The following is a 115,343-nucleotide window of genomic DNA, read 5'->3' as shown; positions in this document are numbered from 1 at the left end:
TCGTCGAGCGGGCCCGGGACGCCGGCGCGATGGCGTATCTGGTGAAGCCGTTCAGCAAGAGCGACGTGGTGCCGGCGATCGAGATGGCGGTGTCGCGATTCGCGGAGCTGAAGGCGCTGGAGAGCGAGGTCGCGGATCTCGCGCAGCGGCTGGAGACGCGCAAGCTGGTGGACCGGGCGAAGAGCATTCTGCAGACGGACTACGGTCTGTCGGAGCCTGCCGCGTTCCGGTGGATCCAGAAGACGTCGATGGACCGGCGGATGTCGATGCAGCAGCTCGCCGAGGCGTTGATCGCGGATGCGGCCGAGAAGAGGGCCGCGGAGAAGCAGGCCGCCGAGGAGAAGAAGGCGGGCGAGTAGGCGGCGTACGTGTACGGGGGAGGCCCGCACCGGTTCGACCGGGTGCGGGCCTCGTCCGTTCGTGGCTCAGGTGTCGTCGCGGGGGTCCGTGCGCGGAGCCGGTGGGGTCAGTCCTCGCCGAGGTAGGCCTTGCGGACGGACTCGTCGTGCAGGAGGTCCGCGCCGGTGCCGGAGAGGACGATCCGGCCGACCTCCATGACGTGGCCCTGGTCGGCGAGGGAGAGCGCCGCCTGGGCGTTCTGTTCGACGAGCAGGATGGTGGTGCCCTGGGCCTTGAGTTCGGCGATGGTCTCCATGATCTTCTGCATCATGATCGGGGAAAGGCCCATGGAGGGTTCGTCGAGCATCAGGAGCTTGGGCCGGCACATGAGGGCCCTGCCCATGGCGAGCATCTGCTGTTCGCCGCCCGAGAGGGTTCCGGCGGCCTGTTTGCGGCGTTCCCCGAGGATGGGGAAGAGGTCGTAGGCGCGCTGGATGTCCTGTTCGATGCCTGCCTTGTCGTTGCGGAGGTAGGCGCCGAGCTGGAGGTTCTCGGTGATCGACAGCCGGGGGAAGATGTGGCGTCCCTCGGGGGAGTGGGCGAGGCCCAGGGAGACGATCTTGTGGGCGGGGATGTTGCCGATGGGCTGTCCGTCGAAGACGATGCTGCCGCCGGCCGGTTTGAGCAGCCCGGAGAGGGTGCGCAGGGTGGTGGTCTTGCCGGCGCCGTTGGTGCCGATGAGGGTGACGATCTGGCCGGCTTCGACGGTGAAGGAGATGCCCTTGACAGCTTCGATCTTGCCGTAGGCGACGCGGAGGTCCTGGACCTCCAGCAGTGTGGTCATCGGGCGTCCTCCTCGGTGCCGTCGGCGCCGGTGGTGCTGGTCGTGCTGGTGGTGCCGGTGGTGTCCGCCGTGGCGGTGGTGTCGGTCGTGCCGGTGTCGGTCGTCCTGTGGGCCTCGGCCTCGGCGGCTTCGACCTCGGCGACTTCTTCGGCGCCGGGGGCGCCTTCGAAGGGGGTGCCGAGGTAGGCGGCGACGACGCGTTCGTCGCTCTGGACGATGTCGGCGGTGCCCTCGACGAGTTTCTGGCCCTGGACGAGGACGGCGACGCGGTCGCAGAGGTTGAAGATGAACCGCATGTCGTGCTCGATGACGAGGACGGCGATGCCCTGGTCGCGGATGGCGAAGATGAGTTCTTCGGTGACGCGGGTTTCCTGCGGGTTCATGCCGGCGGTGGGCTCGTCGAGGAGCAGGAGGCCGGGCTCGCTGGCCAGTGCGCGGGCGATCTCCAGTTTGCGCTGGTCTCCGTAGGGGAGGTTGCGCGCGAGGTGGTCGGCCTTGTCCGCCAGGCCGATGAATTTCAGGAGTTCCATGGCGCGTTCGCGGCTGGCGTTTTCGGCCTTGGTGAAGCCGGGGAGGCGCAGGAGGGCGGACCAGAGTCCTTCCTTGGTCCGGGTGTGGCGTCCGACGAGGACGTTTTCCAGGACGGTCATGTTGGCGAAGAGCCGGATGTTCTGGAAGGTGCGGGCGATGCCGGCCTGGGTGACGAGGTGGGGTTTCGGCGGCAGGACGGTGCCCTTGTAGCTGACCTTGCCCTCGGTGGGGACGTAGAGGCCGGTGAGGCAGTTGAAGAAGGTGGTCTTGCCTGCGCCGTTGGGGCCGATGAGGCCGACGATCTCGCCGGTGTTGACGGTGAGGTCGACTTCGCGTACGGCGGTGAGGCCGCCGAAGCGCATGGTGACCCCGTTGGCGTCGAGGACGGTGGTGGCGTTGTTCGTGGTGGGGGTTTTCGTGGTGGTCATGGTGGTCACGCCCCCGCCTTGGCGATGCCGGCGCCGGTGGTGTCGGACTGTCGCGGTTCCGGTACGTCGGGCTGGTCGGTCTCGTGGAATTCGAGCTGCTTCCTGCGGTCGGCGACGAGGCCCTCGGGGCGCAGGCGCATCAGGAGGATGAGTGCGACGCCGAAGAGGAGGAGCTGGTAGTCCTGCATGAATTGCAGCTTGGCCGGGATGAGGTAGAGGAGTGCGGCGCCGACGAGGGGTCCGCTGAGGGTTCCCATGCCGCCGAGGATGACGGCGGCGAGGAGGAAGGCGGAGTTGGGGGGTACGGAGCCGGCGAACTGGTACTGCTCGGGTGTCACGGTGTAGTTGACGTGTGCCTGGACGGTTCCGGCGAGTCCGGCGAGGGTCGCGCCGAGGGCGAAGGCGAGCAGTTTGAGGCGGAAGGAGTTGATGCCCATGGCGGTGGCGGCGGTCTCGTCCTCGCGGATGGCGACCCAGGCGCGGCCGATGCGGGATTCTCCGGAGCGGCGGAAGACGAGGACGACGACGGCGGTGAAGAGGAGCATGAGCAGGTAGTAGTTGGCGGACCTGCCGAGGCTGAAGCCGAGGATGTCGTGCTTGGTTCCGAAGTCGAATCCGAAGAAGTTGAGGTCGGGGATGCTGGGGATGCCCTGGGAGCCGTTGGTGAGGTCGGGTCCGCTGTTGCCGTTGAGGTTGTTCACGGTGAGGCGGAAGATCTCACCGAAGCCCAGGGTGACGATGGCGAGGTAGTCGCCGCGCAGCCGTAGCGTCGGTGCGCCGATGAGGACGCCGAAGACGAGTGAGGCGGCGGCGCCGGTGAGTACGGCGGCCCAGAAGGGGAATTCGACGCCGATGGCCGACATGGTGGAGCCGGAGACCAGGGCGGCGGCGTAGGCGCCGACGCCGAGGAAGGCGACGTATCCGAGGTCGAGGAGGCCGGCGAGGCCGACGACGACGTTGAGGCCGAGTGCCACGGTGCCGAAGATGAGGATGTTGGCGCCGATGAGCGCGTATTCCTCTTTCTGCTGGGTGAAGGGGAAGCAGACGGCGGCGGCGAGGGCGGCGGTGAGGGTGATGTTGCGGTGCTTCGCGGTCAGTGCGGTGAGGCGGGAGACGAGTCCGGCGCGGTGGAGTGCGGTGAAGGCGAAGCCGGTGGTGATGAGGAAGCCGATGAAGAGTTCGGTGTATTCGGTGTCGATGCCGTAGCTGAAGACGTAGAGGCCGATGCCGAACGCGATGACGATGATGAGGATTTCGGCCCAGTCGGGGAGGGCTTTGGCCCGGGGTGCGGACGGGGCGCGGAGGCTGTGGCGGAAGCGTTCCCAGGCGGTGGTGCTGGTGCCGGTGGGTGTCTGGTCGGCGGGGAGTCCGAGGGCGGCGAGGGCGGCGATGAGTGCGCCGATGCCGCTGATCCAGGCGCCGGGTTCCAGGTTGACGAGGCCGCCGAGGGCGTAGGAGATGGCGCCGAGGGCGTAGCCGGTGGTGCCGAGGGTGCCGAGGGCGAGGAGGCGGACGGGGCTGTTGGTGCCGCCGGGGGTGAGCCAGCCGAGGCCGCGGATGCCGTATCCGGAGAGTGTGAGGAGGAGGGTGAGCGCGGCGCTGATGAGGGTGAGGACTTGGAGGCCGCCGGGGTAGCCGGTGACGGTGAGGTCGCCGGGGAATTCTTTGGTCCAGGTCCAGGCGAGGAAGGTTCCGGCGAGTGCGAGTGCGGCGCCTGTGAGGGTGGCGATGCGGGCTGCTGCCGGGGGGATGGGGAGGAGGGGTGCGGTGTGGGGTGTGGTGGTGTGGTTGGTGGTCATCCGTATCACGCCCGATCCGCGACGCGTTCGCCGAGCAGGCCCTGGGGGCGGAGCAGCAGGACGATGATGAGGAGGACGAAGGCCCATACGTCCTTCCAGGCGCCGCCGCCGAAGAGTTCCATGCCGGGGACGTTGCTCATGTAGCCGGTGGCGAGGGATTCGGCGATGCCGAGGACGACGCCGCCGAGCATGGCGCCGTAGATGTTGCCGATGCCGCCGAGTACGGCTGCGGTGAAGGCTTTGAGGCCCATGATGAAGCCCATTTTGAAGCCGATCTGGCCGTTCTTGAGTCCGTAGGCGACGGCGGCGACGGCGGCGAACGCGGCACCGATGGCGAAGGCCATGACGATGATGCGGTCGGTGTTGATGCCCATGAGCTTGGCGGTGTCGGGGTCCTGGCTGGTGGCTTGCATGCCGCGGCCGGAGCGGGTCTTGGAGACGAAGAGGCCGAGGGCGATCATGCAGATGGGGGCGGTGATGAGGACGAAGAGGTCACCGCGTTGGATGTGGGCGCCGAGGATGTCGAAGGCTTCGCCCTTGAACTGGGGGAAGGAGCGGTCCTTCTTGGCGTCGGGGTACCACTTCCAGATGGCTTGCTGGAGTGCGAGGGAGAGTCCGATCGCGGTGATGAGCGGGGCGAGTCGGGGGGCGCCTCGCAGGGGTCGGTAGGCGAAGCGTTCGGCGGCTGTGCCGACGGCGACGGAGCATATGACGCCGCCGATGATCATGAGTGGGATGATCGCGAGGAGGGAGACGCCGGCCGGCATCCAGAGGTACACGGTGAGAGCTCCGAAGCCTCCGATCATGAAGATCTCGCCGTGGGCGAAGTTGATGAGCTGGATGATTCCGTAGACCATCGTGTAGCCGATCGCGATGAGTCCGTACATCGCGCCGAGGATGAGTCCATTGGCCAGCTGTTGCGGCAGTTCGTTCACCGCAGGGCCTCCGTGGAGTGGTTCGGATATGGCACCGCGCGGGGCGCTGGTGGCGCTCCCGCGCGGTCTGGGTCACTTCGGGTTGCCCGGGAGGGCGGCGGTGGTCAGGGCTTGTAGACCTCGCTGATCCTGGAGACCCACTTGCCGCCGTCGACCTGGTAGGCGGTCATCATGGTGTTGGTGGTGTCGCCGTACTCGTCGAAGGAGACGGGGCCGGTGACGCCGTCGAACTTGACCTTGGCCATGGCTTCGAGGACCTTGGCGCGGAGGTCGTCGGGGGCCTTGCCGTTGTTGTCGGCGACGGCGATCTTGACGGCCTCGATGATGGACCAGGTGGCGTCGTAGGTGCCGCCGCCGTAGGCCTCGTAGGCGTCCTTGTATCCGGCGGTCTTGTAGTCGGCGATGAACTTCTTGGCGGAGTCGAGTTCTTCGACGGGCTTGCCGACGGAGGTGGCGATGTCGCCCTGGGCCTTCTTGTTGAGCTTGATGAAGTCGGCGCTGTACATGCCGTCGCCGCCCATGAGGGGGATCTGGACGCTGTCCTTGAGCTGCTGGCTCAGGGGGGCGCCCGCGGGGTATTCGCCGCCGTAGTAGACGGCCTTGGCGCCGGACTTCTTGACCTTGGTGACGACGGCGTTGAAGTCACGGTCGTCGGGGTTGACGTGGTCGGTGCCGACGATCTTGCCGCCGAGGGAGGTGAAGGTGTTCTTGAAGGAGGCGGCGAGGCCGGCGCCGTAGGGCTTCTGGTCGTCGAGGAGGTAGACCTGGTTGATCTTCGCGTTGTTGTAGAGGTACTTCGCGGCGAAGGCGCCCTGGATCTGGTCCGTGGTGGCGGTGCGGAAGTAGGTCTTGTAGGGGCGCTTCTTGTCGCCGGTCTTCCAGTTCTCGCCCTGGGTGAGTTCGGTGCCGGTGTTGGCGGGGGAGACCTGGGTGAGGCCGGCGTCGTTGAGGGGCTTCTGCATCGACTGGGAGACGCCGGAGTTGAGCGGGCCGACGACGCCGACGACGGTGTCGTCGTCGATGAACTTCTGGGCGTTCTGCTGGCCGACGGAGGGCTGGGCCTGGTCGTCGAGGGGCTTGACCTCGAACTTGATGCCGGGGACGGTCTTTTCCTTGTTGGCCGTCTTGGCGGCGAGGTCGGCGGAGTTCTTGATGCCGAGGCCGAGGGCGGAGAGGTCGCCGGTGATGGGCGCGTCGACGCCGATGACGACGGTCTTGGTGTCGCCGTCGCCGCCGCCGTTGTTGCTGTCGTCGCGCGACCCGCAGGCGGTGAGTGTCAGTGCTCCTGTGGTGAGCACTGCGGTGAGTATGAGTGAAGAACGGTGTCGCACGAAAGGTCCTTTCCCTGGCGCGGCCTCCTCTGCTTGAGGTGCCGTGTCGTTCGCCGGGCCGTACGGGTGGTACAGGGCCGTGCTGGTTGACGCGCCCGGCGGCGCGGTGACTGGCCGTGACTCTAGGCGCAGGTGTGGTGGTGGGGGGTGGGTCCGCCGCAGGATGTGACTTTCTTGTTATGCCCTTGAGCAAGGCTTGAGGTGGCTGTGCGGACATGTACGTCTTTTTACCGGTCGGCGAAAGTGGCCGCAGGGTGAGAACTCGCAGCTCTGCTAAGGGGCTTGAGCAGATCTTGGTGCTGTCGCGCGGTGTGGGCGAGGGGGTGCGGGTGCCGGGTGAGGCGCAGGTGTCGCGGTGTTCGCGGGGCCGGGTACGGGCGTGTTGGCCGTGGCCTGCACGTATCGCCCGACGGTTACTTGGAGTGACATTCGGCGTGGCGTGGTTGACGCGGTGTCGCGTGTGCGGACGGCGCGGTCGGGTGTGGCCGGGGTGTCGATCGGGGCGTTCAATGCGCTGTGGGGTCAGTGGTGTTGGCCATGGTGGATGCTCAACTTGGCTTTATGGTATGGGCAGTTGTGCGGGAAATGGGAATGCCCGGCCGGATCTCGGTCCGGCCGGGCGGTGGTGCGGGCGCCTGGTGTGCGGTGGTGGTGCGTGGTGTGCGGTGGGTCGCGTGTTGGGTTGTGTTTCGGTCAGGGGTGCGGGTGGCCTCGGGGCTCGGAGGGGTCGGGGTTTCGGTCAGGCTGCGTCGGGGCGCGGTGCGTCGCGGAGCAGGCAGGTGAGGCGGGCGGTGCAGACCCGCTTGTCGTGCTCGTCGGTGATGACGATCTCGTAGGTGGCGGTGGAGCGGCCGCGGTGGACGGGGGTGGCGACGCCCGTGACGAGTCCGCTGCGCACGCCTCGGTGGTGGGTGCAGTTGAGGTCCACGCCGACGGCGATCTTCGTGGCGCCGCCATGGAGCATGGAGCCGACCGAGCCGAGGGTCTCGGCGAGGACGGCGGAGGCGCCGCCGTGGAGCAGTCCGTACGGCTGGGTGTTGCCCTCGACGGGCATGGTGCCGACGACGTGGTCGGCGGATGCCTCGACGATCGTGACGCCCATGCGTTCGCCGAGGTGGCCGGCGGAGAAGAGGGCGGGGAGGTCGACGCCGAGTTCGGCGTATTCGTCGATGATCTCCTGGGGGAACGTGGGGGTGGTGTGCTCGCCCATGCTGTCCGGCTCCGATCGTCTGCGATGCCTGGTGGCTTCCGTCTGTCTGCGTCGTTCATATCAGACGACTGAGCGGGCGCTTAGGTCGTGTTTCGTACGGGACGGCCGGTGCGGGCGCCGGGCCGTCCCGGCACGTGCGCCGGGCCCGCTGCCGTCGGGCCGGGCGCCGCCCGTCGGGGGGTCCGGCCCGTGGGGAGGGGCGGCCCCGGCGCTGTCGGCACGGGAGCGCCGCGAACGGGCCGGGCCTCGTTCCCGGTCGTCCTCGGCCGTCTTCTGCTGTCCCCGGAAGCGGCCGGTCATGCCCGGAGGCGCCCGGTCGTCCTCGGGCGCCACCTGGTCATCCCCGACCGTCGCCGGTCATCCCCGGACGTTCTCGAAGCGCACGACGACGGACTTGCTGGCGGGGGTGTTGCTGGTGTCGGCCGTGGAGTCGAGGGGGACCAGCACATTGGTCTCCGGGTAGTAGGCGGCGGCGCAGCCTCGGGCGGTCGGGTAGTGCACGACGCGGAAGCCGGGGGCGCGTCGTTCCACGCCGTCCTTCCATTCGCTGACGAGGTCGGTGTATGCGCCGTCGGCCAGGCCGAGGTCGCGGGCGTCGTCGGGGTTGACGAGGACGACGCGGCGGCCGCCCTTGATGCCGCGGTAGCGGTCGTCGAGGCCGTAGATCGTGGTGTTGTACTGGTCGTGCGAGCGCAGGGTCTGCAGCAGCAGCCGGCCGTCCGGGAGTTCGGGGTGTTCGACGGGGGCGGCGGTGAAGTTGGCGCGGCCGGTCGCGGTGGGGAAGCGGCGTTCGTCGCGGGGGGCGTGGGGGAGGGTGAAGCCGCCGGGGTGGGCGATGCGGGCGTTGAAGTCCTCGAAGCCGGGGACGACGCGGGAGATACGGTCGCGGATGGTCGCGTAGTCCTTCTCGAACTCCTCCCAGGGGGTGGCCGATCCGGGGCCGAGGGCGGCGCGGGCGAGGCGGGCGATGATGGCGGGTTCGGAGAGCAGGTGCGGGCTCGCGGGGGTGAGGTTGCCGCGGGAGGCGTGGACCATGCTCATGGAGTCCTCGACCGTGACGAACTGCCTGCCGCTCGCCTGGACGTCCTTGTCGGTGCGGCCCAGGGTGGGCAGGATCAGGGCCCGGGTGCCGGTCACCGCGTGGGAGCGGTTGAGCTTGGTGGAGACGTGGACGGTGAGGCGGGCCCGTCGCATCGCGGCCTCGGTGACCTCGGTGTCGGGGGTGGCGGCGACGAAGTTCCCGCCCATGGCGAAGAAGACCTTGGCGTCGCCGTCGCGCAGGGCCCGGATGGAGCGGACGACGTCGTAGCCGTGGTGGCGCGGCGAGGTGATCGAGAATTCCTTGTCGAGGGCGTCGAGGAACGCGGCCGGGGGCCTTTCGAAGATGCCCATGGTGCGGTCGCCCTGGACGTTGGAGTGTCCGCGCACGGGGCAGACTCCTGCGCCGGGGCGGCCGATGTTGCCGCGCAGGAGGAGGAAGTTGACGATCTCGCGGATGGTCGGCACGGAGTGCTTGTGCTGGGTGAGGCCCATGGCCCAGCACACGATGGTGCGTTTCGAGGCGAGGACCATGGCGAGGGCTTCTTCGATGGCGGCGCGGTCGAGGCCGGTGGCGGCGAGGGTCCGGTCCCAGTCGGCCTCGCGGGCGGCCGCGGCGAATTCCTCGTAGCCGTGGGTGTGTTCCCGGACGAAGGCTTCGTCGACGGCGCCGTCGGTCTGGAGGACGAGCTTGTTGAGGAGGCGGAAGAGGGCCTGGTCGCCGCCGATGCGGATCTGCAGGAAGAGGTCGGTGAGCGGGGTTCCCCTGAGCATGCCGTGCGGGGTCTGCGGGTTCTTGAACCGTTCCAGTCCGGCCTCGGGCAGTGGGTTCACCGAGATGATCCTGGCCCCGGCGGACTTGGCCTTCTCCAGGGCGGAGAGCATCCGGGGGTGGTTGGTGCCGGGGTTCTGTCCGGCGATGATGATCAGGTCGGCGCGGTGGAGGTCCTCCAGGGAGACGCTGCCCTTGCCGATGCCGATGGTCTCCGTGAGTGCCGAGCCGGAGGACTCGTGGCACATGTTGGAGCAGTCGGGGAGGTTGTTGGTGCCGAATTCGCGGGCGAACAGCTGGAGGAGGAACGCGGCCTCGTTGCTGGTGCGGCCCGAGGTGTAGAAGACGGCCTCGTCGGGGGAGGCGAGGGCGCGCAGTTCCTCGGCGAGGATGCCGAAGGCGCGTTCCCAGGTCACCGGCTCGTAGTGGTCGGCGCCCTCGGGGAGGTACATCGGGTGGGTGATCCGTCCCTGCTGGCCGAGCCAGTATCCGCTGCGGGCGGCGAGGACGGGCAGGGGGTGCGCGGCGAAGAACTCGGGGGTGACGCGGCGCAGCGTCGCTTCCTCGGCGACGGCCTTGGCGCCGTTCTCGCAGAATTCCGCGGTGTGCCGGTGCTCGCCCTCGGGCCAGGCGCAGCCGGGGCAGTCGAAGCCGTTCTTCTGGTTGACCTTGAGGAGGGTCTGCGCGGTGCGCCGGACGCCCATCTGCTGCTGGGCGACGGCGAGGCTGTGGGCGACGGCGGGCAGGCCGGCGGCGGTGTGCCGGGCGGGTCCGACCCGGGGCGCGTCCTGGACCGGGTCACCGGTGGGGGGCTTCGTGGCCATGGTGCGCTTCCTTTCGGGCCGGGTGCGGACCGTGTCGTTCCGTGTGCGTCGCGTGTGTGCCGCGCGGGGGGTGTGCTCCCCGGCTTCTCCCTTTTGCTCGTCCGTCGATCCTGTCACGCGGGCCGGGCGGGCGGCACGGTCGTGCGTCGTCGATTGCGGCGAGCGATGTCCGGTCGGGCATTGTCGGTGGTCCGTGGCAGGATCGGGGGCGTGGCTGAGACGGCATCGAAGAAGACGGCAGACAACCGACCGCGCCTGCTCCTGATGGACGGGCACTCCCTGGCGTACCGGGCGTTCTTTGCGCTGCCCGCGGAGAATTTCACGACGGGGTCGGGGCAGACGACGAACGCGGTGTACGGCTTCGCGTCGATGCTGGCGAACACGCTGCGTGATGAGGCGCCGACGCATTTCGCGGTGGCGTTCGACGTTTCCCGCAAGACATGGCGCGCGGAGGAGTTCCCGGAGTACAAGGCGAATCGTTCGAAGACCCCGGACGAGTTCAAGGGGCAGGTCGAGCTGATCGGTGAGCTGCTCGACGCGATGCGTGCGGACCGTTTCGCGGTCGAGGGCTTCGAGGCGGACGACGTCATCGCCACGCTGGCGACGCAGGCCGAGGCGGCCGGTTTCGAGGTGTTGATCGTCACTGGTGACCGGGACTCGTTCCAGTTGATCACGGACAACATCACGGTGCTGTATCCGACGAAGGGTGTGTCGGAGCTGACGCGGTTCACCCCGGAGAAGGTCGTGGAGAAGTACGGGCTCTCGCCGCGGCAGTATCCGGACTTCGCGGCGCTGCGCGGTGATCCGTCGGACAATCTTCCGGGTATTCCGGGCGTCGGGGAGAAGACCGCCGCGAAGTGGATCAAGCAGTTCGGTTCGTTCGCCGAGCTGGTGGAGCGCGCGGAGGAGGTCAAGGGGAAGGCCGGGCAGAATTTCCGGGACCATCTGGACGCGGTGCGGATGAACCGCCGGCTGACGGAGATGGTCCGTGACGTGGAGCTGCCGAAGACCCCGCGGGACCTGGAGCGCGCGCCGTACGACCGCACGGCGGTGACGGGTGTGCTGGACGTCCTGGAGATCCGCAACCCGAGCCTGCGCGAGCGGCTGCTGGCCGTCGATCCGGGCGCGGCCGAGACCGGGGCCCCGGTGCCCGCGGCGGGCGTCGAGCTGGACGGTGCGGTGCTGGGCGCGGGCGAGCTGGCGCCGTGGCTGGCGGAGCACGGCGGGGAGCCGTTGGGTGTCGCCACGGCGGACACCTGGGCGCTCGGCGCGGGCACGGTCACCGAGGTCGCGCTGGCGGCGGCGGGCGGCGCGGCGGCCTGGTTCGATCCCGCGGAGCTCGACGAGGGCGACGAGCGGGCGTTCGCCGCCTGGATCGCCGACGCTGCGCGGCCCAAGGTGATGCACAACGCGAAGAGCGCCATGCGGGTCTTCCCGGAGCACGGCTGGCGGGTCGAGGGCGTCACGATGGACACGGCGCTGGCCGCCTACCTGGTCAAGCCGGGGCGCCGTTCGTTCGCGCTCGACGCGCTGGCGGTGGAGTACCTGGGCCGGGAGCTGGCGCCCGCGGCGGCGCCCGGCGGGCAGCTGGCCTTCGGCGCGGACGACCGGGCGGAGGCCGACGCCCTGATGGCGCAGGCCCGCGCGGTCCTGGATCTGGGCGAGGCGTTCACCGCCCGGCTGGCGGAGGTCGGCGCGGCGGAGCTGCTGCATGACATGGAGCTGCCGACGTCCGCGCTGTTGGCCCGCCTGGAGCGGCACGGCATCGCGGCGGACCGGGCTCATCTGGAGGGTATGGAGCAGCAGTTCGCCGGTGCGGTGCAGCAGGCGGTGAAGGAGGCGCACGCGGCGGTCGGCCGGGAGTTCAACCTCGGCTCGCCCAAGCAGCTCCAGGAAGTCCTCTTCGGTGAGCTGGGGCTGCCCAGGACGAAGAAGACGAAGACCGGGTACACGACGGATGCCGATGCCCTGGCCTGGCTGGCCGGGCAGACGGAGCACGAGCTGCCGGTGATCATGCTGCGCCACCGTGAGCAGGCGAAGCTGCGGGTCACGGTCGAGGGTCTGATCAAGACGATCGCGGCGGACGGCCGTATCCACACGACGTTCAACCAGACGGTGGCGGCGACGGGACGGCTCTCCTCCACCGACCCCAACCTGCAGAACATCCCGGTGCGTACGGACGAGGGCAGGGCCATCCGCCGGGGCTTCGTCGTCGGCGGGGGCTTCGAGTCGCTGATGACGGCCGACTACAGCCAGATCGAGCTGCGGGTGATGGCGCACCTCTCCGAGGACGCGGGCCTGATCGAGGCGTTCACCTCCGGTGAGGACCTGCACACGACGGTCGCCTCGCAGGTGTTCGGCGTCGACAAGTCGGCCGTCGACCCGGAGATGCGCCGCAAGATCAAGGCCATGAGCTACGGGCTGGCGTACGGGCTGTCCGCGTTCGGTCTCTCCCAGCAGTTGAACATCGAGGCGGGTGAGGCGCGTGGTCTGATGGACACCTACTTCGAGCGGTTCGGCGGGGTGCGCGACTATCTGCACCGCGTGGTGGAGGAGGCCAGGGCCACCGGATACACCGAGACGGTCTTCGGCCGCCGCCGCTATCTCCCGGACCTCAACAGCGACAACCGCCAGCGGCGCGAGATGGCCGAGCGCATGGCGCTCAACGCGCCGATCCAGGGCACGGCGGCGGACATCGTCAAGGTCGCCATGCTCAAGGTGGACCGGGCGCTGACCGAGGCGGAGCTGAAGTCGCGGATGCTGCTCCAGGTCCACGACGAGATCGTCCTGGAGATCGCGGCGGGGGAGCGTGCGCGGGTGGAGGAGATCGTGCGCCACGAGATGTCCACGGCCGTGCAGTTGCGCGCCCCGCTGGACGTGTCGGTGGGTGTGGGTACGGACTGGGAGTCGGCGGCCCACTGACCCGGGCGCGGTCACCGCGCCGACCCGTGGGCGTGGCCCGCGAGGCGGACGGCGTCGGACGGGATGCCCGGGGCGCTCGGGTGCCGGGGGTTCCGGGCTGTCCGAGGCCGCCGGGGCGTGGTGCGGAGCCGTACCCGAGGGGGAGTTCGGGGGTCGGGTCAGTGCGGTGACGGGGCCCGTCCGGCTGCGGCGGGGGACGGGGGTGCGGGTGTGCGCGGTCGGCGCAGCCGCATCCATGTCCCGTACAGCAGCAGGCCCGCCGCCAGTCCGGCCCCGGCGCCGAAGCAGGCCGTCGGGACGATGTCGAGCGGGTCGTGGACGCCGCCGAAGTACGTGTACCAGCGCGCGCACCGGTGGACGACGCCGAGCAGGACGCAGACGCCCAGCAGGGTTCCCGCCGCCCGTCGTCCCCGGCGGCCCAGTACCGGCACGTCCGGCGGGACCGGCCGCGACCCGGTCCGCCGCAGGCCCGAGGCCGTGAACCACACGAGCACGACCAGGGCCACCGCCGAACTGCCGTACTGCACCAGCTGGAACACGGGACGTCCGCCGAGGCTGCCGTCGAGCCCCGGGACCAGTCGTACGCCCCAGCGGTCGTGATGGGTGAAGGCGTCCCAGACGACATGGGTGGTGGCCCCGACGGCCGCCGACACCGCGAACCACGCACCGTCGCGCACCCGGTGCCCCTCCCGTCCGGCCGCGGGCCGGCCCCGCAGGAACGCGTGCACCCGTCCCTGCCAGGCGTCCGGCAGCAGTGCCACCAGCGGCTCGCGGAACAACAGCCACACCGCCACCGCCGCCGCGGTGATCAGCACATCGACCGTGAGCACACCCCGTACCGAGTGGGTGACCTCCCCGAACTCCATGGCACCGGGAACCACGCTGTCCGCGAAGTACGTCAGATCAGGGGCGAACGAACCCGCGACGAGAGCCGAGGCGACGAGCGGGCCGCGGGCCGTGCCGTCGCGTCGTATGCCCGGCAGTACGGCCGCGGCGTGACTGAGTGTGAACGGCATGGCGGCAAGTATTGCGGGAGTCGTCCTCACCGGCCGGACAGCCGCCGTACAACTTGTGGACCGGAACGTGAAAAACAGGTAAGAATCGGTCAGTAGATACTGCGTCAGTCACATGAGTTGCCGTAGGGTCGCCCGAGAGTCTGTCGGGTGACCTCCGACCGGGCGGCCACGCCCTGGCGCGCACGCTTCCGGCGTTGCCGAAATGGCCTGGTAGCTCCGCTACGAGACCAACTCGGCGCCTTGGAAACGCACGCGTTGTACCGCGCCCGCTTCCCGGTCGGAGGTGATCCGACAGGCTCCGAGTCCCGGCGCCGGGGAGCGCGGGCAGCGGACGACGGGAGGGGTCACGGTATGGCAGCGCAGTTCGGTCGCCGACTTCGCAAGGGGGCGACCACCACCGCCGTGGCCGCCGTCGCCGTGGCGGCGCTCTCGGCCTCGGGTGCTCCCGGCACACCACTGGCCGGTGCGAGCGGCGACGCGCGGTCCACGGGGGCGGCGCCGCAGCCCGACGAGGGCGCGGCCACCGGGAATTCGCCGTACTACACGGAACTCCCGCCGCTGAACTCGCCCCACAAGCGGGGAACCACCACCGAGTCGCCTCTCACCGGAGGTTCGGAGTCCGGCATACCGGCCTCGGTCCTGGCCGCGTACAAGAAGGCCGAGCGGACCGTGGCCGACAGCGACGCCGCATGTCGGCTGCCCTGGCAACTGCTCGCCGCGATCGGCAAGGTGGAGTCCGGTCACGCCCGCGGCGGACGGGTCGACGCGGAGGGCACCACCTTCGCCCCGATCCTCGGCCCGGTGCTCGACGGCAGGGGCTTCGCCCTGATCAAGGACACCGACAACGGGGCGTACGACGGGGACGCGACGCACGACCGTGCCGTCGGCCCGATGCAGTTCATCCCGTCCACCTGGGCGACCTGGGGCCAGGACGGCAACGGCGACGGCCGCAAGGACCCCAACAACGTCTACGACGCCGCGCTCGCCGCCGCGCGTTATCTCTGCGCGGGCTCGCGAAACCTGTCCGTCGCCGCCGATCTCGACCGGGCGGTCCTGAGCTACAACCACTCGGACGTCTATCTCCGTACGGTCCGCTCCTGGTTCGACTACTACAAGCGCGGCACCCACGAGGTCCCCGACGGCACCGGCACGGTTCCGCCCGCCCTCGGCAGCGGCACGGGCTCGGACTCCGGAGCCGGCTCGGGCTCCGGCACCACCGGCCCCTCTCCCACGCCGCCGGGGAAGACCAAGCCGAAGCCCGGTTCCGAGCCCAAGCCGAAGCCGCCCACGCCGCCCGGCGGTTCGACCCCCACCCCGAAGCCGACACCCACACCCACTCCCACGCCGCCCCGGCCCCTCGCACGGGTGGAGAACGCCGGGACCGGCCCCCTGACCGCCACCGCGGGCAGCGCGTTCACCGAGCGGATCAAGGTGCGGGCCAGGGACACCCTCGGCGGCGCGATGGCCGGCGTGTCCGTCACCTTCACCGTCACCGGCGACACGGACGCCGTCTTCGCCGGCGGCAAGCCCGAGGTCACCGTCTCCACCGGGGCCGACGGCACGGTCACCGCCCCGGTGCTGAAGGCGGGCGAGCGCACAGGGGAGTTCAGGGTGCGTGCCGTCGCCACCGGCCGCGCGCTGCCCGGCGTCGCCTACACCGCCACCGTCACCGCCCGGCAGGCCGACGAGATCACCAGGATCGGCGACAAGGCCCTGACCGCCGCGCCCGGCACGGCGTTCGCCGACACCGTCGAGGTCGAGGCCACCTACAAGAACGCGATCGCCGCGGGTGTCGCCGTGACCGCCACCCTGATCACCGACGAGGCCGAGCCCGGCGAGAACGACAAGGGCCCGTACTTCAAGGACGAGGACGACAAGGCGGTCCGTACGCTCACCGGCCTGAGGACGGGCGCGGACGGCAGGCTGGAGCTCCCCGGGCTCTACGCGGACGGCACCACGGGCACGTACAAGCTGCGCCTGACCGCCGAGGGCGGCGCCACGCTCGTCATCGACCTCGTGATCGAGGCCTCCGCGACCTGACGCCGTCCCCGCCCGGCCGGCACCCCGCACCCCCGACAGCCCCTCCGCCACTATCCGGCGGAGGGGCTGTTCCACATGTTCCCCTCTCGCGCCCGTGTTGCTACGGTGCCCCAACCCTGACGACCTGTCAGGTCCCTCGCCGTCGGATCCGTGCTCACCGGGAGGACCGGCATGCGTGCCCTCGTCGCCGCCGCCATCGGACTTGCCGCGGCCCTCGCGCTCGTCCTCACCGTCTCCGCCATCGGGGCCCCGCCCGGAGAGACCTCGCCCGAACCACTGCTGACCACCGTCCCGGGACCCGAGAAGCACTGACCTCCCGGAACCGGGAACCACCTGAAGCAGCCGCGCGACACGAAACGCACAGCGGAAGCAGCCACGAAAGCTGAGGGAGGGCACCATCATGCGCCGCCGAGCCAGCCTCGTACTCCTGGCCCTCGCCGTCTTCTTCGCCGCCATGGCGCCCCTGCTGCGCTGGTACGCCTTTCCGAGGCTGGCGAAGATACCGCCCAGCCAGTACCAGGAGATGGTGCTGGAGGCGAAGCCCGCCACCCTCCTCGACTACAACGACGGCATGAAGGTCAAGCAGGTCCCGAAGGTCACCATCGTGCAGACCCTCAAGGGCAACGTGGAGGAGTCCGAGAGGATCGAACGCGACGCCGGACGCGACGTCGTCGTCTGGGACACCCTCAGCTTCGTCGCCGGACCCGACGGAAAAATGGTCTCCGAGATCCCCGAGCGCTACATCTTCGACGCCCACAGCCAGGCACCCGTCCACGCCACCGGAGAAATGGTCGACGGCGACCCGGTCAGGCGCGAGGGCATCGAGTTCAAGTGGCCCTTCCTGACCGAGAAGCGCGACTACGAGTACTTCGACGCCCAGTCCCGCACCAGCTCGCCCATCCACTACAAGGGCACCCGCACCTTCCGCGGCATGGACGTCTACTACTTCGAGCAGACCGTCCCGTGGACGAAGGTCCCGATGCCGAAGAAGATGCCCATCAAGGGCGTCTCCCCGGAACAGATCGCGAAGACGGGCATGACCCGCTGGTACACCACCAAGCGGATGTTCTGGGTCGACCCGGTCACCGGAGCGCCCGTCAACGGCGAGGAGATCCACAAGGAGGAACTGCGCAACGCCAAGGCGATGGGCCTGCCGCAGGACACCGTCACCGTCTTCGCCGGACACGTGAAGATGCGCGAGGACTACATCGAGTCGACCGTCGCCCTGGTCACCTCGCAGCGCCTGCCGATCCTGCTGCTGACCTCGTACCTGCCGTGGGGGTTCCTGGTCCTCGGCGCCGCGCTGCTCGCCCTCGCGCTGTGGCTGGAGGCACGCTCCCGGCGCCCGGAGGGCGAGGGGCCCGGCGACCGGCGCCGCGAAGGGCCCGCCGAACGGCGCGCCGGCGCGACGACGCCCGCCCCGGACACGCCCCCTACTCCTGCCTGAGCCGGGCGTTGGTCAGCCGGGTCGCTGTCGCCGTCGCGGGGTCCTCGGGCCATGGATGCTTCGGGTAACGGCCCCGCAGCTCCGCGCGCACCGCCCGGTAGCCGTCCCGCCAGAACGACGCCAGGTCCGCGGTGACCGCCGCGGGCCGCCCGGCGGGGGAGAGGAGATGGACCAGCACCGGCACCCCGGCCACCCTCGGCGTCCGGTCCAGGCCGAACAGCTCCTGGAGCTTCACCGCGAGTACGGGCCGCTCCCCGCCGTACTCCACCCTGACCCGGGATCCGCTCGGCACCTCGATCCGCTCAGGCGCCAGCTCGTCCAGCCGGGCCGCCTCACCCGTCGCCCACGGCAGCAGCCGCCGCAGCGACTGCCCCGCGTCGATCCGCCCCAGGTCGGAGCGGCGCCGGGCCCGCGACAGCTCGGGCTCCAGCCAGTCCCCGGCACGCGCCGCCAGCGCCTCGTCCGCCACATCGGGCCAGGCCGCCCCCACCGTCCGGTGCAGGAACGCGAGCCGCTCCCGCAACTGCCCGGCCTCCCGCGTCCAGCGCAGCAACCCGAGTCCCTCGCGCCGCAGGCCCTCCACCAGCGCCTCGCGCACCATCGCGGGATCGGGCTCCGCCAACGGACGCACCGACAGCTCCACGGCGCCCAGCCGCTCCACCCGGCGGGCCACCACATCGCCGTCCGCCCAGCGCACCTCCTCGCCCGCGTACCGCAGGTGTCCGGCGGCGGCCCGCGCCGTGGACTCGTCGATCACGGCGGCGAGCCGCACCCGCGCGGACGCCGCGTGCGCGGGCCGGTCGGCGACCGCGACCGCCAGCCACGGCGCACCCCGCAGCCCCGAACCCCCGCGGGTCTCCGCACCCGTGCCCGACACCATCAGGAACGCCCCCTCGCCGCGCGCCCGCGCCACCCGCTCGGGGAACGCCAGCGCGGCCACCAGACCGACGGCGGCGTCGTCGGCCGTGTCGGCCGCGGAGCCGTCCCCGGTCTCCCCGGCCGACGCGGACAGCCGCCGGACCTCCTGCCGCCAGCGTGCCGCGTACCCGTCCCCGCCCCGCCGGGCGGTCCGCAGCGCCGCCGCCAGATCGTCCCCGTACTCCCGGGGCGGCTCCTCGCTCAGCAGCGCCACGACCTCGGCCGCCCGTCGTCCGCCGACCTCCGCGGCGCCGTCCAGCAGCGCCCGCGCCAGCCGGGGGTGCAGGCCCAGCCGGGACATCCGTACGCCCCGGTCGGTGACCCGGCCCCGGGCGTCCACGGCGCCGACCCCCGTCAGCGCCTCGCGCGCCGCGCCCATCGCACCGGCGGGCGGCGGATCGAGCAGCGCCAGCCGCGACGCGTCCGGATCGCCCCAGCAGGCCGCCTGCAACGCGAACGCCGTCAGATCGGCCACCGCGATCTCCGGGGACGGGAACCGCGCGAGCCGGCCGTCCTCCGCCTGCTCCCAGCAGCGGTACACCACCCCGGGCGCCTCACGCCCGGCCCGGCCCGCCCGCTGCCGTCCCGTCGCCTGCGAGGCGCGCACGGTCGTCAGGGCGCTCAGCCCCCGCGCGTGATCGGTACGGGGCTCCCTGGCCAGTCCCGAGTCGACCACGACCCGCACCCCGGGCACCGTCAGCGACGACTCCGCGACCGAGGTGGCCAGCACCACCCGCCGGCCGCCGGGCGACCCGGCCAGCACCGCGTCCTGCACCGCCGCCGGGGCCCGCCCGTGCACCTGGAGCACCTCGGCGTCCACCCCGGCGAGCTGCCCCGCCACCCGTCCGATCTCGCCCACACCGGGCAGGAAGCACAGCACGTCGCCGTCCTGTTCGGCGAGCGCCCGGCGCACCGTCGCGGCGACGTGCGCCTGGAACGCCGGATCGACCCTCATGCCGTGCGGCGGCCGTACCGACCCGGCGGGCGGCGCCCACACCACCTCCACCGGATGCGAGACGCCCCGCGCCTCCACCACCGGGGCATCGCCCAGCAGCCGTGCCCAGCCCGCCGCGTCGGTGGTCGCGGACGCGGCGACCAGCCGCAGGTCGGGGCGGAGGGTTTCCCGCACGTCGAGGAGAAACGCGGCGACCGTGTCCGCGTCCAGGTGCCGCTCGTGGCACTCGTCGATGATCACCGCGTCGACCCCGGTCAGCTCCTGGTCGCGCTGGAGCCGCTGGAGGAGCACCCCGGTGGTCACCACCTCCACAGCGGTGTCGCGCCCCGCCATCCGCTCGCCGCGGACCGTGAACCCGACCCGCCCGCCGACCCGGTCCCCGAGGAGCCAGGCCATCCGTCGCGCCGCCGCCCGCGCCGCGATCCGGCGCGGTTCGGCGACCACCACGCGGCGGGCCGGCCCGCCGCCGGTCAGCCCGGCCAGGACCAGCGGCACCAGGGTCGTCTTGCCGGTGCCGGGCGGTGCGCACAGCACCGCGGTGCCGTGGTCGTCGAGCGCCCGCTCGAGGGCGGGCACGGCGGTGCGTACGGGCAGCTGTTCCAGGGCGTCGGCGCGGATCACGCCCCCAGTCTGGTACGAGGCCGCGCGGCGCCCGCAACCGGTCTCTCACGGGGCCGGTCGACGGCCACGCACCGGGACCGGCCCCGGCCCCGGCTTCCGCGTGGGCGGGCCGCGGACCGGGGCCGGAACGGGCGCCCCGCGGCAGGGCGGCGGCCGCGGTCGGGTCCGGGGCTCAGTCCCGTTCGCAGACGAAGATCGCCGTGCCCGGGATCAGACGGCCGCGCAGCGGGGACCAGCCGCCCCACTCCTGCTGGTTCCAGGCGGGCCACTCCGGTTCGACGAGGTCGACCAGCCGGAACCCGCCGGCCACCACGTCCCGCACCCGGTCGCCCAGCGTCCGGTGGTGCTCGACGTACACCGCCTCGCCGTGCTCGTCCTGCTCCACGTAGGGCGTGCGGTCGAAGTAGGAGGCCGCGACCGACAGGCCCTCGGGCCCCGGCTCGTCCGGGAACGCCCAGCGGACCGGGTGCGTCACCGAGAACACCCAGCGCCCGCCGGGCCGCAGTACCCGGCGCACCTCGCGGAACACGCGCACGGGGTCGGCGACGAACGGCACCGCGCCGTACGCCGAGCACGCCAGGTCGAACGCGCCGTCGCGGAACGGCAGTACCCCGGCGTCGGCCTCCACGAGCGGCACCCCGCCGCCGATCCGCAGCGCGTGCTGCAGCTGCCGGTGCGACAGGTCCAGGGCGACCGGGCGGGCCCCCTGCGCGGCCAGCCAGCGCGAGCACTGCGCAGCACCGGCGCCGATCTCCAGGACGTCGAGGCCCTTCAGCGACTCGGCCGGACCCAGCAGACCGGCCTCGGCCTCGTCGAGCCCCTCGGGGCCCCAGACGAAGCGGTCGTCGCCGAGGAACGCGCCGTGGTCGCTCTGGTACTCGTCGGCGTTCCGGTCCCACCAGCCGCGACTGGCCCGGCCGCTCTCGGTCTCCGAGGCCGCGCGGCGGGTCGCCTCCGGCTCGGGCAGATGCATCTCTTGGCTCATCGTGTCCGTCGTTGTAGTTTGCCTTCACCCCGTCGTACGCGACACGCACGCAGGGGCCGTCCAACAGCGGGGCTCCGCACCGAAGGGGAACGCGTCCTGCGGCCGACGCGGCCTCGTGGAACACGGAATGTGCCGGAATTGGGATGATGCGTCGCGGGTGTGCGCCTTCGTGCATTGACCGTGCCCGGCTGCCCCCGTATGCTACAAGTTGCGCTGCGAGCCTGCGCGCCTCAGACCTAGCAGGTCGCGCTCGCATCTGTTGTATGTCCCCTCGGTTCACGAGGCGCCTCCCGCACGGCGGGTCCGGTGCTTCCCGGGCTGTCCGGCTTCTGCAGAGGCGATACGGGCTCCTGGCGTAGCAGTACCTACGACTCACTGTCCGTACCGGAGCCCTTTCCCACATGACGAGCAGCACCGAGACCACCGCCACCACCCCGCAGGTAGCGGTCAACGACATCGGTAACGAGGAAGCTTTCCTCGCCGCGATCGACGAGACGATCAAGTACTTCAACGACGGCGACATCGTCGACGGCGTCATCGTGAAGGTCGACCGGGACGAGGTCCTGCTCGACATCGGTTACAAGACCGAAGGCGTCATCCCCTCCCGCGAGCTCTCGATCAAGCACGACGTCGACCCCAACGAGGTCGTCAAGGTCGGCGACGAGATCGAGGCCCTGGTTCTCCAGAAGGAGGACAAGGAAGGTCGCCTCATCCTGTCCAAGAAGCGCGCTCAGTACGAGCGTGCCTGGGGCACGATCGAGAAGATCAAGGAAGAGGACGGGATCGTCACCGGTACCGTCATCGAGGTCGTCAAGGGTGGTCTCATCCTCGACATCGGCCTCCGCGGCTTCCTGCCGGCCTCCCTCGTCGAGATGCGCCGCGTCCGTGACCTCCAGCCCTACGTGGGCAAGGAGCTCGAGGCCAAGATCATCGAGCTGGACAAGAACCGCAACAACGTGGTCCTGTCCCGCCGTGCCTGGCTGGAGCAGACCCAGAGCGAGGTCCGCCAGACGTTCCTCACGACCCTGCAGAAGGGCCAGGTGCGCTCCGGCGTCGTCTCCTCGATCGTCAACTTCGGTGCGTTCGTGGACCTCGGCGGCGTCGACGGTCTCGTGCACGTCTCCGAGCTGTCCTGGAAGCACATCGACCACCCCTCCGAGGTCGTCGAGGTCGGCCAGGAGGTCACGGTCGAGGTCCTCGACGTCGACATGGACCGCGAGCGCGTCTCCCTGTCGCTCAAGGCGACGCAGGAGGACCCGTGGCAGCAGTTCGCCCGTACGCACCAGATCGGGCAGGTCGTTCCCGGTAAGGTCACCAAGCTCGTTCCGTTCGGTGCGTTCGTGCGCGTCGACGAGGGCATCGAGGGCCTGGTCCACATCTCCGAGCTGGCCGAGCGCCACGTGGAGATCCCGGAGCAGGTCGTCCAGGTCAACGACGAGATCTTCGTCAAGGTCATCGACATCGACCTGGAGCGCCGTCGCATCAGCCTCTCGCTGAAGCAGGCCAACGAGTCCTTCGGTGCCGACCCGGCGTCGGTCGAGTTCGACCCGACCCTGTACGGCATGGCCGCGTCCTACGACGACCAGGGCAACTACATCTACCCCGAGGGCTTCGACCCCGAGACCAACGACTGGCTCGAGGGCTACGAGGCTCAGCGCGAGGCGTGGGAGACGCAGTACGCCGAGGCGCAGCAGCGCTTCGAGCAGCACCAGGCCCAGGTCATCAAGTCCCGCGAGGCCGACGAGGCCGCCGCTGCCGAGGGCGCTGCCGCCCCGGCCGGTGGTGCCCCGGCCGCCTCCGGCGGCAGCGGTGGCTCGTACTCCTCGGAGTCGGCGGACAACTCCGGCGCCCTGGCGTCGGACGAGGCCCTGGCCGCTCTGCGCGAGAAGCTGGCGGGTGGCCAGAGCTGACGCTCCGCCCCCCGGCCCCTCCGGTCGGTGAATGACCGGAGCAGCTGACAGTGAGGCCCGTTCCCTTCGGGGAACGGGCCTCATACGTGTGCGCGGGGCGGTTCCGTGCGGGGCGGCTTCGCGCGCCCGCCGAGGGGTGGTCCGCGTGGGCGGTTCCCTTCCGTGCGGGTGGCCTTGTGCCGTGCGGGGCGTTTCTACGGTGTGACGGTGATGTTGGTGAGTCCCTTGCCTCCGGTCACCGTGTTGCTGCTGTGGACGGTGGTCGGACAGCTCGCGCCGTAGTTGGTGACGTTGATCGCGATCCGCTTGTCGCCCGTGGAGCCGGACAGGTCCGAGGCGTTGTCGCGGAACACGGTGCCGCAGCCCCAGCCCTTCTGCTGGGTGTGGGTTTCGTAGCCGTTGTTCGTCGTACGCGAGCCCCGGTTGCCCTGGACCAGGACGTCGTTGCCCTTTACATCCACCCAGGAGTCGTCGTAGTTGGCACCGGTCAGGCCGTTGCCGTCGAAGGTGTTGCCGATGACCCTCGCCCCGGTGGTGCCTTCCTTGATGTCGATGTTCTCGCCCCCGACTCCGGGCCCGATCGTATTGTTCAGGATCTGGACCCCGTCGCTCCGGTCGGAGAGATCCCCCGCCGTGCCGACGTACACCCCCTCGCCCATGCCGCTGCCGTCCTGGCCGGTGTCGTGGATCCGCGAGTTCTTGATGACGCCGTTCTTGCTGGACCTGCGGAAGTGGACGCCTTCCATGTCCAGATCGTGCACGGTCACGGAGTCGATCACGACGTTCGTGGCGGCGTCGGCCATGATGCCCTTCTGACCGCCGGTGACGGTGATGCCCCGGACGGTCCAGTAGGAGGCGCCGTCGAGGTGCAGCCCGTAGCCACCGCCGGCCGTGAGGGCCGCCCTGGCGGAGCCGGTGAGGGTGATCCGGGCGGAGGCGGTGGCGGGGACCGTCGCCTTGAAGTTCCCCTTGTACGTGCCGTCGGCGAGGCGGATCGTGTCGCCGGGGCCGGCGGCGGCGAGAGCGGACTTGAGCTGGGCGGCGGTGCTCACGTCGATGACCTCGGCCGTGGTGGCCGCGGCGGCGGGGGCGAGGGAGAGGGCGCCGCCGGCGAGTGCGGAGGCCAGCAGGGCGGGGAGCAGGACGCGGGTGCGCATGTGGGGTGCCTTCCCGTCGGAGGAGTCCGGGGCGTGCTCGCTTCACGTCGCTCTCGGACATGAGTGCTTCATGTCGTCCTCGTACATGAACATGGGGCGAGTCCCTGAACTTTCGCTCGGTGACGGTAGGGACGTGGTGGGGGAGTGTCAAGGTATGGACCAGGGTTCGCGGCGGTGGCCGGTGCTGTGGTGTGGTGTGAACTCGTTCGGCATACAGGTGAGTTCAGCGGCGTGAACGCCAACGCCCCGGCTGTCGCCCCCTGGTCGTGCGGCGACGTGCGGGAGCCCTGGTGGAATCGCGCGGGGCCCGGCGGGTCGGCGGTGTGTGCCTCCCCGGCGGGGAGGGCGATGGCGCCGCGGGGCGCCCGCGCTCTCGCACAGGTTCTGGCGTGAACGGTCCGTGAACCGTCGTCCGAGGGGCTGCGGTCCGGGAATGCTCATGTCCTGTCGGATGTTCTTGTCCAGGAACACGAGGAGGAGCGGTAACCGTGCCTGATCCGCAGAGTTTGTACGAATGGGAGCCGAAGGGGCTGGCCGTCGTCGACATGGCGCTCGCCCAGGAATCGGCCGGTCTGGTCATGCTCTACCACTTCGACGGGTACATCGACGCGGGTGAGACCGGCGAGCAGATCGTCGACGGCCTGCTCGAAACGCTGCCGCACCAGGTCGTCGCCCGCTTCGACCACGACCGGCTCGTCGACTACCGCGCGCGTCGGCCGCTGCTGACCTTCCGGCGCGACCGGTGGGCGGGTTACGAGGCCCCGGTGCTGGAGGTCCGCGTCGTGCAGGACGCCACCGGGGCGCCGTTCCTGCTCCTCTCAGGGCCCGAGCCGGACGTGGAGTGGGAGCGCTTCGCCGCCGCCGTCGAGCAGATCGTCGAGCGCCTCGGTGTCCGCCTCGCGGTCAACTTCCACGGCATCCCGATGGGCGTCCCGCACACCCGCCCCGTCGGCATCACCCCGCACGGGAACCGCACGGACCTGATGCCCGGCCACCGCAGCCCGTTCGACGAGGCGCAGGTCCCCGGTTCGGCCGAAGCCCTGGTGGAGTACCGGCTGATGGAGGCCGGACACGACGTCCTCGGCGTCGCGGCGCATGTGCCGCACTACGTCGCCCGCTCCGCCTACCCGGACGCGGCGCTCACCGCCCTGGAGTCGATCACGGCCGCGACCGGGCTGGTCCTGCCGTCCGTCGCCCATGCGCTGCGCACCGAGGCGCACCGCACCCAGACCGAGATCGAGCGGCAGATCGGCCAGGGGGACGAGGAGCTCGTCTCGCTCGTCGAGGGCCTTGAGCACCAGTACGACGCGGTCGCGGGTGCCGAGACCCGGGGCAATCTGGTCGCCGAGCCGGTCGAGCTGCCGTCCGCCGACGAGATCGGCCGCGAATTCGAGCGCTTCCTCGCGGAGCGTGAGGGGGATGCCTGAGCGTTCGCCCCGGGCCGCCTTCATGGGGGCACCGGTCACGGCACTGGGGCGTGTTTCGAAAGGAGCGTCGTCCGCCCGAGGAGCGGGGCCCGCGGCGTCCGGTGCGGTGCGTCGCGAGGCGGAGGGTCGTCCTCGTACGGGGCGTACATGGACGATCCCGGCAACGTGGCGAGGCGCCGTGCCAGGCGCCGGGGGCCGGGCGGGACTTTCGGAACACGCACTAGGCTGCCCGGCATGCTGAAAGTGGGCCTGACCGGTGGTATCGGCGCCGGCAAGAGTGAAGTGTCGCGGCTGCTCGCCGGCTACGGGGCGGTGCTGATCGACGCGGACCGGATCGCGCGCGAGGTCGTCGAGCCGGGGACGCCCGGTCTCGCGGCCGTCATCGACGCGTTCGGCACGGACGTGCTGACCGCCGACGGCGCCCTGGACCGTCCGAAGCTCGGCTCGATCGTGTTCTCCGACGCCGACCGGCTCGCCACGCTCAACGGGATCGTCCACCCGCTGGTCGGAACCCGTTCCGCCGAACTGGAACGGGCGGCGGGCCCCGACGCGATCGTCGTGCACGACGTCCCCCTCCTCACCGAGAACGGGCTCGCCCCGCTCTACGACATGGTGGTCGTCGTGGACGCCGGTCCGCGGACCCAGCTCGACCGGCTCGTACGGCTGCGCGGCATGACCGAGTCCGAGGCCCGCGCCCGGATGTCCGCGCAGGCCACCCGGGAGCAGCGGCGTGCCGTGGCCGACCTGGTCATCGACAACGACGGCCCGTTGGAGGAACTGGAGCCGCAGGTCCGCGCGGTGTGGGCGGAGCTGACCCGGCGGGCCGCGGCCAAGGGCTGAGACGGCCACGGCCAAGGGCCCGGGCAGCCGCGGTTGTCGGGCCGGGACGAGGACAGCGCCTTCGCGCACTGCGCGCTCGCCCGCACCTTCGAGCGGTCCGGCCGATCCGAGCGGTCCGTCCGTCACTTCCGGCCGGCCGCCGCGCTCGATCCGAAGCCGGAGTATCCGGAGGCGGCCCGCTTCCGGACCGGGAACTGACGTCCCGGGGACGGCCGGCCCTCCGGGGCGGACCGGCCTTCCGGCGCGGTCCGACGGCCCAGGAGCGGCACACAACGGCGGGTCAGTGACCGTACCGTCCGCGTCCGCCGTGGTCGGGTTCGTACGGCGGGATGTCGCGGCCCGGTTGGTAGTGCGGGCCCTGGTGGATGTGGTGGACGATCACCACGATGTCCGCGAGGACCAGCAGGAGCAGCAGACCGCAGGCGGCGGCCCAGCCCGGGTGGCCGGCCAGCGTGAAGGCGGTCAGGCCGAAGACGGCCCAGGCCAGCCCCCATAGACTCAGGCACAGCCGCAGTCGCAGAGGACTACGGGCGGTCGTCGGTTCGTTACCGGTACGCATGGTGATCGCCTCTCCTACCAGGATGGACCTGCGACGGCGTTTTGGGGACATGTCGACACCGATCCGGGTCGGCAGCGAGTCGAGGGGATCGTGTGTGAACGGCGCGTCATGGGAGCACCGCACAGGCCGCAGGGCGCGGGTGCGGGGCTGTCTGTTGGGCGGGGCGATAGGGGACGCCCTGGGGAATCCGGTGGAGTTCCTTTCGCTCGCCGGTATCCGGCGCGCGCATGGTGAGCATGGCGTGCAGGGGCTCCTCGCGGACGAGGAAGGCGTTGTCGGCCGGGTCACGGACGACACCCAGATGACGCTGTTCACGGTCGAGGGGCTGATCAGGGCCCATTCCCGGGCGGCGGCGAAGGGCATCGGCGGCGCCGAGACCGCGTTGCTGCGGAACGCCTATCTGCGCTGGCTGGACACCCAGAATCACCCCGCTCCGCCGGCTCGCGGCGGCGACGACCCGGTGCGGACCGGGCGGCTCAGGCTGGAGCCCTGGCTGTACGCGCGCAGGGCACCCGGCAACGCCTGCCTGACCGGTCTCGCCACCGGGCATGTACCGGAGCCGGTGGCCCGGCTCGGTGGGCCGGGCCCCGTGAACACCGGGTCCAAGGGGTGCGGCACCGTGATGCGGTCGGCGCCGTTCGGCCTGGTGGGGGCCGACGCGGAGGAGGGCTTCCGGCTCGCCTACTGGTGCGCGCAGATCACCCACGGCCATCCGACCGGCGGGTACGCGGCCGGCGCGCTCGCGGCGATCGTCGCCCATCTCCTGGAGGGCGACTCGATGGCGGGCGCGGTGCTGCGGGCCATGGAACTGCTGGGCCGCCATCCGGGGCACGAGGAGACCGCGGCGGCGTTGCGCGCCGCGGTGGACCTGGCCGCCGAAGGGCAGCCGACGGCCGAGAAGGTGGAGACCCTGGGCGCGGGCTGGGTCGCGGAGGAGGCCCTGGCCATCGCCGTGTACTGCGCCCTGGTGCTGCCGGGCGCCGAGCAGGTGGCGCAGGCGCTGCTGCTCTCGGTCAACCACTCCGGCGACAGCGACTCCACCGGGGCGGTCTGCGGCAATCTGCTCGGTGCCCGCCACGGCGACGTCCACCTTCCGCCGTCCTGGCTGGTGGCGACCGAGGGGCGCACGGTGATCGGTGGGCTGGCCGACGATCTGTGCCTGGAGTTCGAGCAATCGCTCGTGTGGCCCGCCGACCGCTATCCGATGTGCTGACGGAACCCGTCCGTCGTCCGCCGCACACACCGGCCGGGGAGCGGGTGTGTGCGGCGTTCGGCAACGATCCTCCGCGTGAGGGCCGGTGACGTCGGGTCGGCGGACGTGGACCGGTGTCCGCGCGGTGGCCGGTTGCGTCAGTCGGTCAGCAGCTTGGCGCGCAGCGCGGCCACCGTCGCGTCGTCGATCTTCAGCCCTTCCCGTACGTAGGTGTCGAAGTCGCCGTACAGGTGGTCCGCCTCGGCGAAGGCCGCGCGCAGCCAGCCGAGTTCGACGGCCTTCGGGTTGCCGGTGTACTGGTTGCTGGCGAGGAAGTCCGCCTCGACGGTGTCGCGCGGGACACCGAGCAGGGTGAGCAGGACGGCCGTGCCCCAGCCGGTGCGGTCCTTGCCCGCGCTGCAGTGGAAGACGGTCGCGCCGGAGCCGTTCGTGGCGACGGCGGTGAGCAGATCGCGGAACGCGTAGTCGGCGCCCACGAAGTCGACCATGAACGGGTAGCCGATGGACTGACCGAGGTCGGACGAGCCGGAGAGCAGCCCGGCCGCGATGGCCTTGGCCAGGGTCGTCAGGGCCGAGTCGTGGAAGCGGAGGCCGTGACTGAGCGACGCGACATCCGCGACCTGGTACTTCACGCCCGCGGGCAGCCGGTCGGGGTCCTCGTGCCGTTCGATCGCGTTGCGCAGGTCCACGTCGAGGGTGACGCGCTGGGAGACCAGCCGCTGCTGCTCGGCGTCGGTGAGGCCGCTGAGCTTGTTGGAGCGGTAGACCAGGCCGGAGCGCACCCAGTGGCCGTCGGTGGTGCGGTAGCCGCCGATGTCACGGAAGTTGCGTGCGGATTCGATGCCGAGCGAACGGTCGGCGACGACGAGGGGTGAGCCGCTGTCCGGCGTCAGCCGGAAGTACCAGCGTCCGGCCTCGGGGAGCGTCCCGGCGGGGACGGTCAGCGAGCCGGTGCCGGGCGCGGTGCCCACCGGGATGCCGGTGGTGGCGTCGGGTGAGGCGACGGCGGTGACGGTCACCGATCCGGCGGGGGACGACCAGGAGAGCGTGTGACCGCCGTCCGCGGCGCGCTGGGCGGACGCCGAGGTGAACGGCACGGCGGCCCGTACCGTGGCGGCGGCTCCCGCTTTCGGTGAGGCGTCCGGCGCGGCGGCGACGGCGGGCGGGACCAGGACGGTGCCGGCGAGCAGGGCGGCCAGGACGGCGGCGTGGGTGATGCGGTGCGTGCGCATGGTGCTCCTTGTCTGCATTCCCGGGGGTCTGTAGTTCTCCGGGTGGGAGGTCGGCGTTTCCTGGGAGGCTGGCGGTGTTTCCCTGGGCTGGAGCGGGGTGTCAGGAAGCGGGGGCCGCGGTGCACGGTGTGTCGCCGCAGACATTGATGACACGGCCGGTGGTCAGGAAGGTGGCCTTCTGCTGACGGGCGGCCGACGAGTTGCGGGGGTCGGAGTGCGGGTCGCGGCCGTACTGCGGCCCCATGGGCGGGGTGTTGGTGACCGGCGGGCTGGGCGTACCGCTGTCCCACACCGTCATCGCGGAGCCCCGGTAGGGGAGTTGACCACGGCCGACGGTCCGGATGCCCCAGTACGGAACGGTGTCCGGGCTGCGGCCGGCCGTGAGCGCCGGGGTGAGGAGACGGGCGCCGATGGTGCGCGCCTCCACGTCGGCCGCCGCGTTCGCGACCTGATGGTCCCCGTACGCGATGTGCAACAGGACCTGGTGGTGGTCGGTGAGATGGTTCGCGTACCCGTTGGTCTCGCCGCGGTCCCACACCATCTGGAACAACTGGAGGACGATCTGCTGCCGCAGCTTGTCCGGGTAGGAGAGGTTCAGGACCTGCTGGAACGGTGCGAAGTCGACGCTGCGGTTCAGGAGCAGGCCGTAGTTCATGCCGGTGACACCGAGGACCGCGCGGCGGATGTCGGGCGAGGCGGCGACGAGGGCACCGCCGAGGATTCCGCCCTGGCTGTTTCCGTCGTACGCGATGCCGTGCCGGATGTCGACGAGCGGGCGTCCCTCGCCGTCGCGGAAGGCGGCGTCGGCGGTCAGCCCGTCGGGGTGGATCAGGGTGCGGGCCAGGAACAGGGCGTTGAGCATGCCCTGTTCGCTGCGTTCCGGAATGGCGGGGAAGAGGTTCGGGTCCGCGAGCGCGCCGAGCACCACGGGGACGTCCTCCTCGGCCATCCCGATCCAGTCGGTCGCGCAGAACGTGAAGCCGCCTTCCGCCGCCATCGCCTTGACGTTGCCCGCGCCGACCTCGGAGCGGCGGCCGAGAAGGCCGTGCCCGTACAGGGCGGGGCGGGAGGGGATGCGGAACGCGGAGCGCGGTATTTCGCAGCGGAACTCGGCGACCTGGGTGTTCGAGGGGAGCCGCTGCGGGGTTCCGTCGCGGCCCCGGTCGAGGACGGAGCCGGGCGGTCCGCCCGGCGGGTTCAGGTACCCGGGCACACTGATCCGGCCCGTCACCTCCCGGGCGATCCTCGGGTCCTGTTCGGTCGTGAGGTCGGTGACACCGGTGACGGTGAAGGCGGGGGCGCGACGGCCGAGTCGGCGGAACGCGTCGTCGCGGATGGTGAACAGGTCGCTGGTGAGAGCGCGCGTGCTCGCGACGGTGAAGTCCCAGGCGAGGTGGAGATCCTCGGACCCCACCCCGGCGCGGCGCAATGCCCTGAGAGCGGGGCCGAGTTGGCGCTGGCGCGCGTGCAGCGGGTCAGTGGTGGGGAGCGGCCTGCCGACGACGGCGGCGAACGGCGCGGCGGCGGGGATCGTGTGCCCGGCGCCGTCCTTGAGCCGCCGCAGGGCGACGACGTAGTGATGGCCGTCGCGGAAGTTGCGGGCCGGGTGGATCAGCAGCGCGCGGCGTGCCGGGGCCGTCGCGTTCACGTCCGACTCGGCCCAGTACGGCCAGCGTTCCCCGGTCCGGGTGTCCAGCAGTACGACGGGTGCGTCCGGGGCGAGGGAGCGGCCGATGTCGGTGAGCGGGGCCGCGCCGGTCGCCGCCAGGTCGAGGCCGGGCACGTGGGCGATGAGCGCGGAGCCGGGGGAGAAGCCGTCGGACCGGTTCCAGGCCGTCGGGTCGACGGGAAGCCCGGTCGCGGCCCGCGGCAGCCCCGCTGAGGTGAAGGCCACTCGGCGGCCGGTGTCGGTGCTCGGATCGGGCCGGGTGTACCAGTCGTTGGGGAACGGAAGCAGGCACTCGGTGGGCGCCAGCGGATCGCAGCCCGGTCCGTGCGGCGGGCCGGCCTGTGCCGGGGGTGCGGCGGGCCGCGGTCGTCGTGGTGCGGTGATGGCCTGTGGCGATTGCGGTGCGATGGCGGTCTGTGCCGGTGGCGTGGTCGCGTGCGGTGAGGTGGCCCGTGCCGTCGGCGCGGTCGGCACGAGCGCGGCGGCGACGCAGAGCGCCACCGCCGCCGGCCCGCGCAGCAGTCGGTGCCGCAACGGGGTCAACTCCCCTGTATGCGGGCGCCGATGATGGCGGCGTAGTTCGCCTCGCCGTTCCGGTTGGGGTGCAGCGGGGCGGCGGCCGCGGTCGGGACGTACCCCTCGACCCACTTGTCCGACGGGGTCTGGCAGGCGTCGTGTCCCACGCTCGGCGTGGCCAGGTCGATGTACTCGGCGCCGTGCGCGGCGCTCTGCTCCGCGATCGCCGTGTTCATCCGGTCGACGCTGCCCTGCAGGAAGTCGGCGTCCACCGGGAGGACCGGCTGCAGCGGCCAGCAGCCGCCGGGCTTGATGTAGAGGCCGTACCCCGTGACGACCACCCGGGCGTGCGGCGAGCGCTGGCGGATCGCGTCCAGCACGACACCCAGCTTCGGTGCGAACTCCGCGATGCGCTGCGCCACTTGGTCCACGCCGCCCTCGGTGTACTTCTCCTTGCACGGGGTGGCGTTCGGGTCGAGAGTGGTGCACTTCTGTGCGATGCCGACGAGCCCGGCGTCGTTGCCGCCGATGGTCAGGGTCACCAGGTCGGTGTCCGGGCGCAACGCGTCGAACTGGGGCGGGGCAGATCCCATCGGGATGTCGAGGAGCGAGAGCGACTGCTTCTCGGTCATGTGTTTCGACGCGGCGCCACTGCATGTGACGTCCCGGAGCGAGGCGCCGAGCCGCGCCGCGAGTTCGTGCGGGTAGTTGTGCGTCGACCGCCCGCAGGCCACCGGGCCCGTGATGTCCGGGACGAGCGGACCGGAAGCCATCGAGTCGCCGAGCGCGACGTAGGACATGGGGCCGTCGGTGGCGGCTGCGGACGCCGGTGCCGCTCCGGTCCCCACGGCCAGGCCGGCCAGGGCGACCGCACTCAGGAATGTTCTGATGGAACGACAGAAGCCCTTTGTCTGCGGTGAGTTCACAGATTCCTCCGGCGGTGGGGGTGAGGTGGGGCATGGCGTGTGACGCCGGTCATCATGCAGACTCGGGTGCCGTCGTTTAACTGGTTGGTAGCGCAGACTTCCGCGGGAGAACTTGTGACGCGTGACAATCAGCGGCTCGTCGCGTGCGGTGAACGGCACGGCTCCGGGCGGCCGGATTCCGCCCCGCTGACCATCGCGGGCCGTCCGGTGGCCGCACGCCTGCGTGCCCGTGCCCCCGCCCTGACCGGGCGGGTCGTCGCCCGGCTCCTCTCCGACCTACCGGTCTACGCGGACCTTCCTCGCGAGGAGATCTCCGGCGACATCGCGGACATCGTCCAGCACAACCTGCGCCTCTTCGCCGACATCGTCGAGTACCGGCGTCATGCGACCGAGGCCGAACTGACCCAGCAGCGCGACTCCGCGGCGCAGCGGGCGGAGGAGGGCGTCCCGTTGGACGCGATCCTCACGGCGTACCAGGTCGGCACGGCCATGTGCTGGCAGGAGGCGGCGAAGGAGGCGCTGCCCGGCGATCTTCCCGTGGTCCTGGAGATCACGGACCGCATCATGGTGCTCCAACGGCAGTTGACGTCCGCCGTCAGCGGCGCCTATCTGGAGGCGCGGCGGATCCTCGACAGTCAGGAGCACGGCGGACGGCACGCCCTGATGACCGCTCTGCTGGCCGGCGAGCCGCTGGACCGCTTCACACACCCCACCGGGCCCCGCCCGGCCGCGCGGTACCTCGCGCTGACCCTGGCACTGGCGCCGCACCCCGACGAACTGGCCCAGTCGTCGGGAGCGGGAGCGGGAGCGGGAGCGGGGGCGGGGGCGGACTCCGGTGCTGAGCCCGAGGCCGGGGCGGGAGTGGGCTCCGGGGCTGGAGCCGAGGCGGGAGCGGAGCCGGGAGCAGGGGCGGGAGCGGAGCCGGGAGCAGGGGCGGGAGCGGAGTCGGGGGCAGGGTCCGTCATGACGTCGGGGGCGGGAACCGGGCAAGGGCCGGGTGCCGGTGTCGCGGCCCGGCGCAAGATCCGCCGGATCCGTACGGTCCTCGACCACTACGCGGGTACACCGGTGCTCACCGCCCTCGACACGTCCGGCGGCACAGTGCTGCTGCCCGCCGAGGAGCCGTCGGAATGGCATGGTCCGGGCGGGCTGTGCGAGCTGATCGACGAGGCGGCCCGCGCCGCCGGGGTCCCCGTCACGGCCGCCGCGGAGACCGCGGAACCGGAAGCCGTTCCGGCCGCCGTGGCCCGCAACTCCGAGATCGTCGACCTGGTCGCCCGAACCGGTCGCCCGCCCGGCCTGTACCGGCTCGCCGATGTCCTGCTGGAGTACCAGCTCAGCCGGCCCAGCGAGGCGCTGCCCGGGCTGGCGCGGCTGCTGGGGCCACTGGAGACCAAGCCCGAACTGCTGCACACCCTGGAGACGTTCCTCGAACTCGGCCTGGACCGGAGGACCACCGCGGCCGCCCTGCACATCCACCCCAACACCGTCGACTACCGCATCCGCCGCATCGACCGCCTGACGGGCCTCTCCCCGTCCCGTCCGGCCGACCTCCAGCACATCAGCGCGGCGCTGGTGGCCCGCCGCTCGGTGTGACGGAACATCGTGAGAAGACGGAACACCGTAAGAGGGAGGAAGGAAGGAGGCAGGCGGGAGGTGGGGGAACCGGCGGCGGCGAAGCGTACGGCGAGGGTCAGTGAACCGTACGGAAACTGTGCCACGGAGGCGCACTGGCGGCGTTGACGTCGGTGAACGTGGTCGCGAGGTAGGTCGAGCCCGGCCCGGTGCAGTCGGGTGTGGGGTACAGGATGATGTCGACGAGTGTGCCGTTGCTCACCGCCTTGGCGCCCGCGGGGTCGAGCTTGTGGCAGCCTCTCACCAGCGGGCTGTGCAGTGTGACCGTGGCATCCCGCTCGGTCGTGTACGTGACCGGTCCGACCGCGGTCCGGCCGAGACCGGAGCAGCTCGCGACGGTGAGGGCCAGGAGCGTGGTCACGGCGGCGATGCCGAGACGGCGGCGTCGGTGATCGATCACGGGCATGGGCGGATCCTCGTCTGTCTCGTCCGGTCGTTCGTCGGCGCCATCGGATGTGCCGGTACCGCCGGCACCGCCGGAACCGGCGCGTGCCGATGCTGGCCACCCTGCCCGTCCCCCGACGCCCCGGCATCCGGTGTGCGGCCGGGCGGGCGAAGGGGCCCTCTCGTAGCTGATCCGGTTGTTGGCGTGGGGGCGCGTGTCGGCAGGTGCACCGCCACATGAATGCCTTTATATCGGTGGATACTAGGCATACCGTGGTATTAAGTCTTCCGGCTTTCAGGGGGCCGTCATGGTCCAGGATCTTGTGATCGCGGTAGTGACGGCGGCCTCGGCGGGCGTGTTGTACCTGGCCGCGGCGGCCAAGATCGTCAAACAGTACGAGCGGGGCGTCGTCCTGAGGCTCGGCAGGCTGCGCGACGACGTGCGCGGGCCCGGCTTCACCATGGTGGTCCCCGGTATCGACCGGCTGCGCAAGGTCAACATGCAGATCGTGACGATGCCGGTGCCGGCGCAGGACGGCATCACCCGGGACAACGTGACGGTACGGGTGGACGCCGTCATCTACTTCAAGGTGGTCGACCCCGCGAGCGCGTTGATCCAGGTGGAGGACTACCGGTTCGCGGTGTCGCAGATGGCGCAGACCTCGCTGCGGTCGATCATCGGCAAGAGCGATCTGGACGATCTCCTGTCCAATCGCGAGAAGCTGAACCAGGGCCTGGAACTGATGATCGACAGCCCGGCGGTCGGGTGGGGCGTGCAGATCGACCGGGTGGAGATCAAGGACGTCTCGCTTCCGGAGACGATGAAGCGCTCCATGGCCCGTCAGGCCGAGGCCGACCGTGAGCGTCGCGCCCGTGTGATCAACGCGGACGCCGAGCTCCAGGCGTCGAAGAAGCTCGCCGAGGCGGCGAGCGCGATGTCCTCCCAGCCCGCCGCGTTGCAGCTGCGGCTGCTGCAGACGGTGGTGGCCGTCGCCGCCGAGAAGAACTCCACGCTGGTGCTCCCGTTCCCGGTGGAGCTGCTCCGCTTCCTGGAGCGTGCCCAACCGTCCGTACCTCAGGACGCGGCGCCCGCCTCGCAGCAGGCCCTCCGCCCCTCCCGGCCCTCCGCGTCCCCGACGCAGGCGCCACGCCCCTCGCCGACACAGCGTCCCGCACAGGCGCAGCGCTCCGCGCAGACACAGCAGGCGCACCCGAGGCCGCGCCCGCCGCAGCGTTCGCCCGCTCCGCCGCCCGCGTCCGTGTCCTCCGCGCCCGCGTCCACGCCTTCGCCGCCCCCCGGGGCCTCGCCGGCGTCCCCGTCCTCCTCGTCCTCCCCGTCCTCCTCGTCGTCCGATCCCACGCGACCCCCTCGTTCGAAGCCGTCGAAGCCGTCGAAGCCGCTCGCTCCGCACTGATCCGTTGATCCGGCCCCTTCGCCTCCCTCGCCCCCGTTCCGGGACCGGCGCGGCGAACGGGCTGCATATGGCGTCCCGCCTGCGGGAACGCCGCCGCGAAGCCGATTGTCGGACCCCCCGCCTAGACTCGCAGGAGTCATGAGGATCAAGGCGATCGAGACGACCGGAGCGGTAGGGGAGGGGACCGATGAGCACGGCACAGCACCAGCCGGACACCGACGCCTCCGCCGTCCGTCTCCTCGGGTGTGCCGCCACCTTCCTGCCCACGCCGTTGCCGAGGGACGGACACGTCGCCTTCTGGGACCCTGACGGCGGCGCGCTCCCGCTCATGGACCGCATGGATCCCGGGAGCGGGGGCTCGGCCGCCGCACGCGGCGCCGCCACCGCGGAGATCACCGTCGTCCGCAGGCACGGACAGCGGGGCGGAGCCCGTCGGAGCGTCGTGCCGGCGGTCCTGCTGCCCGTGACCGACGCGCTGCCTCTGCTCGTGCGTGCGCGGCACCACGGATTCGCCCATCCCGCCACTCGCTGCTGGGGCGCCGCCGCGCTCCAGGCGCTCAATCTGGTGGCGCGCGGCAGGCTGCTCCCCGGCCTGACGGGTGACGATTTCGACGCCTGGCGGGCCGGTCCGCGTGACGCCGAGGACATCGCCCATCTGCGGGCCATCGCCGCCGCCATGCCGCCGGAGGGGTACGCAGCCCCGGTCCCGGACCGTACGCCGCTCCGGCTCCCCGACCCGGAATGGCTGCTCGGGGCGTTCCTCGACGCCGTGGCCGACACCCTGCCCCGCACGCCGGCCGCCGCATACGCGATGGGCGCGCCCTTCGCTGCCCGAGACGCCCAGCACCTGCCCGGGGCCCGTGCCTGGGCCGTCGACGTCGCCGCCGGACTCGACGCGGGCGTACGGGTCTCGCTGCGCCTCGACCTGTCGGCGTACGAACTCTTCGACACGGCCGCCACGACCGACACAGCCGCCGCGTACGAGGCGACCGGCGCGGCCGAGGCGATCAAGGCGGCCGGGAGGGGCAGCGCGGCCGGGAGGGGCAGCGCGACCGAGGCGGTCGATCCGCATGGGAAGGCCGGCGCGACCGAAGCGATCAGCGCCGCCGGGGCGATCAGCGCCGCGCGCCATGCCGCCGCGGCGATCACCCAGGTGCACAGCCTGGCCGACCCGACCCATGTCGTCGACGCGGCCACACTGTGGCACGGCGGGGCGGGGGAGCCGTTCGGCCCGCGGGCCAGGATCGACGCCGTGCTCGCGCTGCGCCGGGCCGCTCGCGTCTGGTCGCCGTTGGAGCGGCTGCTGGATCAGCCGGTGCCCGATGTGCTGGCGCTCGACGAGGACGAGCTGTACGAGCTGCTGGGCGAGGCCGGGACGCGGCTGGCCGCGGCCGGGGTGGGCGTCCACTGGCCCAGGGAGCTCGCCCGTTCCCTGACCGCCACCGCCGTCGTGCGGCCCGCCCCGGGCTCGGCCACCGACGGCACCTCGTTCTTCGAGGCCGAGCAACTCTTCTCCTTCAACTGGCAGTTGGCCCTGGGTGACGAGCAGCTCACCGAGCAGGAGATGGACGTCCTCGCGGAGGCGCACCGACCCGTGGTGCGCCTGCGCGACCAGTGGGTCGTGGTCGACCCCGCGCTCGTCCGCAAGGCGCGCAAGCGAGAGCTCGGCCTGCTCGATCCGGTCGACGCACTCTCCGTGGCGCTCACCGGCAGCGCCGAGGTCGACGGCGAGCCGATCGAGGCGGTGCCCGTCGGCGCCCTGGCCGCACTCCGCGCCCGCATCACCGCCGGCACCACCGTCGTCGCTCCGCCCCCCGGTCTCGCCGCCACACTCCGCGACTACCAACTCCACGGCCTTGCCTGGCTGGACCGGATGACCTCGCTCGGTCTCGGCGGCTGTCTCGCCGACGACATGGGACTGGGCAAGACGATCACCCTCATCGCGCTCCACCTGCGCCGTGCCCACCCCGCGCCCACCCTGGTCGTCTGCCCCGCCTCCCTGCTGGGCAACTGGCACCGGGAGATCAACCGATTCGCCCCCGGAGTGCCCGTCCGCCGCTTCCACGGCACCGACCGCACGCTGGCCGAGCCCGACGGCGGTTTCGTCCTCACCACCTACGGCACGATGCGTTCCAGCGCGGCACAACTGGCCGATCACGGCTGGGGGATGATCGTCGCCGACGAGGCCCAGCACGTGAAGAACCCGCACTCCTCCACGGCGAAGGCGCTGCGCACCATCCCGGCCCCGGCCAGGGTGGCCCTCACCGGTACCCCCGTCGAGAACAACCTCTCCGAGCTGTGGGCCCTGCTCGACTGGACGACGCCCGGCCTGCTGGGCCCCCTCAAGGCGTTCCGGGCCCGCCATGCCCGTATCGTCGAGAACACCGGGACGGCAGCCGGGCTCGCCGACGACGAGGCGGTCGAACGGCTCTCCCGCCTGGTCCGGCCTTTCCTCCTGCGCCGGAGGAAGTCCGACCCCGGTATCGCGCCCGAGCTGCCGTCCAAGACGGAGACCGACCACCCCGTCTTCCTCACCCGGGAACAGACGACGCTCTACGAGGCCGCGGTCCGCGAGACCATGGGAGCCATCGAGGCATCGGAAGGCATCGCCCGACGCGGCCTGATCATGAAGCTGCTGACCTCGCTCAAGCAGATCTGCAACCACCCCGCGCAGTATCTGCAGGAGGAGCCGACCCGCCTCGTCGGCCGGTCGGGAAAGCTCGCGCTGCTCGACGAACTCCTCGACACGATCCTCGCCGAGGACGGCTCCGTCCTCGTCTTCACCCAGTACGTGACGATGGCCCGGCTCCTCTCCGCCCACCTCGCGGCGCGGGCCGTCCCCTCCCAGCTCCTGCACGGTGGTACGCCGGTGGCCGAGCGGGAACGGCTGGTGGACCGCTTCCAGTCGGGTGAGGTCCCGGTCTTCCTGCTCTCCCTCAAGGCGGCGGGCACCGGACTGAACCTCACCCGGGCCGCCCATGTCATCCACTACGACCGCTGGTGGAATCCCGCCGTCGAGGAGCAGGCCACGGACCGGGCGTACCGCATCGGCCAGACGCAACCCGTCCAGGTGCACCGGCTGATCGCGGAAGGCACGGTCGAGGACCGGATCGGTGAGCTGCTGAAGGCCAAGCGGGATCTGGCCGACGCCGTCCTCGGCAGCGGCGAGACCGCGTTGACCGAGCTCAGTGACCGTGATCTGGCAGACCTCGTCTCGCTCAGGAGGCCGGGATGACACCTCGCCCGGAGGCCCGTCGGCCCTCCACCGCCGATTCCCGCACCGTCGACTCCCGTGCCGAGGCCCGTCGGCTCACCGCTGCCGACCCGCGTGCCGAGGTTCGCCGTCTTGCCGCCGATGCCCGCACCGAGGCCCGTCGGCTTGCCGTCCCCGATGCCCGCCCCGGAATCCGTCGCCCCACCGGTCCCGATCCTCGCCCCGAGGGCCGCAGGCCGACCGGCCCCGATGCCCGTACCGAGAGCCGTCGGAGCGTCGTCGGCGACAGCCGTTCCGCCGTGCGCCCGCGTCCCGGTCCGGACGATCTGCGCCGTACCTTCGAGGCCGTGCCGCCCCGCACTTCCCAGGGCGACGAACCCTTCGCGGACAGCTGGTGGGGACGCGCCTGGGTGGACGCCCTGGAATCCCTGTCGATGGACGAGGCACGGCTCGCCCGCGGCCGTACGTACGCCGACAGCGGCAAGGTCGCCGCGATCACGGTCACCCCCGGTCGCGTCGTCGCCTACGTCCACGGCAGCCGCCCCCGCCCCTACCGCACCGAACTGCGCCTGCGGGTGCTCACCGACCCGGACTGGGACACCTTTCTCGACGCGGTCGCCGCCCGCCCCGGCCACCTGGCCGCACTGCTCGACAAGGAGATGCCCCACTCACTGGTCGACGCGGCGGCCGAGGCGGGCGTCGTGCTGCTGCCCGCCCCCGACGACCTCGACCCCGACTGCACCTGCCCCGACCGCGGCCGGCCCTGCAAGCACGTGTCCGCGCTCTGCTACCAGATGGCCCGGCTCCTGGACACCGACCCGTTCGTCCTCCTGCTGCTGCGTGGCCGCGGCGAACGCGAACTCCTGGAAGAACTGGGCCACCGCAACGCCGCGCACGAGGCCCGGGAACGCCCCTGCGCCCCCACGACACCGTCGGTGCCCGCCCGCGAAGCCCTTGCCGACCGCCCCCTCCCGCCGCTTCCCGCCCCGCTCCCGGTCCCGGAGCACCCGGGGCAGCCGCCCGCGTACCCGGGTCTGCCCGGTGCCCGGGACCCGCTCGCCCTCGATCACCTCGCCACGGACGCGGCGGCACGCGCGCACACGCTCCTCACCACCGGCATCGACCCGCTCGCCCGCCTCACCCCGTGGCAGGACGCGGTACGACTGGCCGCGTCCCGCCCCACCGCCGGGCTCACGGCGACCACCCGCGCCCTCTACCGTGAACTCGCGTACGCCACCGGCCGTACCCCCACCGATCTGGCGCGAGCCGTCGCCGCCTGGCGCCAGGGCGGTGCCGAAGGGCTGGCCGTCCTCGAAACGCCCTGGGACCCTCCGGCCGGCCCCTTCGACCGGGCCCGCCCCACGCTCGCCGCGGCCGACTTCCCCCGCTTCCATCCTTGGCGCAACCGCCTCACGCACCCCGACGGAACACTTCAGCTCCGCTTCGGCCATGACGGCCGTTGGTACGGCTACGAGTCCGAACCGGGAGAGGACGACTGGTGGCCCCGCGCCACTCCGGACACCGACCCCGTCGGCACGCTCATGGCACTCGGCGGAGGCTGACACCTCTCCCGCCTCCGGCTCGCGTCCCGAGGCCGCCCCGGTGCCGGCCCGTTCCGAAGCCGTGTCCCGGGTCCGGCGTTTCAGCTCGTGGCGATGACGAGGAGGACGATCAGCAGGACGGCGACGAGCGGCAGTACGATCAGCCGCGCCTTACGGAACGACTCGTCCTCCCGCTGGGACGCGGCGCGGTTCGCGCCGTGCACCGAAGCCAGGTGCTCCCAGGCCATGTCGTCGATCCTCTTCATGGTCACCGCGCCCGCGACCAGATCGAGCAGCAGCATCGGGGCGGCGGGCGGTTGCGTCCACCGGGCGGCATCGTCAGGCTCGGGCGTATGGCGACGGAGATCAGCAGAATCAACCCGAACGGTTTGCACCCCACACCCGGTTATCACCACATCACGGTGGTGGAGTCCGGCCGGACCGCGTTCCTGGCCGGCCAGTGTCCGCTCGACCGATCCGGTGCGCTGGTGGGTCCGGGGGATCTCGAAGCCCAGATCGACCAGGTGGTGGCCAACGCCCTTGTGGCACTTGCGGCCGTGGGTGCCGAGCCGTCCCAGGTCGTACGGTCGGTGGTCTACGTGGTCGGCGACGACGTCGCGGTCCTGGGGGACGCCTGGCGCAGGCTCACCACCTCGGCCATCGGGTCCGCCTTCACCACCGCGAGCACACTGCTGGGTGTCGCGTGCCTGGGCTTCCCCGGCCAGTTGGTCGAGGTCGACCTCACTGCCGCTCTGGCCGACCGGGCCGAAGGCCCCGCAGACACACTCTGACCATTGCCGACGGAGAACCGACGAGCGGCCCCGACGGCGAACCGAAGGTCAGCCCCCGGTGGGTGGGCCGACGGCGGTCCCGTGCCGGTTCTGGGCCGGTCCGGGAGACGTAAGCCCTTCGAACGAAGGTGCGGGAAATCGGTGGCAGTCGTGGACTTGACGCTGCTAGCTTCCTTGACGTGGCGAAACTCAATCAGATCATCGCAGTGGAGAAGGGCGTCAAGTCCAAGGCACACCAGGACCTGACGGCGGCGCATCACGGCCTTCAGAAGACCGGTCTGCTGGCCGGGATCTCCCGGACCTACCAGCCGAAGGACGAGGAGGGCGAGCAGTTGCCGCCCGAGTCGACCCTGGTGCAGGTCAAGGCCGAGGACGTGCTGAGGCAGACCGCGACGACCCTGACCCGCCTCTTCGATGTGACCGCCACGAAGGACTGGGCGAACTGCACCGCCCGTGCGGACGTGAAGGTCGACGGGCAGGTGCTCGTGAGCGACGTGCCGGTGTCGTATCTGCTCTTCCTGGAGAAGCAGTTGACGGACATCAACACGTTCGTCCGCAAGCTTCCGGTGCTCGACGCCGCCGAGGCGTGGATCCAGGACCCGTCGACGGACTCCTGGAAGACCGAGCCGGTGCGGACGCTCCGTACGAAGAAGGTTCCCCGCAACCACGTGAAGGCGGAGGCGACCGACAAGCACCCGGCGCAGGTCGAGGTGTACTACGAGGACGTTCCGATCGGCTACTGGACGACCGTGAAGTTCTCCGGTGCCCTCCCCGCGCGGCGCGTCAACGAACTGCTGGACCGGGTGGAGAAACTCCAGCAGGCCGTGAAGTTCGCCCGCGAGGAGGCCAACGGCGTGGATGTCACCGACCAGCGGGTGGGTGATGCGATATTCGGTTACCTCTTCGGGTGACCGACCATGGACTCCCCGGCCGTCCACTACGGCCGGGGCGCGCGAGGAGCGCAAGCTGAAACTGAGGCTTGTCGTGACGACGCGGTTCCAGTGGAGGTTCGAGTCCTCCCCCCGGCACTCGGTGCGCCCGTCGCACCAACGGGCCGGGGTGGCCCAACTGGCAGAGGCAGACCGCGATCAATCTCAGACTCTTGCTCCAGGCTCAGCATTCGCCACCCATCGCCGAATCGCTCGGGTCCGTGCCCATGGGCGTCGAAATGCCGGTTCGACTCCGGCTCGGAGAGCTTCGGTCTCCGATGGTCTAAAGGCAGGACGCGACGACATAAACCTGACACGGATCCTTAAAAGTGTCGGCGTGCCGCACGGGTGGCACTCTCAGGGCCCGGGGGCCGGCTACGCCTCCGGGCCCGCTCCCGTTCCTGATCACGTGTCCGGCGCGTTCCGCCGCAAACGCACCGGCTCCGGCGCACCGCACTCCGTCGGCGGGGTGTCGCGTGCCGCCAGCGATACACCACGCCCCGCGAAGAAGCGCTCGAAGCCGGGCAGGGAAAGGTCCGCGGCGCGCGTTCCGGCCGTCGTGCCGGACGGGTTGTGGAAGTGGACGCCGGTGCCGTCGGCCGTGCGGGATGTCAGCAGTACCAGGTGTCCGCCCCGTCCCGGAGGAGACAGTTCCGGCCTCAGGATGCCGTAGTGCACCGACGCCAGGACCGTACGGCCGCCGTCCAGCAGGCCGAGGATCTCCCGTGACGACAAATGACGGTGGACCGTGGCGTCGAGACCGTGCACCTCCCGGACGTACTCCGCGAACGGGGCGTAGATCAGCCCTCGGATCACGCCCTCCGCGTCCTGTGTGTACGCGCCGTACCGGACCGCCCCGTCGCGCAGGGCGAACAGGGACGGGGCCCCGGCGCCGAGCACCATGCGCAGGCAGGTCATACCGCACAGATGACCGGACCAGCGCGCGTACTCGTCCCGTGACACGGCACCCGACTCCGCCCAGGCGGGGTCCGTCGCCGGATCGACTCCGCCCTCGACGATCGGTCCGACGAGGTCGGGCGAGGCGAACTGGGTGAGGACGGGAACACGGCATGCGGAGCAGGTCACGAGGGGCATCCGATCACTGGCGGTATCCGGTCAGGAAACGGCCGATGCGGCTGATGGCCGCGTCGAGGTCGTCAGCGTACGGGAGTGTCAGGATCCGGAAGTGGTCGGGCCGCGGCCAGTTGAAGCCCGTGCCCTGTACGACCTGGATCTTCTCCCGCAGCAGCAGGTCCAGGACGAACTTCTCGTCGTCGACGATCGGATGCACCTTCGGGTCGATGCGCGGGAACGCGTACAGCGCGCCCTTCGGCTTCACGCACGAGACGCCGGGGATCTCGTTCAGTTTCTCCCAGGCCCGGTTCCGCTGCTCGTGCAGCCTGCCGCCGGGCGCGACCAGTTCCCGGATCGACTGCCGGCCACCGAGCGCCGCCTGAATGGCGTACTGCGCGGGCGCGTTGGGACACAGACGCATGGAAGCGAGGGTGGTGAGCCCCTCCAGATAGCTGCGGGCGTGCTGCTGCGGGCCGGAGATCACCAGCCAGCCGGAGCGGAAGCCCGCGACGCGGTACGTCTTCGACAGGCCGCTGAACGTGAGGCAGAGCAGGTCGGGGGCGAGGGACGCCACGGTGTGGTGCTCGGCATCGTCGTAGAGGATCTGGTCGTAGATCTCGTCGGCGAACACCATCAGGCCGTGCCTGCGCGCCAGATCGAGGATGCCTTCGAGGATCTCGCGCGGATAGACGGCGCCGGTCGGGTTGTTCGGATTGATGATCACGACGGCCTTGGTGCGGTCGCCGATCTTCGAGGCCATGTCCTCCAGGTCGGGATTCCAGTCCGAGGCCTCGTCGCAGGCGTAGTGCACCGCCTTGCCGCCCGCGAGGGTCACCACCGCCGTCCACAACGGGTAGTCGGGAGACGGGACGAGGACCTCGTCACCGTCCTCCAGCAGCGCCTGGACGGCCATGGAGATCAGCTCGGAGACGCCGTTGCCGAGAAAGACGTCGTCGACGCCGACATCCGTCAGTCCCATCGCCTGGTAGCGCTGCACCACCGCTCGGCGCGCGGAGAGGATGCCGCGCGAGTCGGTGTAGCCGTGCGCCTGCGGAAGCATCCGGATCACGTCCTGGACGACTTCCTCGGGCGCCTCGAAACCGAACAGCGCGGGGTTGCCGGTGTTGAGGCGGAGCACGCTGTGGCCCGCCTCCTCCAGGGCGTTGGCGTGCTCGATGACCGGGCCCCGGATCTCGTAACAGACCTCGTCGAGCTTGCTGGACTGCCGGAATTCCATGCGGTGGCCTCCCCGATCCGATTGCGATACTTGGTTTTACCAAGCTCGGGCTTGGAAAGTCCAACAACATGTCTAGACTGCGTCGCATGCCACGTCAGCGACCAGCCGCAACGCGTCCGCCCCGCCGCCGGAGTTACGACCAGTTCTGCGCCACCGCGCGCTCCCTCGATTCCGTGGGCGACCGGTGGACCCTGCTGATCGTCCGTGAACTGCTGGCGGGCCCGCGCCGCTACACGGACCTCCACGCGGACCTGCCGGGTGTCAGCACGGACGTCCTCGCCTCCCGGCTCAAGGACATGGAGCAGAACGGTCTGGCCACCCGCCGCCGGCTTCCGCCGCCCGCCGCGGCCTCGGTGTACGAACTGACGGAGCGCGGCCGCGGGTTGCTGCCCGTGCTCTCCGCGCTCGCCGAATGGGGGGCGCCCGCGCTCGACGAACGGCGGCCCACCGATGCCGTACGGGCGCACTGGTTCGCGCTGCCGTTGTTGCGCGTCCTGGACGGGACGACGCATGCGGGGGTCGTCGAAGTCCGCCTGGACGAGGGAGAGTTCCATGTGCGCGCCGGGGGAGGTGCGCTCGGCACGGGGCGCGGTGCGGGAGGCGACACCGCGGACATGGACCGCGGTGCGGGGGAGCCGTCGGCCGATGCGGTGGTGTACGGGGACGGCCCGGCCGCCCGTGCCGATGCCCGTATCGCGCTCGACGTCGCAGCGTGTCTCGCGCTCGGACGGGGCGAGTTGACCCTCGCCGAGGCGGTCAGGAACGGGCGCGCCGAGGTGACCGGCGACGGGCCGCTCGCCGCCGAACTCCGCGGGGAGTGAACGGCGGGCCGGACGTGGTGCGGCCCCGGCGCGGGCGCGTTCGAGGGCGCGCGGGCGGCGACGCGAGGGCGGCGGCCCGGGGAGTTCGGCGGACGGGGGTTCGGCGGGGCGACCGGTGGGTAGCGTGTGGGGCGTTCGAAGGACCCAGGATGTCCCCGGATGGCCGACGCGTCCGGAGCGGTCGGTACGTCCGGAGCTGTCGAAGCGCCCCGGTGCGCTGATGCGCCCGGTGTGCCGACGCGCTGATGCGCTCGAAACGTTGCGGCTTCCGGATGCCGAGGCGAGGAGTCGTACGTGAGGATCGGCGGACAGCACATCATCGGCGGATGGCGGGCAAGCGACGCACAGCGCACAACCGGCGGACAGCGCGCAACCGACGGACGGCCGGGAAGCGACGGACGGCGTGGCCATCCGGGAGCGTGGATGCGACGGGGACGCGGAGCACGCCTTGCCCGGGTCCTGGTCGCGGGTGGCTGCGTGGCCGTGCTCGGGTTCGCGTCGTCGTCGGCCGTGGCCACCCCTGGCAGTGGTGTGAGCGGCACGGTGGTCGCGAAGGGCACGTCGGCGGGGAAGCTGAAGGTGAAGACCCCCGACGGCCGTACCGATGTGACCTTCCGGACCATCACGGTCGAGCCCGGTGGTTCCACCGGCTGGCACACCCACAGCGGTCAGCTGATCGCCGTCGTCAAGTCCGGGACGCTGACGCGCACGCTGCACGACTGCTCGGTCGAGGTGACGTCCGCCGGTTCGTCGTTCATCGAGCCCTCCGGTGCTCGTCACCGCCATATCGGGCGCAACCTGGGGTCGGAGCCCGTGGTGCTGTGGGTGACCTACCTGCTGCCCGAGGGCAGCGAGCTCTCCGACGACGCCGAGGCGCCGGACTGCGGCACGAAGTAGTGGTGTGTCCGAGCGGGATCCGGCTCCGGCGCGGCGCGGCGCGTTCGCGCGCCTCCTGTACGACCGGGGCCGACGCACCGAGCGGGAGCGACGACGGCGGCGCGCGGTTCGAAGTGATGCGACGCGACGCGAGCGGACGGGACGAACTCGATGCGATCGGACTCGACGCGATCGGACTCGACGTGACCGGAAGCGACGGGACTCGACGTGACGCTCTCCGGCGTGATGCGATTCCGCGTGATGCGATTCGAAGCGATCACCTGGAAGCGGCTGGCCGAGTCGTTCGCCGCGCGTGTCGACGGCCTGGAGCCGGTCGGTGCCGGCCCCTGGTCGAGGATCGCCGTCGACGGGGCTCCGGCGGCCCGCACGGGTGAGCCGGCGCAGAAGGTCGCAGAGGCACTGCGGGTCCGGGGGCGTGCGGTGCTCGTGGTGTCGACCGAGGGATTCCTGCGGCCGGCGAGCCTCCGGTACGAGTACGGCAGGGAGGACCCCGACTCGTACTACAGCGGCTGGTTCGACACGGGCGCGCTGTGGCGCGAGGTGTTCGGTCCGCTGGAGGCGGACGGCAGCGGGCGCGTGCTGCCCGACCTGTGGGATCCCGTGACGGACCGGGCCACGCGCAGTCCGTACCGGCTCCTGCCCGAGGGAGGCGTGTTGGTGGTGCACGGTCCGTTGCTGCTGGGGCACTGGTTCCCGTTCGACCTGAGCGTCCATCTTCGGTTGTCGCCGGGCGCGCTGCGGCGGCGCACCGAGGAGAGCGAGCGGTGGACCCTGCCCGCGTTCGCGCGGTACGAGGAAGAGGTGGCGCCCGGCGATCGTGCGGACGCGGTGGTACGGGCCGACGACCCGCTGCGCCCCGCGTGGACCGGATGGCGGCGGAGCGAGTGACGAGTGGCGGGCGGGAGCCACCCGGCGACGGCCGGGCATGTCACGTTCCGGTCCGCGGGCAGTCGTCGCGGGTCCGGCCGTTCGGCCCCCGCCCGCCTTGGCCGTCGGGCAGCCTTTACGGGCCCGGGCGGCCGCCCACCCTGGTGACCGCCTCTGCCCCCGAACGACAGCCCGCCGCCACGGCCGAGGCGTCGTCCGCCCCCGACAGCAGGGCAGCGAGGAAACCGCCGGTGAACGCGTCGCCCGCGCCCGTCGAATCCACCGTCCCCTGCACCGGAACGGCCGGAAAGCGCCTCGTCACCGTGCCCGACATGGCCAGCAGTGCGCCGCCTTCGCCGAGCGTGACGACCACCCGAGGCACCCGGAGGCTCAACTCGGCCGCGGCGTCCGTCGGTTCCGTGAGCCCGGTGAGCAGGTGGGCCTCGTCCGTGTTGGGCAGCAACAGGTCCACACCCTCCACCGCGGCCAGGAAGCGGTCCACGCCCAGTTCGGCAAGAAATCCGGCCGAGGCCGGGTCGACGCTCACCGGGATCCGCCGCCGTCGTGCCTCCCGCAGCGCGAGCAGAACGGTCGCCCTGCTCGTCGTGGCGAAGAGGAGGTACCCGGAGAGGTGGAGATGGCCGATTCCGTCGAGCATCGACGGCGACCAGTCGCCGGGGGAGAGGCGCAGCACGGCGCCGCTGTCGGTGAGGAAGGTGCGCTCGGCGGTGGAGTCGACGAGGGCGACGACGGTGGCGGTCGGTGCCTCGTCGTCGACGGCCAGCAGGCAGCGCACGCCCGCCCGGCGCAGTGCGTCCCGGTGCCAGGCCGCGCTGTCGGCGCCGACCCGTGCCAGCAGCCGTACGTCGGCACAGCCCGAACGCGCCGCCCAGCAGGCGACGTTGGCGCCCGCGCCGCCCGGCAGAGTGCGGATCAGGGCGGAGGTGTCCGTACCGCGGGCCAGCTCCTTCGCATGCCGTGCCACCACGTCGGTGACCACGTCTCCGATGACAAGAAGCCCGCCGCGGGCCGTCGACCGGCCGTCGGGCGCCGACATGGCACGGGGACCCAGGGGCGCCGGCACGGCATGGGGACCCAGGGGCGCCGGCATGGCGGGGCTTCCCGCCCGTTCCGGACCGGCGCCGGACCTCGCGCGTTCCGGACCGGTCCTGTTGCTCGCGCCTTCCGACGCGCAGGTGCTTCCCGTACTTCCGGGTCCCGCCGCGTCACCTTCCGGTCCGGCCGCTTTCCTCGTGCCTCCTGGTCCGGCGACGTTCCCCGTACCTCTCGGTCCGGCTCCGTTCACCGTGTACCGTCGCGGCGCGTCGTGTTCCGGTCGTCGGAGTGCTCCGCCGTGTCGTGTGCGAAGGCCGTCCACGCGGTGGCGATCCGGGCGGCGAGCGACACGTTTCCGCGTACGGCCGCAAGATTCGCCTCCAACGAGGCCCCCTCGGTCCGTCGCATCAGCCTGTCCAGCAGGAAGGGAGTGACGGCCTGGCCCACGACGCCGCGCTCCCGGCACGCGTCGAGGGCCTCCGCCAGCACGCGGTCGTGAAGCCCGGGATCCAATTGGTCCCGTACGGGCACGGGGTTGGCGACGATCAGCGCGGAGGCGGGGCCGTCCAGCGCGTCCTGGGCCCGCATCACCTCCGCGACCTTCTCGGGCGTCCGCACCGTCCAGTCGACCGGTTCGCCCGAGCTGTGCAGGTAGAAGCCGGGGAAGTGTTCGGTGCCGTAGCCGAGGATCGCGACGCCCAGCGTTTCCAGTCGCTGCAGGGTGGCGGGGACGTCCAGGATCGACTTCACCCCCGCGCATACCACCGTGATGCCGGTCCGCGCGAGGAGCCGCAGGTCCGCCGACTCGTCCTGGGTCCGTGTCCATTCCCGGTGGACGCCACCGAGCCCGCCGGTCGCGAAGACGCGCAGTCCGGCGCGGGCGGCGAGGAACGCCGTCGCGGACACGGTCGTCGCCCCGCTCGCACCCGTTGCCAGGGCCGGGGCGAGGTCGCGGTGCCCCAGTTTGCGTATCGCCGGATCGGTGGCGACCCGTTCCAGCGCGTCCTCGTCCAGGCCGATGTGGGCCCTTCCGTCGAGCACGGCGATCGTCGCGGGGACCGCGCCCGTGGCCCGCACCAGTCCTTCGAGCTCCTCGGCGACCCGCAGGTTGCGGGGACGCGGCAGGCCGTGGGCGATGATCGTCGATTCCAGGGCGACGACGGGCTGGTGCGTAGCGAGAGCCGCCCGTACCTCGGTGGAGAGGACGGCGGCGTAGGCGTGCGCGCCGTCCGACGCAGTCAATGACATGTCCACATCCCTGTCGCGGGTGTGTCGCCCTCAAACGTACGGACGCTCCAGCCTCCCCATGTGCGTGCTCTTCGGGCGCTCTTCCGGCCCTGATGGCGAGATACTTTCGATCCTGGTGGCGAAACGTCGGGAAGGGGCCGCTATGGTGACCGGCCATGACTACACATGATCAGTCTCCGGCCTCGTTCGCGGTGCACATTCCGGACGTGGAACTCGAACCCGAACCGCTCGACCCCGCACAGATCGTTTCGGGCGAACCTGTCGTGACGGGCAAGGTCCTGTGGGAATCGCCCGATGGCAAGCAGGTGCGAGGCATCTGGCAGATCACGCCCGGCGTCGTCACCGACACGGAGGCCGACGAACTGTTCGTCGTCGTCAGCGGCCGGGCCACCGTGGCGGTCGAGGGCGGGGCGACGCTGGAGATCGGGCCGGGGGACGCCTGCGTACTGCGTGAGGGCGACCGTACGACATGGACCGTGCACGAGACGCTGCGCAAGGCGTACCACATCTGTCTCTGAAGCCTGTGAAGTTACTGAAGTTGCTGAAGGCGCTGAAGCTTCTGACGTTGCTGATGGATCGGCGATCACTCCTGGCGCTTCGGTTGAAGCCGCGCCGATGGTGACCTCGCACCGCCCATAGTCACCCCCGCACCGACCGCGAGGGCGCCCGGAGCGTGAGGTCGCAGCGCTCGTGAGGCTTCACGAGCGCCTCCGAGGTGTCGGCGATCCTTTCGGTGAGCCCTCGGTGCTCGGTGCTCGGTGCTCGGTGCTCAGTGCTCGGTGGCGGGCGGCACGGGTGTCGTGGGCGCCGACGCGCCGGGCACCGAAGTCGCTCCGGGCACCGGAGTGCCGGGCGTGCCGGGTGTCGGCGTCCCGGGCGTTTCGTGTGCGGTGGGCCGGGCGAGGGACCGGCGCAGTGCCATCGCCACGAGCGGGAGCAGCAGGCATGCCGCCACAGCGTTCAGCCAGCCGTAGCCGGCCCGGGCGACGATCAGCCCGGCGATGGCGCCGCCGACGCCCGCCGCCGTGTTCATGGTCAGGTCCGAAAGCCCTTGCACGGCGGCGCGGGCGGCCTGCGGTACGGAATCGGTGAGCAGCGCCGAACCGGAGACCAGCCCGGCCGACCAGCCCAGGCCCAGCAGGAACAGGCCCGCAGCGGTCCGGCCGTGGCTGGCGCCCGCGGTGCCGGCCAGAAGCGCGGCGCAGGAGAGCAGCCCGATCGCCAGACCGATCACGGCCAGTCGGCCGAACCGGTCGGACAGCCAGCCCATCACCGGCGAGAACGCGTACATCCCCGCGATGTGGCCGCTGATGACGAGCCCGATCAGTTGGAGTTCGGCGCCGTGGTGGCCCAGGTGGACGGGCGTCATCACCATGATCGACACCATTGCGGTGTGCGACACGGCCACCGTCACCAGAGCCAGACGCGCCCTCGCCGATCCCCGCACCGCTGTGAATCCGGCCCGCAGCGACCGGCCCGAGGGAGACATGTCGCCCTGCGGAGCCAGGGCCCGAGCGGTCAGCAGCGGGTCCGGTCGCAACAGCACCGCGACGAGCAGGGCGGCGAACAGGAAGATCGCGGCCGCGAAGAAGAACGGGCCCGCATGCTCGGATATCGCCGTGCCGCGGAAGAGCCGTCCCACCGGGGCCGCGATGTTCGGGCCGAGAACCGAGCCGATGGTCGTGGCCCAGATGACGGTGGAGATCGCCCGCCCCCGGCGGTCCGGCTCGACCAGATCCGCGGCGGCGAACCGGGCCTGCAGATTGGCCGAGGATCCGGCACCGAACGCGGCCATCCCGAACAGCAGCAGCGGAAAGTTCTCCACGACGGTCGCCACGACCACGAGCCCCGCGCCGAGAGCACCGATCAGATACGCGAGCACGAGACCGGGGCGTCGGCCGCGCGAGGTCATCAGTGCCGCCAACGGCAGCGAGAGCAGCGCGGTGCCCGCCACCGACGCCGTCGGGGCCAGACCCGACAGAGCCTCGGAACCGCTCACCTCGGAGGCCAGGACCGGTGCCAGGGCGATACCGATGGGTACGCCGAGGCCGCCGAGTATCTGGCTGGCTATCAGCACCGCCGATGTTCTGCGTCGCAGCGCGGGAAGATCGCCCGCAGAGACCCGCTCGGCGGGCCGGGCGGATCGGTCGGACCGGGTGGACGTGTCAGGAGCATCGAGGGGGTTGGTCACTGACGCAGTGTGCCAGCCCGCACACAGGTACGAAATACGGCCGTTCGGCGCGGGCGTGGAACGGTGACCTGCGCGACCGGGCTCCGTGCGGCGTACGGCAGGGCGCGCGGCCTCACGCTCCCGGAGCGAAGCACGGGAACCAGCCGTGCCGGAGTGCCGGAGCACGGGTGCGTCGGAGCACACCGTCGTGGGTCAGCCGGACATCGTTCTCCACCCAGTCGAAGCCGAGCGCGTCGGCCTTGTCGAGGGCGGCCGGGGTGTTCTCCGGAGCGTAGGCCGAAGCACCCCGGTGGGCGAAGACGACCGGAGCGACCGCGTCCGCCGGGGTGACCAGGATGGTGGAAACGGTCGAGGCAGCCGGGACGGTCGAGAGGGCCGAGGAGGCCGGGTTGAGCGGCTCGGTGACGGGGGTCCGGGCGCTCCCGGCCCGTAAACCCGTGACCGTGCTCGTTCCCGTGGGTCCGGCGGTGACCGTGGGCCCACCCGCGGTCTGCGCGTCGGCCGTGGTCCATGCGTCGGCCGTGGTCCGTGCGTCGGCCGTCGATATCGGCGGCGCGCCGACTCCCAGCAGGACGGCGGCGACGAAAGCGGTTGCGGTACGTGCGTGCACGGGTACTCCTCGCGTCGGAGTTACGGACGGGCCGAGAGTGCCAGTGGTGACCCGGCGGGCGACAGACAAAGGACGGCCAGAACCCGGTGCAGCCGCCGGGACCGGGTCACGGGCCGATCTCCATGCCGATAAAATGCAGCTCTTCTGTTTGTTTGCCGGGCCTCGCGGCTTAGGGTCACCCCCGGACCCGGGCTTCCGCGAAGGGCGTACGAGCATGCAGGGCACGATCGATGGCTTCAGCTACGGCGCGGTGACGCCCGTCGCCGCCTTTCTGATGGCCTGTCTCGGCGCGGCCCTCGGGCTGCGCTGCACGACCCGTTCGCTGCGCACCGAGCGTTCCTTCAAGGCGGGCTGGCTGGCCCTCGGCGCGACCTCCATCGGCTCCGGCATATGGACGATGCACTTCGTCGCGATGACGGGCTTCACCATCGACGGGGTGACCATCGGCTACGACAAGCCGATCACCTTCGCCAGCCTCGCGGTCGTCATCGGCATGGTCGCCGTCGGCATCTTCGTCGTCGGATACCGGCGCGCCACCCGCATGGCACTGGTGACCGGCGGCACCATCACCGGGCTCGGCATGGCCACCATGCACTACCTGGGCATGGCCGGAATGCGACTGGAGGGACGGTTCGAGTACGACACGCTCACCGTGGTGCTCTCCGTCGTCATCGCCGTGGTGGCCGCCACGACCGCGCTCTGGGCGGCCGTCTCCGTACAGGGCTTCCTGGCCGGTCTCGGTGCCAGCGTCGTCATGGCCGTCGCCGTGAGCGGCATGCACTACACGGGCATGGCCGCGCTCAGCGTCCATCTGCACCCGGCCGCCCTGACCGGCGACGCCGCCACCGACAGCTCGACCGTGCCCCTCCTGCCGTTGCTGGTCGGCCCCGGCTGCTTCCTGCTGCTCGCCGCCGTCGTCGTGATGTTCGACCCCCTGATGGTGATGGGTACACCGGACTGGAACGACACCAGGACCGGGGGCGGGGCCGACGGACCGGCCGGAGCCCCGGCACGGCGGCAGGTCCCCAGCTTCGGCACGTACGCCGACCCGGCCTCGTTCCACTCCCGCCCGCGCGACCCCGCACCGCCCGGAGACTGGTGACCCCGGCCCCCGACCGGCGCCCGCCGCGGGTTGCGGGACCGGCGTGACGGCCGAGCCGGCCCGGTTGTCGGTGGGGGGTCGTACCGTGGTGTCATGCGGCCCGTTTCGAAGATCGAACGTTCGGTGGCGCCTTTCGAGGTCGTCAGTCCCTACCAGCCCAGCGGCGACCAGCCCGCGGCCATCGCCGAGCTGGACCGGCGCATCCGCGCGGGCGAGAAGGACGTCGTCCTGCTCGGCGCGACCGGCACCGGCAAATCGGCGACCACCGCCTGGATGATCGAAAAGCTGCAGCGCCCCACCCTCGTGATGGCGCCGAACAAGACGCTCGCGGCCCAGCTGGCGAACGAGTTCCGCGAGCTCCTGCCCAACAACGCCGTCGAGTACTTCGTCTCGTACTACGACTACTACCAGCCCGAGGCGTACGTCCCCCAGTCGGACACCTACATCGAGAAGGACTCCTCGATCAACGAGGAGGTCGAGCGGCTGCGCCACTCCGCGACGAACTCGCTGCTCACCCGGCGCGATGTCGTCGTGGTCGCCTCCGTCTCCTGCATCTACGGCCTCGGTACGCCGCAGGAGTACGTGGACCGGATGGTTCCGCTCAAGGTCGGCGACGAGATCGACCGCGACGAGCTGCTGCGCCGCTTCGTCGAGATCCAGTACACCCGCAACGACCTCGCGTTCACCCGCGGCACGTTCCGGGTCCGCGGCGACACCATCGAGATCTTCCCGGTCTACGAGGAGCTCGCCGTCCGCATCGAGATGTTCGGCGACGAGATCGAGGCGCTCTCCACCCTCCACCCGCTCACCGGCGAGGTGATCAGCGAGGACCAGTCCCTCCACGTCTTCCCCGCCAGCCACTACGTCGCGGGCCCCGAGCGGATGGAGAAGGCGGTCAACGGCATCGAGCGGGAGCTGGAGCAGCGCCTCGCCGAGCTGGAGAAGCAGGGCAAGATGCTGGAGGCCCAGCGTCTGCGGATGCGCACCACGTACGACATCGAGATGCTCCGGCAGATCGGCACCTGCTCCGGCGTCGAGAACTACTCGATGCACTTCGACGGCCGCTCGCCCGGGACCGCCCCCAACACCCTTCTCGACTACTTCCCCGAGGACTTCCTCCTCGTCCTCGACGAGTCGCACGTCACCGTGCCGCAGATCGGTGCCATGTACGAGGGCGACGCGTCCCGGAAGCGCACCCTCGTCGACCACGGCTTCCGGCTGCCCTCCGCGCTCGACAACCGCCCGCTGAAGTGGGAGGAGTTCCTGGGCCGGATCAGCCAGACGGTCTACCTCTCGGCCACCCCCGGAACGTACGAGCTGTCCCGGAGCGACGGCTTCGTGGAGCAGATCATCCGTCCCACCGGCCTCGTCGACCCGGAGGTCGTCGTCAAGCCCACCGAGGGTCAGATCGACGACCTGGTGCACGAGATCCGCAAGCGCACCGAGAGGGACGAACGCGTCCTCGTCACCACCCTCACCAAGAAGATGGCCGAGGACCTCACCGACTACTTCCTGGAGCTCGGCATCCAGGTCCGCTACCTCCACAGCGACGTGGACACCCTGCGCCGGGTCGAGCTGCTGCGCGAGCTGCGCTCCGGCGAGTACGACGTCCTGGTCGGCATCAATCTCCTGCGAGAGGGCCTCGACCTCCCCGAGGTGTCGCTCGTCGCCATCCTCGACGCGGACAAGCAGGGCTTCCTGCGCTCGGGCACGTCCCTGATCCAGACCATCGGACGCGCCGCCCGCAACGTGTCGGGGCAGGTCCACATGTACGCGGACACGATCACCCCGGCGATGGCGCAGGCCATCGACGAGACCAACCGTCGCCGCGAGAAGCAGATCGCCTACAACACCGAGCGCGGCATCGACCCCCAACCGCTGCGCAAGAAGATCAACGACATCGTCGCGACGATCGCCCGCGAGGAGGTCGACACCGAGCAGTTGCTCGGCACCGGCTACCGCCAGGCCAAGGGGGCCAAGGCCCCTGTCCCCGCACTCGGTGCCAAGGCATCGGGCTCCGGGAAGAAGGCCGCCGCCGTGGTCACCGACCGGCCCGCCACCGAACTCGCCGGAATCATCGAGGAGATGACGGAACGCATGCGGGCGGCCGCCGCGGACCTGCAGTTCGAGGTGGCGGCCCGGTTGCGCGACGAGGTCGGCGAGCTGAAGAAGGAGCTGCGGCAGATGCGGGAAGCGGGTCTCGCCTGACCGCCATACGGTCGATGTGTTGCAGGACCGACACAAAAACACCTCAAGCGGCCTCGTCGTCGGTGCGACTGCGTAGGGTGCTGAGAACACCGCGCACGGATGGTTGCGGGGCAAGCCGAGAGGGGACAGCGCGTGACGGTCAATATGACCAAGGGCCAGGCCATCAGCCTGCAGAAGAGCGACGGGGGAACCCTGACCGCGGTGCGGATGGGGCTCGGCTGGCAGGCGGCACCGCGCCGCGGCCTGTTCGGTTCGCGCACGCGGGAGATCGACCTCGACGCATCGGCGGTGCTGTTCGCCGACAAGCAGCCGGTCGACGTGGTCTTCTTCCGTCACCTCGTCAGTGACGACGGATCGGTCAAGCACACCGGGGACAACCTGGTCGGAGGCGCCGGTTCGGGCGGCGACGACGAGGCGATCCTCGTCGACCTCCAGCGCGTGCCGGTCCACATCGACCAGATCGTCTTCACGGTGAACTCCTTCACCGGCCAGACGTTCCAGGAGGTGCAGAACGCCTTCTGCCGCCTCGTCGACGAGACCAACGGGCAGGAGCTCGCCCGCTACACGCTGGACGGCGGCGGGCAGTACACCGCCCAGATCATGGCGAAGGTGCACCGTTCGGGGAACGGATGGCAGATGACCGCCCTCGGCAACGCGGCCAACGGCCGTACCTTCCAGGACCTGATGCCGGCGATCCTGCCGCATCTGTAAAGACCTGGGATGGCAGGAGGCGGAGCTCCCGCTCCCTGTCGCCCCGGTTCGTGAGCACGGCCGGACGAGCCGGCCGACAGAGATACGCGCAGCTCCCGGAGGCAACGGCCGCCGGGAGCTGCACCGCATGGTGCCGCACGGCACCGGGCGACACCGCACAGCGCAGCAGCAACTCGTCGAGGGGACAGGGCAATGACGGCCGAGCTGGTCCGGGGGCAGAACCACACCTTGCCCCAGACCCGACTGGAGATTCGGGTATCGGCCGGCACGCCCGTCGTGGCAGGTGTCACGCTCGCCGACGAGAACGGCACCGTCCACGGCACCGAATGGGTCGCCCACCCCGGCGCGCCCCGGCTGCCCGGGCTCGAAGTTCCCCGCCAGGCCGCCTCCGGTCACCGGCTCGCCGCCGACCTCGACGCCGTGCCGGCCGAGGTGCACCGGATCACCGTGCTGCTGGCTCTGCCCACGGGCATCGGCGGCCCGGTCCGCTTCGGCGCGGTCGCCGCGCCCTTCGTCGCCGTCACCGGGCTCGACGGCGACGAGATCGCCACCTTCACCCTCACCGGGCTCGACACCGAATCGGCCGTCGCGGCCCTGGAGCTCTACCGCCGCCAGGGTGCCTGGAAGGTCCGCGCCGTCGGTCAGGGCTACGCGGGCGGCCTCGCCGCCATGCTCGCCGACCAGGGCCTGAACGGGGCGGCCGAGCTGGCCCGCTCGATCCAGGACGCCGTCACCCGCGCGACGGCCCGCACGGTCGCACCGCCCCCGCCCCGCACCCCGGACGGTGATCGCGTCGGCCACGGCCCGCGCCCCGCACCGGCCCCGGACGTCCCCCCGGCCCCTGCCGCCCCGCCCACGACCCCCGGGGCCGAGCCACTCACCCAGCCCGCTCCGCCGCCGGGCCCCGCCGCCACGGGCGGCCCCGTCGACTACACCCACCCGCGCCGCCAGACCTCCGCACCCCCGCCGCCCCCTCCCACCGCGCCGCCCGCCGCGCCCGGCAGCCCTGCCCAGCCCGTCGCCGGGGACGCCACAGGCTGGTCCATGGAGGAGCGCCTCTACAACCAGATCTGGGGCATGTTCGAAGACCTGGCCCGCACCACCGCCGCGTACCGCAGCGCCGCCGAATTCGCCGAGTCCCGCATGGGCCAGGAGCTCGACCGGACGCTGTCCGACCCGCGCAACCGGATCGGCGGCGCCGGGGACCGGGCCCGTGAACAGGCCCGCGCCAAGCGCGACGAACTCACCTCCCGGGCGAAGGAGGCGCTCGACCGCGACATCGCGCAGCTCACCGCCGAAGCCGCGGTGGTGGAACCCGCGCTCCCCACCGCGTACGCGGGATGGGACAACCCCGTCTGGCACGCCTACCGCGTCCCGATGGAGATCCCCATGGCACTGCGGATCGGCGACCTCCATCTGCCCGAGGCCACCGGTCTGCGCATCCCGCTGCTGGTACGCCTCCCGCTGGAGCGCGGTATCTGGGTCGACAGCGGTCGTACGGCGTCCGGGGCGACGGCCCTGGCGGACACCGCGCAACTGCGTCGTCTGGCCGTGGAGAGCGCCGTCGCGCACGCCGCCCGGCTGCTGGCCGTGTATCCGGCCGACGAGTTCTCCGTGCACGTCATCGACCCCGCGGGCGCGGCGGCCGGACCGCTTGCCCCGCTGGTCCGGTCCGGGGCGCTCGTCGAGCCGCCCGCCGCGGGCCCCGGCGGGGTCACCTCGGTCCTCGCCCGGCTCACCCGGCGCGTGGACCTGGTCCAGATGGCCATCCGGGCGGGCGCCGCCGACTCGCTGCCGCCGGACGTGGACACCGGCCAGCACCTGCTGATCGTCAACGACTTCCCCCACGGCTTCGACGACCGGGCCGTCACCCAACTGCGCTACCTGGCCGACGAGGGGCCCTCGGTCGGCGTCCATCTGCTGATGGTCGCGGATCGCGAGGACGCCGCCGCCTACGGGCCAGTGCTCGACCCGCTGTGGCGCTCGCTGCTCCGGCTCACCCCGGTCGCCGACGACCACCTGGCCGACCCCTGGGTGGGCCACGCCTGGACGTACGAGCCGCTCAGGGTGCCGCCCGGCAGCCGAGTGCTCGACGACGTCCTGGCCCAGGTGGCCGCGGCCCGCACCACCTGGCGCCGCTGAGCCGCGGCGCGCCGAGCGGCCCCTGACCACACCGCCCCGCTCTCCTTCACACCACCTCCGGCCTGGCGTTTTGATGATCCTTTAGGTGTCCCTTTACCTTCCTTTGGTTTTTCTTGTACTGTTTCTTGGGCGGAGGGGAGTACTCCCACACGCGGCGTTCCCGTCAGTACGGACCCTGACCGGTCCCGGGGCGCCGGTCCAGGTGCGCATCGCGCGCCCGGGCGGAAGAGACCTCCGGCAGCGACGACGCTGAATCAGTAGCCGTAGTGAACTGCCGGAGGCGCAGTGGACGTTTCATGGACCCTCTGGGCGCTGACCATTCTCGGTCTGTCGGCCCTCATCGCCGTCGACTTCTTCATCGGGCGCAGGCCCCATGACGTGTCGACCAAAGAAGCCGGAATCTGGACGATCATCTGGATCACGCTGGCCGTGCTCTTCGGGCTCGGCCTGCTGGTCTTCGGCGACAGCCAGGCGTCGGGCGAGTTCTTCGCGGGCTTCATCACGGAGAAGTCGCTCAGCGTCGACAACCTGTTCGTCTTCGTCCTGATCATGGCGAAGTTCTCGGTCCCCTCCCATCTCCAGCAGCGGGTGCTGCTCGTCGGCGTGCTGATCGCGCTGGTGCTCCGGGCGGTCTTCATCGCCGCGGGTGCCGCGGTCATCGCCAACTTCTCGTGGGTCTTCTACATCTTCGGCGCGTTCCTGATCTACACCGCCTGGAAGCTCGTCCAGGAGGCGCGGGCCGACGAGGAAGGGGAGGAGTTCGAGGAGAACCGCCTGCTCAAGTCGATCGAGCGCCGCTTCGGGGTCGCCGACCGGTATCACGGCACCAAGCTCTTCATACACGACAAGGGCAAGCGCGTCCTGACACCGCTGATGGTCGTCATGCTCGCCATCGGCACCACCGATGTGCTGTTCGCCCTGGACTCCATCCCGGCGATCTTCGGGCTGACCCAGGACCCGTACATCGTGTTCACGGCGAACGCCTTCGCCCTGATGGGGCTGCGGCAGCTGTACTTCCTGATCGGTGGCCTGCTGAAGAAGCTGGTCCACCTCAGCTACGGGCTCTCGGTGATCCTCGGCTTCATCGGCGTGAAGCTGGTGCTGCACGCGCTGCACGAGTCCGGGGTGCACGTCCCCGAGATCTCGATACCGGTCTCGCTCGGCGTCATCTGTGGTGTCCTGGTGATCACCACGATCACCAGCCTGATCGCCGACCGGAAGCGGAAGCGGGCCGAAGCGGCCGCGGCGGCGGACGGGGCCGCGGACAAGAAGGCCGGCATCGACGCCTGACGCGGCCGCCGCCCGACGCGGTTGCCGTCGGCCGGCTGCCATGAGGGGCGCTCCCCCGTACCCGTACCGCTTGCGACGGGGACACGGGGGAGCGCCCCGGCCCCTCTCCGCCGGGAGGCGGGCCGGGGCGGGGCGCTCCGGAATCACGTGCGTGTCCCGCGCGGACCCGATGGGCCCGGCGCGGGCGAAGTGGCCGCGGGAGCGGCCGGGTGTCACCAGCCGCGGGCGTGCCACTCGGGCAGCTGCGGGCGTTCGACACCGAGCGTGGTGTCGAGACCGTGGCCCGGGTAGACCCAGGTCTCGTCGGGCAGCTGGTCGAAGAGCTTGGTCTCGACGTCGTGGATCAGGCTCGCGAACGCCTTGGGGTCCTTGCGGGTGTTGCCGACACCACCGGGGAAGAGGCAGTCCCCGGTGAACAGATGGGGGGCGCCGTGCGGGTCGTCGTAGACGAGCGCGATGGACCCCGGGGTGTGGCCGATGAGGTGACGGGCGGTCAGTTCGACGCGGCCCACCCGGATCGTGTCGTTGTCGTCCACCAGGACATCGGTCGGGACCGGGATGCCCTCGGCGTCGTACCTGCCGGCGAACGTACGCGCTCCGGTGGCCGCGACGACCTCGCCGAGCGCCTGCCAGTGGTCGGGGTGCCGGTGGGTGGTGACGACGGAGGCGATGCCGTCGTCACCGATGAGCCGCAGCAGCGTCCCGGCCTCGTCGGCCGCGTCGATGAGGAGCTGCTCACCGGTGGCCCGACAGCGCAGCAGATAGGCGTTGTTGTTCCCCGGCCCCACGGCGACCTTGGAGATCATCAGATCCGTCAACTCGTGTACGTCAGCACGACCGCCGACCTTGACCGCTCCGCTGTACGTCATGCGTTCCAGCCTATAGTGGAGGCAGTGCGGGGAGGAGTCCGCCGTCGACGGCCAGCGCCGATCCGTCGCGCCGTCCGCAGAGCCAGCCGAGCAGCTCGGGCGCGGTGCCGCGGACCACGACGGGGGCGCCCTCGGCGCCGCCGCCCGTGGACCAGGCACGGCCGTCGTCGGCGGTGATCCGCGTGGCCACGACGTCGGAGTGTCCGGTGAACCGTTCGGCGAGGAAGTCGATCTCCCGGGTGACGAACTCGTCCGGCAGGTCCTCCAGCTCGTAACCGATGTCCAGGTCGACATGGTGCAGCTCGACCTCGACGCGGCGGCGGAAGGGGACCCGGGAGGCCGAGTCCGTCACGCCGTTGCGCAGCGTGACGGTGCGGGTCCAGTCGGCCGGGGCCGAGGCCGCGTCCGCGAAGCGGGCCGCGCTGTCGGTGAGGTCGGTCAGCTGCTCCGCCTTCGGCCGGGGCGCGCCGCGTTCGATGTCCCGGTCGCGGGTTTCGCTGTCTGCGTACATCGGGCGGCCCAGGAGAACATTTACGAGCGCGTCGGCGTTACGAGAGAGGTGCGCGACGACATGGCCGCGGCTCCAGCCCGGCAGGCGCGAGGGCTCGGCAAGCGCCGCGTCGTCCAATTTCCCGGTGGCGCTGAGCAGTCGATCGGTCGCTTCACGTACGGCGCGCAGGTCGTGCGCGTGATCAGTCATGACGCCGAGCGTAGCCCGGCCACTCATTCGGGTGAAGGGAGCGACAGCCGTCCGCAAATCGAATGTGCGTGCTATACGCTCGGAGTCGAAAAGCTTCGTACACCGCTGTGGCGCCCCCCATACCCTGGGACGGGGGCTCAGTTCCCCCACTTCTCTCCAGAAAGGTGCGGACCGGCGTGGTCGACCGTCTCATCGTCCGTGGCGCTCGCGAGCACAATCTCAAGAACGTCTCCCTCGACCTTCCCCGCGACTCGCTCATCGTCTTCACCGGGCTCTCCGGGTCGGGCAAGTCGTCCCTCGCGTTCGACACGATCTTCGCCGAGGGGCAGCGGCGCTACGTGGAGTCCCTCTCCTCGTACGCGCGGCAGTTCCTCGGCCAGATGGACAAGCCGGACGTCGACTTCATCGAGGGTCTCTCGCCAGCCGTCTCCATCGACCAGAAGTCGACCTCGCGCAACCCGCGCTCGACGGTCGGCACCATCACCGAGGTGTACGACTACCTCCGGCTGCTGTTCGCCAGGATCGGCAAGCCGCACTGCCCCGAGTGCGGCCGCCCCATCGCGCGCCAGTCGCCGCAGGCCATCGTGGACAAGGTGCTGGGTCTCCCCGAGGGAAGCCGCTTCCAGGTGCTCTCGCCGCTGGTGCGCGAGCGCAAGGGCGAGTTCGTCGATCTCTTCGCCGATCTCCAGACCAAGGGATACAGCAGGGCCCGCGTCGACGGCGAGACGATCCACCTCGCCGAGCCGCCCAAGCTGAAGAAGCAGGAGAAGCACACCATCGAGGTGGTCGTCGACCGCCTCACGGTGAAGGAGGGTGCCAAGCGGCGGCTGACCGACTCGGTCGAGACCGCGCTCGGGCTCTCCGGCGGCATGGTCGTGCTCGACTTCGTCGACCTCCCCGAGGACGACCCCGAGCGCGAGCGGATGTACTCCGAACACCTCTACTGCCCGTACGACGACCTCTCCTTCGAGGAGCTGGAGCCGCGCTCCTTCTCGTTCAACTCGCCCTTCGGCGCCTGCCCCGACTGCACGGGCATCGGCACGCGGATGGAGGTCGACCCCGAGCTGGTCGTCCCCGACGAGGAGAGGTCGCTCGACGCCGGCGCGATCCACCCCTGGTCGCACGGCCACACCAAGGAGTACTTCGGCCGGCTGATCGGAGCCCTCGCCAAGGCCCTCGGCTTCCGCACGGACATCCCGTGGGCCGGGCTGCCGCAGCGTGCCAAGAAGGCACTCCTCTACGGTCACAAGATCCAGACCGAGGTCCGCTACCGCAACCGCTACGGACGCGAGCGCGCGTACACCACCCCCGCCTTCGAGGGCGCGGTGCAGTTCGTCAAGCGGCGCCACTCCGAGGCCGAGAGCGACTCCAGCCGGGAGCGCTTCGAGGGGTACATGCGCGAGGTGCCGTGCCCGACCTGTGAGGGCACCCGCCTCAAGCCGATCGTCCTCGCGGTGACGGTGATGGAGAAGTCCATCGCCGAGGTCTCCGCGATGTCGATCAGCGAGTGCGCGGAATTCCTCGGCCGGCTGACGCTGAACGCCCGGGACAAGAAGATCGCCGAGCGGGTGCTGAAGGAGGTCAACGAGCGGCTGCGGTTCCTGGTCGACGTGGGCCTCGACTACCTCTCGCTGAACCGTGCTGCGGGCACCCTGTCCGGCGGCGAGGCCCAGCGCATCCGGCTGGCCACCCAGATCGGCTCCGGTCTGGTCGGTGTGCTGTACGTGCTGGACGAGCCGTCCATCGGCCTGCACCAGCGGGACAACCACCGGCTCATCGAGACCCTCGTCCGGCTCCGCGACATGGGCAACACGCTCATCGTCGTCGAGCACGACGAGGACACCATCAAGGTCGCCGACTGGGTCGTCGACATCGGTCCCGGCGCCGGCGAGCACGGCGGGAAGGTGGTCCACTCCGGATCGCTGAAGGAACTGCTGGGCAACGGCGAGTCGATCACCGGTCAGTATCTGAACGGCACGAAGTCGATCACGACGCCCGACCTCAGGCGCCCCGTCGACCCGTCCCGCAGCCTCACGGTGCACGGTGCCCGGGAGAACAACCTCCAGGACATCGACGTCTCCTTCCCGCTCGGCGTGCTCACGGCCGTCACGGGCGTCTCGGGGTCCGGGAAGTCGACGCTGGTCAACGACATCCTCTACACCCACCTGGCGCGCGAGCTGAACGGCGCCAAGTCGGTGCCCGGACGGCACACCCGGGTCGACGGCGACGACCAGGTCGACAAGGTGGTGCACGTCGACCAGTCGCCCATCGGACGTACGCCCCGGTCCAACCCGGCCACGTACACCGGTGTCTTCGACCACATCCGCAAGCTGTTCGCGGAGACGATGGAGGCGAAGGTGCGCGGCTACCTGCCGGGCCGCTTCTCCTTCAACGTCAAGGGCGGCCGCTGCGAGAACTGCTCCGGCGACGGCACTATCAAGATCGAGATGAACTTCCTGCCGGACGTCTACGTCCCGTGCGAGGTCTGTCACGGTGCGCGGTACAACCGCGAGACCCTGGAGGTCCACTACAAGGGCAAGTCCATCGCCGAGGTGCTGGACATGCCGATCGAGGAGGGTCTGGAGTTCTTCGAGGCCGTCCCGACCATCGCCCGGCACCTCCGTACGCTCAACGAGGTCGGCCTGGGATACGTACGGCTCGGCCAGTCCGCGCCGACCCTCTCCGGCGGTGAGGCCCAGCGGGTGAAGCTGGCGAGCGAGCTGCAGAAGCGCTCCACCGGCCGTACGGTCTACGTGCTGGACGAGCCGACCACGGGCCTGCACTTCGAGGACATCAGCAAGCTCATCAAGGTGCTGTCCGGGCTGGTCGACAAGGGGAACTCGGTGATCGTGATCGAGCACAACCTCGATGTGATCAAGACCGCTGACTGGGTCATCGACATGGGCCCCGAGGGCGGCAACGGAGGTGGCCAGGTGGTCGCCGAGGGGACACCGGAGCAGGTCGCCGGAGTTCCGGCGAGCCACACCGGCAAGTTCCTCCAGGTCATCCTGGACCCGGACCGGGTGAGCGAGGCAGCGGTTCCCGCGGCCCGCAAGCCGATGCGGAAGGTCGCCGCCAAGAAGGCGGTCGCCGCGAAGGCGGCCCCGGCCAGGAAAACGGCCACGGCCAGGACGAGCGCGGGGCAGGCCGCCAAGTCCGTCACGGCCAGGACCGCCAAGACGACCGCGGCGAAGAAGCCCGCGGCGAAGAAGGCGACCGGCGCGCGCAAGTCCTGACGACCGCGTCCCCGGCCGGCGGCCCCCGACGAGGGGGACGCCGGCCTCGTCGCTGTCGCGGGCCCGCCACCGTCGCCGGATCCGCGGCCGCTCCCGGCATCGTCCCCGGTCCCGTCGCCGTCGCGGACGCCGTCCCGATCCGGGCCCGGAATACGCCTCTGACCAGCGGGAACCGGTCTCGGGCGGCCCGCGCGTCGGCCGCTCGGCCCTCGCCGGTATCGTCGGTTCCGTCACCGATGGCGTCGATGCCCGTGTACCTCCGGTACTCCCGTGTCCCCGTTGCCGGGCGACCTCCGTACGTTCCACCCCTCCGACCAGTGGAGACCGCATGCCCGGCCAGCCCGCCGCCCGCCGTACCGTGCTGAAGGGCGCCGCTCTCGTCGGCGTCGCCGGGCTGGGAGCGGCCGCCTGCTCGACCGAATCGGTGCTCGGTCACGCCGGGCCGCCCACGCCCACCGCCCCCGTCGACCTCGGCGCGCCGGAGGAGATCCCGGTCGGCGCGTCCAAGCTCTACCGCGAGCAGCGGGTCGTCGTCAGCTGCCCGGCGAAGGGGCAGTACAAGGCGTTCAGCGCCCAGTGCACCCACGGGGGCTGCGTGCTGGACAAGGTCGAGGACAACGTGGGCAGCTGTCCCTGTCACGGCAGCCACTTCGACACGACGACCGGCACGGCGACGAAGGGCCCGGCGACCGCGCCGCTGCCCGAGGTGCCGGTCAGGATCGAGGGCGGCAAGCTCGTCGCCGGCCCCAAGGCCTGAGGCCCGCCCCGACCGCCCCGGGACCGGGCGTCCCCGCCACGGCGGGACCGGCTGTCCGCGCCGCCCGTACCGGCGATCCGCCCGGTCCCGCCGATCCGCCCGCCCCGGCCGGCGCCGGCCCCCCGGCCCGCGTCGGGCGAGGGGGCCCGTCCGGACAGGCCGCACTGTCACTGCCCGCAAGTAGGGTGGGGCACATGGCAGACCCCTCCAGCTACCGACCCAAGCCGGGACAGATCCCCGACTCCCCGGGGGTCTACAGATTCCGCGACGAGCACCGCCGGGTGATCTACGTCGGCAAGGCCAAGAACCTGCGCCAGCGTCTGGCCAACTACTTCCAGGACCTGGCCGCACTCCACCCGCGTACGCGCACGATGGTCACCACGGCCGCGTCGGTGGAATGGACGATCGTCTCCACGGAGGTCGAGGCGCTCCAGCTGGAGTACTCCTGGATCAAGGAGTTCGACCCCCGGTTCAACGTCAAGTACCGCGACGACAAGAGCTATCCCTACCTCGCGGTCACGCTCGACGAGGAGTTCCCGCGCGTCCAGGTCATGCGCGGCGCCAAGAAGAAGGGCGTGCGCTACTTCGGCCCCTACGGGCATGCCTGGGCGATCCGAGAGACGGTCGACCTGATGCTCCGGGTCTTCCCGGTGCGCACCTGCTCCGCCGGGGTCTTCAAGAACGCGGCCAGGACCGGCCGCCCGTGCCTCCTCGGCTACATCGGCAAGTGCTCGGCCCCCTGCGTCGGCCGGGTCACCTCCGAGGAACACCGCGAACTGGCCGAGGACTTTTGCGACTTCATGGCCGGTCGCACCGGCGCGTACATCCGCCGCCTGGAGAAGGACATGATGGCGGCGGCCGAGGAGATGGAGTACGAGCGGGCGGCCCGGCTCCGCGACGACGTGGAGGCCCTCAAGCGGGCCATGGAGAAGAGTGCCGTCGTCCTCGCCGACGCAACCGACGCCGACCTGATCGCCGTCGCCGAGGACGAGCTGGAAGCCGCCGTCCAGATCTTCCACGTGCGCGGCGGCCGGGTGCGCGGGCAGCGCGGCTGGGTCACCGACAAGGTCGAGAACGTCGACACCTCGGGTCTGGTCGAGCACGCCCTGCAACAGCTGTACGGCGAGGAGACGGGCGACGCCGTCCCCAAGGAGGTCCTCGTCCCGGCCCTGCCCGAGGACCCGGACGCGGTCTCCCAGTGGCTCGCCGGCCGCCGGGGCTCCCAGGTCAGCCTGCGCATCCCGCAGCGCGGCGACAAGAAGGACCTGATGGCGACGGTTCAGCGCAACGCCCAGCAGGCCCTGGCGCTGCACAAGACGAAACGCGCCTCCGACCTGACGACCCGCTCCCGCGCGCTGGAGGAGATCGCCGAGGCGCTCGGTCTCGACACCGCCCCGCTCCGTATCGAGTGCTACGACATCTCGCACCTCCAGGGCGACGACGTGGTGGCCTCCATGGTCGTCTTCGAGGACGGGCTGGCCCGCAAGAGCGAATACCGCCGCTTCCAGATCAAGGGCTTCGAGGGTCAGGACGACGTCCGGTCGATGCACGAGGTGATCGGCCGTCGTTTCAAGCGGTACCTCCAGGAGAAGGAGCGGACGGGGGAGTGGGGGGAGACGGCCGGTCCGACGGACTCCACCGCGTTCGCGGACGGCCTCGCAGCGACGGACTCCGTCGCACCTGCCCCGGACGGCATTCCGGCCGCGTCCGGTCCCGTCGGTCCCGCCCCGGACGCCGAGCCCGGTCCGGGGAGCGAGCCCCGTGAGGACGACGGCCGTCCCAAGCGGTTCGCCTATCCGCCCCAGCTCGTCGTGGTCGACGGCGGGCAGCCCCAGGTCGCGGCGGCGAAACGGGCCCTCGACGAACTGGGCATCGACGACATCGCCGTGTGCGGTCTCGCCAAGCGGCTCGAAGAGGTCTGGCTGCCGGACGACGACGACCCCGTCGTCCTGCCCCGGTCGAGCGAGGGGCTCTATCTCCTCCAGCGCGTGCGCGACGAGGCCCACCGGTTCGCGATCACGTACCAGCGCACCAAGCGGGCCAAACGCATCCGCTCCGGTCCCCTGGACGCCGTCGCCGGACTCGGCGAGACCCGGAAACAGGCGTTGATCAAGCATTTCGGCTCCGTGAAGAAGCTGAGGCAGGCGACAATCGACGAGATCTGCGCGGTCCCGGGCATAGGCCGCCGGACGGCGGAGTCCGTGGCCGTCGCCCTGGCCACGGCGGCCCCGGCCGCGCCCGCCGTGAACACGGCGACCGGAGAGATCATCGAAGAGGACGACGGGGGCAGCACGACATGACCGAGCACGAACACGAGAATCAGCACAAGACCGGTCACGAGTACCGGGTCGAGCACGGCGGCACCGACCGAACAGACGGAGCAGGACACGTGAGTACGGGCACCACGATCGACAACGGCGACGGGGCCATCCCCGAGCTGGTGATCATCTCCGGGATGTCGGGCGCAGGCCGCAGCACCGCGGCCAAGTGCCTGGAGGACCTCGGCTGGTTCGTCGTCGACAACCTGCCGCCCGCCCTGATCCCCACCATGGTCGAGCTCGGCGCCCGCTCGCAGGGCAACGTGGCGCGCATCGCCGTCGTCGTCGACGTCCGCGGGCGCCGCTTCTTCGACAACCTCCGCGAGTCCCTCGCCGACCTGGAGGCCAAGCACGTCACGCGGCGGATCGTTTTCCTGGAGTCCTCCGACGACGCACTGGTCCGCCGCTTCGAGTCGGTCCGGCGCCCGCACCCCCTCCAGGGCGACGGCCGGATCGTCGACGGCATCGCCGCCGAGCGCGACCTGCTGCGCGAGCTGCGCGGCGACGCCGACCTGGTGATCGACACCTCCAGCCTCAACGTGCACGAGCTGCGCGCCAAGATGGACGCCCAGTTCGCCGGTGAGGAGGAGCCGGAGCTGCGCGCCACGGTGATGTCCTTCGGCTTCAAGTACGGCCTGCCGGTCGACGCCGACCTGGTGGTCGACTGCCGCTTCCTGCCCAATCCGCACTGGGTCCCCGAGCTGCGCCCGTTCACCGGGCTCAACGAGGAGGTCTCCGCCTACGTCTTCGACCAGCCCGGCGCCAAGGAGTTCCTCAACCAGTACACGGAACTGCTCCATCTCGTCGCTGCCGGATACCGTCGCGAGGGCAAGCGCTACGTGACGATCGCCGTCGGCTGCACGGGCGGCAAGCACCGCTCGGTCGCCATGTCCGAGAAGCTCGCGGCCAGGCTCGCGACCGAAGGGATCGAGACCGTTCTGGTGCACCGGGACATGGGGCGCGAGTGACCAGCCGCAATCTGCGCCTGCGCCGACTGCGCAGAGCCACCTCCGCGCTGTCCGGCCGCAAACGCGGTACGCAGCCCAAGGTCGTCGCCCTCGGCGGCGGCCACGGGCTGTCCGCCTCACTGGCGGCGCTCCGCCGGATCACCGGCGACCTCACGGCGGTGGTCACCGTCGCCGACGACGGCGGCTCCAGCGGCCGGCTCCGTGAGGAGCTGGGCGTGCTGCCGCCGGGCGATCTGCGCAAGGCGCTGGCCGCCCTGTGCGGCGACGACGACTGGGGCCAGACGTGGGCCCGGGTCATCCAGCACCGCTTCCAGTCCAAGGGCGACCTGCACGAGCACGCCGTCGGCAATCTGCTGATCGTCGCCCTGTGGGAGCAGCTCGGCGACCACGTCCAGGCCCTGGACCTGGTCGGCAGGCTCCTCGGGGCGCACGGCAGGGTGCTGCCCATGTCCGCCGTGCCGCTGGAGCTCCAGGCGCTCGTACGCGGACACGACCCGGCCCGCCCGGACGAGGTGGACACGGTGCGCGGCCAGGCGACGGTGGCGTTGACCCCGGGCGAGGTGCAGTCCGTCCATGTCGTCCCGAACGACCCGCCGGCCGTCCCCGAGGCCGTCGCCGCGGTCCTGGACGCCGACTGGGTGGTGCTCGGCCCGGGGTCCTGGTTCTCCTCCGTGATCCCGCACCTGCTCGTCCCGGAGCTGCTCGAAGCACTGGTCGAGACCAGGGCCCGCAAGGTCCTCTCGCTCAATCTCGCTCCCCAACCCGGCGAAACTGATGGCTTCTCCCCGCAGCGTCATTTGGAGGTTTTGGGACGACACGCCCCTAAACTCGCCATGGACGTGGTGCTGGCCGACGAAGCCGCCGTGCCCGATCGTGAGTCCCTCGCCGATGCCGCCAAGCGGCTCGGCGCCGCGGTCGAGCTGGCGCCGGTGGCCTCACCCGACGGCGTTCCGATCCATGATCCGGAGCTGTTGGCCGCCGCGTACGACCGTATTTTTCGGATGCATGGAAGGATCGGCCCATGGCGATGACGCCGGCGGTGAAGGACGAAGTCTCCCGGCTTCCGGTGACCCGGACCTGCTGCAGGAAGGCGGAGGTCTCGGCGATTCTTCGGTTCGCGGGCGGGCTCCACCTGGTGAGCGGCCGGATCGTGATCGAGGCGGAGCTGGACACCTCGATGGCGGCGCGCCGGCTGAAGCGGGACATCCTGGAGATCTTCGGGCACAGCTCGGAGCTGATCGTGATGGCTCCCGGCGGGCTGCGGCGCGGCTCCCGCTACGTCGTACGCGTGGTGGCGGGCGGCGACCAGCTGGCCCGCCAGACGGGCCTGGTGGACGGCCGCGGCCGTCCCATCCGCGGTCTGCCCCCGCAGGTGGTCTCGGGGGCCACCTGCGACGCCGAGGCCGCCTGGCGCGGTGCCTTCCTGGCACACGGCTCGCTCACCGAACCCGGCCGCTCCTCCTCCCTGGAGGTGACATGTCCGGGTCCGGAGGCCGCGCTCGCCCTCGTCGGGGCGGCGCGCAGGCTCTCCATCGCGGCGAAGGCCCGCGAGGTGCGGGGGGTGGACCGGGTCGTCGTCCGCGACGGCGACGCGATCGGCGCCCTGCTCACCCGGCTCGGCGCCCACGACTCGGTGCTGGCCTGGGAGGAGCGGCGGATGCGTCGCGAGGTCCGCGCCACCGCCAACCGGCTCGCCAACTTCGACGACGCCAACCTGCGCCGCTCCGCGCGGGCCGCGGTCGCCGCGGGTGCCCGGGTCGGGCGCGCGCTGGAGATCCTGGGCGAGGACGTGCCCGAGCACCTCGCCGCGGCCGGCCGGCTGCGCATGGAGCACAAGCAGGCGTCCCTGGAGGAGCTGGGCGCGCTCGCCGATCCGCCGCTCACCAAGGACGCGGTCGCGGGCCGGATCCGCCGGCTGCTGGCGATGGCCGACAAGAGGGCGCAGGACCTGGGGATCCCGGGCACCGAGTCCACTCTCAGTGACGAGCTCGCCGACGGTCTCGTGGGATGACCTGACAATCGCTTGGTGAGGTGAGCCGAAAGGCGAGAAACCGGCTGAATGCGGAACGGGCAACACACGTACGTGTATTGACGCTCCGTGACATCCACCCGATGAGCGGCCATGTCTCCGCAGGCCCGTACCCCTACCGAGGGATACGGGCCTGCGCGGTTTCGTCCGGACCCGTTCGATGTCACTCCCCGCCCCTCGGAGAGGTAGGGTCGGAGGCGGTCGGGGACATCCGTATACAACTCGCCGATTCCTAGGAATCGGCGTACCTGACGAGGAGATCGGTTTCGTGACGATCCGCGTAGGCATCAACGGCTTCGGTCGCATCGGTCGTAACTACTTCCGCGCGCTGCTGGAGCAGGGGGCGGACATCGAGATCGTGGCTGTCAACGACCTGGGTGACACTGCGACCACGGCTCACCTTCTGAAGTACGACACCATCCTGGGTCGTCTGGAGGCCGAGGTCAGTCACACCGCCGACAGCATCACCGTCGGCGACCGGACCATCAAGGTCCTCTCCGAGCGCAACCCGGAGCTCATCCCCTGGGGCGAGCTGGGCGTCGACATCGTCGTCGAATCGACCGGCATCTTCACCAAGAAGGCGGACGCCGAGAAGCACCTCGCCGGCGGTGCCAAGAAGGTCCTCATCTCGGCTCCGGCCAAGAACGAGGACATCACGATCGTGATGGGTGTCAACGAGGACGCCTACGACGCGGCCAAGCACCACGTCATCTCCAACGCATCCTGCACCACCAACTGCGTCGCGCCGATGGCGAAGGTCCTGGACGAGAACTTCGGCATCGTCAAGGGCCTGATGACGACGGTCCACGCGTACACCAACGACCAGCGCATCCTGGACTTCCCGCACTCGGACCTGCGTCGTGCCCGTGCAGCCGCGCAGAACATCATCCCGACGACCACCGGTGCCGCCAAGGCCACCGCCCTGGTGCTCCCTCAGCTCAAGGGCAAGCTCGACGGTCTCGCGATGCGGGTTCCCGTCCCGGACGGCTCGGTCACCGACCTCGTGGTCACGCTGGAGCGCGAGGTCACCCGTGACGAGGTCAACGCCGCCTTCCAGAAGGCGTCCGAGGAAGGCCCGCTCAAGGGCAAGCTGTTCTACACCGAGGACCCGATCGTTTCCTCGGACATCGTCTCGACCCCGGCGTCCTGCACCTTCGACTCCCTGCTGACCATGGCGGAGGGCTCGCAGGTGAAGATCATCGGTTGGTACGACAATGAGTGGGGCTACTCGAACCGCCTCGTCGACCTGACCGTCTTCGTCGGCAGCCGTCTCTGACCGTCCGGTCGGCAGGCACCTCGATGTGGGTACGGGGCTCGAACGGCGCACCGGCGCGCCGTTCGAGCCCCGTCGCATGTTCTCTCGTCCTCCAAGGAGTCCAGCAGGAATGAAGACGATCGACGAACTCCTCGCCGAAGGGGTCACCGGCAGGCGCGTATTCGTCCGCGCCGACCTCAACGTGCCGCTGAGCGGCACCACCATCACCGACGACGGACGCATCCGCGCCGTCGCGCCGACCGTGGAGAAGCTCGCCGCGGCAGGTGCGCGGGTCGTCGTCGCCTCGCACCTGGGGCGCCCCGAGGGCGCTCCCGACCCGGCGTTCTCCCTGGCGCCCGCCGCCGCCCGGCTCGGCGAGATCATCGGGGCCGACGTGGCCTTCGCGACCGACACGGTCGCCGAGTCCGCGCGCGCCACGGTCGCCGCGCTCGCCGACGGCCGGGTCGCCGTCCTGGAGAACCTCCGCTTCAACCCCGGCGAGACGTCCAAGGACGACGCCGGGCGCGGCGAGTTCGCCGACCGGCTCGCCGAACTCGCCGACGTGTATGTGGGCGACGGCTTCGGCGCGGTGCACCGCAAGCACGCCTCGGTCTTCGACCTTCCCGCCCGCCTCCCGCACGCCGCCGGCGACCTGATCGCCACCGAGGTCGGCGTCCTGAAGAAGCTCACCGAGAACGTCGAGCGTCCGTACGCCGTCGTGCTCGGCGGCTCCAAGGTCTCCGACAAGCTCGGCGTGATCGACCACCTGCTGGAGCGCGCCGACCGCATCCTCATCGGCGGCGGCATGGCGTACACCTTCCTCAAGGCCAAGGGCCACGAGGTCGGCAGCTCCCTCCTCCAGGAGGAGCAGATCCCGGTGGTACTGGAGTACCTGAAGCGTGCCGAGGACAAGGGCGTGGAGTTCGTGCTCCCCGTCGACGTGGTCGTCTCCGAGCAGTTCCCCGACCTCAAGGCCAAGGCCCCGACCGGGCACCGCACGGTGCCCGCGGACGCCATCCCGGCCGGTTTCATGGGCCTCGACAACGGTCCCGAGACCAACCGGCTGTACGCCTCGAAGCTCGCCGACGCGGCCACTGTCTTCTGGAACGGCCCCATGGGCGTCTTCGAGCACCCCGACTACGCCGAGGGCACCAGGGCCGTGGCCCAGGCCCTCGCCGACTCCACGGGCTTCACCGTGGTGGGCGGCGGCGACTCCGCCGCGGCCGTCCGCACCCTGGGCTTCGACGACAACGCATTCGGACACATCTCGACCGGTGGTGGCGCCAGCCTCGAATACCTCGAGGGCAAGACGCTTCCCGGCCTCGCCGCTCTGGAGGACTGAACTTTCATGACCACCCGCACCCCGCTGATGGCGGGCAACTGGAAGATGAACCTCAACCACCTGGAGGCCATCGCCCACGTCCAGAAGCTCGCCTTCGCCCTGGCCGACAAGGACTACGACGCCGTCGAGGTCGCCGTCCTGGCGCCCTTCACCGACCTGCGCTCCGTGCAGACCCTGGTCGACGGCGACAAGCTGCGGATCAAGTACGGCGCCCAGGACATCTCGGCGCACGACTCCGGCGCGTACACCGGTGAGATCTCCGGCCCGATGCTCGCCAAGCTGAAGTGCACCTACGTCGCGGTCGGGCACAGCGAGCGCCGCCAGTACCACGGCGAGACCGACGAGATCTGCAACGCCAAGGTGAAGGCCGCCTACAAGCACGGCCTGACCCCGATCCTCTGCGTCGGTGAGGAGCTGGCCGTCCGCGAGGCGGGCAACCACGTCCCGCACACCCTCGCCCAGGTCGACGGCGGGCTGAAGGACCTGCCCGCCGAGCAGGCCGAGTCGATCGTGATCGCGTACGAGCCGGTCTGGGCGATCGGCACCGGCAAGGTGTGCGGCGCCGACGACGCGCAGGAGGTCTGCTCGGCGATCCGCGGGCGCCTCGCCGAGCTGTACTCCCAGGAGCTGGCCGACAAGGTCCGCATCCAGTACGGCGGCTCCGTGAAGTCCGGGAACGTCGCCGAGATCATGGAGAAGCCCGACGTGGACGGCGCACTGGTCGGCGGTGCCTCGCTCGACACCGACGAGTTCGTCAAGATCGTCCGCTTCCGCGACCAGTGAGTATGCGGTAGCGCGGATCCGTCGTACCCTTGCGGGGGCCGGGAAGGGCTCAGCCTCCCGGCCCCCGTTGCTCGCACATGCAGTCCAGAGGACTTTCGGAAAGTAGGGACCAGCCGTGATTCTGGGGTTCGAGATCGCCCTGATCGTCTTCAGCCTGCTGCTGATGCTGCTGGTGCTGATGCACAAGGGCAAGGGCGGCGGCCTCTCCGACATGTTCGGCGGCGGCATGCAGTCGTCCGTGGGTGGCTCCTCGGTCGCGGAGCGCAACCTCGACCGGATCACGGTGGTCGTGGGACTGCTCTGGTTCGCGTGCATCGTCGTGCTCGGTCTGCTCATCAAGCTTGACAACTGACGCGTCGTAAGCAAATCCCGGTGAGGGTGTAACTCCTTTCACTGGACGCGCGTTGGGCCTTACGTAGACTGGGGCATCTTCGAGCACCATCACGCAGGGGAGTTACGACCGTGGCAAGTGGCAACGCGATCCGGGGGAGCCGGGTCGGGGCGGGGCCGATGGGGGAGGCCGAGCGGGGCGAGTCCGCGCCGCGTCTCCGCATCTCCTTCTGGTGCTCGAACGGGCACGAGACGCAGCCGAGCTTCGCCAGTGACGCGCAGGTACCCGAGACGTGGGACTGCCCGCGCTGTGGTTTCCCGGCCGGCCAGGACCGGGACTGCCCGCCCGACCCGCCGCGCACCGAGCCGTACAAGACGCACCTCGCGTACGTGCGCGAGCGGCGCAGCGACGCGGACGGCGAGGCCATCCTCGCCGAGGCCCTGGCGAAACTCCGGGGCGAGATCTGAAAACCACCGGCCGGGTACCCATGGGGCCCGGCCGGAGTGCATCCACCGGTGCCGCACCTCGTCGTAGCCTTGCCGGCCCCTTCGATCAATTAGGTTGGGGACTCGGCGGGGCATCTGCAAGCACGAGAAGAAGTGGGCCGACAACCGGGATGAACACACCGAACCGAACCAGTCTCAACCGGACCCCCGAATGGGCGGCTCTGGGCAAGCACCGTGAGCAGCTCGGGGAAACGCATCTGCGGCAGCTCTTCGCGGACGATCCGGAGCGCGGCGCCCGATACACCCTCCAGGTCGGCGACCTGTACATCGACTACTCCAAGCACCTGGTCGACGACACGGCGCTGCGTCTCCTGCGCGACCTCGCCGCCGCCACCGGAGTGGCGCAACTGCGGGACGCGATGTTCCGCGGCGAGAAGATCAACACCACCGAGGACCGCGCAGTCCTGCACACGGCGCTGCGCGCCCCGCGCGACGCGGTGATCGAGGCCGACGGCGAGAACGTGGTGCCGGGTGTGCACGCGGTGCTCGACAAGATGGCGGCGTTCTCCGACCGCGTCCGGTCGGGTGAGTGGACCGGCCACACCGGCAAGCGCATCAGGAACGTCGTCAACGTCGGCATCGGCGGTTCCGACCTCGGCCCCGCCATGGCCTACGAGGTGCTGCGCTCCTTCGCCGACCGCTCGCTCACCGTCCGCTTCGTCTCCAACGTGGACGGCGCCGACCTCCACGAGGCGGTGCGCGACCTCGACCCCGCCGAGACGCTGTTCGTCATCGCGTCGAAGACCTTCACCACGATCGAGACCATCACCAACGCGACCTCCGCCCGCAACTGGCTGCTGACCGGCCTGAACGCCGGTCAGGAAGCGGTCGCCAAGCACTTCGTGGCGCTGTCCACCAACGCCGGCAAGGTCGCGGACTTCGGCATCGACACCGCCAACATGTTCGAGTTCTGGGACTGGGTCGGCGGTCGCTACTCGTACGACTCCGCCATCGGCCTCTCCCTGATGATCGCGATCGGCCCGGGGCGGTTCCGCGAGATGCTCGACGGCTTCCACCTCGTCGACGAGCACTTCCGCACCGCCCCCGCCGAGGCCAACGCCCCGTTGCTGATGGGGCTGTTGGGCGTCTGGTACGGGGCCTTCTTCGACGCCCAGTCGCATGCCGTGCTGCCGTACAGCCACTATCTGTCCAAGTTCACCGCGTACTTGCAGCAGCTGGACATGGAGTCCAACGGCAAGTCCGTGGACCGGGACGGCCGCCCTGTCGAGTGGCAGACCGGACCGGTCGTCTGGGGCACCCCCGGCACCAACGGGCAGCACGCCTACTACCAGCTGATCCACCAGGGCACCAAGGTCATCCCGGCGGATTTCATCGGCTTCGCCGAGCCGGTCGAGGACCTGCTGCCCGGGCTGGTCGCCCAGCACGATCTGCTGATGGCCAACTTCTTCGCGCAGACCCAGGCACTGGCCTTCGGTAAGACGCCGGACGAGGTGCGTGCCGAGGGCGTCGCCGAGGAACTCGTGCCGCACAAGACCTTCAAGGGCAACCACCCGACGACGACGATCCTCGCCGACCGGCTGACCCCGTTCGTCCTCGGCCAGCTCATCGCGCTCTACGAGCACAAGGTCTTCGTCCAGGGAGCCGTCTGGAACATCGACTCCTTCGACCAGTGGGGCGTCGAACTCGGCAAGGTACTCGCCAAGCGGATCGAGCCGGTGCTGACCGACGGCAACGACGGCGAGGGGCTGGACAGTTCCACCGCGGCCCTCGTCGGGGCGTACCGCGCCCGCAGGGGGCGTTGAGCCGGTGAGCGTGGGGGAGCGGACGGTGCGGCTGAGGCCGCCGAACAACACCCTTGACCCGAGGGCGGTCGACTGGTGGCGCGCCCAATGGCTGCTGCTGACCGCGCTGCCGGTGGTGGTCCTCGTCGTACTGGGCGTGTTCATCGAGCCCGCCAGGTTCTGGCTGCTGCTGCCCGCCGCGGTTCTCGCCGTGCTCGGTGTCGGCTGCGCCGTCCTCTTCCCGCTCTGGTGGTTCCGTACCCACCGCTGGGAGGTCACCGACGAAGCCGTCTACGTCAGGACGGGCGTCCTGTGGCAGGAGTGGCGGATCGCCCCGATGTCCCGCATCCAGACCGTGGACACCGTGCGCGGACCGCTCGAACAGCTCTACCGGCTTGCCACCGTCACCGTGACCACCGCCTCGTCCAAGGGCGCGGTACGGATCGCGGGGCTGGGTCACGCGTCGGCGGCCGAGCTGGCCGAACGCCTGACCAGGATCACCCAGGACACCCCCGGGGACGCCACATGAGCACGGAGGCGACCGTTCCGCCGCCCGGAGCGGGCGACGACGGCGTCGGCACCGATGCCACCGGCGCGGTGACGGTGACCGCCGACGGCACCGACTGGCGGCGGCTGGACCGGCGCACGGTCTTCGTCAGCGCGTTGCTCACGGCCGGTGTCGCGGTCGGCGCGTCCGTGCCCGTCACGCTCGGGCTCTCCGGGCGGTTCGGGTTCGGGACGGCGGTGGCCCTGGTGGTGGCCGGTGCCCTCGCGCTGGTCGGCTGCGCCGCGGCGGGCGACTACGTGCGGTGGCGCCGCACCCGTTACCGCGTCGGTGCCGAACGGGTCGAGCTCCACACGGGGCTGCTCATGGTCAAGAAGCGCTCGCTGGCCCGTGAGCGCGTCCGCAGCGTCGATCTCACCGCCCATCTGCTGCAACGGGTCCTCGGCCTGGTCACCGTCCGCATCGGCACCGGCGAGCACTCCGGCAACGACTCCACCCTGGAACTCGACCCGGTCGCCCGGGCCGAGGGCGAACGGCTCCGCCGCGAACTGCTGGAGCGCGCGGACACGGGCGCCCCGGGCACTCATCGCGAGGGCGAGCTCGCCGTCCTGGACCCGCGCTGGATCCGCTACGCGCCGGTGTCGTTCGTCGCCCCGGCGCTCGGCGGCGCGGCGGCCGGTGCGGTGATGCAGGTCAGCGACTGGTTCGGGGCGCAGGGCGAGGTCATCGGCTGGGTCGGCGACCGGTTCCGGGACACCGCGCTGCCGGCCGTGATCGGGGTCGTCGCCCTCGCCGTGCTGGCCGCCGGTGTCGTCGGCGCGCTCGGTCTGTGGATCGAGATGTGGTGGAACTACCGGCTGGAGCGCGAACCGGGCGGCACCCTGCGCATCCGGCGCGGGCTGCTGACCTCACGTTCCGTCTCCATCGAGGAACGCCGGCTGCGCGGTGTCGATCTCGTCGAACCGCTCGGCGTCCGGCTGTTCGGTGCCGCCCGGGTCGACGCGATCACCACCGGACTCGCCAAGGACGACGAGGAGCAGCAACGCGACCACGACACCCTGCTGCCCGTCGCGCCCCGGTCCGTGGCCGACGTGGTGGCCGCCGACGTCCTGCGCCAGGCCGTCTCCCCGACCGGTGCCGCGCTGACCGCTCACCCCACGGCCGCGCGCGGGCGGCGGCTGCGCCGGGCCCTGTGGGCCGCCGCCGTGCCCGTGCTCGTCCTGGTCGCGCTGGGGCTGCTGCTGACCCCCGTCCTGCTGTGGGCGGCGCTCGCCTGCGCGGTCGTGGGGCTGCCGCTCGGGCTGTTCCTGGCCCGGGACGCCTACCGGGGCCTGGGCCACGCGCTCAGCGGCGACTACCTGGTGGTCCGGTCCGGCACGCTCAGGCGTTCCACCGCCGCGCTGGAACGGGCCGGTGTCATCGGCTGGACGGTCCGGCAGACATATTTCCAGCGGCGGTCCGGCGTGATCGGCATCACCGCGACCACGGCCGCCGGGGCGGGCGCCTACACGGCGTACGACGCCGACGAGAGCGAGGGCCTGGACTTCGCCTCCCGGGCCGTCCCGGGCCTGCTGGAGCCCTTCCTGGAGCGCACCCCGCCCACCGGCTGAGACCGCGAGGAGGGCCCCGCTTCCGGTACGTCCTCGGCCCGGCCGCCTCCCGGAACGCCCGCGGGCCCGGTCGCTCCGAGGAGCGGACCGGGCCCGCGGGCGTCGGTGCCGGGAACCGGTCAGGACGAGGCCGGCGGATACAGGGCGCGCGGCAGCCGCGAGGCCGCCGCCGCGTCCAGCAGCCACAGCGTCCGGGCGCGTCCGTACGCACCGGCCGCCGGGGCCTGGATCTCCCCGGCGCCCGAGAGCGCGATCTCCGCGGCCTCCGCCTTGTCCTCGCCCGCGGCGAGCAGCCACACCTCGCGCGCGGCCCGGATCGCGGGCAGCGTCAGCGAGACGCGGGTGGGCGGCGGCTTGGGTGCGCCGTGCACACCGACGACGGTGCGCTCGGTCTCCCGTACCGCGGGCAGCTCCGGGAAGAGCGACGCGACATGCGTGTCCGGGCCGACGCCCAGCATCAGCACGTCGAACGTCGGCACCGGCCCGTGGTCCTCCGGACCGGCCGCGGCGGCCAGCTCGGCGGCGTACGCGGCCGCCGCCGTATCGGCGTCGTTGCCCCAGGGGCCGTCCGACGCGGGCATGGCGTGCACCCGCGACGGGTCCAGCGGCACCGTGTCCAGCAGCGCCTCACGGGCCTGTGTGACATTGCGCTCCGGGTCGCCCTCCGGCAGGAACCGCTCGTCGCCCCACCACAGGTCGAGCCGCGTCCAGTCGATCGCGTCCCGGGCGGGCGCGGCGGCGAGGGCGGCCAGCAGGCCGTTGCCGTTGCGCCCGCCGGTGAGGACCACCGAGGCGTGACCGCGCGCGGCCTGGGCGTCCACCACCTTCGTGATCAGCCGGGCCGCGGCGGCCTGTGCCATCAGCTCCTTGTCGCGGTGCACGACGAGTTGGGGGGCACTCACTTCGACGCCGCCTTCTTGGCCGGGGACTTGGCCGCGGCCTTCTTCGCGGCGGCCGGGGCGGGGGCGGACCCGGCGGGCTCCGGGTCGGCCGGCTTCGGATCGGCCGACTTCGGATCGGCGGGCTTCGAGCCCTCCGCCTTCGGCCGCTCCGGTCCGCCGAGCTTGTCCACGCCGAACTTCACCGTCGCCTCATAGGTGTTGTCCGGGTCCAGACGCCGCAGCTCCTCGGCGAGCAGTTCGGCGGTGTCCCGCCGCTTGAGCGCCACCGCGCGGTCCGGCTGGCCCTCCATCGAGAGCGTGGCCATCGAACCGTCCGGCCGGTCCAGGACGATGACACCGCTCCCGGTCTCCATCCGGACGGCCGTCAGGCCGGGACCGTCGGACTGGGTGCGCTCGACCGGGACGCCGAGCCGGTCCGCCAGCCACATGGCGAGCAGCTCGCAGCTCGGGTTCTCCGACTCGCCCTCGACCGTCGCCGAGACGATATCGGCGTGCTGCTGGTCCAGCGCGGCGGCCAGCATCGAACGCCACGGCGTGACGCGGGTCCAGGCCAGGTCGGTGTCGCCGGGGGCGTACGACCGGGCGCGCAGGGTGATCTCGTCGCAGGGGTGCTCGGCCGAGTAGGCATCCGTGATCCGGCGCTGCGCGAGCGCGCCCAGCGGGTCCTTCGCCGGCTCGGCGGGCGCGTCCTGCGGCCACCAGACCACGACCGGGGCATCCGGCAGCAGCAGCGGCAGGACGACCGACTGGGCGTGGTTGGCCAGCTCGCCGTGGAGGCGCAGCACGACCGTCTCGCCGGTGCCCGCGTCGGAGCCGACCCGTACCTCGGCGTCGAGCCGGGCGTCGCGGCGGCTGCGCGGCGAGCGGGCGGCCCGCTTGATCACCGCGATGATCCGTGAGGGATGCTCGTGCGAGGCGTCACCGGCCGCCTTGAGCGCGTCGTACGCGTTCTCCTCGTCGGTGACGATGACCAGGGTCATCACCATGCCGATGGCCGGGGTGCCGATGGCACGCCGGGCCGACACCAGCGCCTGGTTGATCTTGCTGGAGGTGGTCTCCGTGAGGTCGATCTTCATGGCCGACGCCAGCTCCGTCCGTCTCGTGCGAGCATCTCGTCCGCCTCGGCCGGACCCCACGTGCCTGCCGGGTACTGCGCGGGCTTGCCGTGCTCGGTCCAGTACTCCTCGATCGGGTCGAGGATGTTCCAGGAGAGCTCGACCTCCTGGTGCCGCGGGAAGAGGTTGGCGTCGCCGAGCAGCACGTCGAGGATGAGCCGCTCGTACGCCTCCGGGCTCGACTCGGTGAAGGACTCGCCGTATGCGAAGTCCATCGTGACGTCCCGGACCTCCATCGAGGTGCCGGGCACCTTGGAGCCGAACCGGACGGTCACGCCCTCGTCCGGCTGGACCCGGATGACCAGGGCGTTGCCGCCCAGCTCCTCCGTCGCGCCGGACTCGAACGGGAGATACGGGGCGCGCTTGAAGACGACCGCGATCTCCGTGACCCGGCGGCCGAGCCGCTTTCCGGTGCGGAGGTAGAACGGCACGCCCGCCCAGCGGCGGTTGTTGATCGTCAGCTTGATCGCGGCGAAGGTGTCGGTCGTCGACCCGGGGTCGATGCCGTCCTCCTCCAGATAGCCGAGGACCTCCTCGCCGCCCTGCCAGGCGCGCGCGTACTGGCCGCGCACCGTGTGCTTGCCCAGGTCTTCCGGCAGCTCCACGGCCGCGAGCACCTTGAGCTTCTCGGCGACCAGGGCCTTGGGGTGGAAGGAGCCGGGCTCCTCCATCGCGGTCAGCGCCAGCAGCTGGAGCAGGTGGTTCTGGATGACGTCACGGGCGGCGCCGATGCCGTCGTAGTAACCGGCCCGGCCGCCGATGCCGATGTCCTCGGCCATCGTGATCTGGACGTGGTCGACGTACGACCTGTTCCAGATCGGCTCGAACATCGTGTTGGCGAACCGCAGCGCCAGGATGTTCTGGACCGTCTCCTTGCCGAGGTAGTGGTCGATCCTGAAGACCTCGTTGGGCGGGAAGACGTCGTGCACGATCCGGTTGAGCTCCTGCGCGCTTTGCAGGTCGTGTCCGAAGGGCTTCTCGATGACGGCACGCCGCCAGGAACCCTCCTTCTGGTCGGCCAGCCCGTGCTTCTTGAGCTGCTGGACGACCTTGGGGAAGAACTTCGGCGGCACGGACAGGTAGAAGGCGAAGTTGCCGCCCGTGCCCTGCGCCTCGTCGAGCTCGTGGATCGTCGCCTTCAGCGTCTCGAACGCCTCGTCGTCGTCGAAGTTGCCCTGGACGAAGCGCATCCCCTGGATGAGCTGCTGCCAGACCTCCTCGCGGAACGGGGTACGGGCGTGCTGCTTGACGGCGTCGTGGACCTCCTGTGTGAAGTCCTCGTCCTGCCACTCCCGGCGCGCGAAACCGACGAGCGAGAAGCCCGGCGGCAGCAGGCCGCGGTTGGCCAGGTCGTAGACGGCGGGCATCAGCTTCTTGCGGGACAAATCGCCCGTGACGCCGAAGATCACCAGGCCCGACGGCCCCGCGATGCGCGGGAGCCGTCGATCCTGGGGGTCACGAAGCGGATTGGCTCCGGGAACACCAGACAAGGTGGTCAGCCCTCCGAAGGGGCGAGGCGCTTGAGCTCCGCCTCGGTCGAGTTGAGCAGATCGATCCAGGACGTCTCGAACTTCTCGACGCCCTCGTCCTCCAGCAGCTGGACGACGTCGTCGTAGGAGATGCCGAGCTCCGCCACGGCGTCGAGCTCGGCGCGGGCCTGCTCGTACGTGCCGGCGATGGTGTTGCCGGTGATCCGCCCGTGGTCGGCGGTGGCGTCCAGGGTGGCCTCGGGCATGGTGTTGACCGTGCCGGGGGCGACCAGTTCGTCGACGTACAGGGTGTCCTTGTACGCGGGGTCCTTGACGCCGGTCGAGGCCCACAGCGGACGCTGCTTGTTGGCCTGCGCCTTGTCCAGGGCGGCCCAGCGCTCCGAGCCGAACACCTCCTCGTACGCCTCGTAGGCGAGGCGGGCGTTGGCGAGCGCCGCCTTGCCCCGGAGCGCCTTGGCCTCGGGGGTGCCGATCGTGTCGAGCCGCTTGTCGATCTCGGTGTCCACCCGGGACACGAAGAACGACGCCACCGAGTGGATCCTGGACAGGTCCAGGCCCGCCGCCTTGGCCTTCTCCAGACCCGCCAGGTAGGCGTCCATGACCTCGCGGTAGCGCTCCAGCGAGAAGATCAATGTGACGTTGACGCTGATGCCCTTGCCGATGACCTCGGTGATCGCCGGGAGACCGGCCTTCGTCGCCGGGATCTTGATGAGCGTGTTCGGCCGGTCCACCAGCCAGGCCAGCTGCTTGGCCTCGGCGACGGTGGCGGCGGTGTGGTGGGCCAGACGCGGGTCCACCTCGATGGAGACCCGGCCGTCCTGGCCGTCCGTGGCGTCGAAGACGGGGCGCAGGATGTCCGCCGCGTCCCGTACGTCGGCCGTCGTGATCATGCGGATGGCCTCGTCGACGGTGACCTTGCGGGTGGCGAGGTCGGTCAGCTGCTGCTCGTAGCCATCACCGCTCGAAATCGCCTTCTGGAAGATCGACGGGTTGGTGGTGACGCCCACCACGTGCTGCTCGTCGATCAGTTCGGCCAGATTGCCCGACGTGATCCGCTTGCGCGACAGGTCGTCGAGCCAGATCGCCACACCCTCGTCGGAGAGGCGCTTGAGTGCGTCTGTCATGAGAGTTGCATCTCCTACTTGTCTCTATAAGGGCGTCAGCGCGCGGCGGCGTCGAGAGATTCCCGCGCGGCGGCGGCGACGTGCTCGCCGGTGAAGCCGAACTCGCGGAAGAGGACCTTGGCGTCGGCCGAGGCACCGAAGTGCTCCAGCGAGACGATCCGGCCGGCGTCCCCGACGTACCGGTGCCAGGTCAGGCCGATGCCGGCCTCGACCGCGACACGCGCCTTCACCGACGGCGGCAGGACGCTGTCCTTGTACGCCTGATCCTGCTCCTCGAACCACTCGACCGACGGCATCGACACCACACGGGTCGGGATGCCGGCCGCCTGCAGCTCCTCGCGCGCCTCGACGGCGAGGTGAACCTCGGAGCCCGTGCCGATCAGCAGCACCCGGGGCGACGTGGACCGCCCTTCGGGCCCTTCGGCCTCCAGGAGCACGTAACCGCCCTTGGCCGCGTCCTCGTTCGCCTCGTACGTCGGCACACCCTGGCGGGTCAGCGCCAGACCGTGCGGGGTCCCCTTGCCGAACACCTTGGTGTGGCGGCGCATGATCTCGCGCCACGCGATGGCGGTCTCGTTGGCGTCGGCCGGGCGGACGACGTTCAGGCCCGGGATGGCGCGCAGCGAGGCCAGGTGCTCCACCGGCTGGTGGGTCGGGCCGTCCTCGCCGAGACCGATCGAGTCGTGCGTCCACACGTACGTCACCGGCAGGTGCATCAGCGCGGAGAGCCGTACGGCGTTGCGCATGTAGTCGGAGAACACCAGGAAGGTGCCGCCGTAGACACGGGTGTTGCCGTGCAGCGCGATGCCGTTCATGGCCGCGGCCATGGCGTGCTCGCGGATGCCGAAGTGGATCGTGCGGCCGTACGGGTCCGCGCCGGGCAGCGGGTTGCCCACGGGGAGGAACGACGACGTCTTGTCGATCGTCGTGTTGTTCGAGCCCGCCAGGTCGGCGGAGCCGCCCCACAGCTCGGGGACGATCTCGCCGAGCGACTGGAGCACCTTGCCGGAGGCGGCGCGGGTGGCCACGCTCTTGCCCGGCTCGAAGACCGGGAGCCTGTCCTCCCAGCCCGCGGGCAGCTCGCCGGCGGAGATCCGGTCGAACTCGGCGGCGCGCTCCGGGGCGGCGGTGCGCCACGCGGCGAGGGACTTCTCCCACTCGGCCCGGGCCTCACGGCCGCGGTCCAGCGCCTTGCGGGTGTGCGCGATGACCTCGTCGGAGACCTCGAAGGACTTCTCGGGGTCGAAGCCGAGGACCTTCTTCGTGGCGGCGACCTCCTCCTCGCCCAGCGCCGAGCCGTGCGACGCCTCGGTGTTCTGGGCGTTCGGGGCGGGCCAGGCGATGATCGAGCGGGCAGCGATGAAGGACGGGCGCCCGGTCTCGGCCCTGGCGGCCTGCAGCGCCCGGTACAGACCCGCCGGGTCCAGGTCGCCGCTGGGCAGCTGCTCGACGCGCTGGACGTGCCAGCCGTACGCCTCGTACCGCTTCAGGGTGTCCTCGGAGACCGCCGTCTCCGTGTCTCCCTCGATCGAGATGTGGTTGTCGTCCCACAGCAGGACCAGGTTGCCGAGCTTCTGGTGCCCCGCCAGCGAGGACGCCTCGGCGGCGATGCCCTCCTGGAGGCAGCCGTCACCCGCGACGACCCACACCATGTGGTCGAACGGGGAGGTGCCGGGGGCCGCCTCCGGGTCGAACAGGCCGCGCTCGTAGCGGGAGGCCATCGCCATGCCCACGGCGTTGGCGACGCCCTGGCCCAGGGGGCCCGTGGTCGTCTCCACGCCCGCGGTGTGCCCGTACTCGGGGTGGCCCGGGGTCTTGGAGCCCCAGGTCCGGAAGGACTTGAGATCGTCGAGCTCCAGGCCGTAGCCGGCCAGGTAGAGCTGGATGTAGAGGGTCAGGCTGCTGTGGCCGGCGGAGAGCACGAACCGGTCGCGGCCCGTCCACTCCGGGTCGGCGGGGTCGTGCCGCATCACCTTCTGGAAGAGGGTGTACGCGGCGGGAGCCAGGCTCATCGCCGTGCCCGGGTGGCCGTTTCCGACCTTCTGAACGGCGTCGGCGGCGAGGACGCGAGCGGTGTCCACGGCCCGCTGGTCCACTTCGGTCCACTGGAGATCTGTGGTGGTCGGCTTGGTGCTCACCCTGAGTCAGGGCTCCTCTCCACTGTTGTCAACCGGTGACTGTGACCGCACCGGGGATTCCGGTGCCTGTGACCGCACCGGGATGGTCGAGCCTACCTGTGTCGGAACGCGCGTTTTCCGCTGCTTTCCAGGGTGCGGGCGGCCCGGCGGGTCCGCCTCCCGTATGAGCGCAGGGGCTCACTTCTGCGCCGCTCCGGTGAGCGGGCGAGGGCCCTTCCGTGCCGCTCCCGTGAGCCGGGTTCCGCGCTTCCGTGACCGCTCCGACGAGAGGCGTCCGGGGCTTGCGTGCCGCTCCCGCGGGCGAGGCCGCCGGCGCCTGTCCCGTACCGGTGCATGCGCCGGACCGTCCGTCCGCGTGTCGATCCGGTGGGCGTGTCCCGCCGGGGTGCGCGGGTAACACCGCGCCCGGGGGCGTGCGGAGTATGCCGCTCCGGTGGGCCTCCCGCGTCGCCGCGAGGGGTGCCCGTCGCCGCCTCGACACCGCCGTGACGGGCGCGATTCCCCGCTTCCGTGCCACGCCAACACGATCCGACCCCCGCGAAGGACGGCATGTTCCCAACGTCTACAGTGGTCTGGTTCGCGCAAGTCTTTATCGGGCCCTCACGCCCGGAGCTTGCTGGATTTCTCTGTCAGGGGTGTGCGTGACGGCCGTCGAGTCCCGACCCGCAGGGGTCGCCTTGACTCCCAGCCCGGGGGCCCATCGCCCGTTCGGGGCCCGTGTCAAGGCATTCGTGGCGCTGACCAAGCCTCGGATCATCGAGTTGCTGCTGATCACCACCGTGCCGGTGATGTTCCTGGCGGCCCGAGGCGTACCCGATCTGTGGCTCGTGCTCACGACCACCATCGGCGGGTACCTCTCCGCGGGCGGCGCCAACGCGTTGAACATGTACATCGACCGCGACATCGACGCGGTGATGCACCGTACGTCGCAGCGTCCGCTGGTCACCGGCATGGTGAGCCCGCGCGAGTGCCTGGCCTTCGGCTTCGTCCTCGCGGTGGTCTCCACGGTCTGGCTCGGGCTGCTGGTCAACTGGCTGTCGGCCGCGCTCGCGCTCGGCGCTCTGCTGTTCTACGTCGTGGGCTACACGCTGGTGCTGAAGCGGCGTACCGCGCAGAACATCGTCTGGGGCGGCATCGCGGGCTGCATGCCGGTCCTCATCGGCTGGTCGTCCGTGACGAACTCGATGTCGTGGGCCGCGGTCATCCTCTTCGTCGTGATGTTCTTCTGGACGCCGCCGCACTACTGGCCGCTCTCGATGAAGGTCAAGGACGACTACGCCCGCGCCGGGGTCCCGATGCTCCCGGTGATCGCGTCCAACCGCGTGGTGGGCCGCCAGATCGTGCTCTACAGCTGGGCGATGGTGGTCGTCTCCCTGTTGCTGACCCCGCTCGGCTACACCGGCTGGTTCTACACCGCGGTGGCGCTGCTGACCGGCGGCTTCTGGCTCTGGGAGGCGCATGCCCTGCTCAACCGGGCCAAGGCGGGAGTGACCGGCGCGAAGCTCAAGGAGATGCGGCTGTTCCACTGGTCGATCACCTACGTCTCGCTGCTCTTCCTCGCCGTGGCGATCGACCCCTTCCTGAGGTAGTCCCGCCCCGCTCCGAACCGAAGCGGTCCCGCCGACGGGCGGGGCACGTGGCCCACGCCACGTGCCCCGCCCGTCGCACGTCGATCTACCCATCGGTAGCATCCTGACCATGGCAGAGACGGCTGAGACCCAGGTGGAGAGCGGCAAGCAGGCGGCCCGCGCGGAGCGCAGGGCGGCGAAGCTCGCCAAGCAGATCGGTGCCTTCTCCAAGGCGCACGGCGGCGCGGAGGGACAGCTCGCCTACATCGGGCAGATGGGCGCCCGCATCGTTCTCGTGGGTGAGGACGGCGGCTGGGGCGATCTGGTCGCCCCTTCGTACGCGGTCGCCGAGAGCGCCGCCCGGAAGGCCGGGATCACGATGCACGAGTCCTTCGACGGGGAGCTCGCGGCGAAGGTCCGCACCGGCCCGTACGAGTGGACGCGGATGGCCGGGATCCAGGTGGGCGGCCCGTCCGACAAGGGCTGAGAGCGGCCCCGATACGTCTGTACGCCGATGCCGGGCGGCCCTTGACCAAGGACCGCCCGGCATCGGCGTACAGACATCCGACAGGGCTCACGAGGCCCGTTCCGGTTCAGCCCGCGGTGGCCGGCTCCGGCTTCCCGACGGCGGGGCCGGCCGCCGCGGGTACGGCCACCGGGCGCTCGCGCAGCGACAGCAGCACCCGCACCACCGCGATCCACACCAGACACGAACCGAACATGTGCAGGCCGACCAGGATCTCCGGGGTGTCCGTGAAGTACTGGACGTAGCCGATCACGCCCTGCCCCAGCAGCACCAGGAACAGGTCGCGGGCCCGGCTCCGCGGGCCGGCCGGCGCGTCCACGGCCTTGAGCACGAACCAGAGGGCGACGGCCAGCGCCACCACGACCCAGGCCAGGTCGGCGTGCAGCTGCGCGACCATCTTCCAGTCGACCGGGATGCGGTGCACGTCGCTGGAGTCGCCCGCGTGCCGCCCGGCACCCGTGACGACCGTACCGACCGCGATCAGCAGTCCCGCGGCCACCACGAGCAGCCAGGTCAGCTGGGACACCGCCTTGCCCACCAGCGGGCGGGGCGCCTCGTCGCCCTCGCCGGCCCGCTGCCACATCACCATCGCGACCGTGATCAGCGTCGTGGAGAGCAGGAAGTGCGCCGCGACCGTGTACGGGTTGAGGCCGACCAGCACCACGATGCCACCGAGCACCGCGTTGCCCATGACCACCCAGAACTGGGCCCAGCCGAGCCGGGTGAGGCTGCGCCGCCAGGGCTTCGCCGAGCGGGCGGCGATGATCGCCCAGCCGACCGCCGCGCACAGGACGTACGTCAGCATGCGGTTGCCGAACTCGATGACGCCGTGGATGCCCATCTCGCTCGTCGCGGTGAGACTGTCCTCGGTGCACTTGGGCCAGGTGGGGCAGCCGAGGCCGGAACCGGTCAGCCGTACCGCACCGCCGGTGACGACGATGACGACCGACATGACGACGGCCGACAGGATGGCGCGGCGGACGACGCGTTCCGTCGGCGTCCACCGTTCGGCGATGTAGAGAAGCGGGTTCCGCGCGGCTTGAGCGACTTCGGCTCGGGTCAGCTTGGGCACGCGCACCATCGTAGGCGGCGGCTTGTGCAAGCTTTCACGAGGGGGACGAGTAGCGCGAAACGGCGACGGAGCGCTGCCGAAGGCTCACGTCGAGCACCCGGACCGGGGCGTTCCCTCACCCGTCCGGCTCACTCCCAGCGGAAGAACTTCGCCGCCGCGCCCAGCCCGAGCACCGCCCACACCGCCAGCACACCGAGCTCGCCCCACGGCATCCCGGCACCGTGCTGGAGGACATCGCGCAGCCCGTCCGACAGGGCCGCGATGGGCAGCAGCCCGAGCGCCGACTGCACCGCGTCCGGGAACTTGTCCAGCGGCACGATCACCCCGCCGCCGACCAGCAGCAGCAGGAAGACAAGGTTGGCCGCGGCCAGCGTGGCCTCCGCCTTCAGCGTCCCGGCCATCAGCAGCCCGAGCCCGGAGAACGCGGCGGTGCCGAGCACCAGCAGCAGCACCACGGCGAACGGGTCGCCGTGCGGCGACCAGCCCAGCGCGAACGCGATCACCGTCAGGAGCACCACCTGCAGCACCTCGGTGACCAGCACCGAGAGGGTCTTGGCGGTCATCAGCGCCCAGCGCGGCAGCGGCGAGGCACCGAGCCGCTTGAGCACCCCGTAGCGCCGCTCGAAGCCGGTGGCGATGGCCTGGCCGGTGAAGGCCGTGGACATCACGGCGAGCGCCAGGACACCGGGCGTCAGGAAGTCCACGGACCGCCCCGCGCCGGTGTCCACGACGTCGACCACGCTGAACAGCACCAGCAGCAGCGCCGGGATGATCACGGTCAGCAGCAGCTGCTCGCCGTTGCGCAGCAGCATCCGCGTCTCCAGCGCCGCCTGCGCGGCGATCATCCGGGAGAGTGGGGCGGCGCCCGGCCGCGGGGCGTACGTACCGGCGCTCATGCGCGCAGCTCCTTGCCGGTCAGTTCGAGGAAGACGTCCTCCAGGGTGTGCCGCTGGACGGAGATGCCGGACGGCATCACCCCGCGCTGCGCGCACCAGGAGGTGACGGTGGCCAGCAGCTGCGGGTCGACGTCGGCCGTGATGCGGTACGTGCCCGGGGTGGGCTCGGCCGCCTCCGCGCCGTCGGGCAGCGTCTTGAGCAGGGAGCCCAGGTCGAGGCCGGGGCGGCCGGTGAAGCGCAGGGTGTTCTCGGCGCCGCCGCGGCAGAGTGCCTCGGGGCTGCCCTGGGCGATGACCTTGCCCGCGTCGATGACGGCGACGTCGTCGGCGAGTTCCTCGGCCTCGTCCATGAAGTGCGTGGTCAGGACGACGGACACGCCGTCGGCGCGCAGCTCGCGCACGAGATCCCAGGTGGAGCGCCGGGCCTGCGGGTCGAGCCCGGCCGTCGGCTCGTCGAGGAAGACCAGCTCGGGGCGGCCCACCACGGCCATCGCCAGGGAGAGGCGCTGCTGCTGACCGCCGGAGAGCCTGCGGTAGGTGGTGCGGCCGCAGGTGCCGAGGCCGAGGCGGTCGATCAGTGCGTCGACGTCCAGGGGGTGGGCGTGGAGCTTCGCCATGTGGCGGAGCATCTCGTCCGCGCGCGCCCCGGAGTAGATGCCACCGGACTGGAGCATCACGCCGATCCGGGGGCGCAGCCGGGCGGCGTCCGCGACCGGGTCGAGGCCGAGGACCCGCACCGTCCCGGCGTCGGGGCGGCGGTAGCCCTCGCAGGTCTCGATGGTGGTGGTCTTGCCGGCGCCGTTGGGGCCGAGGACGGCGGTGACCGTACCGGCGCGGACGCTCAGGTCGAGGCCGTCCACCGCGGCCCTGCGGCCGTACCGCTTCACCAGCCCGCGGATCTGGACGACCGGCTCGCTCTTCATGGCCGGTAAGTCTAAGGGCTGCCCCTTCGCCCCCGGCGGGCGCGGGGGCGTCTGGCCAGACCCCCGTCGGGAGGGGCTCGCGGCCCGGTTGCCGGGCCGGTCTCCGGGGTGGATTAGGTCACCCTAAGTGATGAAGCGCACCGTAGATCGTTCCGGACCGTGGTTGTCAGGGCCGGATTAATTACGCAACAATGGCGTTGTGAAAAACGGCGAGACCAAGCGGGAGACACCCCAGGAGGAACTCGCGACCGGCGAGCGTTCGACGCGCAACAGGGTCGCGCGCTCCATCCTGGACCACGGCCCGTCCACCGTCGCCGAGCTGGCCGAGCGCCTCGGTCTCACCCAGGCCGCGGTCCGCCGCCATCTCGACACCCTCGCGTCGGACGGCGTCGTCGAGGCCCGTGAGCAGCGGGTCTACGGCGCACGGACGCGTGGCCGCCCGGCCAAGGCGTTCGCCCTGACCGACTGCGGACGGGACGCCTTCGACCAGTCCTACGACAAGCTCGCGGCGGACGCCCTGGGGTGGATCGCCGAGACCTCGGGCGAGGCCGCGGTCGCCGCCTTCGCCCGGGCCAGGATCGCGGCCCAGACCGAGGCGTACCGGGCGGCGATCGAGGCCGCGGATCCCGATGCGCGCACCGCGGCGTTGGCCAAGGCATTGTCCGCCGACGGGTACGCTGCTACGGCGCGTAGCGCGCCCGGCCCGCAGCAGGGCGAGCAGTTGTGCCAGCACCACTGCCCGGTCGCTCATGTCGCCGAGCAGTATCCGCAGCTGTGCGAGGCGGAGACGGAATTCTTCTCCAGCCTTCTCGGTACGCATGTGCAGCGTCTGGCCACCATCGCCCACGGCGACGAGGTGTGCACGACGTACATCCCGCGCAGCGGTCGCCGCGCAGCACCGAAGACCACTCATTCAGCATCTGCAAGCAAGGCCGGGAGGAACCCCGCATGACGCTCCCCACGGAGACCGCCCACCCCGAACTCGAGGGGCTGGGCACGTACGAATTCGGCTGGGCCGACTCCGACGCGGCAGGCGCCGCGGCCAAGCGCGGGCTCTCCGAGGATGTCGTCCGCGACATCTCGGCGAAGAAGAACGAGCCCGAGTGGATGCTGAAGCTGCGCCTCAAGGGCCTCAGGCTCTTCGACAAGAAGCCCATGCCCACCTGGGGCTCCGATCTGTCGGGCATCGACTTCGACAACATCAAGTACTTCGTGCGGTCCACGGAGAAGCAGGCGGAGTCCTGGGAGGACCTGCCCGAGGACATCAAGAACACCTACGACAAGCTCGGCATCCCGGAGGCGGAGAAGCAGCGCCTGGTCGCCGGTGTCGCCGCGCAGTACGAGTCGGAGGTCGTCTACCACCAGATCCGTGAGGACCTGGAGTCGCAGGGCGTCATCTTCCTCGACACCGACACGGCGCTGAAGGAGCACCCGGAGCTCTTCAAGGAGTACTTCGGCACCGTCATCCCGGTCGGCGACAACAAGTTCGCCTCGCTGAACACGGCCGTGTGGTCCGGCGGCTCGTTCATCTACGTGCCCAAGGGCGTCCACGTCGACATCCCGCTCCAGGCGTACTTCCGTATCAACACGGAGAACATGGGCCAGTTCGAGCGGACGCTGATCATCGTCGACGAGGACGCGTACGTCCACTACGTCGAGGGCTGCACCGCCCCGATCTACTCCTCCGACTCGCTGCACTCCGCGGTCGTCGAGATCATCGTGAAGAAGGGCGGCCGCTGCCGCTACACGACGATCCAGAACTGGTCGAACAACGTCTACAACCTGGTCACCAAGCGGGCCGTGGCCTACGAGGGCGCGACCATGGAGTGGGTCGACGGCAACATCGGCTCCAAGGTCACCATGAAGTACCCGGCCGTCTACCTGATGGGCGAGCACGCCAAGGGCGAGACCCTGTCCATCGCCTTCGCGGGCGAGGGCCAGCACCAGGACGCCGGCGCCAAGATGGTCCACATGGCGCCGAACACCTCCTCCAACATCGTCTCCAAGTCGGTGGCGCGGGGCGGCGGCCGCACCTCCTACCGCGGTCTGATCGAGATCGGCGAGGGCGCTCCGGGCGCGAAGTCGAACGTGCTCTGCGACGCGCTGCTGGTCGACACGATCTCGCGCTCCGACACCTACCCGTACGTCGACGTCCGTGAGGACGACGTGTCCATGGGGCACGAGGCGACCGTCTCCAAGGTCTCCGAGGACCAGCTGTTCTACCTGATGAGCCGCGGTATGACGGAGTTCGAGGCGATGGCGATGATCGTGCGCGGTTTCGTCGAGCCGATCGCCAAGGAACTGCCGATGGAGTACGCGCTCGAACTCAACCGGCTGATCGAGCTGCAGATGGAGGGTTCGGTCGGCTGACCCGGCCGACGACCGAATCCCCGGACACTTCACTGAGAAAGCGAGCACTACGACAGCCATGGCTGAGGCTCAGAACATCCCGGCGGGATCCACCACCACCGGTTCCATCGCGGTGGCCGCCGAATCGACCGTCGCCACGCGCATGAGCGCGCCGCCGTCCTTCGACGTCGCGGACTTCCCGGTCCCGCACGGCCGCGAGGAGGAGTGGCGGTTCACGCCGCTGGACCGGCTGCGCGGACTGCACGACGGCACGGCGGTGGCCACCGGCGACGGCGTCAAGGTCGCCGTCGAGGCCCCCGAGGGCGTCACGGTCGAGACCGTCGGCCGCGACGACTCCCGGCTCGGCCGGGCCGGTACCCCGGTGGACCGCGTCGCCGCCCAGGCGTACTCCTCCTTCGAGCAGGCGTCCGTGGTCACGGTCCCCAAGGAGGCCGTGCTCACCGAGCCGATCCGCATCGCGGTGCACGGCGAGGGCGGGGTGGCCTTCGGCCACCAGGTCGTGGAGCTGGGTGCCTTCGCCGAGGCCGTCGTCGTCATCGACCACACCGGTGACGCGGTGCTCGCCGCCAACGTGGACTACGTCCTCGGCGACGGCGCGAAGCTCACCGTCGTCTCCGTGCAGGACTGGGACGAGAACGCGGTCCATGTCGGCCAGCACAACGCCCTGGTGGGCCGGGACGCCTCGTTCAAGTCGATCGTCGTCACCTTCGGCGGCGACCTCGTCCGCCTCCACCCGCGCGTCAGCTACGCCGGCACCGGCGGCGAGGCCGAGCTGTTCGGCCTGTACTTCACCGACAAGGGCCAGCACCAGGAGCACCGCCTCCTGGTCGACCACAACACCCCGCACTGCAAGTCCAACGCCGCCTACAAGGGCGCGCTCCAGGGCGACGACGCGCACGCGGTGTGGATCGGCGACGTGCTGATCCGGGCCGCCGCCGAGGGCACCGACACCTACGAGATGAACCGCAACCTCGTCCTCACGGACGGCGCGCGCGTCGACTCCGTGCCGAACCTGGAGATCGAGACCGGCGAGATCGTCGGCGCCGGCCACGCCTCCGCGACCGGCCGCTTCGACGACGAGCAGCTCTTCTACCTGATGGCGCGCGGCATCCCGGCCGAGGAGGCCCGTCGGCTCGTCGTACGCGGCTTCTTCGCCGAGCTCGTCCAGCAGATCGGCCTGCCGGACGTCGAGGCGCGGCTGCTCGACAAGATCGAGACCGAGCTGAAGGCGTCCGTCTGATGGCCTTCGTCAAAGTCTGCACGCTCAGTGAGCTGGAAGAGGACACACCGAAGCGTGTGGAGCTCGACGGCGTCCCGGTGTCCGTCGTCCGTACCGAGGGCGAGGTGTTCGCGATCAACGACATCTGCTCGCACGCGAACGTCTCGCTGTCCGAGGGAGAGGTGGAGGACTGCATGATCGAGTGCTGGCTGCACGGCTCCAGCTTCGACCTCCGCACCGGCAAGCCGTCCGGCCTTCCCGCGACGCGCCCCGTCCCCGTATACCCCGTCAAGATCGAAGGGGACGATGTGCTCGTCTCCGTCACCCAGGAGTCCTGAGTCACCCATGGCAACGCTTGAAATCCGCGACCTGCACGTCACCGTCGAGGCCGACAACGCCACGAAGGAGATCCTCAAGGGCGTCGACCTGATCGTGAAGCAGGGCGAGACCCACGCCATCATGGGCCCCAACGGGTCCGGCAAGTCCACCCTCGCGTACTCGCTCGCGGGTCACCCCAAGTACACGGTCACCAGCGGTTCGGTGACCCTGGACGGCGAGGACGTCCTGGAGATGACCGTCGACGAGCGCGCCCGCGCGGGCGTGTTCCTCGCGATGCAGTACCCCGTCGAGGTCCCCGGCGTCTCGGTCTCCAACTTCCTGCGCACCTCCGCCACCGCCGTCCGCGGCGAGGCGCCCAAGCTGCGCACCTGGGTGAAGGAGGTCAAGGAGGCCATGGAACGGCTCCAGATCGACCCGGCCTTCGCCGAGCGCAACGTCAACGAGGGCTTCTCCGGCGGTGAGAAGAAGCGCCACGAGATCCTCCAGCTGGAGCTCCTCAAGCCGAAGGTCGCGATCCTCGACGAGACCGACTCCGGTCTCGACGTCGACGCCCTGCGGATCGTCTCCGAGGGCGTCAACCGGGTCCGCGGGACCGGCGAGGTCGGCACGCTGCTGATCACGCACTACACGCGGATCCTCCGCTACATCAAGCCCGACTTCGTGCACGTCTTCGCCAACGGCCGCATCGCCGAGTCCGGCGGTGCCGAGCTCGCCGACAAGCTGGAGAACGAGGGCTACGAGGCATACGTGAAGGGTGGCGCTTCCGCGTGACACAGCTGCCGGGCCTCCTCGACACCGAGGCGATCCGCAAGGACTTCCCCCTGCTGGATCGCACGGTCCACGACGGGAAGAAGGTCGTCTACCTGGACAGCGCGGCGACCTCGCAGAAGCCGCGCCAGGTCCTCGACGCACTCAACGAGTACTACGAGCGCCACAACGCCAACGTGCACCGCGGTGTGTACACGATCGCGGAAGAGGCCACGGCGCTGTACGAGGGCGCCCGTGACAAGGTCGCCGCGTTCATCAACGCGCCCAGCCGCGACGAGGTGATCTTCACCAAGAACGCCTCCGAGTCGCTGAACCTCGTGGCCAACATGCTCGGCTGGGCGGACGAGCCCTACCGGGTGGACCGTGACACGGAGATCGTCACCACGGAGATGGAGCACCACTCCAACATCGTGCCCTGGCAGCTGCTCTCGCAGCGCACCGGCGCGAAGCTGAAGTGGTTCGGCATCACCGACGAGGGCCGCCTCGACCTGTCGAACATCGACGAGATCATCACCGAGAAGACGAAGATCGTCACCTTCACGCTGGTCTCGAACATCCTGGGCACGATCAACCCGGTCGAGAAGATCGTCCGCCGCGCCCAGCAGGTCGGCGCGCTGGTCTGCATCGACGCCTCGCAGGCGGCCCCGCACATGGTGCTCGACGTGCAGGCGCTCCAGGCCGATTTCGTGGCCTTCACCGGCCACAAGATGGTCGGCCCGACCGGCATCGGCGTGCTCTGGGGACGGCAGGAGCTCCTGGAGGACCTGCCGCCGTTCCTCGGCGGCGGCGAGATGATCGAGACCGTCTCGATGCACTCGTCGACGTACGCCCCCGCGCCGCACAAGTTCGAGGCCGGTACGCCCCCGATCGCGCAGGCCGTCGGCCTCGGCGCGGCCGTGGACTACCTCTCGTCGATCGGCATGGAGAAGATCCACCGCCACGAGCAGGCGATCACCGAGTACGCGGTGAAGCGGCTGCTGGAGGTCCCCGACCTGCGGATCATCGGCCCGGCGACGGCCGAGGACCGCGGCGCCACGATCTCCTTCACGCTCGGCGACATCCACCCGCACGACGTGGGCCAGGTGCTCGACGAGCAGGGCATCGCGGTCAGGGTCGGACACCACTGCGCACGGCCGGTCTGTCTGCGGTACGGAATTCCCGCGACGACGCGAGCGTCTTTCTATCTGTACTCCACGCCCGCCGAGGTCGATGCCCTGGTGGCCGGCCTGGAGCACGTGCGGAACTTTTTCGGATGAGGGACGAGCGGCTGGGGTTTGACTGGTGAAGCTTGATTCCATGTACCAGGAAGTGATCCTGGACCACTACAAGCACCCCCACGGGCGCGGCCTGCGGGACGGCGACGCCGAGGTGCACCACGTCAACCCGACGTGCGGCGACGAGATCACTCTCCGGGTGAAGTACGACGGCGAGACCATCGCCGACGTGTCGTACGAGGGTCAGGGCTGCTCCATCAGCCAGGCCAGTGCGTCCGTGCTGAACGACCTCCTGGTCGGCAAGGAGCTGGGCGAGGCGCAGAAGATCCAGGAGGCCTTCCTGGAGCTGATGCAGTCGAAGGGCCAGCTGGAGCCGGACGACGCGATGGAGGAGGTGCTGGAGGACGCCGTCGCGTTCGCCGGTGTCTCCAAGTACCCCGCCCGGGTGAAGTGCGCGCTGCTGAGCTGGATGGCGTGGAAGGACGCGACGGCGAAGGCGCTGTCCGAAGGGAAGACGGCATGAGCGAGAACACGGTGACTTCCGAGGAGACCCCGGTGACCTCCGAGGAGACCCCGGTGACCAAGCCGGCCTCCGAGGAGGAGGTCCGCGAGGCCCTGTACGACGTCGTCGACCCCGAGCTGGGCATCGATGTCGTCAACCTGGGGCTGATCTACGGCATCCACATCGACGACGCCAACATCGCCACCCTCGACATGACCCTGACGTCCGCGGCCTGTCCGCTGACCGATGTCATCGAGGACCAGGCGAAGTCGGCGACCGACGGCATCGTCAACGAGCTGCGGATCAACTGGGTCTGGATGCCGCCGTGGGGTCCGGACAAGATCACGGACGACGGGCGGGAACAGCTGCGCGCGCTGGGCTTCAACGTCTGATCCCACCGCGTCGCGCGCGGAACCCCGTACACGTCATCCCGTACGCGTCACGGCGTTCGGTACCGCGGCGCATCGCACGATGTGGCACCGCGGGGCGCGTGACATCCGTGCCGACCGACGAACGGCCTCCGGTTCATACCGGGGGCCGTTCGCCGTGGTGGGCGAGGGCGGCGTGCGGGTCTCCCGCGACAGGGGCGTGGTCCACGTGCACGGTCGCGGCGGTCAGCCGGGGCACGGCGTGGATGAGGGCGTGCTCGGCGGCGACGGCGATGCGGTGGGCCTCGACGACGGTCAGCCGCGGATCGACGACGACCTCGGTCTCGGCGCGCAGCTCATGGCCGATCCACCGCATCCGTACGCGCCCCGTGTCCAGTACGCCGTCGACGCTGCGCAGGGCGGAGTGGGCGGCGGTGACGAGGCCGGGGTCGACGGAGTCCATCAGACGCCGGCAGACCTCGCGGGCGGCGTCCTTGAGGACCATCAGGATGGCCACGGCGATGAGCAGGCCGATCGCGGGATCGGCGGCGGGCAGGCCGAGTGCCGCGCCGCCGGTGCCCAGCAGGACGGCCAGCGAGGTGAATCCGTCGGTCCGGGCGTGCAGGCCGTCGGCGACCAACGCGGCGGAGCCGATGCGGCGCCCGGTGCGGATGCGGTAGCGAGCCACCCATTCGTTGCCGATGAAACCGATGAGCGCGGCGGCGGAGACGGCCCACAGGTGGGTGATGTCGCGGGGGTGGAGCAGCCGGTCCACCGCCGCGCCGGCGGCCAGGACGGCGGAGGCGGCGATGGTCGCGACGATCAGGACGCCGGCCAGGTCCTCCGCCCGGCCGTAGCCGTAGGTGTAGCGGTGGTTCGCCGCCCGTCGGCCGAGGAGGAAGGCGATCCCCAGCGGGACGGCGGTCAGCGCGTCGGCGGCGTTGTGGACGCTGTCGCCCAGCAGGGCCACCGACCCCGACAGAGCGACGACGGCGGCCTGGACGACGGTCGTGGCACCGAGGACGACCAGCGAGATCCATAGCGTGCGCATGCCCGCGCGGGAGGCCTCCATCGCCGTGTCGACCTTGTCGGCCGCTTCGTGGCCGTGCGGCGTGACGAGGTGCGCGAGCCGGTGCCGCGGACGCGCGGCGCGGGAGACGCCGTGACCGGGCCGGTGTCCGGCCTCGCCGGGCGGGTGGCCGTGGCCGTGCCTATGGCTCTTCGCGTGGCCGTGTCGGCCGTCGTGGCCGTGGCCGGGGCGCTGTCCGTGCTCGTGGCGGTCGTGTGCGTGAGTGTGCCCATTCCCCTCCATACGGTTCACGGTGGCACACGGATCCGATTGCGGCTACAGCCCTCGTACGCCCTGTGACCAGGTGCGATGTGCTCGCAACAGCGCTGCCGTGGCGCCCGGTGCCGACGGCCGGTACCGGCGCGCCGAACCGGACACGGAGCGTACGCCCGAAGTCTGCTCGGTGTGTGCCCGGTGTTGTCGCGGGTATCGGAGCCTTTCCGCACCTTCCACGCCGACGAGAGGCATGCCGTGCTGCACACGTCTTCGTTATGGAACCGTCGGACGGCCGCCGCCGCGGGCGCCGTTCTCGCGCTGACCGCCCTCGGGACGAACGCCCCCGCGCACGCCGCGAGTTACGGGACGCCGACCATCGGGCTCCCGGTCTCCTACCTCTCCGGCGCCGTCGGCGCGACCGGCGACCCCGTGGTCACCGTCACCGTCGCGCAGAGCGGGGCCGACGCCGGGGCGCTCACGGTGGCGGCGTCCGCCAGCTCCAAGCCGTCCGTCGCCGCGGCCGGCGATGTGACCGTGACCGGGACGGGCACCACCCGGATGCTGTCCGTCGCCGCCCGCGGGCGCGGCTTCACCGACCTCACGATCAAGGTCACCGGACTCGGCGGCAAGACCGCCACCAAGAAGCTGCACTACGCGGCGTCGGCCGCCGTGCGGGACGCCGCCGACACGCGCTACCTCACCGGTTCGTCGGACGCCTCGGCCGCCGTGGACGTCGGCGGCGGCTACGCGGTCGTCGCCGACGACGAGTCCAACACGCTGCGCCTGTACGACCGTTCCGCCTCCGGCGCGCCGGTCAGGAGCTGGGACGTCGGCCCGGAGCTCGGGGTGTCGAAGGAGATCGACATCGAGGCCGCGGCCCGGGTCGGGAACACCATCTACTGGACCGGTTCGCTCGGCAACAACAAGAGCGGCGAGTACAAGGCCGACCGCAACACGGTGTTCACCACGAAGGTGACCGGGACGGGGGCCGGCACCCGGCTGACGGTGGGCGGCTCGTACAAGAGGCTCCGGGACGACCTCGTCGCCTGGGACGAGGCGCACGGCGACCGGTTCGGATTCGCGGCGGGGACGGCGGACGGCGAGGTACCCAAGCAGATCGACGGGTTCAACATCGAGGGCCTGGAGTTCGCGCCCGGCTCCACGACCACCGCGTACCTGGGCTTCCGGGCTCCGCTCGTGCCGCCGAAGGCGGGCGGCAAGGCGCTGATCGTGCCCGTCACCAACTTCGACAGGGTGGTCGGCGGCGGGGCGAAGGCGGTCGTCGGCACGCCGATCGAGCTGGACCTCGGTGGGCTCAGCATCCGTGACATCCGGAAGAACGCCGCCGACCAGTACCTGATCGTGGCCGGTTCCTGGGCGGCCGACGACAACTCCGACGCGTACGCCCTCTACAGCTGGGACGGGGTCGCCGCCCACGCCCCGGTCAAGCGGCTGGACCTGCCCACCGGCGACCCGGGCGGCTGGGAGGCCGTCGTCGACGTCCCGGACCTGACGGTGCCTGGCGCCCGCGTCCAGCTGATCACGGACTCGGGGTCGGCCGATCTGTACGGGGACGGCACGGAGGCGAAGGACCTCGACCACGCCGAATGGAAGAAGTCGCGCGCCGTCCGGTTCACCGTCGGCGACTGACGGCACGACGGGCACCGGCCCGGTCCCTGGCGACCAGGGCCGGGCCGGAGGCCGGTCGGAAGTGCCGGGCGCCGGACCCCGGGCCCCGCGAGCACCGCTACGGGCCGTGCGGGCCGTACGGGGCCGGCGCGGCGGCCGCCGCCTCGGCCAGGACCGGGCCCAGATTCTCCGTACGCATGCGCCGGTCGACGTAGAGAAGCCCGATCACCAGCTGGGGGAACGTCGCCGAGATGAACTGGCCGACCAGCTGCCCCAGCAGCATGAGCACCATGTAGCCGCTCATGGCGAGGACGATCGAGGCGGGGTTCGGGTCCTCGTCGAGGGCCGCGCCGCCGATGGCGCCGGAGAACATGCCGAGGAACGAGAACGGCATCTGGATCATGTAGCTCGCCACCGCGGCCATGGCGAAGGCCAGCAGAGCGATTCCGAAGATCCGCCACCAGTCGCCGCGCACCAACTGCGCCGAGCGGCGCATGGCCGCCACCGGTCGCAGACCCTCGAAGACCACGGCAGACGGGGCCAGGCTGAACTTCACCCAGAGCCAGACGGCCGGCGGCGCGGTGGCGAGGGCGCCCAGGAGCCCGAGGGCGGACCACAGCACGGCGGCGCCGCCGCTGTCCGACAGGGTGATCACACTGACCATGAGGGCGACGAAGCCCACCATCGCGAGCACGACGGGGATCATCACGACCAGGGACACGAGGATCACCGTCCCGGCCACCGACGGTACGCGGGACCAGGCCCGGCGCCAGACGGCGGAGAAGGTCGTCGGCCTGCCCAGCACCGCTTCCTGGAGGACGGCCGGCACCGCCGCGTAGACCAGGGCCGTCGCCAGCACGAAGGTGACCACGCCGACCAGCCAGACGGCGCCCAGACCGGTCAGCACCGGTACGACATCGCCCGTCGCCGGATCCTCGTCCGCGCTGAGCTCCAGGAGCCGACGCAGGTGCTCACCGGCCGCCGCGTACGCGATCAGGGCCGTCACCGCCACGACGGCCAGCGTCCCGCCGTACGCGGCCCCGCCGACCCCGAGCAGCTGCTTCCAGTAACGGCCCGTCGTGCCGAAGGCGCCCCCGAGCATGTCCGCGAGCTTCAGGGGCGCCAGCGGTATCACCCCGGGCTTCGGCGGCGGCATCCAGCCACCCCAACCCGGCGGTCCTCCGTAGGGCGCTCCGCCGTACGGCGCCCCGCCACCCCACCCTGCGTCCTGCGTCACTGCTGCTCCGTCGTGTCTCGTGTCCGTTGCCGCCGTCCGTGCCCCGGTCCGGGACACCGTAGCCCCCCATCGGCGAGAAGTCGTCGTACCGTACGAAGAGCGGCGATGCGTACACTCGTACACATGGGTTACGGACTGCTTGCCGCGGCGATCGTGGCGGAGGTCGCCGGCACGACGGCGATGAAGTACAGCGAGGGCTTCACCCGGCTGTGGCCCTCACTGATCACCGTCGTGGGCTACCTCACCGCCTTCACGCTGCTCGCCCGGGCGTTGAAGACGCTCTCGGTGGGGACCGCCTATGCGATCTGGGCCGGTATCGGCACCGCCGCGGTCGCCGCCATCGGCATCCTCTTCATGGGGGAGTCCGGCGGCCCGGTCAAGCTCGCGGGCATAGCGCTCGTCATCGCCGGAGTGGTGGTGCTGAACCTGGGCGGGGCCCACTGATGGCCCGCCGGTACGACCCCGAGCGGCGTGATCGCATCATCGACGCCGCGATCCGCGTGGTCGGCGCCAAGGGCATCGCGGGCCTCAGCCACCGTTCCGTCGCCGCCGAGGCCGATGTGCCGCTGGGCTCGACGACGTATCACTTCGCCTCGCTGGACGAGCTGTTGATCGCCGCGCTGCGCCGGTCGAACGAGAACTTCGCGAAGGTCATGCGGGAGAGCCGGGCCCTCGCCGACCCCGCGGCCGACCTCGCCGAGGAACTGGCCCGGCTGCTGGGGGAATACTTCCGCGCCGGGCGGGGACGCGCGGAGCTGGAGTACGAGCTGTACCTCGCCGCACTCCGCAGACCCGCGCTGCGGCCCGTCGCCGCCGAGTGGACCGACGGCGCGGCCGAGCTGCTGTCCCGGCGCGCCGATCCGGCCACGGCGCGTGCGCTGATCGCGCTCATGGACGGGATCTGCCTGCAGGTGCTGCTCACCGGTGGGGAGTACGACGAGGCGTACACGCGGGAGATGATGGGGCGCGTCGTCGGCTGACCGGTCCTCGGCGCATGGTGTGTTGCCGATGTGTGGTGTGCGGTGTTCGGTGCGCGCCGATCGCGGCGGCTGCCCGTCGACTGCCCGGTTCACGGCCCGGCGTGTGGCGCACGGCGGCGGCCCGGCCCGCCCCGCCCATGCGCGCGACCTTCTCACGACCTGGGGGCAAGAGGGAGCGGGCTCCCGGTGTCATGCGACTCCGCCCCCCCGCGTTGTCGTCGGTCACCGACGCTCCTTCCCCGAGCTCTCAGCTGCTTTCGAGCAGGGGAGGCCCCATCCGCCTCCCTCCTCCGCCCTGGATTCGAAGCCGCATGACGCCGCTCGCTGATCCACTCCCTCTTGTTCCCCAGGTCGTTACTCGTCCGGCCGGGCCGCTCCTCGTACGGCCCGCAGCGCCGCCCGTACGCTCGCCTCGATGTCCGTGACCGGGTACAGCGCCTCGCGGATCGTCCGGTCCCGGTCGACCACCAGCGTCAGCCGCTTCAGCCGGCTGACACCGGCCGCCCGGAAGGTCGGCAGTCGCAGGGCCGCGGTCAGATCCAGCTCGGCGTCCGAGAGCAGCGGGAAGCGCAGCCGCTCCGCCGCCGCGAACGCCCGCTGCTCGTCGGGGCGTTGGGTGGACACGCCGTGCACGGTCGCGCCGGCCGCCGTGAACTCGGCCAGCTGGTCGCGGTACGTGCAGGATTCGAGCGTGCAGCCGCTCGCGCCCGGGATGTCCGCCCAGCCCGGCGGACAGGCGTCGAGGCGGGCGTAGGCGCCGGGAAAGCAGTACAGAACGGTGTGCGGAGTGTCGGCGACCGGGTCGCGCCACTCGCCGTCGTGGTCCAGCAGGCGCAGTTCGGGCAGGCGGGTGCCCACCAGGGCATGCACCCGGGCCGCCTCCTTCGAGTTCTCCGCCGCCGTCGCCGTCACGTCCCCTTCCCCCATGACCCAGGTGTCGCCCCAGTCCTGGAGCGCGATCAGTACGGGCAGCAGCGCGTGTCCGCGAAGGGTGAGCCGGTACTCGTACCGGGGCGGCCGGTCCTGGTACGGCTCGCGCGACAGCACGCCCGCGTCGACCAGCAGCCGCAGCCGCTCGGTCAGCACCTTGCGGGACACGCCCAGTTCCGACCGGAGCGCGTCGAAACGGTGCACCCCGCGTGCCGTGTCCCGCACGATCAGCAGGGTCCACCAGTCGCCGACGACGTCGAGCGCCCGGGCGATCGCGCAGTCGGCGTCGGCCAGGCTGGTGCGCTGGGGCATGGGATTCTCCGTGGGTCTCCGGGTCTCCGCTCCCGGCCCGTCGCCCGGATCGGCGCTCGGGGTACCATGATGCCATAGTCGGTTCCCAAAGGAGACTCAGTGTGGGCCGGGGAAGGTCCGGGAGTCCTGGGAGCCCCGCGGGGTGCGGGCGCGGCCTTCCGGGGGGCTTGCCGCGACCACCCGGCGAGACCGGTTGGCTCCGATCGCACATGCCCGGTTAGGTTTCGTGCATGAGCGATACGACTTCTCCCCGCACCACCGGCGCCGTCGCCGCCGGCCTCGCCACCGTCGCAGGTGACGGTTCCGTTCTCGACACCTGGTTCCCCGCCCCCGAACTCGCCGACGCCCCCGGCCCGGCCGGGACTGAACGGCTCACCCCCGACCAGGCCGTGGACCTCCTGGGTGCGGGTGCCGCCAAGGCCATCGGGGTGGACGCCCGGCGCGGTGTCGAGGTCGTCGCCGTACGCACGGTCATCGCCTCGCTCGGCGACAAGCCGCTCGACGCCCACGACGCGTACCTGCGTCTGCACCTCCTTTCGCACCGTCTCGTCCGGCCGCACGGCCAGAACCTGGACGGCCTCTTCGGGCTCCTCGTCAACGTCGCCTGGACCTCGCTCGGCCCGGTCGCCGTGGACGACGTCGAGAAGGTGCGGCTGAACGCCCGCGCCGACGGTCTGCACCTCCAGGTCACCTCGGTCGACAAGTTCCCCCGGATGACGGACTACGTCGCCCCGAAGGGCGTTCGGATCGCCGACGCCGACCGGGTCAGGCTCGGTGCGCACCTGGCCCCCGGTACCACCGTCATGCACGAGGGCTTCGTCAACTTCAACGCGGGAACCCTGGGCACGTCGATGGTCGAGGGCCGGATCTCCGCGGGCGTCGTGGTCGGCGACGGCTCCGACATCGGCGGCGGCGCCTCCACGATGGGCACCCTCTCCGGGGGCGGCAAGGAGCGCATCGTCATCGGTGAGCGCTGCCTGATCGGCGCCGAGGCCGGGGTCGGGATCGCGCTCGGCGACGAGTGCGTCGTCGAGGCCGGGCTCTACATCACGGCGGGCACCCGCATCACGATGCCGGACGGCCAGATCGTCAAGGCCCGTGAGCTCTCCGGCGCCTCGAACATCCTCTTCCGCCGCAACTCGGTCACCGGCACGGTCGAGGCCCGTCCGAACAACGCGGTGTGGGACGGTCTCAACGACATCCTGCACAGCCACAACTAGTGCCGCTCCCGGCACTAAGGGCTGTCCCGTAATCCCCGGCGGGCGCGCGACGACAGCTGCGGCACCTCGCCGCGTTGTCGGAACATCCGCATACATCCAGTATGCGGACACCCCTCCGCCTTGCGATGCACCGCATCCGACGCCGCGCGCTGGTCCACCACGGATTACGGGACCCCTTAGGGCGTGTTTCGAAGTGCCGTCGTTCGGCTCTGGACGAGGCGGGCGACCCGCTGCCGGTGCCGGTGAACCCGGCCTCCTCGTACATGGGGACCGACCGGGGACCGCAGGAGGTCGTGCTGAAACCGGGACAGACGGTGCGGTCGCTGCTCGCCCGGGTCTCCGTCCCGACCGGCGGTGACCTCGTCGAGGGCGACACGCTGGAGATCGCACCGGCCACCGGCATGGAGGCGCGCGTCTTTCCGCTGGAGGGCAGCGACGTGCGGCTGCTCGACGAACTGAACATGTCCGCCTGGCGGACCGGCCCCCGGGGGGGGGGGGGGGGGGGCCGCCCCCCCCCGGCGGGGGGGCCCCCCCCGCCGGGGGGCGCGGGCACACCCCCAACACCCCGCCCGGCCCCCCCCCGCCCGCGGCCGCCCCCCCCCCCCCCCCCCCCCCCCGGGGGCCGGTCCGCACCGCTGCCGGTGTCGCGTCGCGCGGGGTCAGCGTCGTGCCATGTAGAGCGTGAAGGCTCGGTGGAGCAGCTTGTTGATGGGGTAGTCCCATTCACCGACGTACTCGGCGGCCCGGCCGCCGGTGCCGACCTTGAAACGCAACAGGCCCAGCAGATGGTTGTCCTCGGCCAGGGTGTCGGTGATGCCGCGCAGGTCGTACACCGCCGCGCCCCGCTCGTGCGCGTCGCTCATCATGCGCCACTGGATCGCGTTGCCGGGCTGGACCTCGCGCTTGCGGGCGGTCGAGGCGCCGTAGGAGTACCAGACGTGGTTGCCGACGGTCAGCATCGTCGCGGCGGCCAGTGTCTCGCCCTCGTGCTGGGCGAGGTAGAGCCGCATGCGGTCGGGGTCCTCGGCGCGCAGCGCGGTCCACATGCGCTGGAAGTAGCCGAGCGGGCGGGGGACGAAGCGGTCGCGCTCGGCGGTCTCGCGGTACAGCTCGTAGAAGACCGGAAGGTCCTCGTAGCCGCCCTCGTCGACCTTGACGCCCGCCTTCTCCGCCTTCTTGATGTTGCGCCGCCACTGCTGGTTGAGACCGGTCCGGACCTCCTCCAGCGACCGCCCGGCGAGCGGCACCTGGAAGACGTAACGGGGCTGCCCGGCGGCGAAGCCGTCCTCGCCGTCATCCTCGCCCCGTTGCCAGCCCATCCCGCGCAGCCGGTCGACGAGCGCGGCGGCCCGCGGATCGTCCGCGTCCGCCCGTACGTCGCGCAGGCGCCGGGCCGCCGGGTCCGCGACGGCCTCCTTGACGGTCCCGGCGTCCCAGTACCGGGCGATCACCGGGGGGCCCATGCGCACCGCGAACGCGCCGCCCGACTTCAGGTGCGCCAGCATCGGCCCGAGCCACCGCCCCGGGTCGGGGTCGTTCCAGTCGATGACGGGGCCCTCCGGCAGATAGGCCAGCGTGCGCCTCGTCCGGGGGATCGGGCGGTGGAGCACGAGCGCCGCTCCGGTGAGCTGTTCCCGGCCGGTGCTGTCCGGTTCGAACCAGCCGATGCTCTCCGCGCGCCAGTCGGGTTTCACATCGCCCCACGACGGAACCTGCATATGGCTCACGGCGGGCCTGCTCGCGACGAATGCCAGATGTTCCTTGCGGCTGATCGCCCTGAGGTGCGGGTTCATGCGGTACTCCGATCGTCTTCCGGTTCCGGCCGTCTTCCGGTTCATTCGGTCGTCCGGCCCGGTTCGCCATCCGGTTGTGCTCGCCATCCGGCTCGGTTTGTCCTCTGGTCCGCCTGGTCTTCTGGTTCGCCCCGTTCGTCCCATCGGTTCCGGCGGCGGGAGCGCCGTTGACCTCAAGCGTGCTCGACATAGCAGTGTGGCCGTCGGCGGCGTACCGCGCGGGTGCGCCGGGTCAGGAGGACCCGTCATGAGTGTGCGTTTCGAATCCCGTCCCGATCTTGCCCGCAATGACGTCGGACCGGTCAAGGCGAGCATCCGGGATGGCGGCACTCCGGAGCGCCAACGGCGGACGGTCGGGGCGATCCGCGAGGCGTGGGACAGCCGGGAGTGGCCGCAGGCGGGACCGCTTTCGTGCACCGTCCATGCCGGTGAGGGCGGAAGGACCTTGTTCCATTACACCCAGTGGAGTGGGGAGCAGGCGTATCAGGACTTCTTCCGGCACGGCCGGGACGAGCGCAACGCGGACATCGACGCCGCCGTGCCGGGCATCCGGCAGCTCGGGCTGCACAGCCTCGAAATGTACCGCTCGACGGGCCCGGGACCACCCCGGCCCGCCATGGTCGGCTCAGGACCGTTCCGTCCGGTTCGCCGTCCCGTTCCGCTCCGGTCGGCTCGGGGCCGTACCGCCCTGCCACGGCTTACGGGCGGAAGCGGAGCACCTGCGGGTCGTGGTCGCTGTTCTGCGCGGCGAACTCGGCGTTGATGTGCACGCTGTCGTACTCGAAGTCGTCGATCGACGGGCTGGTCAGGATCTGGTCGAGGACCTGGCTGTTGCCCTGGTAGACGTACGAGTAGCGCTCCGCGCGCGGCAGCGACCTCACGGCCGGGTACAGCACGCCACCGGCCGTGAGCGCCTTGGTCGTACCGGAGAACTCGAAGTCGTTGATGTCGCCGACGACCAGCACGTCGGCGTTCTTCTGGACGCTCAGCAGCTTCTTGACGAAGGTGTTGACGACCCCGGCCTGTGCGTGCCGCTGCACCTCGGACGAACGGGTCGGCGGCTGGTGCTGGGAGACGAGGGACTCGTCGCCGCCCTTGGACGCGAAGTGGTTGGCGACGACGAAGACCGTGCGGCCACGGAAGACGAACTCCCCGACGAGCGGCTTGCGGCTGTTCTCCCATGCCGCGTTCGCCGGGTCGATCCGGCCGGGGGAGTAGGTCAGCGCCGCCCGGCCCCGCTCCCGCACGACGCCGGTCGCCGTCGTGGCGTCGCCGCCCGCGCGGTCGGTGAACGACACCCGCTCCGGGTCGAAGAGGAACACCTGGCGGATGTTGCCACCGGGCTCGCCGCCGTCCTTCTTGTCCTGCGGGTCGACGGAACGCCACCGGTACGCAGGGCCGCCCGCGGCCACGATCGCGGCGGCGAACCTCGCGACGGTGCGGTCGGCGGAGACCGTGCCGTCGTCCTTGGCGCCGTTGTCGTCCTGGATCTCCTCCAGCGCGACGATGTCGGGCGAGGCGAGGTTGTTCACCACCGCGGCGGCGAGCGCGTCGAACTTCTCCTGCGGATCGGCCGGGTCGAGGTTCTCGACGTTGTACGTCGCCACCGCCAGTTCGCCGCGGTGCTGCGCGCGGGTCGTCTCCCGGCGCAGGCCCTTGCCGGTGACCTCGCCCAGTGTGCGGGCGGTCAGCGTGTAGCCGCCGTACTGGTTGAAGTCGAGCGGCCCCTCGGTCGTGCCGGACAGCACGTCACCGACGTCGGCGGCCGGGAAGGGACGTTCGGCGAGCGGCACCAGCGACTGGATCTGGAGCCGGCCGGTGTTCTGCGCGTCGTACGAGCCGTAGACCGTGCCGCCCCTCCGGTTGGCGTGCTCGTGCGGCTTCACCGTCACCCACAGCTCGGAGTGCGGGTCGGTGGCGCCGACCACCCGCGCGGAACCGATCCGGACGTTCATGCCCTCCAGCGACTCGTAGTGGTCCAGGGCGTAGCGCGAGGGAGCGAGGGGGAGCGCGTTGACGGAACCGCCCGCCGCCGGGTCTCCGGCCGGCGCGTACCGGGAGGGGACCGAGCGTGCGGAGATCGTCACCGGCGCGGGCAGCGGGTTGCCGGAGGACACCACCTCGACGGTGGGCTTGCCGATCTGGGTGAGCGACTGGTTGCCCGAGGCGACACCGCCCGGGACGTACTCGGTGACGGTGCCGGAGACCGTGACGGCGTCGCCGACCGCGACCGTCGGCGCGGACGAGGTGAAGACGAAGATCCCCTCGCTGGTGGCGGGGTCGGCGTCCGGACCCGGGTCCTGGAACCAGAAGCCCTTCGAACCGTAGGTCCGCACCCCCGTGACGATGCCGGTGACACCGCTCACCTGTCGGCCGACGAGCGGGGATATGCGGGTGGAGCCCTGGATGTCGTGGATCCTGACCGGGCTGTCGGCGGAGGAGCCGGAGAGGCCGGAGCCGGAGGGGGACGGAGAGGCGGCGGATGCGGAGGTGGTGGCAGCGCCGGTGAGCAGGCCCGCCGCGAGTGCGGCGGTGACTACGGCGGAGACGGCGGTCGTTCTGGACGATGCGGCGGGCATCACGGGCTCCGGGATGTCGAGGGTCGTCGAGGGAGGTCGGCGGAGGTCGGGGGTTGTGGGAGATGTCGGCGGTGTCGAGGGAGGTCGGGGGCTCGGGAGGAACGGCGCGGACGGGCGGACTCCGCGTGTTGCCGGGAGCGCGCCCGGACAGGGTTGTCCCCGGGCCTGGGCCGCCTCCGGTGCGGGAGCGCGCCCGGGCCCGGAGCCCGTACGGTCGGTGGTCCGCGCGAGGGGCCGACGGCCGGCGAGAGGAGCCGATGACCTCCACACGGATCTACGCGCGTCAATCTCGTGTGTGCGCCGGGTGGTTGTCAAGGGCCCCGGGAGTCCCGCCGTCGTCCTTCGCCCGAGCCGGGCGGCATGGGACGAAATGCGTCTACGCTGGGCCGCCTGACCCGGTACGCCCCGTACGCCCGAGGAGAGTCACCAGATGTCCGCAGAGCGCCCCACCCTGCCGCCCGTACGGCTGCACACCGAAGCCGAGCTGGCGCGGGACGCGCTCGCCGCACCGCTGCTGGCCCGCGCCGTCCGGCTCGCGCGCTGGGCGGGCCCGGAGACCAGGGTCGGTGCAGGTGGCGAGCTGGTCGAGGCACAGCTGCCCGCGGCGGCCGAGCACCTCGGCCTCGCGGCGGACGAGGAGGGCGCGGCGGAGGCGAGCGAGGCGTGGCGCCTCGCGGTCGACACGGGGCTCGTCGACGTCGAGGACCCGGACGAGGACGCCGGCCCTGACGCGGAGGGGACCGCCGCCGCGGGCGAGAGCCTGGCGCTGATCACCGGTGGTTCGCCACAGGACGTCCTCTCGATCTGGCTCGACGGCCTGGAGGCCGCCTACGCCGACGCCACCGCGCCGGTCTTCGACGACTTGGCCGACCTCGTCTCCGAGGACGGTTCGGTCGACTTCGACGCCCTGGACTGGGACCCGGAGGCCGAGGCGGAGTTCCTCGACGGGATCCTCGGCAACCTGTACCTGCTCACCGTCGGCGACGGCGCCGGTGACGGCGGCGCGCAGACGCCCCCGGTGCCGCTGCCCGCGCTCGCCGCCTCGGTGATCGTGCCGGACGACATGGGCGAACCCACCGACGACATCCTTGAAGAGGTGTCCGAGGCGATGATGCGGCTCGACGATCAGTTCCGGGTCCTCGAACCCATCGGGATCGTCGAGTACCAGCCGGTGGACGAGGCGTTGCTGGTCGAGGAGGGCGAGGGCGCCGATCCGCAGGCCGACGACGAGGACGTCACCCGGTACGGCATGGTGAAGCTGACCCCTCTCGGCCTGTACGGCATCCGGGCCCGGATGCTGGAGGCGGGGGTGGACGCCCCGGCGGTCGGTGACCTCGTGGACAAGGGGGCCGACGCGCTCCTCGGCGGCATCGCCCACTACCCCGAGGCGGCGGCCCGCGCCGAGTCCGAACTGTGGCTCTCCCGCCGCGGCGCGGACGGTGCCGCGGCCGAACTTCTCGCGGCGGCGCGGGGCACGGACCAGGAGGCGCCCCTGCGCCGGCTCCACTGCCAGCAGGCGCTCTCCCTGGTCGGTGCGGAGGCGGAGCCCGCGGTGCGCGCGGTGCTGGACGATCCCGAGCTGGGCGGCCTCGCCCGGGTCTGGCTCGTGGAGCTGGGCGCGGCGGACGTGCCCGCGCCGCCGGAGCCGATGATCTTCTGGCTCGCCGTCGACACCATCGCGGCCCAACTGGAGGCCGAGGGCGACCTGGACGAGCTCCAGGGTCTCGTCGAGAGCCTGGCGGACCGGCACAGCGGCTTCTTCGACGAGGTGTGGCGGGTGGAGCACCCTGCGACGGCGGACGTCCTCGACGCGATGGGGCAGCTGCACAGCGACAAGAAGAAGGCCAAGCAGGCCCGCAAGGCGGCGTTCAAGGCGCGCTCGCGCGCGGGCGGCTGAGGCAGGCCGCACGATCGAGCGAGGCGTGAACGCCTCGAGTCCCGCTCAGGGACGGGAGCCTGAGGAGCCGTCGACGACCGGCGCTCGGGGGTGAACATGGCGTGACGAGCGGGTCCGGCAGCCGTGACGGCCGGACCCGCCCGGCCGTTGCGGCTGCCGTTCGTTCGCCCGAACGCGGCAGCCGGTCAAGGGCTTTCGGCCGTTCGCACACTTTCGGTCGTTCGCATTCGGTCAACTGCACAGGAAGGATGCCCCGGGGCGTCGCCCGCAGTTCAACTGGAGTTGGGGCAGGAGCGTCACTGTGGGCGCGCCAACAACCCGCCCAGTCGTTCCAGGAGTGACGTGATGTCCTTCACGCGCAGGGAATTCACCAGACAGTCCGCCCTCACCGGTGCCGGCATCGCGCTGACCGGTACGGTCGCCGCGCTGGCCACCGCTCCCGGCGCCCTGGCCGCCGGGGACCCGAAGCACGGTCACGGCGACGGACACGGTCACGGCAACGGCCATGGACACGGGCACGGTCACCAGGACGGGCCCGGCTACGGACCGCTGGTCTCCGACCCGAAGGGCATCCTGGCGCTGCCCGCCGGTTTCTCCTACGAGGTCATCACCCACTGCGGTGTCACCAGGCTGGAGACCGGCGAGTACACCCCGTCCAACCACGACGGCACGGCCGCCTTCGAGGGCCCCCGCGGTGTCACCCTGCTCGTCAACAACCACGAGCTGAGCGGCACCCGCGCCGGCTGGGAGCACCCCGTGCCGCTCACCGAGGGTCTGGTCTACGACCCGGTCGCGGCCGGAGGCTGCACGGTCGTGGAGACCCGCCGCGGCGGCCGTACCGCCGAGTGGGTCGGTATCGCCGGCACCTCCACCAACTGCGCGGGCGGCACCACCCCGTGGGGTACCTGGCTCACCTGCGAGGAGACCGAGGACAAGGCGGGCAGGAACGGTCTGCTCAAGGACCACGGCTACGTCTTCGAGGTCGACCCGTACGACCGGCGCGCCAACCGCGACCCGCGTCCGGTCAAGGCGTTCGGCCGGTACGCCCATGAGGCCGTCGTCATCGACCCCAGGCGCGGCCACGCCTACCTGACCGAGGACGCCTCCGGCCCCAACGGGCTGCTCTACCGCTGGGTGCCGCCGCACGGCTTCCGGCACGGCCGCGGCAGGCTGCGCACGCTCGCCGACGACGCCGGTGTGCTCCAGGCTTTCAAGTGCTTCGACCGCAACGGGGCGTTCGTCGACGACCTGTCCCGGGCCACGCGGATCGGCACGGTGTACGGGGTGGACTGGGTCGATGTCCCCGATCGCGACGCGAAGACCGTTTCGGTGCGCAAGCAGTTCGCGGACGGCGAGGTCACCCGTGCACGCAAGCTGGAGGGCATGTGGTGGGGTGACGGCGGCGCGTACATCGTCTCCTCGTTCGCCCGTGCGGAGAGCCCCGGCCGGCACGACGGCCAGGTCTGGTTCTACGAGCCGAAGCGCCGCACGCTGACGCTGAAGGTGCTGCTGGGCGTGAACGCGGATCCGTCGAAGGAAGGCGCCTTCGACGGCCCGGACAACATCACCGTCTCGCCGTACGGCGGTCTGGTCATCGCCGAGGACGGCGATGGCCTCCAGCACCTGTTCGGGGCGACGGGGAGCGGACGCACGTACCCGATCGCCCGCAACGAGCTGAACATCGGCAGCGAACAGGAGCCGGAGTACAGCGAGTTCACCGGGGTGACGTTCTCGCCCGACGGCCGGACGCTGTACGCCAACATCCAGGACCCGGGCATCATGCTCGCCATCACCGGCCCCTGGAAGCGGCAGCCGAACCGCCACTGACGAACCGTCCGCGTGGCCGGGTCCGTACGGATCCGGCCACGCGCGGTTCCCCGTCGGCGTACGGGCCGCCCCTTTGACGCGTACGCGCATGCTCTCGTACGCGCAGGGGCTCGTACGCGCATGCTCTCGTACGCGCGTGCGTAAATCCTTCGCGTCCGAGGCGGCTTCCCCTTTAGAGTCCTGTTCGTGCCCAGGTGCGCAGGCAGGACCTACTTCTTCATGGTGGGGAAGGCCGCGGGGTTCGACTCCCGCCACCGGATTCCGGTCCGGCGCAGTGCCATCGTCGGTTCCGCCGACCTGGATCTCTGGGCACCACAACTGCATCAGCAATGACTGCATGCACCTCCCGGTGCGCGGGCTGCGGCTCCTTCCTGAAACGAAATCGCCGCCGCCGACTCTGATCTCGGGAGGCACAGAGCCGGGAGGGTGCCCGGTGCGAAGACGACGGATACTTCCAGGGTCCGACGGTTGCGGGTTCGAGTCCCGCCCGGCCTCGGCCGGTAGCTCAACTCGGCAGAGCATCGGATAATTCCGTCGTCGCTCCTGATCTCGGGCGCCCTCCCCTCGCTGTGCCTTCTCCCAACGAATTCGGGGGAATTCACATGGCACGCTTCAACCTCCGCATCAGCAAGTCCCGTACCAGCACGTCTCGTTCGGACAGCCGCCGGGCCGCCTCGCCCGTGAGGTCGACCGGGCGCACCGCACCGAACCATCAGGGCGGCCGGGGCTTCCTGCGCGACGGCCGCTCCGAGCTCTTTCTGCTCGCGGTCACCAACTTCGTCTCGCAGCAGACCTTTTACGAGGACGGCGAGCAGCGCGACGACCGCTTCGCCGAGCTGGTACGGATACTCGCCGTCGACGATCCGGAATGGACCGCCGGTCTGCTCCACTGGCTGCGCCGTGACGGGCAGATGCGTACCGCTTCGCTCGTCGGCGCCGCCGAATACGTGAAGGCGCGCCTCGACGCCGGTGCCCAGGACGGCCCTTCCAACAGGCGGGTCGTCGACTCCGTCCTGCTGCGCGCCGACGAGCCCGGCGAATTCCTCGGGTACTGGACCTCGCGCTACGGCCGTGCCGTGCCCAAGCCGGTCAAGCGCGGCATCGCCGACGCCGTGCGCCGTCTCTACGACGGCAGGTCGCTGCTGAAGTACGACACCGCGTCCAAGGGCTACCGCTTCGGCGACGTCCTGAACCTGGTGCACGCCTCGCCCGATCCGGCCAAGCCGTGGCAGGGCGAGCTGTTCCGGTACGCCCTCGACCGCCGCCACCACCCGGAGACGGCCGTGCTGCCCGCCGCCGACCGCACCCTCACGGCCCACAAGGCACTGAGGGAAATCCCGGTCGGGGAGCGGCGGGCCGTGGTCACCGGAGCGGACGGCGCGGACCGGCTGGCCGCCGCGGGTATGACCTGGGAGGCGCTGGCGGGCTGGCTGCAGGGACCGATGGACGCCGCGGCCTGGGAAGCGATGATTCCGTCCATGGGCGCGATGGCGCTCGTCCGTAATCTGCGGAACTTCGACGAGGCAGGCGTCTCGGACGAGGTCGCCGCGCGGGTGGCGGCCAGGATCAGCGACCCGGAGGTGGTCGCCGCGTCCCGGCAGTTCCCGTTCCGCTACCTCGCGGCGTACCAGCACGCGCCCTCGCTGCGCTGGGCACACGCGCTGGAGAAGGCGCTCGGCCACTCCCTGGCCCATGTGCCCGGACTGCCGGGGCGGACGCTGATCCTGGTGGACCGCTCGGGATCGATGTGGTCGGCGCACTCGGACCGTTCGCAGCTCAATCGTGCCGACGCCGCCGCGATCTTCGGCACGGCGCTGGCGCTGCGGGCCGAGGAGGCGGACCTGGTGCAGTTCGGCACGAGCAGTGCGCGGGTGAAGTTCCGGCGCGCCGAATCCGCGCTGAAGGTGCTGGAGCGCTTCGGGGACCTCGGCGGTACCAACACCGCGGAGGCGGTGCGCCGCCACTACCGGAAGCACGACCGGGTGCTGATCGTGACCGACGAGCAGGCGTCGTTCTCGTACGCGGCGGACGCCACGGCGGCCGTGCCGTCCACCGTGCCCGTCTACACCTGGAACCTGGCCGGGTACCGGACCGGGCACGCCCCGTCGGGCGGCGCGAACCGGCATGTCTTCGGCGGGCTGTCCGACGCGGCGTTCCGCATGGTGTCGCTGCTGGAGGCGGGCCGCGACGCGGACTGGCCCTGGAGTCGTCCGGAGCCGGACCGGGCCTGAGCGACACCCCGCCCCGCGGGCGGCCGGGGCGGGTGTCACGGCCCCGACCCGGCCGTCCCGACCACGGCACTAGCCTCAATACCGGTAACTTAAGGGCAATTTGGTCGTTGTTGTTGGTATGCCAAGAGCGGGTCAGCTGAAGTCATCTGGTGAGCGGCTGTCGGATCGGGT

93 protein-coding genes and 1 pseudogene (1 of these 94 running past the window's edge) are annotated in these 115,343 nt (G+C 71.1%); 56 read left to right on the top strand and 38 right to left on the bottom strand.

Annotation, left to right across the window (positions count from 1 at the left end; genetic code table 11):
• Window positions 1-359, top strand: the 3' portion of a protein-coding gene (locus ACFYXM_RS00470; RefSeq protein ID WP_389285473.1) for an ANTAR domain-containing response regulator. The gene continues 319 nt to the left of window position 1, outside the view; 359 of the gene's 678 nt are visible here — the last part of the coding sequence; its start codon lies off the left edge, out of view; its stop codon occupies window positions 357-359.
• Window positions 360-466: 107 nt separating this feature from the next.
• Here the strand turns inward: ACFYXM_RS00470 and ACFYXM_RS00465 are convergent, their stop codons facing one another.
• From ACFYXM_RS00465 to ACFYXM_RS00435, 7 genes are all read right to left on the bottom strand, one after another.
• Window positions 467-1,183, bottom strand: a complete 717-nt coding sequence (locus ACFYXM_RS00465; protein WP_073788698.1) for an ABC transporter ATP-binding protein — start codon at window positions 1,181-1,183, stop codon at window positions 467-469.
• Window positions 1,180-2,142 carry an ABC transporter ATP-binding protein gene (locus tag ACFYXM_RS00460; protein WP_389285910.1) on the bottom strand — a complete coding sequence of 321 codons (963 nt, stop codon included), beginning with the start codon at window positions 2,140-2,142 and terminating at the stop codon, window positions 1,180-1,182. Before ACFYXM_RS00460 ends, ACFYXM_RS00465 begins: the two co-directional genes overlap by 4 nt.
• 5 nt (window positions 2,143-2,147) lie before the next feature.
• Complete coding sequence (locus tag ACFYXM_RS00455) at window positions 2,148-3,941, bottom strand: branched-chain amino acid ABC transporter permease (RefSeq protein ID WP_389285471.1); 1,794 nt, start codon at window positions 3,939-3,941, stop codon at window positions 2,148-2,150.
• 5 nt (window positions 3,942-3,946) lie between these two features.
• Complete coding sequence (locus ACFYXM_RS00450; RefSeq protein ID WP_351525133.1) at window positions 3,947-4,876, bottom strand: branched-chain amino acid ABC transporter permease; 930 nt, start codon at window positions 4,874-4,876, stop codon at window positions 3,947-3,949.
• A 104-nt stretch (window positions 4,877-4,980) separates the two neighbouring features.
• Window positions 4,981-6,207 (bottom strand): branched-chain amino acid ABC transporter substrate-binding protein, encoded by a 1,227-nt coding sequence (locus tag ACFYXM_RS00445; RefSeq protein WP_389285470.1) that lies wholly within the window; start codon window positions 6,205-6,207, stop codon window positions 4,981-4,983.
• A gap of 739 nt (window positions 6,208-6,946) precedes the next feature.
• Entirely contained in the window at window positions 6,947-7,417 is a 471-nt protein-coding gene (locus tag ACFYXM_RS00440) for a PaaI family thioesterase (RefSeq protein WP_389285468.1), read from the bottom strand.
• Between the two features lie 357 nt (window positions 7,418-7,774).
• Window positions 7,775-10,051 (bottom strand): FdhF/YdeP family oxidoreductase, encoded by a 2,277-nt coding sequence (locus ACFYXM_RS00435; RefSeq protein ID WP_389285466.1) that lies wholly within the window; start codon window positions 10,049-10,051, stop codon window positions 7,775-7,777.
• A gap of 210 nt (window positions 10,052-10,261) precedes the next feature.
• On the opposite strand from ACFYXM_RS00435, the gene polA reads away from it, so the two are divergent.
• Window positions 10,262-12,973 carry a DNA polymerase I gene (polA, locus tag ACFYXM_RS00430; protein WP_389285464.1) on the top strand — a complete coding sequence of 904 codons (2,712 nt, stop codon included), beginning with the start codon at window positions 10,262-10,264 and terminating at the stop codon, window positions 12,971-12,973.
• Between the two features lie 158 nt (window positions 12,974-13,131).
• Here the strand turns inward: polA and ACFYXM_RS00425 are convergent, their stop codons facing one another.
• Entirely contained in the window at window positions 13,132-13,989 is an 858-nt protein-coding gene (locus ACFYXM_RS00425; protein WP_389285462.1) for a DUF4184 family protein, read from the bottom strand.
• Between the two features lie 351 nt (window positions 13,990-14,340).
• Between ACFYXM_RS00425 and ACFYXM_RS00420 the strand changes: the two genes are divergently transcribed.
• The 3 genes from ACFYXM_RS00420 to ACFYXM_RS00410 all read left to right on the top strand — a co-directional run bounded on the left by ACFYXM_RS00420 (window position 14,341) and on the right by ACFYXM_RS00410 (window position 17,476).
• The gene (locus ACFYXM_RS00420; protein ID WP_389285461.1) at window positions 14,341-16,029 is read left to right on the top strand and encodes a lytic murein transglycosylase; all 1,689 of its coding nucleotides are present in this window, start codon (window positions 14,341-14,343) and stop codon (window positions 16,027-16,029) included.
• Window positions 16,030-16,200: 171 nt separating this feature from the next.
• Complete coding sequence (locus ACFYXM_RS00415) at window positions 16,201-16,341, top strand: SPW_0924 family protein (RefSeq protein ID WP_389285459.1); 141 nt, start codon at window positions 16,201-16,203, stop codon at window positions 16,339-16,341.
• 88 nt (window positions 16,342-16,429) lie between these two features.
• A complete protein-coding gene (locus ACFYXM_RS00410; RefSeq protein WP_389285457.1) occupies window positions 16,430-17,476 on the top strand; it encodes a DUF3068 domain-containing protein in 1,047 nt (348 codons plus the stop codon).
• On the opposite strand, the gene hrpB is transcribed toward ACFYXM_RS00410, so the two are convergent.
• Window positions 17,463-19,970, bottom strand: coding sequence for an ATP-dependent helicase HrpB (hrpB, locus tag ACFYXM_RS00405; protein ID WP_389285455.1), 2,508 nt, complete (start codon window positions 19,968-19,970; stop codon window positions 17,463-17,465). The two genes, ACFYXM_RS00410 and hrpB, sit on opposite strands and share 14 nt — an antisense overlap.
• 172 nt (window positions 19,971-20,142) lie before the next feature.
• A complete protein-coding gene (locus ACFYXM_RS00400; protein WP_389285453.1) occupies window positions 20,143-20,955 on the bottom strand; it encodes a class I SAM-dependent methyltransferase in 813 nt (270 codons plus the stop codon).
• Between the two features lie 401 nt (window positions 20,956-21,356).
• On the opposite strand from ACFYXM_RS00400, the gene rpsA reads away from it, so the two are divergent.
• On the top strand, window positions 21,357-22,865 hold the full coding sequence (gene rpsA / locus ACFYXM_RS00395) for a 30S ribosomal protein S1 (protein ID WP_073788681.1): 1,509 nt from the start codon (window positions 21,357-21,359) through the stop codon (window positions 22,863-22,865).
• A 194-nt stretch (window positions 22,866-23,059) separates the two neighbouring features.
• Here rpsA and ACFYXM_RS00390 read toward each other — a convergent pair whose 3' ends face one another.
• A complete protein-coding gene (locus ACFYXM_RS00390; RefSeq protein WP_389285451.1) occupies window positions 23,060-24,022 on the bottom strand; it encodes a right-handed parallel beta-helix repeat-containing protein in 963 nt (320 codons plus the stop codon).
• Between the two features lie 488 nt (window positions 24,023-24,510).
• Between ACFYXM_RS00390 and ACFYXM_RS00385 the strand changes: the two genes are divergently transcribed.
• Entirely contained in the window at window positions 24,511-25,449 is a 939-nt protein-coding gene (locus tag ACFYXM_RS00385) for a PAC2 family protein (RefSeq protein ID WP_389285449.1), read from the top strand.
• Window positions 25,450-25,683: 234 nt separating this feature from the next.
• Window positions 25,684-26,289 carry a dephospho-CoA kinase gene (coaE, locus tag ACFYXM_RS00380; protein WP_389285447.1) on the top strand — a complete coding sequence of 202 codons (606 nt, stop codon included), beginning with the start codon at window positions 25,684-25,686 and terminating at the stop codon, window positions 26,287-26,289.
• A gap of 280 nt (window positions 26,290-26,569) precedes the next feature.
• Here coaE and ACFYXM_RS00375 read toward each other — a convergent pair whose 3' ends face one another.
• Complete coding sequence (locus tag ACFYXM_RS00375; protein ID WP_389285446.1) at window positions 26,570-26,848, bottom strand: DUF6343 family protein; 279 nt, start codon at window positions 26,846-26,848, stop codon at window positions 26,570-26,572.
• A gap of 94 nt (window positions 26,849-26,942) precedes the next feature.
• Here ACFYXM_RS00375 and ACFYXM_RS00370 point away from each other — a divergent pair, with 94 nt between their 5' ends.
• Window positions 26,943-28,061, top strand: a complete 1,119-nt coding sequence (locus tag ACFYXM_RS00370) for an ADP-ribosylglycohydrolase family protein (RefSeq protein WP_389285444.1) — start codon at window positions 26,943-26,945, stop codon at window positions 28,059-28,061.
• Window positions 28,062-28,198: 137 nt separating this feature from the next.
• On the opposite strand, the gene ACFYXM_RS00365 is transcribed toward ACFYXM_RS00370, so the two are convergent.
• From ACFYXM_RS00365 to ACFYXM_RS00355, 3 genes are all read right to left on the bottom strand, one after another.
• Entirely contained in the window at window positions 28,199-29,293 is a 1,095-nt protein-coding gene (locus ACFYXM_RS00365) for a tyrosine-protein phosphatase (RefSeq protein WP_389285443.1), read from the bottom strand.
• Between the two features lie 100 nt (window positions 29,294-29,393).
• Window positions 29,394-31,346, bottom strand: coding sequence for a hypothetical protein (locus ACFYXM_RS00360; protein ID WP_389285908.1), 1,953 nt, complete (start codon window positions 31,344-31,346; stop codon window positions 29,394-29,396).
• A gap of 155 nt (window positions 31,347-31,501) precedes the next feature.
• Window positions 31,502-32,404 carry an SGNH/GDSL hydrolase family protein gene (locus ACFYXM_RS00355; RefSeq protein WP_389285442.1) on the bottom strand — a complete coding sequence of 301 codons (903 nt, stop codon included), beginning with the start codon at window positions 32,402-32,404 and terminating at the stop codon, window positions 31,502-31,504.
• A gap of 186 nt (window positions 32,405-32,590) precedes the next feature.
• On the opposite strand from ACFYXM_RS00355, the gene ACFYXM_RS00350 reads away from it, so the two are divergent.
• Complete coding sequence (locus ACFYXM_RS00350) at window positions 32,591-34,000, top strand: PucR family transcriptional regulator (RefSeq protein WP_389285907.1); 1,410 nt, start codon at window positions 32,591-32,593, stop codon at window positions 33,998-34,000.
• 97 nt (window positions 34,001-34,097) lie between these two features.
• Here the strand turns inward: ACFYXM_RS00350 and ACFYXM_RS00345 are convergent, their stop codons facing one another.
• Window positions 34,098-34,445: a hypothetical protein gene (locus tag ACFYXM_RS00345; protein ID WP_389285440.1), complete on the bottom strand. Its 348-nt coding sequence runs from the start codon at window positions 34,443-34,445 to the stop codon at window positions 34,098-34,100.
• A 286-nt stretch (window positions 34,446-34,731) separates the two neighbouring features.
• Here ACFYXM_RS00345 and ACFYXM_RS00340 point away from each other — a divergent pair, with 286 nt between their 5' ends.
• From ACFYXM_RS00340 to ACFYXM_RS00330, 3 genes are all read left to right on the top strand, one after another.
• A complete protein-coding gene (locus tag ACFYXM_RS00340) occupies window positions 34,732-35,838 on the top strand; it encodes a slipin family protein (RefSeq protein ID WP_389285438.1) in 1,107 nt (368 codons plus the stop codon).
• Between the two features lie 187 nt (window positions 35,839-36,025).
• A complete protein-coding gene (locus ACFYXM_RS00335) occupies window positions 36,026-39,073 on the top strand; it encodes a DEAD/DEAH box helicase (protein WP_389285436.1) in 3,048 nt (1,015 codons plus the stop codon).
• The gene (locus tag ACFYXM_RS00330) at window positions 39,070-40,614 is read left to right on the top strand and encodes an SWIM zinc finger family protein (RefSeq protein ID WP_389285434.1); all 1,545 of its coding nucleotides are present in this window, start codon (window positions 39,070-39,072) and stop codon (window positions 40,612-40,614) included. The genes ACFYXM_RS00335 and ACFYXM_RS00330 overlap by 4 nt, the downstream gene beginning before the upstream one ends.
• Window positions 40,615-40,694: 80 nt before the next feature.
• Here ACFYXM_RS00330 and ACFYXM_RS00325 read toward each other — a convergent pair whose 3' ends face one another.
• Window positions 40,695-40,895 carry a hypothetical protein gene (locus ACFYXM_RS00325; protein ID WP_389285432.1) on the bottom strand — a complete coding sequence of 67 codons (201 nt, stop codon included), beginning with the start codon at window positions 40,893-40,895 and terminating at the stop codon, window positions 40,695-40,697.
• A gap of 51 nt (window positions 40,896-40,946) precedes the next feature.
• Between ACFYXM_RS00325 and ACFYXM_RS00320 the strand changes: the two genes are divergently transcribed.
• A complete protein-coding gene (locus tag ACFYXM_RS00320) occupies window positions 40,947-41,384 on the top strand; it encodes a Rid family hydrolase (protein ID WP_389285430.1) in 438 nt (145 codons plus the stop codon).
• Window positions 41,385-41,563: 179 nt separating this feature from the next.
• The gene (locus ACFYXM_RS00315; protein ID WP_362621081.1) at window positions 41,564-42,295 is read left to right on the top strand and encodes a hypothetical protein; all 732 of its coding nucleotides are present in this window, start codon (window positions 41,564-41,566) and stop codon (window positions 42,293-42,295) included.
• A 423-nt stretch (window positions 42,296-42,718) separates the two neighbouring features.
• Here the strand turns inward: ACFYXM_RS00315 and ACFYXM_RS00310 are convergent, their stop codons facing one another.
• Both ACFYXM_RS00310 and ACFYXM_RS00305 read right to left on the bottom strand, forming a co-directional pair.
• A complete protein-coding gene (locus ACFYXM_RS00310) occupies window positions 42,719-43,399 on the bottom strand; it encodes a peptidase (protein WP_389285428.1) in 681 nt (226 codons plus the stop codon).
• 13 nt (window positions 43,400-43,412) lie between these two features.
• Window positions 43,413-44,624 carry a pyridoxal phosphate-dependent aminotransferase gene (locus tag ACFYXM_RS00305; RefSeq protein WP_389285426.1) on the bottom strand — a complete coding sequence of 404 codons (1,212 nt, stop codon included), beginning with the start codon at window positions 44,622-44,624 and terminating at the stop codon, window positions 43,413-43,415.
• Between the two features lie 86 nt (window positions 44,625-44,710).
• Here ACFYXM_RS00305 and ACFYXM_RS00300 point away from each other — a divergent pair, with 86 nt between their 5' ends.
• From ACFYXM_RS00300 to ACFYXM_RS00290, 3 genes are all read left to right on the top strand, one after another.
• A complete protein-coding gene (locus ACFYXM_RS00300; protein WP_389285424.1) occupies window positions 44,711-45,445 on the top strand; it encodes a winged helix-turn-helix transcriptional regulator in 735 nt (244 codons plus the stop codon).
• Window positions 45,446-45,868: 423 nt separating this feature from the next.
• Window positions 45,869-46,342 (top strand): cupin domain-containing protein, encoded by a 474-nt coding sequence (locus ACFYXM_RS00295; protein ID WP_389285422.1) that lies wholly within the window; start codon window positions 45,869-45,871, stop codon window positions 46,340-46,342.
• A gap of 240 nt (window positions 46,343-46,582) precedes the next feature.
• Entirely contained in the window at window positions 46,583-47,230 is a 648-nt protein-coding gene (locus ACFYXM_RS00290) for a uridine kinase (protein WP_389285420.1), read from the top strand.
• 115 nt (window positions 47,231-47,345) lie between these two features.
• Here the strand turns inward: ACFYXM_RS00290 and ACFYXM_RS00285 are convergent, their stop codons facing one another.
• Together ACFYXM_RS00285 and ACFYXM_RS00280 are read right to left on the bottom strand one after the other, a co-directional pair.
• Complete coding sequence (locus tag ACFYXM_RS00285) at window positions 47,346-48,266, bottom strand: carbohydrate kinase family protein (RefSeq protein ID WP_389285418.1); 921 nt, start codon at window positions 48,264-48,266, stop codon at window positions 47,346-47,348.
• A gap of 245 nt (window positions 48,267-48,511) precedes the next feature.
• Window positions 48,512-49,513: a pseudouridine-5'-phosphate glycosidase gene (locus ACFYXM_RS00280; protein ID WP_389285416.1), complete on the bottom strand. Its 1,002-nt coding sequence runs from the start codon at window positions 49,511-49,513 to the stop codon at window positions 48,512-48,514.
• 155 nt (window positions 49,514-49,668) lie between these two features.
• On the opposite strand from ACFYXM_RS00280, the gene ACFYXM_RS00275 reads away from it, so the two are divergent.
• On the top strand, window positions 49,669-50,031 hold the full coding sequence (locus tag ACFYXM_RS00275) for a cupin domain-containing protein (RefSeq protein ID WP_389285414.1): 363 nt from the start codon (window positions 49,669-49,671) through the stop codon (window positions 50,029-50,031).
• Between the two features lie 251 nt (window positions 50,032-50,282).
• Here ACFYXM_RS00275 and ACFYXM_RS00270 read toward each other — a convergent pair whose 3' ends face one another.
• Window positions 50,283-51,704 carry an MFS transporter gene (locus ACFYXM_RS00270; RefSeq protein WP_389285412.1) on the bottom strand — a complete coding sequence of 474 codons (1,422 nt, stop codon included), beginning with the start codon at window positions 51,702-51,704 and terminating at the stop codon, window positions 50,283-50,285.
• Between the two features lie 175 nt (window positions 51,705-51,879).
• Window positions 51,880-52,020 (bottom strand): annotated as a pseudogene (locus ACFYXM_RS00265) (glycerophosphodiester phosphodiesterase); the annotation flags it as partial.
• 508 nt (window positions 52,021-52,528) lie between these two features.
• Between ACFYXM_RS00265 and ACFYXM_RS00260 the strand changes: the two are divergent.
• The 5 genes from ACFYXM_RS00260 (at window position 52,529) to ACFYXM_RS00240 (ending at window position 59,767) form a co-directional block, all read left to right on the top strand.
• The gene (locus ACFYXM_RS00260; protein ID WP_389285410.1) at window positions 52,529-53,416 is read left to right on the top strand and encodes an MHYT domain-containing protein; all 888 of its coding nucleotides are present in this window, start codon (window positions 52,529-52,531) and stop codon (window positions 53,414-53,416) included.
• A 93-nt stretch (window positions 53,417-53,509) separates the two neighbouring features.
• Window positions 53,510-55,624: an excinuclease ABC subunit UvrB gene (gene uvrB / locus ACFYXM_RS00255; protein WP_389285408.1), complete on the top strand. Its 2,115-nt coding sequence runs from the start codon at window positions 53,510-53,512 to the stop codon at window positions 55,622-55,624.
• 132 nt (window positions 55,625-55,756) lie between these two features.
• A complete protein-coding gene (locus ACFYXM_RS00250; protein WP_389285407.1) occupies window positions 55,757-56,335 on the top strand; it encodes a TerD family protein in 579 nt (192 codons plus the stop codon).
• Window positions 56,336-56,527: 192 nt separating this feature from the next.
• A complete protein-coding gene (locus ACFYXM_RS00245) occupies window positions 56,528-58,477 on the top strand; it encodes a TerD family protein (protein ID WP_389285405.1) in 1,950 nt (649 codons plus the stop codon).
• Window positions 58,478-58,762: 285 nt separating this feature from the next.
• Window positions 58,763-59,767 (top strand): TerC family protein, encoded by a 1,005-nt coding sequence (locus ACFYXM_RS00240; RefSeq protein ID WP_389285403.1) that lies wholly within the window; start codon window positions 58,763-58,765, stop codon window positions 59,765-59,767.
• Between the two features lie 212 nt (window positions 59,768-59,979).
• Here the strand turns inward: ACFYXM_RS00240 and ACFYXM_RS00235 are convergent, their stop codons facing one another.
• Window positions 59,980-60,636: an MBL fold metallo-hydrolase gene (locus tag ACFYXM_RS00235; RefSeq protein ID WP_389285402.1), complete on the bottom strand. Its 657-nt coding sequence runs from the start codon at window positions 60,634-60,636 to the stop codon at window positions 59,980-59,982.
• Between the two features lie 10 nt (window positions 60,637-60,646).
• The gene (locus ACFYXM_RS00230; RefSeq protein WP_389285400.1) at window positions 60,647-61,336 is read right to left on the bottom strand and encodes a maleylpyruvate isomerase family mycothiol-dependent enzyme; all 690 of its coding nucleotides are present in this window, start codon (window positions 61,334-61,336) and stop codon (window positions 60,647-60,649) included.
• Window positions 61,337-61,512: 176 nt separating this feature from the next.
• Here ACFYXM_RS00230 and uvrA point away from each other — a divergent pair, with 176 nt between their 5' ends.
• The 14 genes from uvrA (at window position 61,513) to ACFYXM_RS00160 (ending at window position 78,718) form a co-directional block, all read left to right on the top strand.
• Window positions 61,513-64,572: an excinuclease ABC subunit UvrA gene (gene uvrA / locus ACFYXM_RS00225; protein WP_389285398.1), complete on the top strand. Its 3,060-nt coding sequence runs from the start codon at window positions 61,513-61,515 to the stop codon at window positions 64,570-64,572.
• Window positions 64,573-64,900: 328 nt separating this feature from the next.
• Complete coding sequence (locus ACFYXM_RS00220; protein WP_351524548.1) at window positions 64,901-65,329, top strand: Rieske (2Fe-2S) protein; 429 nt, start codon at window positions 64,901-64,903, stop codon at window positions 65,327-65,329.
• Between the two features lie 194 nt (window positions 65,330-65,523).
• Window positions 65,524-67,629: an excinuclease ABC subunit UvrC gene (uvrC, locus tag ACFYXM_RS00215; RefSeq protein ID WP_389285397.1), complete on the top strand. Its 2,106-nt coding sequence runs from the start codon at window positions 65,524-65,526 to the stop codon at window positions 67,627-67,629.
• The gene (gene rapZ, locus ACFYXM_RS00210) at window positions 67,626-68,615 is read left to right on the top strand and encodes an RNase adapter RapZ (RefSeq protein ID WP_073788624.1); all 990 of its coding nucleotides are present in this window, start codon (window positions 67,626-67,628) and stop codon (window positions 68,613-68,615) included. Before uvrC ends, rapZ begins: the two co-directional genes overlap by 4 nt.
• Window positions 68,612-69,646, top strand: a complete 1,035-nt coding sequence (gene yvcK / locus ACFYXM_RS00205) for a uridine diphosphate-N-acetylglucosamine-binding protein YvcK (RefSeq protein ID WP_389285395.1) — start codon at window positions 68,612-68,614, stop codon at window positions 69,644-69,646. The genes rapZ and yvcK overlap by 4 nt, the downstream gene beginning before the upstream one ends.
• Window positions 69,637-70,626 carry a DNA-binding protein WhiA gene (gene whiA, locus ACFYXM_RS00200; protein ID WP_073788620.1) on the top strand — a complete coding sequence of 330 codons (990 nt, stop codon included), beginning with the start codon at window positions 69,637-69,639 and terminating at the stop codon, window positions 70,624-70,626. Before yvcK ends, whiA begins: the two co-directional genes overlap by 10 nt.
• Window positions 70,627-70,912: 286 nt before the next feature.
• Window positions 70,913-71,920 carry a type I glyceraldehyde-3-phosphate dehydrogenase gene (gap, locus tag ACFYXM_RS00195; RefSeq protein ID WP_389285393.1) on the top strand — a complete coding sequence of 336 codons (1,008 nt, stop codon included), beginning with the start codon at window positions 70,913-70,915 and terminating at the stop codon, window positions 71,918-71,920.
• A 109-nt stretch (window positions 71,921-72,029) separates the two neighbouring features.
• Complete coding sequence (locus tag ACFYXM_RS00190; RefSeq protein WP_389285391.1) at window positions 72,030-73,241, top strand: phosphoglycerate kinase; 1,212 nt, start codon at window positions 72,030-72,032, stop codon at window positions 73,239-73,241.
• Window positions 73,242-73,247: 6 nt separating this feature from the next.
• Entirely contained in the window at window positions 73,248-74,024 is a 777-nt protein-coding gene (gene tpiA / locus ACFYXM_RS00185) for a triose-phosphate isomerase (protein ID WP_389285389.1), read from the top strand.
• A gap of 115 nt (window positions 74,025-74,139) precedes the next feature.
• Window positions 74,140-74,376, top strand: a complete 237-nt coding sequence (gene secG / locus ACFYXM_RS00180) for a preprotein translocase subunit SecG (protein WP_073788612.1) — start codon at window positions 74,140-74,142, stop codon at window positions 74,374-74,376.
• A 110-nt stretch (window positions 74,377-74,486) separates the two neighbouring features.
• Entirely contained in the window at window positions 74,487-74,822 is a 336-nt protein-coding gene (locus ACFYXM_RS00175; RefSeq protein WP_073788610.1) for an RNA polymerase-binding protein RbpA, read from the top strand.
• Between the two features lie 149 nt (window positions 74,823-74,971).
• Complete coding sequence (pgi, locus tag ACFYXM_RS00170) at window positions 74,972-76,624, top strand: glucose-6-phosphate isomerase (RefSeq protein WP_389285387.1); 1,653 nt, start codon at window positions 74,972-74,974, stop codon at window positions 76,622-76,624.
• A gap of 4 nt (window positions 76,625-76,628) precedes the next feature.
• Complete coding sequence (locus tag ACFYXM_RS00165; RefSeq protein ID WP_389285386.1) at window positions 76,629-77,132, top strand: PH domain-containing protein; 504 nt, start codon at window positions 76,629-76,631, stop codon at window positions 77,130-77,132.
• Window positions 77,129-78,718 (top strand): PH domain-containing protein, encoded by a 1,590-nt coding sequence (locus tag ACFYXM_RS00160; protein WP_389285384.1) that lies wholly within the window; start codon window positions 77,129-77,131, stop codon window positions 78,716-78,718. The genes ACFYXM_RS00165 and ACFYXM_RS00160 overlap by 4 nt, the downstream gene beginning before the upstream one ends.
• Window positions 78,719-78,837: 119 nt before the next feature.
• Here the strand turns inward: ACFYXM_RS00160 and pgl are convergent, their stop codons facing one another.
• From pgl to tkt, 5 genes are read right to left on the bottom strand one after another with little or no spacing between them, the layout of a single operon-like run.
• Entirely contained in the window at window positions 78,838-79,620 is a 783-nt protein-coding gene (pgl, locus tag ACFYXM_RS00155) for a 6-phosphogluconolactonase (RefSeq protein WP_389285383.1), read from the bottom strand.
• Entirely contained in the window at window positions 79,617-80,696 is a 1,080-nt protein-coding gene (gene opcA / locus ACFYXM_RS00150; protein ID WP_389285381.1) for a glucose-6-phosphate dehydrogenase assembly protein OpcA, read from the bottom strand. The genes pgl and opcA overlap by 4 nt, the downstream gene beginning before the upstream one ends.
• Complete coding sequence (gene zwf / locus ACFYXM_RS00145) at window positions 80,693-82,225, bottom strand: glucose-6-phosphate dehydrogenase (protein WP_389285380.1); 1,533 nt, start codon at window positions 82,223-82,225, stop codon at window positions 80,693-80,695. Before zwf ends, opcA begins: the two co-directional genes overlap by 4 nt.
• A gap of 5 nt (window positions 82,226-82,230) precedes the next feature.
• On the bottom strand, window positions 82,231-83,349 hold the full coding sequence (gene tal, locus ACFYXM_RS00140; protein ID WP_389285378.1) for a transaldolase: 1,119 nt from the start codon (window positions 83,347-83,349) through the stop codon (window positions 82,231-82,233).
• A gap of 35 nt (window positions 83,350-83,384) precedes the next feature.
• Window positions 83,385-85,487, bottom strand: a complete 2,103-nt coding sequence (gene tkt, locus ACFYXM_RS00135; RefSeq protein ID WP_389285376.1) for a transketolase — start codon at window positions 85,485-85,487, stop codon at window positions 83,385-83,387.
• Window positions 85,488-86,122: 635 nt separating this feature from the next.
• Here tkt and ACFYXM_RS00130 point away from each other — a divergent pair.
• Both ACFYXM_RS00130 and ACFYXM_RS00125 read left to right on the top strand, forming a co-directional pair.
• Window positions 86,123-87,076, top strand: a complete 954-nt coding sequence (locus ACFYXM_RS00130) for a heme o synthase (RefSeq protein ID WP_389285374.1) — start codon at window positions 86,123-86,125, stop codon at window positions 87,074-87,076.
• A gap of 109 nt (window positions 87,077-87,185) precedes the next feature.
• Window positions 87,186-87,542, top strand: a complete 357-nt coding sequence (locus tag ACFYXM_RS00125) for a hypothetical protein (protein WP_389285372.1) — start codon at window positions 87,186-87,188, stop codon at window positions 87,540-87,542.
• Between the two features lie 106 nt (window positions 87,543-87,648).
• Here ACFYXM_RS00125 and ACFYXM_RS00120 read toward each other — a convergent pair whose 3' ends face one another.
• The 3 genes from ACFYXM_RS00120 to ACFYXM_RS00110 all read right to left on the bottom strand — a co-directional run bounded on the left by ACFYXM_RS00120 (window position 87,649) and on the right by ACFYXM_RS00110 (window position 90,472).
• Window positions 87,649-88,662: a heme A synthase gene (locus ACFYXM_RS00120; RefSeq protein ID WP_389285370.1), complete on the bottom strand. Its 1,014-nt coding sequence runs from the start codon at window positions 88,660-88,662 to the stop codon at window positions 87,649-87,651.
• A 119-nt stretch (window positions 88,663-88,781) separates the two neighbouring features.
• Entirely contained in the window at window positions 88,782-89,549 is a 768-nt protein-coding gene (locus tag ACFYXM_RS00115) for an ABC transporter permease (protein WP_389285368.1), read from the bottom strand.
• Window positions 89,546-90,472 (bottom strand): ABC transporter ATP-binding protein, encoded by a 927-nt coding sequence (locus ACFYXM_RS00110; RefSeq protein ID WP_389285367.1) that lies wholly within the window; start codon window positions 90,470-90,472, stop codon window positions 89,546-89,548. Before ACFYXM_RS00110 ends, ACFYXM_RS00115 begins: the two co-directional genes overlap by 4 nt.
• 199 nt (window positions 90,473-90,671) lie before the next feature.
• On the opposite strand from ACFYXM_RS00110, the gene ACFYXM_RS00105 reads away from it, so the two are divergent.
• Genes ACFYXM_RS00105 through ACFYXM_RS00070 form a run of 8 tightly spaced genes read left to right on the top strand, consistent with a single transcriptional unit; the run spans window position 90,672 to window position 97,276 of the window.
• Window positions 90,672-91,424 carry a helix-turn-helix transcriptional regulator gene (locus ACFYXM_RS00105; protein WP_389285365.1) on the top strand — a complete coding sequence of 251 codons (753 nt, stop codon included), beginning with the start codon at window positions 90,672-90,674 and terminating at the stop codon, window positions 91,422-91,424.
• Window positions 91,421-92,842, top strand: a complete 1,422-nt coding sequence (gene sufB / locus ACFYXM_RS00100) for a Fe-S cluster assembly protein SufB (protein ID WP_073788551.1) — start codon at window positions 91,421-91,423, stop codon at window positions 92,840-92,842. The genes ACFYXM_RS00105 and sufB overlap by 4 nt, the downstream gene beginning before the upstream one ends.
• Before the next feature lie 58 nt (window positions 92,843-92,900).
• Window positions 92,901-94,082 carry a Fe-S cluster assembly protein SufD gene (gene sufD / locus ACFYXM_RS00095; RefSeq protein ID WP_389285363.1) on the top strand — a complete coding sequence of 394 codons (1,182 nt, stop codon included), beginning with the start codon at window positions 92,901-92,903 and terminating at the stop codon, window positions 94,080-94,082.
• Entirely contained in the window at window positions 94,082-94,399 is a 318-nt protein-coding gene (locus tag ACFYXM_RS00090; protein ID WP_073788547.1) for a bifunctional 3-phenylpropionate/cinnamic acid dioxygenase ferredoxin subunit, read from the top strand. Before sufD ends, ACFYXM_RS00090 begins: the two co-directional genes overlap by 1 nt.
• A 7-nt stretch (window positions 94,400-94,406) precedes the next feature.
• Window positions 94,407-95,171, top strand: a complete 765-nt coding sequence (gene sufC, locus ACFYXM_RS00085) for a Fe-S cluster assembly ATPase SufC (RefSeq protein WP_389285360.1) — start codon at window positions 94,407-94,409, stop codon at window positions 95,169-95,171.
• Window positions 95,168-96,424 (top strand): cysteine desulfurase, encoded by a 1,257-nt coding sequence (locus ACFYXM_RS00080; protein ID WP_389285358.1) that lies wholly within the window; start codon window positions 95,168-95,170, stop codon window positions 96,422-96,424. The genes sufC and ACFYXM_RS00080 overlap by 4 nt, the downstream gene beginning before the upstream one ends.
• Window positions 96,425-96,449: 25 nt before the next feature.
• On the top strand, window positions 96,450-96,905 hold the full coding sequence (sufU, locus tag ACFYXM_RS00075) for a Fe-S cluster assembly sulfur transfer protein SufU (RefSeq protein ID WP_389285356.1): 456 nt from the start codon (window positions 96,450-96,452) through the stop codon (window positions 96,903-96,905).
• Complete coding sequence (locus ACFYXM_RS00070) at window positions 96,902-97,276, top strand: metal-sulfur cluster assembly factor (protein ID WP_384419208.1); 375 nt, start codon at window positions 96,902-96,904, stop codon at window positions 97,274-97,276. The genes sufU and ACFYXM_RS00070 overlap by 4 nt, the downstream gene beginning before the upstream one ends.
• Before the next feature lie 133 nt (window positions 97,277-97,409).
• On the opposite strand, the gene ACFYXM_RS00065 is transcribed toward ACFYXM_RS00070, so the two are convergent.
• Window positions 97,410-98,564 (bottom strand): cation diffusion facilitator family transporter, encoded by a 1,155-nt coding sequence (locus ACFYXM_RS00065; protein ID WP_389285354.1) that lies wholly within the window; start codon window positions 98,562-98,564, stop codon window positions 97,410-97,412.
• Window positions 98,565-98,792: 228 nt separating this feature from the next.
• Here ACFYXM_RS00065 and ACFYXM_RS00060 point away from each other — a divergent pair, with 228 nt between their 5' ends.
• The gene (locus tag ACFYXM_RS00060; RefSeq protein ID WP_389285352.1) at window positions 98,793-100,187 is read left to right on the top strand and encodes a hypothetical protein; all 1,395 of its coding nucleotides are present in this window, start codon (window positions 98,793-98,795) and stop codon (window positions 100,185-100,187) included.
• A gap of 97 nt (window positions 100,188-100,284) precedes the next feature.
• On the opposite strand, the gene ACFYXM_RS00055 is transcribed toward ACFYXM_RS00060, so the two are convergent.
• Window positions 100,285-101,322, bottom strand: coding sequence for a hypothetical protein (locus tag ACFYXM_RS00055; RefSeq protein ID WP_389285350.1), 1,038 nt, complete (start codon window positions 101,320-101,322; stop codon window positions 100,285-100,287).
• Between the two features lie 204 nt (window positions 101,323-101,526).
• Here ACFYXM_RS00055 and ACFYXM_RS00050 point away from each other — a divergent pair, with 204 nt between their 5' ends.
• Together ACFYXM_RS00050 and ACFYXM_RS00045 are read left to right on the top strand one after the other, a co-directional pair.
• Window positions 101,527-101,847, top strand: coding sequence for a multidrug efflux SMR transporter (locus ACFYXM_RS00050; RefSeq protein WP_073788533.1), 321 nt, complete (start codon window positions 101,527-101,529; stop codon window positions 101,845-101,847).
• On the top strand, window positions 101,847-102,383 hold the full coding sequence (locus tag ACFYXM_RS00045) for a TetR/AcrR family transcriptional regulator (RefSeq protein ID WP_389285348.1): 537 nt from the start codon (window positions 101,847-101,849) through the stop codon (window positions 102,381-102,383). Before ACFYXM_RS00050 ends, ACFYXM_RS00045 begins: the two co-directional genes overlap by 1 nt.
• A gap of 354 nt (window positions 102,384-102,737) precedes the next feature.
• On the opposite strand, the gene ACFYXM_RS00040 is transcribed toward ACFYXM_RS00045, so the two are convergent.
• The gene (locus tag ACFYXM_RS00040) at window positions 102,738-103,625 is read right to left on the bottom strand and encodes a winged helix-turn-helix transcriptional regulator (RefSeq protein ID WP_389285346.1); all 888 of its coding nucleotides are present in this window, start codon (window positions 103,623-103,625) and stop codon (window positions 102,738-102,740) included.
• Window positions 103,626-103,855: 230 nt separating this feature from the next.
• Here ACFYXM_RS00040 and dapD point away from each other — a divergent pair, with 230 nt between their 5' ends.
• Window positions 103,856-104,845, top strand: a complete 990-nt coding sequence (gene dapD / locus ACFYXM_RS00035) for a 2,3,4,5-tetrahydropyridine-2,6-dicarboxylate N-succinyltransferase (RefSeq protein ID WP_389285344.1) — start codon at window positions 103,856-103,858, stop codon at window positions 104,843-104,845.
• Window positions 104,846-105,504: 659 nt separating this feature from the next.
• Here the strand turns inward: dapD and ACFYXM_RS00030 are convergent.
• Together ACFYXM_RS00030 and ACFYXM_RS00025 are read right to left on the bottom strand one after the other, a co-directional pair.
• Window positions 105,505-106,638: a lipid II:glycine glycyltransferase FemX gene (locus tag ACFYXM_RS00030; RefSeq protein ID WP_389285342.1), complete on the bottom strand. Its 1,134-nt coding sequence runs from the start codon at window positions 106,636-106,638 to the stop codon at window positions 105,505-105,507.
• Between the two features lie 698 nt (window positions 106,639-107,336).
• Window positions 107,337-109,217, bottom strand: a complete 1,881-nt coding sequence (locus ACFYXM_RS00025; RefSeq protein ID WP_389285341.1) for an endonuclease/exonuclease/phosphatase family protein — start codon at window positions 109,215-109,217, stop codon at window positions 107,337-107,339.
• Window positions 109,218-109,647: 430 nt separating this feature from the next.
• Between ACFYXM_RS00025 and ACFYXM_RS00020 the strand changes: the two genes are divergently transcribed.
• The 4 genes from ACFYXM_RS00020 to ACFYXM_RS00005 all read left to right on the top strand — a co-directional run bounded on the left by ACFYXM_RS00020 (window position 109,648) and on the right by ACFYXM_RS00005 (window position 115,172).
• Entirely contained in the window at window positions 109,648-111,114 is a 1,467-nt protein-coding gene (locus ACFYXM_RS00020; protein WP_389285340.1) for a hypothetical protein, read from the top strand.
• Window positions 111,115-111,459: 345 nt separating this feature from the next.
• Window positions 111,460-112,941 carry an alkaline phosphatase PhoX gene (locus ACFYXM_RS00015; protein WP_389285338.1) on the top strand — a complete coding sequence of 494 codons (1,482 nt, stop codon included), beginning with the start codon at window positions 111,460-111,462 and terminating at the stop codon, window positions 112,939-112,941.
• Window positions 112,942-113,127: 186 nt separating this feature from the next.
• The gene (locus ACFYXM_RS00010) at window positions 113,128-113,274 is read left to right on the top strand and encodes a hypothetical protein (RefSeq protein WP_389285336.1); all 147 of its coding nucleotides are present in this window, start codon (window positions 113,128-113,130) and stop codon (window positions 113,272-113,274) included.
• 269 nt (window positions 113,275-113,543) lie between these two features.
• The gene (locus tag ACFYXM_RS00005; protein WP_389285334.1) at window positions 113,544-115,172 is read left to right on the top strand and encodes a TROVE domain-containing protein; all 1,629 of its coding nucleotides are present in this window, start codon (window positions 113,544-113,546) and stop codon (window positions 115,170-115,172) included.
• Window positions 115,173-115,343 lie beyond the last annotated feature (171 nt).

The organism is Streptomyces sp. NPDC002476 (genome assembly GCF_042889785.1).
Taxonomy (GTDB): Bacteria; Actinomycetota; Actinomycetes; order Streptomycetales; family Streptomycetaceae; genus Streptomyces.
This window is presented reverse-complemented; position numbering and strand designations above follow the sequence as displayed.

What these genes read in the sequence shown, in the direction of transcription:
- rpsA (WP_073788681.1), top strand. Translation starts at nt 21,357, where the DNA reads ATGACGAGCAGCACCGAGACCACCGCCACCACCCCGCAGGTAGCGGTC.
- whiA (WP_073788620.1), top strand. Translation starts at nt 69,637, where the DNA reads ATGGCGATGACGCCGGCGGTGAAGGACGAAGTCTCCCGGCTTCCGGTG.
- ACFYXM_RS00125 (WP_389285372.1), top strand. Translation starts at nt 87,186, where the DNA reads ATGGCAGAGACGGCTGAGACCCAGGTGGAGAGCGGCAAGCAGGCGGCC.
- ACFYXM_RS00390 (WP_389285451.1), bottom strand. Translation starts at nt 24,022, where the DNA reads ATGCGCACCCGCGTCCTGCTCCCCGCCCTGCTGGCCTCCGCACTCGCC.
- ACFYXM_RS00305 (WP_389285426.1), bottom strand. Translation starts at nt 44,624, where the DNA reads ATGGAATTCCGGCAGTCCAGCAAGCTCGACGAGGTCTGTTACGAGATC.
- ACFYXM_RS00335 (WP_389285436.1), top strand. Translation starts at nt 36,026, where the DNA reads ATGAGCACGGCACAGCACCAGCCGGACACCGACGCCTCCGCCGTCCGT.
- ACFYXM_RS00110 (WP_389285367.1), bottom strand. Translation starts at nt 90,472, where the DNA reads ATGAAGAGCGAGCCGGTCGTCCAGATCCGCGGGCTGGTGAAGCGGTAC.
- ACFYXM_RS00295 (WP_389285422.1), top strand. Translation starts at nt 45,869, where the DNA reads ATGCGACGGGGACGCGGAGCACGCCTTGCCCGGGTCCTGGTCGCGGGT.
- ACFYXM_RS00280 (WP_389285416.1), bottom strand. Translation starts at nt 49,513, where the DNA reads ATGTCATTGACTGCGTCGGACGGCGCGCACGCCTACGCCGCCGTCCTC.
- ACFYXM_RS00020 (WP_389285340.1), top strand. Translation starts at nt 109,648, where the DNA reads ATGTCCGCAGAGCGCCCCACCCTGCCGCCCGTACGGCTGCACACCGAA.
- ACFYXM_RS00365 (WP_389285443.1), bottom strand. Translation starts at nt 29,293, where the DNA reads ATGCGCACGCACCGCATCACCCACGCCGCCGTCCTGGCCGCCCTGCTC.
- ACFYXM_RS00410 (WP_389285457.1), top strand. Translation starts at nt 16,430, where the DNA reads ATGCGCCGCCGAGCCAGCCTCGTACTCCTGGCCCTCGCCGTCTTCTTC.
- ACFYXM_RS00435 (WP_389285466.1), bottom strand. Translation starts at nt 10,051, where the DNA reads ATGGCCACGAAGCCCCCCACCGGTGACCCGGTCCAGGACGCGCCCCGG.
- ACFYXM_RS00005 (WP_389285334.1), top strand. Translation starts at nt 113,544, where the DNA reads ATGGCACGCTTCAACCTCCGCATCAGCAAGTCCCGTACCAGCACGTCT.
- ACFYXM_RS00015 (WP_389285338.1), top strand. Translation starts at nt 111,460, where the DNA reads ATGTCCTTCACGCGCAGGGAATTCACCAGACAGTCCGCCCTCACCGGT.
- opcA (WP_389285381.1), bottom strand. Translation starts at nt 80,696, where the DNA reads ATGAAGATCGACCTCACGGAGACCACCTCCAGCAAGATCAACCAGGCG.
- ACFYXM_RS00090 (WP_073788547.1), top strand. Translation starts at nt 94,082, where the DNA reads ATGGCCTTCGTCAAAGTCTGCACGCTCAGTGAGCTGGAAGAGGACACA.
- sufC (WP_389285360.1), top strand. Translation starts at nt 94,407, where the DNA reads ATGGCAACGCTTGAAATCCGCGACCTGCACGTCACCGTCGAGGCCGAC.
- ACFYXM_RS00415 (WP_389285459.1), top strand. Translation starts at nt 16,201, where the DNA reads ATGCGTGCCCTCGTCGCCGCCGCCATCGGACTTGCCGCGGCCCTCGCG.
- ACFYXM_RS00235 (WP_389285402.1), bottom strand. Translation starts at nt 60,636, where the DNA reads ATGACGTACAGCGGAGCGGTCAAGGTCGGCGGTCGTGCTGACGTACAC.
- ACFYXM_RS00160 (WP_389285384.1), top strand. Translation starts at nt 77,129, where the DNA reads ATGAGCACGGAGGCGACCGTTCCGCCGCCCGGAGCGGGCGACGACGGC.
- ACFYXM_RS00245 (WP_389285405.1), top strand. Translation starts at nt 56,528, where the DNA reads ATGACGGCCGAGCTGGTCCGGGGGCAGAACCACACCTTGCCCCAGACC.
- coaE (WP_389285447.1), top strand. Translation starts at nt 25,684, where the DNA reads ATGCTGAAAGTGGGCCTGACCGGTGGTATCGGCGCCGGCAAGAGTGAA.
- sufD (WP_389285363.1), top strand. Translation starts at nt 92,901, where the DNA reads ATGGCTGAGGCTCAGAACATCCCGGCGGGATCCACCACCACCGGTTCC.
- ACFYXM_RS00465 (WP_073788698.1), bottom strand. Translation starts at nt 1,183, where the DNA reads ATGACCACACTGCTGGAGGTCCAGGACCTCCGCGTCGCCTACGGCAAG.
- ACFYXM_RS00400 (WP_389285453.1), bottom strand. Translation starts at nt 20,955, where the DNA reads ATGAGCCAAGAGATGCATCTGCCCGAGCCGGAGGCGACCCGCCGCGCG.
- ACFYXM_RS00275 (WP_389285414.1), top strand. Translation starts at nt 49,669, where the DNA reads ATGACTACACATGATCAGTCTCCGGCCTCGTTCGCGGTGCACATTCCG.
- ACFYXM_RS00460 (WP_389285910.1), bottom strand. Translation starts at nt 2,142, where the DNA reads ATGACCACCACGAAAACCCCCACCACGAACAACGCCACCACCGTCCTC.
- ACFYXM_RS00070 (WP_384419208.1), top strand. Translation starts at nt 96,902, where the DNA reads ATGAGCGAGAACACGGTGACTTCCGAGGAGACCCCGGTGACCTCCGAG.
- pgi (WP_389285387.1), top strand. Translation starts at nt 74,972, where the DNA reads ATGAACACACCGAACCGAACCAGTCTCAACCGGACCCCCGAATGGGCG.
- ACFYXM_RS00045 (WP_389285348.1), top strand. Translation starts at nt 101,847, where the DNA reads ATGGCCCGCCGGTACGACCCCGAGCGGCGTGATCGCATCATCGACGCC.
- ACFYXM_RS00290 (WP_389285420.1), top strand. Translation starts at nt 46,583, where the DNA reads ATGCGATTCGAAGCGATCACCTGGAAGCGGCTGGCCGAGTCGTTCGCC.
- uvrB (WP_389285408.1), top strand. Translation starts at nt 53,510, where the DNA reads ATGCGGCCCGTTTCGAAGATCGAACGTTCGGTGGCGCCTTTCGAGGTC.
- tal (WP_389285378.1), bottom strand. Translation starts at nt 83,349, where the DNA reads ATGACAGACGCACTCAAGCGCCTCTCCGACGAGGGTGTGGCGATCTGG.
- ACFYXM_RS00325 (WP_389285432.1), bottom strand. Translation starts at nt 40,895, where the DNA reads ATGCTGCTGCTCGATCTGGTCGCGGGCGCGGTGACCATGAAGAGGATC.
- ACFYXM_RS00425 (WP_389285462.1), bottom strand. Translation starts at nt 13,989, where the DNA reads ATGCCGTTCACACTCAGTCACGCCGCGGCCGTACTGCCGGGCATACGA.
- ACFYXM_RS00190 (WP_389285391.1), top strand. Translation starts at nt 72,030, where the DNA reads ATGAAGACGATCGACGAACTCCTCGCCGAAGGGGTCACCGGCAGGCGC.
- ACFYXM_RS00420 (WP_389285461.1), top strand. Translation starts at nt 14,341, where the DNA reads ATGGCAGCGCAGTTCGGTCGCCGACTTCGCAAGGGGGCGACCACCACC.
- ACFYXM_RS00220 (WP_351524548.1), top strand. Translation starts at nt 64,901, where the DNA reads ATGCCCGGCCAGCCCGCCGCCCGCCGTACCGTGCTGAAGGGCGCCGCT.
- dapD (WP_389285344.1), top strand. Translation starts at nt 103,856, where the DNA reads ATGAGCGATACGACTTCTCCCCGCACCACCGGCGCCGTCGCCGCCGGC.
- ACFYXM_RS00050 (WP_073788533.1), top strand. Translation starts at nt 101,527, where the DNA reads ATGGGTTACGGACTGCTTGCCGCGGCGATCGTGGCGGAGGTCGCCGGC.
- sufB (WP_073788551.1), top strand. Translation starts at nt 91,421, where the DNA reads ATGACGCTCCCCACGGAGACCGCCCACCCCGAACTCGAGGGGCTGGGC.
- ACFYXM_RS00120 (WP_389285370.1), bottom strand. Translation starts at nt 88,662, where the DNA reads ATGGTGCGCGTGCCCAAGCTGACCCGAGCCGAAGTCGCTCAAGCCGCG.
- ACFYXM_RS00025 (WP_389285341.1), bottom strand. Translation starts at nt 109,217, where the DNA reads ATGCCCGCCGCATCGTCCAGAACGACCGCCGTCTCCGCCGTAGTCACC.
- ACFYXM_RS00340 (WP_389285438.1), top strand. Translation starts at nt 34,732, where the DNA reads ATGGTCCAGGATCTTGTGATCGCGGTAGTGACGGCGGCCTCGGCGGGC.
- ACFYXM_RS00440 (WP_389285468.1), bottom strand. Translation starts at nt 7,417, where the DNA reads ATGGGCGAGCACACCACCCCCACGTTCCCCCAGGAGATCATCGACGAA.
- ACFYXM_RS00320 (WP_389285430.1), top strand. Translation starts at nt 40,947, where the DNA reads ATGGCGACGGAGATCAGCAGAATCAACCCGAACGGTTTGCACCCCACA.
- rapZ (WP_073788624.1), top strand. Translation starts at nt 67,626, where the DNA reads ATGACCGAGCACGAACACGAGAATCAGCACAAGACCGGTCACGAGTAC.
- ACFYXM_RS00115 (WP_389285368.1), bottom strand. Translation starts at nt 89,549, where the DNA reads ATGAGCGCCGGTACGTACGCCCCGCGGCCGGGCGCCGCCCCACTCTCC.
- ACFYXM_RS00345 (WP_389285440.1), bottom strand. Translation starts at nt 34,445, where the DNA reads ATGCCCGTGATCGATCACCGACGCCGCCGTCTCGGCATCGCCGCCGTG.
- ACFYXM_RS00260 (WP_389285410.1), top strand. Translation starts at nt 52,529, where the DNA reads ATGCAGGGCACGATCGATGGCTTCAGCTACGGCGCGGTGACGCCCGTC.
- ACFYXM_RS00065 (WP_389285354.1), bottom strand. Translation starts at nt 98,564, where the DNA reads ATGGAGGGGAATGGGCACACTCACGCACACGACCGCCACGAGCACGGA.
- ACFYXM_RS00375 (WP_389285446.1), bottom strand. Translation starts at nt 26,848, where the DNA reads ATGCGTACCGGTAACGAACCGACGACCGCCCGTAGTCCTCTGCGACTG.
- ACFYXM_RS00330 (WP_389285434.1), top strand. Translation starts at nt 39,070, where the DNA reads ATGACACCTCGCCCGGAGGCCCGTCGGCCCTCCACCGCCGATTCCCGC.
- ACFYXM_RS00455 (WP_389285471.1), bottom strand. Translation starts at nt 3,941, where the DNA reads ATGACCACCAACCACACCACCACACCCCACACCGCACCCCTCCTCCCC.
- ACFYXM_RS00300 (WP_389285424.1), top strand. Translation starts at nt 44,711, where the DNA reads ATGCCACGTCAGCGACCAGCCGCAACGCGTCCGCCCCGCCGCCGGAGT.
- ACFYXM_RS00040 (WP_389285346.1), bottom strand. Translation starts at nt 103,625, where the DNA reads ATGCCCCAGCGCACCAGCCTGGCCGACGCCGACTGCGCGATCGCCCGG.
- ACFYXM_RS00285 (WP_389285418.1), bottom strand. Translation starts at nt 48,266, where the DNA reads ATGTCGGCGCCCGACGGCCGGTCGACGGCCCGCGGCGGGCTTCTTGTC.
- uvrC (WP_389285397.1), top strand. Translation starts at nt 65,524, where the DNA reads ATGGCAGACCCCTCCAGCTACCGACCCAAGCCGGGACAGATCCCCGAC.
- ACFYXM_RS00055 (WP_389285350.1), bottom strand. Translation starts at nt 101,322, where the DNA reads ATGCCGCCGCCGAAGCCCGGGGTGATACCGCTGGCGCCCCTGAAGCTC.
- ACFYXM_RS00030 (WP_389285342.1), bottom strand. Translation starts at nt 106,638, where the DNA reads ATGAACCCGCACCTCAGGGCGATCAGCCGCAAGGAACATCTGGCATTC.
- ACFYXM_RS00230 (WP_389285400.1), bottom strand. Translation starts at nt 61,336, where the DNA reads ATGACTGATCACGCGCACGACCTGCGCGCCGTACGTGAAGCGACCGAT.
- tpiA (WP_389285389.1), top strand. Translation starts at nt 73,248, where the DNA reads ATGACCACCCGCACCCCGCTGATGGCGGGCAACTGGAAGATGAACCTC.